Genomic DNA, 115,343 nt, shown 5'->3' with positions numbered 1-115,343 from the left:
CGGCAGGGCAACGCCTCCTTGCTTGCGGATCGCAACAATGGAGCGAATCAAATGCTGGTTCGTGCCCATCCGTCCTGTAACACCATTCATAATGATACCTAGCTGAATCTCTGCCATGTTCTCTGCCTCCAGTATTTCATTTTTTCTCTTCCCCCCTATTGTAGGCCGTTTGCCTGGGGAAGTCTTATTACAATGGGAAACGGATTCTTAATTTTGGAAATAATTTCTCCCTTTGAAAGGTCAGCGGTTCGGGGTCTGTTGAATTCTAAGCCGACTCATCATTTCTGCTAATAGGCAGCATGTACCCATAATTCCCATGGCAATTAGGGCAATTTGTGCTCAAATACAACATTCCAAGAGCAGTTGTCTCGTTTATAGCCATGGCGCCCTCTTTAAGATGCCTATTCTCACAAATCCCGTTTTAAACCTCGTTTTTCGGCATACAAAGGCAGGAGTACCTTCCCACATTCTCGAAGCTAAGGTACCAAATGGCATGGGCAACACGAAGGCGCAAAAAAACGGGCTTTTGTCGTTCCCTGCGGCAGACCACGGCCCGGTAATGCTCCCTGTAACGTTATGAAATCACCTTACTGTACCAAACATGTGTTCATCTGCCACTGTAAGATGAAAAAATGGCGTTACAATGCGTCTGATGCTTAACACGGGCCGGTAACGCTCCTTGTAACGTTATGAAATCACCTTACTGTACCAAACATGTGTTCTTCTGTCACCGTAAGATGAAAAAATCGCGTTACAGGCGTCTGGCGCTTATATCGGAATTCGCAAGCGGATTTGCGCTGCCAAAGCTCAAGTGCGATTGAAGTCAATATTATTATTTTTTGACTTCATTAGCAGCTTCCTCCCCTTTACCCAAAACATGTGAAAAGGGGCTGATCCCCAAAAAGCAAAATTTCTGCTCTCTGGGATCAGCCCTTTTGATATACCCGTACGCGTTTATAAAGAAGTCTACAGCTCCACGATCCGGAACCAGTCTACGTCCGCATAACCGCCTGCCGGCGCGCCGGATTCTTGCGTGCAGAACAAGCCTAGTTTCGCACCGACCCAGCCGCCCGGTACGGCGGTCAGCTTGTCGCCGATCGGGTGGAAGTCCACGCCGTTCAAGCTATACGCGAAAGTACATTCCGCCTCAAGAACCACAGTGGTTTGGAAATAGATCGTTTCTACGGACGGCAGGTCGACCACCTCCATCGTTTCCTCCGTGGCGCCCTCCTTGTTTCCGCTTCCCGCAACATAAGCGAGCTTCCAGCTCTCTCCCGCCTTGCTTAAGGCAAGATAGCGGTAGTCGTAGCCGAAGACCGTAAAGCCAACGCGATCCGAAGCGGTCGCCGGCTTAAGGCTCACCTTCACCGTCGCCGTAAGATTCGGAGCCGGAAGCTTCTGGCACAGCACGTTCGGCGTTTGATGCAGCGTCGTTACGCCGGCAGGCAGCGGCTCGGCATACAGTCGAAGCTGCCCGGGGTTCGCTTGCAGAGAATACCAGGAGGACTTCCAATTCGACTGCCACTGCCACTGCAGGCCAAGCTCCGGCTTCTCGAATTCGTCACTTGTGTCAGGCACTTCAATCGGCCATTCCCGCCCGACATTCGGTTTCTTGTACACCACCACCGGCTCGCCGATGCCGTCGCCGTTGGAATCGACGCCCATTTCCGGCCAATCGTTCTCCCAGCGCATCGGCTGCAGGTGAACAATGCGTCCGTAAGCCTCGCGGTCCTGAAAGTGCACGAACCACGATTCCCCCGACTCCAGCTCGACATATCCCCCTTGATGCGGCCCGTTGATCTCCGTGTCCCCTTGATGGAGCACAATTTTGTCCTCATAAGGACCGTCAACGCTTTTGGAACGTAAAATCGTCTGCCAGCCGGTCGGAACGCCTCCGGCCGGAGCGAAGATATAGTAGTAGCCGTTGCGCTTATACATCTTAGGGCCTTCCATCGTCGGATGGTTCTCTTCCCCGTCGAAGATAATATGGCCGTCGTCGAGCAGCGCCTTGCCGTCGGGACTCATCCGGCACAGCTTCAGCTTATGCTTGATGCCCGTCCGGCTTTTGGCAAACGCGTGAACCAGGTAAGCCTGTCCATCCTCATCCCAGAACGGGCAAGGATCGATCCAGCCCTTTACCTCTTTCACGAGATGAAGAGGAGACCATGGCCCTTCCGCGGCTTCCGCCGTAGTCATATAAATTCCTTCATCCGGCGCGCTGAAGAAAATCCAGAACTTACCGTCATGATATCGGATGCTGGGAGCCCAAACGCCCTCTCCATGCCGGACGACATCGTCATAACCGCCCGGAAGACGGTCAACCGCATAAGCGATCAGCTTCCAATTGACCAGATCCTTGGAGTGAAGAATCGGAAGCCCCGGAGAGCTGTTGAAGCTGGAAGCCGTCATGTAAAAGTCGTCGCCGACACGGACCACATCCGGGTCCGAATAGTCGGCGTACAAGATCGGATTACGGAATTGTCCGTTTCCGAGATCTGCTACCCACACCTTGTTTTCTTGATTAGCTGCCATCTCTTTGTCCCCTCCCATGGTAAAAGAACCGATAAAAAAATAAGCGGCTGTCCGCCGCTGCAATACCGTATACAGCAAGTCTTGATAGCCATGTATAAGTCCATTATAGTACATGGTGGATATCAAATTCTTGCTATATTCATGACATAATCGCAAATACTTGAATATTCTTGTGCCATTTTCCCTTGGTGTGATCTTCAACAGCGCTGCGCGGGGGAGGTCAATTGTTGTTCAGCTTCTTTTCCCCTTTACGGAACTCGGAGGGAGTTTCCCCGAGCAGCCGTTTAAACGTGTTGCTGAAATACGAAATGTCGGCATACCCTACCCGCTCCGCGATATCGGAAATACGCAGCGAGGTGGTTCTCAGCAGGCGCCTCGCTTCCTCCATCCGCAGTGTCAGCACATAATCGACGAAATTGACCTTCATCTCCTGCTTGAACAGCTGGCTTAAATAGCTTGGGTTCAAGAATACCGCCCCGGCGGCCTCCTGCAGACTGACCTCGCCCGGCAGCCTTGATTTGACAAAGTGAATCACTTGCTCAATCGTCGACATCTCTCTCGTATCGACGGCATCGCCGGCCCCCTGGCTTTCCAGCGCAGCCTGCTTTTTCAACAGCTTCTTCCGAAGCCCTGTCAGGCAAGTTTCCAGGTCCTCCTCCGTGACCGGCTTCAGCATGTACTCGCTGACTCCGTACTTCATCGCTTGCTGGGCATAGCTGAATTCATCATGCCCGCTTACAATGACCACCTCAGGAGGCCGTTCCAGCTCATGGACGAAGCGAACCAGCTGGAGACCGTCCATGACGGGCATCCGGATATCGGTCATGACCAAATCCACTTCGTTGCGTTCGAGCCAATCTCTCGCCTCCAAGCCATTGGCCGATTCCTGTACCACCTCAAACGACAGCTCCATTCGTTCCATCGTCTTGCGAAGCGAGGTACGTACCCAACGCTCGTCGTCAACCAGCAGCACTTTATACATAAAAGCCCTCCTACTCCGTTCCGTACCGGAACGGCAATCGTATGGTGACGCAAGTGCCTTGACCTTCCTTGCTGTCCAGCATCATTCCGCAGCCTTCACCGAACAAATATTTTGTACGTCTGTGAACGTTCACTAAGCCGATGTGCGAACAGTCCAGCATCAGATCCCGATGATCCAAATCAATACGTATCGTTTCCAGACGATCCTCCGCAATCCCGGGCCCCTCGTCTCGAACATGAAGGAGGAAGGTCTCCTCTCCCTCTTTTTCAGCCGTAATCGTAATGCGGGTCATCCCTGTCGAAGGATCCATTGCATAATTCATGCAATTTTCCAAAATCGGCTGCAGCGAGAACCGGACAATCGACTGCCGCTCGGCCCATTCCGGCAAGCGGAAGCTGTACTCGAGCCGGGATTCGAAGCGAAATTTTTGAATTCGCAGGTACAGCTGGCTCACTTCAAGCTCCTGACGGAGATCGGTCGTCTGCGAGGCTTCCTTCAAATTGTAGCGAAACAGCTTGGAAAGCGCCGAGCTCATCAGCGCAATGTCATCCGCATCCTTATCCAGCGCCATGCCCCGGATCGTTTCGAGCGCATTATAGAGAAAATGCGGGTTAATTTGCGCCTGCAGCACCCGAAGCTCGGTATCCTTTTGCCGCAAGCTCATCTCCGTCTCCTTCAGCCGGGTGAAGTATATCTCATCAAGCAGCTCCTTCAGCCGCTCCACCATTTTATTGAAGCCCTTCGCCAGCATGCCGAGCTCATCGTTGCTTTCTATCACCGTCTTGGTATCAAAATCACCCATTTCGATCTTGCGCATGCTTCTATGCAGATCGCGGATCGGACGAATGATGCTGGCGGCGAAGGCGGCTCCGATCAGGTAAGCGGCCAGCAATGTAAGGATCGTAGTCCATAATATGGTTTGGCCGATATGGTTAACGCCCTGCGTCAGCTCCTTGTAGGGCACCACCGTAAGCAAAGTCCAGCCAAGCTCATTGGAACGGCTGTAGGTCAGCAGCTCCCGGCGATCCTCCCCCATAGCGAGCGAGCCGCTGTCCGCGGTAAGCCACTCGCTGTAATTCGACTTCTGTCCGAGCTGCTGTACATCCGGATGAAATACATAATGCCCCTTGGAATCCAGGATGCTCATAAAGCCGGTCCGGCCGATCGTCACGACCTGGGCAATGTCCTGTATCCGCTTAAAATTGACATCGATGACGATCATCCCGATAGGCTTTAACGTCGTGGAGCTGAAAATGCGCTTGGCGATGGTAATCACCGGCTCCTGCCGGTCCTGCTGCCTGATGAAGCGGCTGACGAGCATCGGCTCCCCTGTAAGCGGCACCGCCTCATACCAGTATTCCTTCCTCATCTCCTCCGCCGGCACCGCATTCTGCAAGGAAGAAGTATCGATAATACGCAGATTGTCGATCAGCAGGGTGATCCCGGAAATATCGCCTCGCGAATAGGCTGCATTCATTAGGATTTCCTGAACCGAGCCGCGGATGCCGCTTTGCTCAATCTCCTCCTGCGTCTGCATCGAGAGAAACTCACGCATATCCGGGTGGTTGATCATTTTTAGCGTTGTAATTTCAAAATCCCGCACATAATGCTCGACATGCATCTTCACCTGCTCAATGATCTGCCAGCTGGATTGCTGTGCTTCTCTTTCCAGCACCTCGGAGGAACGCGTATATGAGATCAAGCCGACCACGAGCATGGGAATCATCACTAGCAAGCCGGAATAGATCAGCAGCTTGACCACGAGAGGATGATCTCTTAGTAAAATGTGGTGCGCACATCGTTTGACTATCTGCACTATGCGGTCCATCGGAAGCACCTGCCCATTAACGTTCATCTCACCCTTCACATTCGACAACGGGCCGCGGAATCCCTCTCGCACAGCGTGCGGCAGGATGAAAGAAGAGACTCCGTCTGGCAGAGCCTCTTCCTTGGGATCCTAGCTATTTCTTGCTTTTGTCAATCGCGTCCAGTACTTCTTTATACTCCGGCCGGTATTTATCGATGACCGGCTTCACCGCCTCCTGCCAAGGCTTCAGGTCCTGCACCTTCGTGATGACCGCGCCCGCCGCCTTCACCTTGTCCTCGGATTCCTTCTCATACTTCTTCCACTCGTCTCTTTGATACTGCACGGAGTCCAATGCCGCCTGCTTGATCAGCTTCTTATCCTCATCCGACAGCTTATCCCATACCGTCTTGCTGATGAGCAGCACTTCCGGCACACGTTGATGCTCGTCAACCAGGAAATTTTTCGCCACCTCATAATGCTTGGAGGAATAGTAGCTCGGATAGTTGTTCTCCGCTCCGTCGATGACGCCGGTCTGAATGGCGCTGAATACTTCCCCATAGGCCATAGGGGTGGCGCTGGCCCCGAGTGCTTTCATAATATCGATATTGACTTGGTTTTGAATGACCCGAATCTTCAGCCCTTTCAAGTCCTCCAGCTTCGTTACCGGCTTCTTCGTATAGAAGTTTCTGGAGCCCGGCTCATAATACGTAAGCCCTTTCATTTTGGATGCCTGCAGGCTGTCCAGCAGCTTCTCGCCGGATTCTCCCTGGAGGAACTTCCACATATGCGCTTCCGAGTCGAAGATATAGGGCAGACTGAACACGCCGTAGTCTTTATTGAAGCTGGAGAGAATGCCTGTGCTGACCCTGGTGAATTCGATGGCTCCCAGCTGCACCTGTTCAACGACCGCTTTCTCCTCGCCAAGCTGGGCCGATGGGAAGACATCGATTTTGATGCGTCCGCCTGAACGCTCCTTGACAAGATCGGCGAACTTCTTATCGCCCAGCGTCGTAGGGTAATCCGGAGGATGTGTCTCCGCGAGGCGGAACGTATAGCTTGGCTTCTTCACCTCTGCAGCTCCTCCGGCTGCGGTATTCCCTTGCGGCTTCTCCGTCCCTCCGCAGGCGGCCAGCAGGCTTCCGGTCAGAAGTATCGTAGCCATCGTCGTCATCAGGTTTACGGGTCTTCTTTTCATCGACATTCTCCCCTTTAATCTTAGTGGTATCTGTTGAACTGTTTTTAGTATAAATGAAAGCGCTTTACCCCGGAACAGGAGTCATTTTATATTTTTTTGTAACTTTTTTAGGAATCCATATCCTTATTGCTCAGCCTATTTATTCAAAATGAGATCCGGCAGCCACATGACCAGTCCCGGCACGTAGGTGATGAGAAACAGTACCCCCACCATCGCCAGGAAGAACGGCCAGGAGGCCTTCGTCGCTTGCTCCACCGTCACCTTGCCTATCGCACACCCGATGAACAGCACCGTCCCTACGGGAGGCGTGATCAGCCCGATCCCGCAGTTCAGCACCATGATGATTCCGAAGTGCACCGGATCCATCCCCAGCTGGGTCACGACCGGCAGCAAAATCGGCGTCATGATAAGCAGCATCGGGGCCATGTCCATCGGTGCACCGAGCAGCAGCAGGAGAATGTTGATCATGAGCAGAATGAGCAGCGGGTTGTCCGTTACGCTCAAGAACAAATCGGTGACCATCGCCGGAATTTTCAGGTAAGCCAGCACCCACCCGAGCGCATCGGAGGCCGAGATAAGGAAGAGCACCATAGCGACCGTACGGAACGTCTTCTTGAAGATGACCCAAGTATGCGCCATCGGGAGGTCCTTGTAAACAAAAAACGTCAAAATGTACGCGTACACGCAGGCGATGGCTCCGGCTTCCGTTGCCGTAAACCAGCCGCTGAAAATGCCCCCGAGAATAATCACTCCCGTCATTAGTGACAAAAAGCCTTCCTTGATGATTCGAGGCACCTCTTTGAGCGGAATCGGCTCGCCTTTCGAATAGCCGCGCTTCACGGCAATAAGGTAGGAAACGGTCATCAGTGTGGCCAGCAGCAGCAGCCCGGGAACAATCCCGGCCAGGAACAGGGCGGAAACGGAAACGCCTCCCGCTGCCAGCGAATAGATCAGCATGTTATGACTCGGTGGGACGACCACGCCTTGAATTGCCGCGGAGGTGGTGACGGCAACCGTATAGTCGGCGTCATAGCCTTTCTTCTTCATGGCCGGGATGAGGACGGAGCCGATGGAGGATACGTCCGCTGCGGCCGACCCGGAGATGTTGCCGAAGAAGAGGCACGCAATACAGTTTACCATTGCAAGTCCGCCGCGCACGGCACCGACGAAGAGCTGGGCGAACTGTATCAGCCGGGTGGCCAGGCCCCCTTCACCCATGATCGTACCTGCGAGAATGAAGAAGGGAATCGCGAGCAGCGAGTAGGAATTCATCCCCTGAACCATGCGCTGGCCTACGACAATCCAGGGAATGTCCAGGTACATGACCGTCAGCAGCGTTGAGCCGGCGATCGTCAGCGCGATCGGGAACCTAAGCAGCAGCATAAGGACAAAGCTTGCGGCGAGAATGATCGTTGCTATCGTCGGATCCATTAGCTAGGCACCTCCTCTTCCAAGCCGTGATGTCGTCTCGTATCTACTCCGAACAGAGCAAGCGCGCTGTAAATGCAAATCATAAAGCCCGTAATCGGCATCACGACATAGTAGAGACTGTTCGTCCAGCCGGTCGCCGGCAATGTATTCGCATATTGGTCTACGGTAAATTGCCAGCCTGTGCTGAGCAGAAACAATCCGAAGCCGAAGATGCACAGCTGGATGATTTTGTCCCACACCCGGTTAAACCTGGCTCCGAACAAATTCGTGAACGAATCCATGGCGATATGCAGCTTCTCTCGAAAGCCGATGGATATGCCCATGAAGGAAAACCACACCATCAGCAGAAGCGTGACCTCCTCCGACCAGAAAAATACGAAATTGAACAGCTTGCGCGTCACCACCTGCAGGATCACAATCAGCGTCATGCCGCATAGCGCCGCAAGCGAAATGCCTTCAAAGAATGAATCCAGCGATAAGGCAAGCTTCTGCATCCGCTTCTTCATCTGTTTCCTCCCTTTCATCTTGTAAGTGCTTTCATATAGGTATTGTATAAGCTGCGGCTCACTTCGATAAGGGAAGCGTTTTTAGAACTTTTTGTAATATTTTTAGGTGGTAAAAGCAAAAAAACATGCCGGACCTCCGACATGTTGGTTGGTTGCTGCATTTTCTCTTTTTACACATTCGTCAAAAATGGAAACCGTATAATCTGCTTAGGCCTTCCTTTGGCGCTGCGGCGCTCTTCGCGCACAACCTCCGCCAGATCAGCGTCCACCCATTGCAGTATCAGCCGGTGGGTGCTCCGAACGGTAATGCCGAGCGCGGATGACAGCTCATGCACATCATATTCGCTCTTGCCTGCCCGCGAAGCGGAGCTTACCAGCCTGCTCAAGTACGCTTCCGTCAAGCCCGCCTCCTTGGCGCGCTTCACCAAATCGGCGTCCAGCAGCGTAATCGTGCCGGAAGTAGGCTCGCCCAGCTCAATCGGCCCCAGTAAGCTCTCGTCCTCCCGGACAATAAAGCAGGTGCCGCCCCCCGCTTCCTGCGCCCGGATTAACGCCGTTCTGGCGTGTGTTCCCGCCTCATTCGCCGTGCGGCCGAAGCCGATCCCTATGCTAAAGCTCAAGCTATGGCCAATCCGCTTCTTGGGCGCCAACGGAATATATTTATACCCTCCCGTCAAGCGTTCGAAAGTGCCGCGAGTCGTCACAAACAAATATTCATCTCCGCCTACCATCGTCATATGGCCCTCCAAGGTTTCCACATACTCCAGCATCAGCCTTTGAATATCCAGCTTGACCCGCTGAAACTCATGCTCGGACCTTGTATTCTCCGCTACCTTGCGGAAATCGTCCACTTGGACGAGCCCGAACACGATTTGGGACTCCTTGCTGCGTCGGGTTTGCGTCGACAGCAGCGCCCTCTCCAGCGATACGACCACATCCTGCTCCGTGGGCAGCACCCAGTCGCAGGGAACGCCCTCAGCCGCTAACGCCTCATAGACCGACCGAAGAGCCGTCAGCGCCCCCTGAGAGCGTCCCGAGCGAAACTGCTCGAGATGAAATTTCTTGATTTCCTCTACATCGATCCGCTCTTGTGCGGGGCAGAAGATCAGCTCCGGCAGCCGTTCGCCCAGCTCTTGAAAGGCATGGCGGAACGGCTGCAGCGGCAGAGTGTCGACCGACATGGGACCAAGCCCCCAGAGCCGGTTCATCCGAAATAAGGAACGGTATAATCCGGACCCTGTAAGCGGGATATAATGGACCGGAATCGTCAAATGACATTGTTCGATGCAAAGCTGGTACGCAATCGGCCCGGAGTAGAGGATGACCTCCACCTCCTCGGCGAGCGCGTCGGTCAACTCGACGGCTTCATTTACATTCTCATAGATTCGGCAAATCGGCTCGAAGGATGGAAAGCCCCTTGCGGCTTTGCGAAGCAAAGCCATCATAGGAGCAGGTCCGATAAAGCCGATTCGAATTCCTTTGGTCATGGAAGCCTGATCAGATTCCGTCATGTGTTGCATGTACCCCCTGAGCTACAACGTCTATGTCTTGGGCAGCACCAAGGATGCCAGCATGGCCGCACCCGGAACAAGGCAAGCTTGATCCGCTTTGTATTTCGGATGATGCAGCCCAAACACTTCATTCGTATCCCCTATTGTACCTGACCCCAGCCAGAATAAACAACCGGGCACCTCCTGAAGGTAGTTGGCAAAATCCTCGCCGGCCATCGTCGGCGCCGCTTCATGAAGCTTATCGCTTCCAAGCAGAGCCGCCGCCGTTTGCTTCACTTTATCCACACACTCCTCAGAGCCGGCAAGTACCGGGGTTTGCGGGATATAACGTAGCGCCGCCTGGCAGCCATGAGCTGAGGCGATATGCGTAATGATGCGCTCCAGCTTGCCCGGCATTTGCTTTTGCAGCCCGCTCGAGAAGGTTCTCACCGTTCCCGTAAGCTCAGCAGTGCTCGGAATCACATTGTTGGCATCCCCGGCGTGAAAGCTTCCGATCGTCACAACGGCAGACTCAAAGGGAGAGATCTCCCTGCTCACGGCGGTCTGCAGTCCGCTGACAATACCGGAAGCGGCAACGATAGGATCGATGCATTGATCCGGAATGGCGCCATGCCCCCCACGACCCGTTATGGTGATCTCGATCCGGTCGACGGACGCCATCATGGAGCCGTGGCGAACCGCAACCTGCCCCGCTGACAGCCCGGGCAGGTTGTGAAGGGCATAAATTTCGCTAACCCCCTCCAGAACGCCTTCCTCCATCATCGCTGCGGCTCCCGCATTCAGTTCCTCAGCCGGCTGGAATAAGAAGCGGACAGTGCCTGCGAGCCTATCGGCATGACGTTGAACGATTTTGGCCGCTCCTAGGAGAATGGACGTGTGAATATCATGCCCGCAGGCATGCATATGTCCCTCCCGATGGGAGCGATAGGGAAGGCCGGTCTCCTCCTGAATCGGCAGCGCATCCATATCCGCTCTCAGCGCGATCACCGGTCCCGGATGCTTGCCGCGGCATTCGGCGACAACCCCGGTTCCGCCGATTCCCTGCTTGACCTCCAAGCCTGCTTCGCTCAGAATCGTCGCGATCAGCGCAGCCGTCTTCACCTCCTGAAACCCAAGCTCAGGCCATTGATGGAGCGCCTGCTGAATCTGCGTCATTTCCCTCTCCAGTTCCTTTGCTGCAGCCCACACGGACTGAAAAGCGAGCTCAGGCTTCACCTGATTCGTGCTCATGCCGCTTCCCCCCCTCTTCGCCTGTGAATTCCTGTGAAAATAATTGCTTCGCAATGGCCTTGCCCGTAGCGGATTGAGCCAATCCGCCCTTCGCGGTTTCCCGGAATTGCTCCGGCATTCCACTGCCTACCTCATACATCACCTGAACAACCTCATCGGCCGGGATGACGCTTCGCACCCCCGCTAGTGCCATATCTGCAGCCGCCAGAGCCGTCACGGCGCCGAAGCCGTTACGAACGATACAAGGAATCTCCACCAGTCCTGCGACCGGATCGCAGATGAGCCCCAGCGAATTTTTCAGAGCCAGCCCGACGGCATGGACCGACTGCTCCGGGGTCCCTCCCCTAAGCTCTACCAGTGCGCCCGCCGCCATGGCGATGGCCGAGCCGACCTCCGCTTGACAGCCTCCTTCCGCACCCGAGATGAAGGAGTTATTGGCGATGACATGACCGATTCCTCCGGCGCAGAACAGCCCCATCGTCATTTGCTCGTCCGTCCAGCCGAAACGTTCCTGAGCGCTGACGAACACACCGGGAATAATTCCGCAGGAGCCCGCCGTAGGCGTTGCTACAATCAAGCCCATGGAAGCGTTGACCTCCGATACGGAAAGCGCATAGGTCATGGCGCGGCAGGCATCCGTTCCGGCGTTCGGCTCGCCGTTGTGCTGCATGTACGAAGCCACCCGCTTTGCATCCAGGCCGGTCAGACCGCTGCGGGAAACCGTGTTTTCCGTCAAACCGCGATGAACGGCATCCTTCATTACCCGATACAGCTCCGACATTCGGCCAATTACTTCATCGGCAGTGGTCCCGGATTCCTTGCATTGGTCCGACAGCATAAGCTCGGATATGCTCTTCCCCTCCTGCTCACATCTGCGGACCCATTCCAATAAAGAGCGAGACATCATGACAGGCAGCCCCCTAACGATTCATGTCCACTTCCCGCACCTTCGACACATGAGCCACATTCGATATTTCTCTCAGCAAGCTTGGAGTGGGCCTTTGATCCGTTTCCAGAATGGCCAGCGCCCCCGCTTCACGTCCTTGCCGATCCAGGCTCATGCGGGCAATATTAACCGAGGCACAGCTTAAGAGCCGGGTCACCTCCGCAATCACGCCGGGACGATCCGAATGATAAATGAGCAGCGTTGGAGTATCCGCCGTGAAGGAGCAGCGAAACCCGTCTACTTCACGAATCACAATATTCCCACCGCCGATGGATGCCCCCGTCAGCTCCAAGCCTTCTTCCAGTCTCTGAAGCTGTAATGAGACGGTATTCGGATGCTCGGCGGCTGCCTTCGCTTTAATGAATTCCGTGTCCATCCCCTGCGCTTGAGCCAGCTCCCTCGCTCTCGCAATCCCCGGATCATTCTCGCTTCTGCCGAGTAAACCGCCTATAAGCGCCAGATCCGTACCGTGTCCCGCATAGGTTTCGGCGAAGGAACCGTACAGTGTGATTCTAGCCCGCTCCGGGCGACTCCCAAGTAATTGATAGCCCACCCGGCCTATGCGCAAAGCGCCGGCCGTATGCGAGCTGGACGGACCGATCATGGCCGGGCCAATGATGGAGAATACATCGCGGAACCTCATGAAGCATCAATCCTTGAGCCAGCGCTCTAGGTTCGCCGCGACAAAGGCATCGTCATGTAAATGCGGGTATGCCTCGTATACCCGGGTAATTTCCTCGGCCTGCCCTTCGGAAAGCTCCTCCGCCGGGTTAAGGCACCAGCGTCCCTCCAGCAGCCCTTGCCTGCGGAGCACCTCATGGATCCCCGGAATACAGCCGTGGAAGGCGTGGGACGGATCGAAGAAGGCCGCGTTGCAATCCGTTACCTCTACATTGCGCGTGAGCCATTCGGACGAAATGGTTCCGCGCGCTCTCTCCGCCTTGATTTCTTCTAGTAGTTGTACGGCGCGGTGAGTCCACACGGCCCAATGACCGAGCAACCCTCCGACAATCCTTTTCTCGACAATCTCACCGTTTACAGGGAAGCGGTAGGTCGTCAGCAGATCGCCGATGATGTTGTCATCATTGCCCGTATAAAGTGCGATCTCGTCTCTGCGGCTCGATTCCATAACCGCCCGCACAACGTCAAGCGTCTGATATCTGTTGAAGGGCGCCATTTTGATCGCTATCACATTAGGGATGTCAGCGAAGGCACGCCAGAACGAGTAGCTGAAAGTACGGCCGCCCACCGAAGGCTGAAGATAAAAACCGAAGACCGGCATGATCTCGGCGATCCGCCGCACACGATCGAGGTGCTCTTCCTCGGACAATCCGGTCAGACCTCCCATACTGAGGAGTCCGCAGTCATAGCCCAGCTTTACCGCCAGCTCTGCTTCCTCCCGCGCCTGCTCCAACGGACCGCAAATGCCGGCAACCCGGATAAAGGGACGGTTCAATCCCTGCTGCTCCGCGCGATTGATTTCCTCTGCAGCGAGCTCCAGCACTTTGCCGAATAAGTTGATTTCCGGCTTGCGGATTTCGAACTGGGTCGAGTGCACCCCAATGGCAATACCGCCTGCCCCGCTGTCGATGTAATATCTCGTTAACGCCCGCTGCCTTTTCTCGTCGAGCTTCCGATCCTTCGTAAGTGCGAGCGGATGCGCTGGGATCGCTAAACCTTCATGAAGTGCCGCAAGCTTTTGCTCACTTAAACGCTTTTGGACGTCCATGTTAGTAGTTCCCCTTTCTTTCTTGGAAATGAGTAGGCTTATTCCACGTTTCGCCCTCGTTCATCACCCATTCCGCAACCCAATCGATCATTTGCTGCAGACTGATCTTCGGATACCCGAACAGCTTATGGCATTTGCCCGCATTGCTAAGCAGCGCCGTATCCGCCTCCGTACCTGTAAACACCGGCTCCTTCCCCATCCGCTTGCCGAATTCGTTCGCCACAAAGCGAAGGGGTACCGTTTCCGGACCGGTTACGTTGAGAAGGGTCGGCGGCGTATTGCATAAGGTTAACGCGCGAATGGCAATTTCATTCGCGTCTCCTTGCCAAATACAGTTCATGTGGCCCATGGTTACGTCGATCGGCTTTCCTGACGAGACGGAGTTGGCAATTTCAAGCAGAACGCCGTAGCGTAAATCCACCGCGTAGTTCAGACGGTAAATGGTCATCGGGATATCGTACTTTCTGGAAAAATGCTCGAAAACCCGTTCCCGTCCAAGGCATGATTGCCCATACTCGCCGATCGGGCCTGTTGCGTTGTCCTCCGATGCTCCTCCGGAGAATACCGGGGTTAACGGATACACATTACCGGTCGAAAATGCAACGATCCTGGAGTTGCGGTACTTCTCCGCCACACGGCCCGGCAAATAGGAATTCATCGCCCAGGTGAAATGCTCATTGCCCTTGGTGCCGAACTTGTTCCCCGCCATGTAGAGAACATTGGCGACTTCCGGCAGCGCCTGGAGCTGGCGGTCGTCCAGCAGGTCCACCGCGATCGTTTCCACTCCGGCGCTTTCCAGCTCTTGCTTGAGCGTGCCGTTAGAGAAACGGGATGCACCGATGACACGTTTGTTCACTCCCGCTTCGCGAATCGCATTGACTGCCAATTGGGCGAGAGTAGGTCCCATCTTGCCGCCTACCCCGAGAAGCAAAATGTCTCCTTCCAGCGAAGCGATATCCTTGATTAATTCGGGTGACGGCGTTGCCATTTGCTTTTCCAGTTCTTGAACGGTTCTCATTGTTCATCCACCTTTGCCATGTAGTTGATCCTTGCCTTACCTCCATCATAATCAGCGCTCATATTAAAAGACAAGTCTTTATGTTGTCTTTAATTGTGGTGCTTGTCCGTAGATGCGCTGGCAAATCTCTCTGCCGCTCCCACTTTACGCGGGCAATCGCATTTCTCCTATTGCAGGCGGTGAGTCCGGCGACTTCAGCTCGTACAGTGGCACATCTGCTATTACTTGCGCTCTCACGTGCCTCCCACACCCTCGCCGACGCGGACAATCGCATTTCTGCTATTGCAGACGGTGTTCGCGACACTTTCAGCCTGTGCAGTTGCACTTTTGCGATTACTTGCGCTTCCTCGCACCTCCCACGCCCTCGCCGACGCGGACAATCGCATTTTTGCTATTGCAGACGGTGTTCGCGACACTTCTAGCCTGTGCAGTTGCATATCTGTTATTACTTGCGCTCTCTCGCATCTCCCACGCTCTCAATGACGCGAATAATCGCATTTCCTGCTACTGCAGACGGTGTTCGCGACACTTACAGCCCGTGCAGTTGCACATTTGCGATTACTTTCGTTCTCACATGGCCTCCCACGCACTCTCCGACGCGACTAATCGCATTTCTGCCACTGCAGACGGTGTTCGCGACACTTCCAGCCTTCGCAGTTGCACTTTTGCGATTACTTGCACTCTCACGCACCTCCCACGCCCTCTCCGACGCGAATAATCGCATTTCTGCTACTGCAGACGGTGTTCGCGACACTTCTAGCCTGCGCAGTTGCATATCTGCTATTACTTGCGCTCTCTTGGAGCTAGACTAGAAAGTAGACACACTCTATCGCATCTCCCACGCTCTCAATGACGCGAATAATCGCATTTCTGCTATTGCAGACGGTGTTCGCGACACTTCCAGCCTGCACAGTTGCACTTTTGCGATTACTTGCGCACTCACGTTTCCCAGCAAGGCCGTTGCAAACTATTAGCGACGCTCCCCCAACAACAAAAAAAATCCCGACGACGATACCGTCGCGGGATCTGTTCAGTTCAGCCGTTACCTCTTCGCGGATTCAATCGATTTGTCCGCCTCTTCCTTGGCCGCTCGAAGTGCGGTGTTCAAATCGACTTTGCCCATCGCCAAATCCAGCAGCTTTGCTGTCAACGCATTTTCGGCGTTTTTCTCAAACTCCGTTTTCGGCGAAATCGGAGCGAATTTGTTATAGTAGGCGGAGGCCAAGTTTTTGTCCTTGTAGCGGCTGTTTTGACCGAAGGCCTTCTGGATCTCCGGATTCTTCAGCACCGTCATTCCCCCGCGCTTCGAAAGCTCCATCTGATACTCCTCGGACACCAAATACTTCAATACCTCGAACGCTTGATCCTTGTGCTGGGAGAACGAAGGAATCGCCCAGTACACCGGATACTGCTGGCTTCCTACGCCCGGTCGCTCCTTGTAGGTCGGATATGCAGCCAGGTCCCAATTGAAAGGCACGGGATCGGCGCCAACCACCTGCCAGTCGGAGAACACCCCGAAGATCGCCACCTCCTGCGATTTCAGCCATTCGCCGGAATAAGGGAGCTTGCCCTTCAGCTCGCTAATCTTCGCCTGATAGCTTGAATCCGCCGCCGGGGTCAGAATCGGACTCAATATTTCTCTCCACTGTTCATTGTCGAAGGTGGATTTCAAGGTTTTCGGATCTACGAAAGGCACCGAGAACGGATTCATTCTCATGCTATGGCTTGGCGAGATCGATAGGCCGACATATTGCTTGCCTCCGTCGGAGCGATTCAGCTTGCCGGCCGTATCATAGAGCTCCTCCCAGGTCATCCCGTCCTTCAAATAGGGAACATTGAATTTATCAAAAATATCTTTGTTGTAATAGAGCGACATCCCGTTTGTTGTTACGGGCAGCCCCCAAATTTGGCCCTTCCCGTTCTCCTTCAGCGCATCGATGAGCGTAGGCTCGAATGCGGATAGATCGACATTGTGCTTCTTGATCAGATCGCTCAAATCGAATGCAGCGTTGTTTCTAGGCAGGGTGGAGAAGAAGGTGCCGATCGACTCATAATAAAGATCGATATTGGTCCCCGCCACGATCAAATTCTCAAATTTGCTCCCGTCCCCGTCTCTCGGATTAATGTACTTGATCGTGACATGGGGAAACTTCTTGGTAATGTAGCTGGCGAAGTTTCTCTCGAATTCCTCGCGCCCCGTTCCACCAGCCGAATAAACCGTAAGCTCTACGGGCTGGCTCGGAGCCGCAGCGGACGGAGCCTTCGACTGCGGCTCCGAGCTCACGCCGCCTCCATCAGCTCCTCCAGCGGCACACCCTGAAATTGCAAGCGCTGTCAATAACGTTGAAACAAACCAAACCTTTCTCTTACGCATCGAGACTCCCCCTCGTGAAGTAACGCCGGCACATATCAAGCTAACCTTCTGGCGATTACTTCACATTATAGCAGTCCGGCTCCCGAACCCTATGGGGCGATTCCTGCTTCTTTATAGGGGGATTGTATTCGATTCCGGTGTTTACTGAGCCCACAAGGAAACAAGCCTGCCGATCCGGCAGGCTCATCCCTATTGCTGAAGCGAAGGAACCTTCGCCTTCGGAAGTGGCTCCTTCTCCTTATTTAAATTGGAATGAATGTAGAACATCAGGAGCGCTGCTATAGATGCCAGAGTCCCGAGGAAAAAGACGGAGTCAATCCCCCACAGATCATAGGAGTAGCCGAACAGCAAAGGTCCGATCATTCGTCCTACATTGGCGAAGCCGCCTGCCAGTCCCATGTAGAACGGGGCGTTGCGGCCCGTTTTCTCGGACAAAAAGGTCGGTATCGTCGGCAGCAGCATCATCTCACCCAGCGTTGCCAGAATCATGCCGATCACCAGATAAACATATTCATCATGGAAGAAAAGGATGAATGCGAAGGCCGTGACGGTGAATATCGCGCTCACCAGCATTTGATGAACGATGTCCTGGGCAAATCTGCGTTTGATCCAGCTTGTAAACGGCTGCGCCAAAAGAATGACCAGTCCGTTCACCGTCCAGAGCAGGCTGTAAAACTTCAGGTCGAGGCCTTTTTCCTCAATGTAGGGAGCCACGCCGTTCGCCCACTGCGTGAAGGACAGCCAGAAAAACATCGAGCCGATAGAGACGAACAAGTACAGCCTTACATTGCCGAGCAGCTCCATGCGATTGAGCCGGACCGGCCCTGTCTGGCTTCCCTTCGGTGAACCGCTCTCCTCGGCACCATCCTCCGACGTCTGAACCTCCTTCATAAAGAAAAAAAGGAAACAGGCAAACGATAGAGTCGTTGTTGCCGTCAGCACGTAGGTCAAGGAAAAGGACACGGAAGCGACCAGCCCGCCTACCATTGCGCCGATCGAGAGCCCGAAGTTATTGCATACATACATGACGTTATAAAGCCTGCGCCGGTGCTCCTTCCACCGAAAGCCGATATAAGCCGAAATGGATGGCATCGCAATACCGTTCACGAAGCCGACCATGCATACAAGCGCAATGTACAACGGCCAGCTGCTAGTCATTGCAATGGCGTATAGACAGATTGCCGAAACGAGGAAGGAGCCGGAGATCATCTTCTTGGGTCCGACCCTGTAATACAGGTTGCCGCCGACGAACTCCCCGATGACACTGAACAACGCCTGATACAAGATGATAAGTCCCGCTTCCCCGTACGATTTGCCCATCACATTGTGCACATATAACGTCGTTAAAGGCCACATGACCGCTTTTCCAGTGGAGTTAACGAAGCTCGCCAGCAAAAAAAATAGCGCATCTCGGGGAAAACCGCCGAATATACGCGTAGCTGCAAGCGCCAAACGGTTATTATATCTCATGAGTATCCACCGCTTTAATGTAGAATGGGGAGGGACTTCCTCCCTATGCCGTTAAGCATTGATTTTCTTGGGATCCATGGCATCACGGATGCCGTCGCCGATAAAATTAATGGACAGTACGGAAATAATGATGATGAGGCCCGGAGGAATCCAAAGCCAAGGCTGGCTGGTCAAAGCCGTAATCGATTGGGCGGCATTGAGCATATTCCCCCAGCTGGCTGTGGGGGGCTGTACGCCCATACCGAGAAAGCTAAGGGACGATTCCGATAAAATGGCGGCAGCCGCACCGAACGTCGCATTAACTAGGAGCGGTCCCATCGCGTTCGGAAGAATATGCCCGAAGACCAATCTGGGCGTGCTAAGTCCAAGTGCAATACCGGCTTTGACAAACTCCGTTTGGCGAAGAGACAGCACACTACCCCGCACCAGCCTAGCCACCGATGGCCATCCCAGCAATGCCAATACGATGATTATATTCGATAAGCCTGTTCCAAGTACAGTCACCAGCACCAAAATGACCATGAGCTGCGGGAACGACATAAACACATCCATAACCCGGTTGACTACCATATCGAACCAGCCCCCGAGGTAGCCCGCAACAGCCCCGATGACAGCTCCGATCACCACGTAAAGCGCCACCGTCACGATTCCTACCGTCAACGACACACGCGTTGCGTATATTAATCGGCTTAATACGTCCCGCCCGACCTGATCCGTACCAAGCCAGTGCTCCAACGAGGGAGCGGCCGTGAAGGCATTTCCGATGGCGTTCGGATCATAGGGAGCCAGCCACGGAGCGAAGATCCCTACAAGGATCAGCAGCGTCAGAGCGATGAGGCCAGCCACGGCCATTCGGTGTTTGGCAAACCTCCTCATAATAATTTTTGTGTAGCTGTCGGATACGAACACCTCGGACTTCTCCCTAAGCAAGGAAACCGTGCCTGAGGCATGTAGTTCATTTTGTACGTCAATGGAAGACATCGTTCATCTCCTCCTTCCGTTTCATTAACTATACTTAATACGCGGGTCTACAACGGCATACATAATATCCGACCATAGGTTCGCCGTCAGAACGGTGAGAGCAGCCAGCATATTCACTCCCATCAATAACGGAAAATCCCGGGATAGTATCGCCTGGATCGTCAGCTGACCCATGCCGTTCCACTGGAAAATGCTTTCCGTGATGACGGCGCCGCCGATCAGTATCGGAATATCAAGTCCGGCAATGGTAATGACGGGAATGAGAGCATTCTTCAGCGCATGCTTATTGACGACCAGAAATTCTCCCAAGCCCTTGGCGCGAGCGGTCCGCAAATAATCCTGGCCGAGCACCTCAAGCACACTGGATCGGACGTAACGAACCATGCCCCCCGCAATGGATGTGCCTAGCGTGATGGCCGGCAGAGCGAGATGCAATACCGTATCCCAGAAGCCTCCGTCCTTCCCCATCGTGTGCATGCCGCCGGTCGGCAATATACCCAGCAGAACACCGAACACATAGATCAAGCCTAGCCCGAGAAAAAAGCTGGGTGTGGAGACGCCGAGGAAAGATCCGGCGGACATCAGATAGTCAAACTTGGAATTCGCCTTCACCGCGCAATAAATACCGATTGGAATGGCAATGACATAGCCGATGACAATGGAGGTGCCCATGAGAAGCAGGGTCGGTGCTACGCGCTCACTGATCAAATCGGCGACCGGCTGGAACGAGCTGAACGAATGCCCTAGGTCTCCATGGGCCAGGTTCAGCAGCCACTTAACATAGCGGAGCATAAAGGGATCGTTCAATCCCAGCGCCTCTCTGCGGATTTGCTTATCCGCCTCCGAGACGTCGGGATTCACATACATATCCACGGGATCCCCGGGCGCCAAATTAATTATAATGAAATTCAAAAACGTGACGCCCAGCAGCACAGGAATGGCAATAAGCAATCTTCGAATCATATAGTTAAGCATAGGCTGCCCCTCCAGTCTCAGACAAGGCCGTATCGTTCATCGGAAAATGGCAGGCGGAGAGATGGCCCCCCTCACCGCTTAAGACAGGCTCGATTTGCCTGCAGGCGCTTTGGGCCACCGGACATCGAGTATGAAAGCGGCAGCCCGCCGGAGGATTCGCCGGACTCGGAACGTCGCCTTCCAGCACGATCTTTTTCTTATTGCGCATATGGGGATTGGGGACGGGATACGCATCAAGCAATGCCTTGGTGTACGGATGCTTCGGCGCCGAGAAAATTTGCTTGGTCGGCGCAATCTCGACGATTTTGCCCAAATACATGACCGCGATGCGATCGCTCATATACTTCACGGCTCCAAGCCCGTGACCGATAAACAAGTACGTAAGGCGGTACTGCTTCTGCAGCTGCTTCAGCAGATTCAAAATTTGTGCCTGAATCGATACATCGAGCGCCGATACCGGCTCATCGCAGACGATCATCTTCGGCCGCAGGGCTACCGCTCGAGCTATGCCGATGCGTTGGCGCTGACCGCCGGAGAATTCGTGCGGGTATTTGCCCAAGCTCTGTGCCGGCAAGCCGACGACCTCCATTAACTCTGAAGCAATCCGAATCGCCTCCGCCTCGCTAACCCCCAGCAGAACCTGCATCGGCTCCGTCATTAGATCCGCGATGCGCTTACGAGGATTCAGCGACGAATACGGGTCCTGGAAAATCATCTGCAGATCGGTTCGAAGCTTCCGCATTTCCTTAAGGTTCATTCGAGCCACATCGTTGTCCTGAAACCAAATGCTTCCTTCCGACACATCCTCCAGGCGAATAATGCTTCGCCCTAGCGTGGATTTCCCGCAGCCGGACTCTCCGACAAGCCCCACGGTTTCCCCAGGATAAATGCTTAAGTCGATTCCGTCTACGGCTTTAATGCTGCCGACGGTCCGGGAGAATACCCCTTTTTTAATCGGATAATGCTTCTTTACCCCTTCCAGCTTTAAGAGAGGCTCTACCATGGCAATTCCCCCTTTCCTTCTTCTTCCCTTACCCCACTACGGGAAACCAACAGCGAACCTTATGCCCTTGGGTATGCTCTCTAAGCGGCGGGGGCTCCTTACACCGCTCCGACGCGAAGGTGCATCTCGTCTGATACCGGCACCCGGCCGGCATACTGCGCAAGGAGGGTACGGAGCCCGGAATCGACCGAAGCTCCTCCTCTTCCAGCTCCACATGCGGGATGGAACCCATCAGACCTACCGTATACGGGTGCATCGGGCGGTCGAACAGCTCGTGAACCTCGGCTTCCTCCACTACCTGACCGGCATACATAACGATGATCCGGTCCGCCATTTCCGCCACGACGCCAAGGTCATGCGTGATCAGCATAATGGACGTCTGATGGGTGCCTCTGATTTTCTTCATCAGCTCCAGAATTTGTGCTTGAATCGTTACATCCAGCGCCGTTGTCGGTTCGTCGGCAATGAGCAGCTTCGGATTGCAGGCCAAGGCCATTGCGATCATGACACGCTGCTTCATCCCGCCGGACAGCGTATGCGGGTACTGCTTCATGAGCTCCTCCGCCCTAGGGAAGCCGACCTCCTTCAGCAAGCCGACGGCATGGCTGAACGCTTCTTTGGCACTCATGCGAAGGTGGAGGCGGATCGTTTCCGTGAGCTGGTTGCCGATCGTATACACGGGATTCAGGGAGGACATCGGATCCTGAAAAATCATGGCGATATCCTTGCCCCGCAGCTTGATTAGCTCCTTCTCCGACATGGCCGCTAGATCCTTACCTTGAAAATCGATGGCGCCGCTCTTGATATAGCCGTTACGGCCAAGCAGGCGCAGGATGGACAGGGAGGTGACGCTTTTGCCGCAGCCGGATTCGCCTACAATGCCGAGCGTCTCCCCTTGCTTCAAGGAGAAGCTGACATCATCCACCGACGTTACTTCTCCGTCCTCCGTTCGAAACGACGTTTGCAATCCGCGGACCTCCAATAGCTCGTTCATCGGCTCACCTCCTGATGATGGTTACTTACGCGTCCAAGCATTGACGTCGTAATGCATGCCGTCCGTCACGCCGCCTTTGCCGCTGACGTTCTTGTTTAAGGCAATGAGATTGAATTCCGAATATACCGTAATGAGCGGCACTTCCTCCTGAATCAGATTCTGCAGCTCCGAATAAATGGCGAAGCGTTTATCCTTGTCGGTTTCACTCATCCCCAGGTTAAACAGCTCATCAACACGGGCGTTTTTGAACCGCATATCGTTCAATGCAGCTGTAGAGCGGTACACGTTCGCGGGACCGTCCGGATCCATAATGCTTCCGAAGCTGCTGAGCGCAAGATCGAAATCACCCTTCACCAGCCTGGATACCGTCGTCGGAAAGTCGAAGTTGACCTGCTTCACCTGAAGCCCGATCGCCTGGAAGTTTTGCTGAATGATATTGCCGGCCATTTCTCGGGTCCGATCGCCCGTCGGTACGATCAATTCGATCGGCTTGCCCATGTCGAAGCCCGCTTCCTTCAGCAGTTGCTTCGCCTTCTCCGGATCATAGTCATACGCTTTGACATTCTTGTCATGGTAAGGATGCGAGTTCGAATACGGACCGTTCTGCAGCTCTCCGGCATCCGGCATCAGCTGCTTTACGATCGTCGGACGATCAATGGCGTAGGCCAGCGCTTGCCGCACCTTTTTGTCCTTAAAGCGCTCGGTGTTGATCTCGATGGAGTTATAACGCCTTGTCGGCTCCTCCTTGGTCGTCAGGTTCGGGATCGCCTTCACGGTCTTCCACTCGGCTGCGGGAATATTGCCCACGCCTTGGGCAGCATTCATGTCGAGCTCGCCGGACTGAAGCTGTGCCACAATATTGGCGGCCGGCATGATTTTGATAAACACCTTCTCGATCTTCGGGGCTCCCCGATAATAGTCCTTGTTCGCTTCGAGCTCGACGTAAGCCTTGTTCTCGTACTTGACAAACTTATAAGCGCCGGAGGTGACATTCGGATTTCTCCAGAACGGATTCTGGTTCAGCTGAGCGGGTGCGACGTTCTCCAATATGTGTTTGGGAACAATGAGAATGTCGGAGAACCTTTCATAGATCAGGTTGGGATCCACCGGCTTCTTCGTTTTGATCTCCAGGTGCTTGTCGTCGATCACCTTGACCGAGCTGACTTTGCCTTCTCCCTCCGCCAGCATGCCTTTCTCATTCAAGCCATCCAGAGCGAAGATCGAGCTGCGAAGGGTGGTGATCGTCTTCGGGTTCGCGATCAGATTCAGGGTAAATTCAATATCGTGCGCCGTAACCGGCTTGCCGTCCGTCCACTTCGCCTCCGGATGGATCGCGATGCTAAAGATTTGGTTATCCTTGGTGGTGAACGATTCCGCCAGCATCATTTGGAAGTCGAGCGGACCTACCGTTTTGACAAGCGAGTCGAAAAAGTAGCGATAGGTGAACACAGCTCCGCTGGAGCCGCTGCCGTCGGAATCGATCGGATTGAACATGAGCGGGGGATTCGTAATCCCGATGGCGAGCTGTGCAGGGCCGGCAGCGCCTTGGCCTTGGGCCTGGTTCTCTTCTGTCGATTTCTTCGAAGCGCTGCACCCTGCCACCAGGAGCGCACATACGATGGAGCTGACCGCCAAGCTTCGATAAAGTGATTTCATAGTACGTTTCCCCCTTTTTGGATTTATAGAGCCGGCATTGCGGATTCGGCGTCTTCTGCCGCCGCTTGCTCAAGACGCCGTCTCACAGCCAGCAGGCATACGAATTCGAAGGCGATGTTCGCAGCATTCAGGGCAGTAATCTGATTCGTATCGCGATCAGGAAGCACCTCGACCAGGTCGAAGCCGATAAAATTCAAGCCGGCCAAGCCGCGGAGCATTTTCTGAGCCTCGTAGGTATTGAAGCCGCCGACCTCCGGAGTCCCCGTTCCCGGTGCAAAAACCGGATCAAGGAAATCAATATCGAAGGTCAGGAATACAGGGCGGTCGCCGACCTTCTGCTTCACCTTGTCGCACAGCTCCGGTATAGTCAGTTCCCTAACGTCATCCGTAGTTAGGACTTCAAAGCCCATCGCTCTGGCATCCTCCAGATTGTTCGCTTTGAAGGAGCTTCCTCTCATCCCCATTTGGATGGAATGCTCGGCATCGATTAACCCTTCATCCACCGCATAGCTGAAAACGGCACCGTGCGACCACATGCGTTCCGGGAATTTCGATCGGCCTGTATCGGAGTGGGAGTCAAAGTGCACCAGACAAACCGGTCCATGCTTCTTCGCAGCAGCTCTCAGATGCGGTAGAGAAATCGAATGGTCCCCTCCCAGCAGGATCGGTACGATCCCCGCTTCAAATATCGGCGTCAGTTGTTCTTCAATGACTTCATAAGATTGCTCGATATATCCCGGGTGCACCCGAAGATCTCCATAATCGATTCCGGATAAATATTCAGAGATGTCGATATTGTGAACCGGCGAAATCGGACGAATTCTCTGGGACATGGTCCGTATGGCTGACGGACCGAACCTTGCGCCTACGGCATAGCTGACTCCCGTATCGAAGGGAACGCCAATGACGGCAAAATCCACATTCTCTACTGTTTGCACATGAGGAAGATGCATAAACGTATGAATTCCGGAAAACAGCGGCTTACCCATTTCAATTTGCGGACGATACATAACCACTCACACTCCATCCCATTTTTTTGTCTCTAGAAAACAAACAGGGGCCGTTCTGATTTTCAGAATCGGCCCCATTGCCTATACAAGTCATCGCATTCAGCGTGATTGTAAATTTGCAGTTGTTTGATTATTAGTTTAGTGTACTCCAACGTTTATGTCAATATATATTACATTAATTTTCTGAAAATTAAGTGATTTTGACTTTTAGTTGACATTTATCTAACATAATATTGAATTATCTGTTGTATATGTTATATTAACTAACATATAATCCCCGTTCTACATTCCATCCTTGAGGTGATGATGATTATGAAGATCCTGCATATTCATGATATCCCGACAACCAAGTGCAACGTGGGGCAACAATTAAAGGAATTGGGTCACAGGGTCAAATCCATTCCAGCTGAATTGCTGAGCACCCTCGGCCCCGTCCGATTCGAGCTGATCGTCCTCGATGTTCCCGCCTGCCGGCTCAAGAAGTGGCTGCAGGAGGCGAACCAGCATTTCGCGCTTCCCGTCTTTTGGTGGTGTGAGGAGCAAAAGCCTGTCACCACTGCGCCGTACCAGAAGATTGACGGGATGCTGTTCTGCGGAATGAATCAAATCGAATTGCAGTGGTCGCTTCTCGTAGGCCTCAAAAATTATGAGCATCGCATTTACCTTGAGCGGGAGTACACCTTCCTTTCCAGCAAATTCGAGGAGCGCAAGCGCATAGATCAAGCAAAAGCCATCATCAGCAACTCCAATAACATTAGCGAAGCTAAGGCTTACGAGATGATGCGCAACCAAGCCATGAGCGAAAGAAGAAAACTCATTGACATTGCCGATGCCGTGATCACAACCAGCCGATTAAGCACGAAACCCGAGCACGATGCTAGGCAAAGAAAAATATAAGCTATAATTAAAGCACCCGCCTTCCGTTAAACCGGAAAGCGGGTGCTTCTCCTTGCTGCGATTTATTCTTGGGCCGCGGCTGATTGTTTTATACCTCCGGCCTCCAGTTCACTGCGGCGATACAATGCGAGCAGTGTGATGAATTCAAAAGCGAGATAAGCGGCATTCAGCGCAGTCACCTTCGTCGGATCGCGGTCTGGCAAAACCTCGACAAGATCGCAGCCTATCAGACGAATCCCGGCAAGCCCCCGGATCATCTGCAGCGCTTCGTAGGTGGTAAAGCCGCCTACCTCCGGAGTCCCCGTTCCGGGAGCGAACACAGGATCAAGAAAGTCAATGTCAAACGTCAGAAAAACCGGCTTGTCGCCTACCCTTTCCTTGATTCGGCTGCACAGCTCATCTGCGCTCAGCTTTTTCACGTCATCCGTTGTCAGAAGCTCAAACCCGAGCTCTCTAGTCTCATCGTAATGCGTCAAGCTGGAGGTTCCTCTCATCCCCATTTGGATCGAGCTGCCGGTATCGATCCAGCCTTCCTTGGCTCCGTGCCAGAACATGCTGCCGTGACCGAACTTCCTTTTCTCGTCGATATGCTTCCATGCATCCGAATGGGAATCAAAATGGACAAGACTGATGGGGCCGTACTTTTCCGCCGCCGCCTTCACATGAGGGTAAGAGATGGAATGATCTCCCCCTAGAATGATCGGCACAATCCCCTTATCATAAATCGGCTTTAGCTGTTCTTGAATAATTTCGTAAGTTTGTTCGATATACCCGGGAAACACCGTCAAATCGCCGTAGTCAATACCGGATAAATATTCGCTGATATCAATTCCTTGGGCCGGGTTGGTCGGGCGGATGCGCTGAGACATTTCGCGAATCGCGGAAGGGCCGAACCGCGTCCCTACCGCATAGCTCGCTCCCGTATCGAACGGATTGCCGATAACGGCATAATCAACCTGGTCAAGTTCTTGAACATGCGGCAGATGCATAAAGGTGCGGATCCCGGCAAAGCCAGGCGTTCCCTTTTCGAATAACGGACGGTACATGAACAACAGCTCCTTCGCAATTTGGCTGAAGATAAAAAATGGCCACCCTCTTATGCGATAAGAAGGCGGCCCCATTGCCGACTCGAGTCATGTCACCGTTGACAAACCCGAATGATTCAATTACGTTATTAATACGTGATTTAATATAACATAAGAATTTGGAATTATCAATACTCTTTGTGATATATGTTATATTATATTACATAAACTATACACAAGTGAGGTGCACACCCATGAAGCTGATTTGTGAATCGAACAACGTACAGGACTACCTAGCGGAAACGGAAGAGCTTGATTGGCAGCATGCGGACATCAAGGGACTGCTGCCCCAGCTGGTTCAGGGTCGAACAGATGAGCTCGACGTCATCCAAAGCATTTTTGAGTTCGTAAGGGACGACATTGACCACTCTTGGGATATACAGAGCAGGCGCATTACGCGAAAAGCGTCCGAAGTACTGCAGCACCGCGAGGGGATATGCTATGCCAAATCAAATCTGCTCGCCGCCCTGCTTCGACTTCAGGGCATTCCGACCGGCTTTTGCTACCAGAAGCTAACTATCGGAGATACGCCGGATACCGGTTATTGCATTCATGCATTGAACGCCGTTTATTTAGCTTCGGAGAAGCGCTGGATTCGGCTGGACGCCCGCGGCAACAAGGAAGGGATCAACTCACAATTTTCGATTCATGCCGAGCAATTGGCTTTTCCGGTCCGCACCCACTATAACGAGGTGGATTATCCTACGATCTATAGCAAGCCCAACGCCAAAACCATGCATGCGCTTCGGACCAACACGGATTGCATAGAAATGTATCGATACCATCTGCCGGCGGAGCTGTAACAGGCTTCTCCGACTGATCCCGGCCGGGCCGCTGGCGTTTCCTCGGTTCCCGGCGGGTTCTCGTCCTGGTTATTTTAGGTAACGATGAAACCAATTATACACGCCGTTACCCTCGATATAATCCGGCGCTCCCGGTTTGCTTTGGTCGATAGGGTGTGCGAACCACCAGCCCATCCCTACGAAGGCAATGGTCGCCAGAACGAGGAGGCGGAACCCCCCTCTTGCCGGCTTCATGTGAGTTTGACGGTAGAATATAACAACAAGACCGATGACAAGGAAGACAAACAGGGAGCCCGCAGCGATTTCAAAAAGTGAACCGATATCCTCGGGAGGCTCCCCTATCGTAATGGTATTGGATACAATTTCCCCTAACGTATAAGCCCATTGGCTGATGATAAGTCCCCTTGCGATCCATCGCTTCCCTAAGCCTTCTCCTAACCGCTGCCATAAGACGATCACAACCAGCTCAACCATGAGCATGCTGAATAAGGTAAGTCCTGCCAGCATCGGATCCATCCAATCGGTAACCGGCATGCGGCCGTCCCTTGCTTTCATAGCCACATAGCCTAACAAGGCTCCTGCCAAGGGCAAGCCCAGCAATAAGGAACGTGTCAAATTGATTAACGCTGATGAATCTTGTTCTTGTAATGGTTTCAAGTGCATCAATCCCTTCATAATTAGTTTGGATTATTATTGATTGATCAATAATATATAAAGACCCTTGACGGGGCAGGTGCATAAGTCGTATCTCTCAGCGAGTAAGCATTTCTGCAAAAGTGCAACTTTCGCCTGTTACTCTCATCGATAATATTGAGATTTCTGCGAATAGGCAGCAATCCGGGCTCACATCGTCCGTTTTCAGCCATAAAGCGCTCTGAAAGATGCGTCTTAGCACAAATCACGTTCTGAGCCTAAGTTTGGAACGTAGATTTGTGCTCTTTTGCAGATTTACGTATGGAGATACAACACATCCCCCTTAAAGAGCCGCTATTTCGTACCCTTCAACGTAAAGGCCGGCTTTAATTCGGGCATCTGGAGTACGGCGGCTACGTTACAGAGCATCCCGTTGGACATAAATACACTGACAACATGATCAGGATCGGAAAGCTTTGCAGCCACCACCCGTTCATACACCGCTGTACGAATGGCCCACAGCTTCTCCCGCACAAGCTGACGGATCGCCTCCTCAGGAATCACCATCGCCTGCATCTGCATAATGATCTCATTGCGATGGGTATCCATTAAGCCTTCGTATACCTCGATCAGCCTGGGAATCAAACGCTCCGGAGGAGCCTCGGCCAGAGCAAAGGAGCGCAGGATCCGATCAAATGCGCGCTCCAGCGCCGCGATGAAAAGCTCCTCCTTATTTTTAAAAAACTTAAAAATGTAAGGCTGTGAAATCCCCGCAAGCTCTGCAATATGTGCGGTGGTCGTTTTGTAGTACCCGCTCTCGGAAAATACCTGCACGGCAGCCTCAAGGATCTCCTCCCTCCGGTTACCGGACGAACTGTCCGAAGCTTTTGCGGTTTTCTTAACCAAAGAAGCACCCCCATTTTGATTAGTGATTAATCAATTACTTTATATTTTACCAGCCATTCTCCTTCTTATCAAGTCCCCCAATCTCGCGGAAAAGAAAAACAACCGTCCTGAGACAGTCCCCGCGACCCACTGTCCCAAAACGGTCATTATCCTCCACTACTATACCGTTATCACTGTAATTCCGCGATCCTGCAGCTGCTCCAGCGTTTCCGAAGCTATGCGGCGATCCGTAATGATGACGTCAATCTCGGACAAATCACTCACATGCGCAAACGATTGTTGGCCGAATTTGCTGGAATCGACGAGCAAAATCACTTCGTTCGCCATGCCGATCATCCGCTCCTTCATCCGTGCTTGCAGTTCATTGGATTCGCTGATGCCGCGCTCCAGATGAACCCCCTTGCAGGAGAGAAAGAGCTTATCCACATAGTAGCCGTCCAGCGAGCGTTCAGCCAGAGGCCCGACAAACGACAACGATCGCTGCGCCAGAATGCCCCCTGTTGAGATCACTTCGATCTTCTCTTTGCCGCTGAGCTCGGTTGCGACCTTGATGGAATTGGTTAGAACGGTAAGCGGAACGTCAGGCACCTCCGAAGCCATGTACCAAGCGGTAGAGCTCGCATCAAGCAGAATGCGGTCGTTCGGACCGATCCGTTTGATCGCCGCCTGCGCAATCCGCTTCTTCTCTTCCGCATAGGTGATCTCCCGCTCGAAGTAGGGAATCTCCGGCTGTTGCCCTTCCTTCACACTTACCGCACCGCCATGCGAGCGGCGAAGACGTCCCGCTTGCTCCAAGCGGTCGAGATCGCGGCGGATCGTTTCTTCCGTAACCTGAAAAATGTCGCTAAGCTCGGAAACTCGGATGGAGCCTCTTTGGTTGACCAAGCCTACTATTTTCTCATAACGCTCCGCAACTAGCATGGCTTACCTCTTTTCCCGCTCTTTACTTATTCTGCGATTCCCGTCAGCTTGCAGAAGCGTCCATATGCGGCGCCCCACTCGGCCTGAGCCTCCGGCATGTATTCCGTTACAGGGAAGGAATCCCGAATAGCCTGTCGAGCTTCCCAAATATCCTTGAAAACGCCCTGCGCAATCCATTGCACGGCAAGGTTTCCGAGGGCGCTGCCTTCGGAAGGCCCGGCCCACACCGGTTTGCCGATCGCATTCGCCGACCACTGGCACAGCAGCGTATTCTGAATGCCGCCGCCGACCATATGCAAGCCGTTAAAGCTTTGACCCGACAGCCGCTCGGTCATCTCCAGCACATACCGATACTTCAGTGCCAGACTCTCCAAAATGCAGCGCACGAATTCGCCGGCGGTTTCGGGAGCTTGCTGACCGGTTTGGCGGCAGTATTGCGCAATCCGGGACGGCATGTCACCCGGCGCAAGGAACAAGGAGTCGTCCGGGTCGATGAACGATTGGAACGGCTTCGCCTCTCCAGCCAGCTTCACCAGCTCAGGGAAAGAGTACGACTTACCGGCCTTCTCCCACTCACGGCGGCTTTCGTTCAGGATCCACAACCCCATGATGTTCTTAAGCAGACGGTACGTTCCGTAAGCCCCGCCTTCGTTCGTAAAGTTCAGCTCCTGCGCTAGCTCGTTAATGACCGGCTCCTGTACCTCGGTGCCCATCAAGGACCAAGTACCGCAGCTAAGGTACGCGAAGGACCGGTCGGTTGCCGGAACGGCTGCTACCGCGGAGCCTGTATCATGCTCGGCTACCGCATAGACAGGGATGGAGGGAACACCCAGCTCCTCGCATACGGATGCCTGAAGCATGCCCGCCTTACTGCCCGGCTGCAGCACCTCTCCGAACCAGGATTCCGGGAGATCGAGCTGCTTCAGAAGCTCTCTGTCCCAGCTTCCCGTTGCCGGGTTAAACAACTGGGTGGTCGTTGCATTCGAGAACTCGTTATGCATTTCACCGGTCAGGAAATATCTCAGCAGATCCGGTATCATCAGCAGCCGGTTTTCCTTCTGCAGCCAAGGGGAGCCCGCTTCCTTCAGGGCAAACAGCTGAAAGATCGTATTAAATTGAAGGAACTGAATGCCCGTTCTGGCGAAAATCTCCGATGCCGGGATACGGGCGAACAGCTTCTCCATCATCCCTTCCGTATGGCGGTCGCGGTAATGATAAGGATTGCCGACAAGCTCGCCGTTCGGACCGATAAATCCGAAATCGACCGCCCAAGAATCGATTCCGATGCTGTCGATTTCGATGCCTTTATTTTTGGCAAGTATAAGGGCTTGCTTGATTTCGTGATACAGCCGCAAAATGTCCCAGTGCAAGCGGTCTCCCACCTGCACCGGATCATTGGAAAACCGATGAAGCTCCGTGATCTCGATCTTGCCGTCAGTCAAACGCCCGAGCATCGCTCGGCCGCTGCTCGCGCCCAAATCAAAAGCGACAATGCTTCCCAAAGGATATCACCCTTTTCCGTTAATTAGTTTCCGCGCTTAAGCAGTACTTCCTGCTCGTAGGCTTTTACTTCAGTAAGCCATTCCTCGCGAACCGGAACCCCTTTGGATGCGCAATAGTAATCCCACACGGCTCCGAAAGGATATGATTTGAACTCCTCCGTCAGAGCAAGACGTGTTGTGTAATCGCCCTCAAGCTCCGCCTTCTTCAACGCTTCAACCGGATCGAGCAGTGCGCGAAGCAGCGCCTTGATCGTGTTGCGGGTACCGATGACCCAAGCGGCAACACGGTTGATGCTCGCGTCGAAGAAGTCGAGACCGATGTACGTTTTGTCCAGCAGGTTGCCGCGCACTAATTCCCGGGAAATATCAATCAGCTCATCGTCCAGGGTCACTACGTGGTCGCTGTCCCATCTCATAGGTCGGCTTACGTGGAGCAGAATGCCATCGGTAAACAGCGATAAGGAGGAAAGCTTATTGGAAATCATTTCTGTCGGATGGAAATGACCCGCATCCAGACAGATCAATTTGTTGTTTTGAATGCCGTAGCCCATATAGAACTCGTGGGAGCCCACGACGTACGCTTCGGATCCAAGGCCGAACAGCTTGCTCTCGACCGCGTCCAGGTTGTGTGCCGGGTTCAGCTCTTCGGCGAACACTTCGTCCAATGCCGCCTTCAAGCGCTGTCTTGGCGCCAATCGGTCGGCCGGCGCATCCTTGAAGCCGTCCGGTATCCACACGTTTGTGACGCACGTTTGGCCAAGCTGCTCGCCGAAGTAGGCGCCGATTTTTCTGGAGGCCTTGCAGTGATCGATCCAAAATTGGCGAATGGCCGGGTCCGGATGGCTGAGGGTAAATCCGTCCTTGGACTTCTCATGGGAGAAGCAGGTCGGGTTGAAATCTAGACCTAAGCCCTGCTCTTTCGCCCATTCGACCCAGCCTTGATAATGCTTGGGCTCCAGCTGATCGAGCTCGACCTTCTCTTCCGTATCCGCATAAATCGCGTGAAGGTTCACCTTATGCTTGCCGGGAATCAAGGAGAACGCTTTCTCCAGATCCGCACGCAGCTCAGCCGGGGTTTGCGCCGCGCCCGGATAGTTGCCCGTTACGGAAATTCCGCCGGTCAAATCCTGCCCGCGGTTCAAGAATCCCCTTACATCATCGCCCTGCCAGCAGTGCATGGAAATTTTGATTTTTTCCAGCTGCTCAAGCACTTGATCGACATCGATGCCATGGGCTGCATATAGTTGCTTCGCCAATTCATAATTGGCTTGGATGGTTTTATCCATTGGATCCGCACCTCATTCTGGGATTATTTAATCGGGAAAGCCATGACGGACATTAGGGCGTTCTCGGCCTGGGTCGAATCCAGACGGCTGTATTGTACGACAACGGGAATGTCGCTTCTCACTTCAATGGCATAAGGAACACCAAGCGGAATCTTGTTGCCTGCCTGATTGGCTAAGGAGCTCGTGCGAATATGTCTCGTCCGGCGGCCCGGCACAATCTCCATGATTTCTTCAATCGGCTCGCGGTCCTCGAAGAAGATCGTCAGTTCAAGGTTCGCCGCTTCAACCGCGGTGTTCAATACGCAAATGGACTCGTGACTGGTTAACGTTCCGGAGCTTTGCTCCGGAATGTAACCGTCAGGAATGATCCATACCTTCTCGCCTGTAGCTGCTGGCATAGGAAATTCCTCCTCAAGAGTGATCATGCTATTAGCGGGTAAAGGCAGCCGGTACGCCGCCGTCGATCGTCAGCATGCAGCCTGTCGTCTTATCCGACTTGGAAGAAGCGAAGAAAGCAACTCCTTCGGCAATATCCCGCGGATAGATGTTCACGAGCAGCGTGGTGCGCTTACGGTAGTATTCCTCCAGCTGATCCGGTTCGATGCCGTAAGCTGCGGCACGCTCATTGCGCCAGCTTCCGTTCCAAATCGCGGAGCCCTGCAGAATGGCATCCGGGAGAATCGTATTCACGCGAATACCGAACTCGCCGCCTTCCGCTGCGATACAACGGGCCAGATGCGCTTCCAGTGCCTTCGCCGCGCTGTAGGCCGTCGCATTTTTACCTGCGTATACGGAGTTCTTGGAGCCGATGAATACCATGTTGCCGCCGATGGCCTGCTCCTTCATCAGGATGAACGCCTCACGGGCAACCAGGAAGTAGCCGGTACCCAGCACGTTCATGTTCAGGTTCCATTCCTTCAGCGACGTTTGGTCGAACGGACTGGAGGTAGCAAGACCTGCGTTGTTGACGATAATGTCTACGCCGCCGAATGCGATCGCCGTTTCGGCATAAGCCGCTTTGATCATGTCTTCGCTGGTTACGTCAACCTTGACGGCCACAGCACGGTTCTCGCCGTACTTCGCGTTGATTTCCGCAGCCACCTTCTCTGCGCCTTCGAGGTTCAGGTCGGCCAGCACCACGTGGGCGCCTTCCGAAACCAAGCGGCGAGCCGTTTCGCTGCCGATTCCGCCGGCTCCGCCTGTAATAAAGGCAACCTTGCGGGAGAATTCCGCTTCGGCAGGAGCCAAAGACAATTTGTACAGCTCGAGCGGCCAGTACTCTACGTTGTAGGACTCGTTCTCGCTCAGGGATACGAACTCGCCAAGCGCCGTTGCGCCTCTCATCACGGCAATCGCGCGGTGGTACAGTGCTCCGCTGACTTGCGACATGAACCAGCTTTTACCCGTATTGATCATCCCTACGCCAGGGATCAGAATTACGCGCGGAGCTGCTTCGAACATGACGTCGCCTTCGTTCTTGTTGCGCTCGAAGTAAGCCTGATAGCTTTCTTTATAAGCGGCAATGCCTTCCTTCAGCTTCGCTTTCAAACCTTCCACGTCATCCACATTCGGCGTCCAGTCGATGAACAGTGGAACGACCTTGGTGTGTACCAGATGATCCGGACATGCCGCGCCGACCTGGGACAGGGTAGCGGAATTTTGACCGCCTACGAATTGCAACACGTCATCCGCATCGTCGAAGGAAAGAATCATCTTCTTCACGTCGCTGACCGCGCCGCGGATCGTCGGCATCACTTGCGCTGCAATGCTTCTGCGAACATCAGCCGGCAGAGCTGCATGCTTCACGCCGCCGAATACCTTCTCTTCTTGCACGCGCGCTTCAATATAAGCTTCCGCTTCGCTAATGATCTTGATGGTTTGCGCGTACGCTTCCTCGGAGGTTTCTCCCCAAGTAACGAGACCGTGCTTCTCCATGAGCACCAGCTCAGCTTTAGGATTGCTCAATACGCCTTCCGCGATCATTTTGGACAGCTTGAAGCCGGGACGAATATAAGGAACCCAAACGAACCGGTCGCCGAAAATCTCTCTTGCTACCGCCTGACCGTTGTCCGCGCAGCAAAGGCTGATGATGGCGTCAGGATGGGTGTGATCTACATGCTTGAACGGAAGAAAGGCGTGAAGCAGCGTTTCAATCGATGCCCGCGGATGCTTGGCGTCGATCATACAGTTAGCCAGGTAAGCCACCATGTCCTCGTCGGACATATCTTCCTTCTCGAACAAAGGACGAATGTCTTCCATGCGCAAACCTGTAAAGTTAGACGCTTTCATCGTTGCCAGGTCGGAGCCGCTGCCCTTTACATACATTACTTCGATATCGCGGCCGCGGAAATCCTTCACGATGGTCTTGCTGGAGGTATTGCCGCCGCCATAGTTGCATACACGGCGATCGGTTCCGATCAGATTCGAACGGTAAACCAATTGATCGAGTCCTGTTGTCAGCTCTGCTGCTTTGGAAGAATCCCACAAACTTTGTACCATGTTGATAATACCTCCGAATGAATGTTTATTTGATTTTGTTTTCATCTTAACACATTTGTTTTGTTCTGAATACAACAAATTCAAAAATAATCAAAAATAAAACAAAGGAGAGAAAACCATACGTAGCATCCCCTTCGCATGCTGAAAAACCCGGCCTTAGGCCGGGTTCAAGGCATGGATCATTGGCCGCGAAGGCGACGAGTGAAATCAAGTCGTTCAGCTACCTCAGATAAGACGCAAGTGGCTCTACTCCGGCTTCCCGGATGCATTCCGCTACCAGACGGGCAATGGCAATTCCGCCCTCCTCGGAAAAGTGGGTATTGTCCTGCGCCCCCTCCGGCATACTGGCAAACCGGCCCGGCTCCGCCCACATAAAGATCCCTTTCGTCTTTTCTGCGCCTAGCTTCTCGAACAGCTCCTTACTCTTGGAGGCCAGATCCAGAAAAGGAACCTGCTCCCTGTCTGCCAGCTGGCGCATCGCTTCGATATATTCGCCGTGGGTATTCTTGATTTGCCCCTGCTCGTCAAAAAATCTTCTATGCATCGGAGCAACCAGCACCGGATGCGCTCCGCGTTCCCGAGCACCGTCGATGTAACGTTTCAGGTACTGCTGATAAGTAGTATAAGGCTGCGTACCTCCGTCATTGTCCTTCTCATCGTTATGGGCAAACTGAACCAGGATAAAATCGGAGGGGCGTACTCTTCTCCACAGCTTGGTCAGCCTGCTTTCATCGATAAAGCTCTTCGAGCTTCTGCCCGAACGGGCATGGTTGGAAACCGCCAGCCCTGCCGTTAGAAATTTACTTATCATTTGCCCCCAGCCCGTGTATGGGTACTGGCCGGAAGCTTGATCCGTCACCGTGGAATCTCCCGCAAGAAACAGCGTGGGCACATCGGGAGAACGTTCAACCTCGATCTTCCGAACTCCCGGGGCGGCACCGGCAAAAGCAAGCTTCAGCTGCCCGTCTTCCACATGTACCGCGAACGTCTCGCGGATTGTCTCCCCCCGCGCCGTTTGGAGCGAATCCAGCATAAGGTGCCCCTGACCTGCCTTAATCGTTGTAGCTGACGGGGCATCCGGCCTGCCGACCGTTACGGTCACCTTGTAGTTGCCGTATGGCACATCGACCAGAAAAGTGGGAACATGCGGTATAAAATATTCTCCCGGCCAGGAATCCCGCATGTCCTCATTTCGCGAAGGCTCGGGAGATTGGGCATAGCCGTATCCCCGCACCATATCATAAGCATCCCGGGACTCGATTCGGATCACGCCGGCTCCGGCCTCTTCGGGAGCAAATGCAAATTGGGCGCTCCATTTCATAGCACAACCAACCCTTTCATTGAATACATTTCTAATTCTTTCTTGGAGCTATTATAAAGACTGCTTAGGCAGCGTTTCAAATTCAGGCACATCAACCAAGTACAAATTGCCATAGCCGGACATATCGCTGGTAAAGAGCAGCTGCTTCCCGTCCGGGCTGAACCGCGGGTGCACGTGAATCTTTTGCGACTGGAAGCTCCCCCTGTGCCTGCACAAAATCCTGGGGCCTTCCAAACGGTCACCCGTCTTTTTCCACAAACAGATGGTGTCCTGAAGCTGCTCCCCGTGATATGCGCTGGTCTGCTGCCCATCCCCTGCGATCAGGCTGGAATCATTCGAATGGACATGCATGTTCTGGAACGGAAACGCAAACTCCTCTCCCTCCGTATTATCATATCGGACGGAGCCGATAAATTTGCCGTCTTTGTTCGACAGCGATTCCGTATAGCCATGATAGCCGATTCTTATGCCATCCGTATGCCAATACTCATGCCCGACAAACACATTGTCGGCCGACGCTCTGATCTTCCAGCGGTCTCCGGTTTCGATATTCAGGCACCAGATCCGGTGATCCACCAAGTCCCACGGCCCTTCATGACAAAAGCTGAGCAAATGCGGCTGCGTCGGCGACGCGTTCACATGTCCGATCCATACGTTATCCTCGTGGAGCACCTTGGCCTCTCCGCTCTCTGCGGGAATAAGCACAATCTGGCAATGCGGCTTGGCCCTGGCCGTTTCCTCGAAGCCGATATAACCGGCTCCGAGCGACGCCTGTATCCGGTCGGACAGATCCTCCTTGATACCGGTACAGAGCCACATCCCATCGGCGGTGCAGCTGATATTTCCCAGGCTATAACGTGCCGGTGTCTCGTAAATGAATTGTTCCTCCAGCGTCTCAAGATTCAGAGCGACGATATGATTATCCCGTCCGAAGTAGGCTGCCTTTCTCTTAGGATTGACATATGTCCCTTGAATTGCTGCTCGCGCATCCTTATACGCTGTCAGCTGGGTAATTTCACCGGTGGTAAGATCCAGGCTGTACAAGTTCGTCGCATTCTCTCTGTCCGAGCCAAACAACAGCTTCCTGCCGCCTTCATACCAGCCGTCATTCGTGAAATACAGATGAAAGCTATGCGACAACACATCCGTCAATTGACGCATAGGTATGCCTGTGATGAGGTCCTTTGTCATTTTCCACTCTGCCAGCCATACGCTTCCCTTGCCGAAACGATTCATGCTGCCATTCACCTGACCTTTGTTTGATGTAATCATTCCAACCTTACTCGTCCTTGTTCTTTCCCGCTATAATAAGATCTTGCCGCCGTTCGCTCACGGGCTTGAACATTTTTATCTGGTTTGCACAATGTTGCCGGCCTCTTTCAAGCAACGCCCGCTCTTGTGATATAATTGGATAAAATTGGGCCGAGGATTAGTAGAGGAGACGTGGGAGATGAGGAAGCTCGATCAGCACAAGTATTCCGGTTCGTTAGAAACGGACCTTGTCATTGCGGCTGCCGGGGGAGATGCCCAGGCTTTCGCCGAGTTAGTACGATCGTATACAAACGCCGTATGCGCCATTGCTTTTGATATCCTGCGGGACTACTTTCTTGCCCAAGATATCGCGCAGGAATGCTTCGTGAAAGCGTTCCGTTCCCTGCACAGCCTCCGGCAGCCTGAACGATTCGGAAGCTGGCTGTATTCCATCGCTCTTCATCTATCCATCGATTATAAGCGGTTACAGACCCGCAAATCCCTTCTGCATAAGGAGCTCGGGCAACTAGCGCTCAGGGAAAACGAACGACAAGCGGAGGATATAATATTCCGGCAAGAAATGCGTCTTGATGTCAAGCAAGCGCTCCAGCAGCTTGATGAAACGAATCGTACCATCCTGCTGTCCTTTTATGTCAGCGAGATGACGATGCCCGAAATCGCCCGCATGCTACATATGTCTGTCGCAGCAGTAGAAAGCCGAATAAGGCGAAGCCGCAAGCTGCTGAAGGAGCAGCACCTGTCCGCTTGGGCCGGTCATTTCCGAAAACGCGAAGCTTCCGACGAGCTGCTGGTCCCCGTCATGGAACGGATTGTCAAACAAGCAGGCCAATTCTATATCCCCGTGTCGGATAGACGCCAATCGACCGAATGGTTCGTCCGTGTCCTGGGCCTCTCGCTCGACCATAACGGACACATCCTGCTGCCGTCGGGTCATTGCTTGTTTTTGATCGAAGTGCGCGAGGATGTGATTCGGGAGCACGCTTCGTCAAGGCAGCCGGCCGTAGTCTTCCTGATTGAGAACGAAGATCAATTTTGCCGGACATTGGAGGAGCAGGGAGTTCGAACGGTGCGGGAGGAGGCCCCGGGAATAGGGCAAATGCGCGTCTTTTTCTTTGATCCGGACGGTAATCGTTACGGCGCTTTTACGGCGTTCTAATTTTTTTTGAATGGCGTGACGGTTTTTTGCGGATGAAATCGTCTATATGCTGAAACCAATTAAGGAGGTAATGAAGATGCAACAACCATTCACGGATGTTGAACAAAAGACTAACGCCACAAAGACGCCGCTTGTTAAGGGGGTGTTGTGCAGTTACTTGCCGGTAGCGAGCCTTGCCCGGTCGAGAGCGTGGTACATGCAGGTGCTTGGCTTGAAGGCCTTTGACCGGAATGACAGCATCCTGATCATGGGCAGCGGACAATGGATTTTCCTCATCGAATCCAAGGATAGATCCAATGCCAACTTTACGACGGACAGCTGGGAAGGGAAAGACTTTGAAATGTTTTCCCTTACGTTCGAAACCGACAATATCGTTGCACTTCATCAGTCGCTTGAAGAGCATGGCGCAGAGGTCGAACCGATCACGGACAACGGCTCGTGCGGACTGCAATTCCGCTTTAGAGATCCGGACGGTAACCGTTTCAACGTTTGGCAGAATTGAAATAAGCAGCATAAGGCTGCCGTTTAATTACCGGCGGCAGCCTTATGCTGCGGAGATGAGTGCTTTGTTTTGTTATCGACTTCCGCTATTCGACTGCGTCCCTGTAGTCTTACCGGCGGGAGATCCGCCCGTGCTCTTACTGGCTGACTGCGGTTTGGTCTCCGGAAGCGGCGGTCCTATAAGGGGCTCAAGCACAACTACCTTCCGAATCGTTTCGCTGACACCGCCGTACTTGTTTTGCGCCTTGAGGGTAAACACATTCTCCCCCTCGCGGAGCTTCACCTCGCTGCTGACCTGCCCTTGCCCGATCATTTCCCCTTCGAAATAAATGCTGGGCTTTCGATCCAGCGCATCGGTCGCTTGAATTTGGAGCGTTACCGATTCGGCATACGTCCGGTCCGGCACGCCGGTCACCTGCAGCTGAGGCACCGGGCTTATCAATAACGCTGCCACAGGCTTCCAGCCTGTTAGACCGGCAATCAAGAGAATCAACCCCAGCAGGATGGCCAGCGGTTTTCTTCGCGCCATAACAAGCTGCTGCCATTTCGGCGCTTGGCGCCGTTTAATCTCTTGGAACAACGCCCTGTAGGCCGAATGAGACACGGCCAAGAACCGCCGGGAAACCTCCTTCTGGCGCAGTCCGCGATGATCATAACGATCAAAATACCGGTGCAGCGCCGCACGATAATGCGGCTCTATCTCTTCGCCTGCACCTGTGAACCTTGGATCGGTAATACTCCATTCAATGAAATCATAAACGGAATCTTTGCCGCCTTGTGCCGCCATATACGCAAGGAGTCGATCGAAGTCATACTTCCCCCGGCCTGTCTGCCCTTTCTCTTGGCCGACATAAAAAGCAAAGGTGACAGCTCGGAAGGCCTCGACGGGAATTTTACCCGTCCACGCTCGACGCAAAAACTCTTGGGCGCGCTCAAGCTCCAGCGGCCCGAGCTGAAGCAAAAGCTCCTCCGCCTGCTCCTCTTCTCCCCTTTTCAAGGTAAGGATGTAATAAATCGAAGCCCATAAATCAAAGGTTAACCGCTGCCCCTTCGGCATATACGACAGAAGCCTCGGGTCCGGGCGATTCAGCATAAAGCCCATACGAAGCAGGTCCTCGGCCTCAAGCTCCCCTAAGGATAAGCCTTCAAGCAATTGAAGCTGCAGCTCAAGCAGCATCAGCTCACTATACTCTTCATAGCGCTGCAGCCCTTCCACGGCAGGCAGCTTTTCGAAAAAAGAAAATAAGCCGGAAGCCGTCTCTATCGCCCGTTTCCCCGAATCTTTCGTTACAAGACGCCGCAGCGCCGCTTGCGTCTGCCCGGCAAAGAAGGATACCGGAAGCATATCCGCATGAGAGGCCCAGAACGAGAGCTCGGTCATAAGCCCCCGGCTGCCCTCCGCATTCTGCAGGGCAACCGAAACACAGTCCTCGGCCGCTGCTGCCGACTGGGAATAAAGCTCTTGGAAGAAGGTGCGGAAGGAGACCGGCTGCCGCCGCAAGGTTTCCAGCAGCTCGCGGCCGGCATTTGTACCGCCTGCCGTCACGGCACGCACAACGAAGAGGGAGAGGGCACGCCGCAGCAGCACCTGCTCTCCCGGAGCGGCGTCCGCTTCGCAGGCAAACATGGCGTCGGCGAGAGCGGCGTCGGCCGTCCGCCCTACATGCCCCGTTTCTATACGAAGGAGCTGAACAAGAAGCTCATGCAGCTTCTCCTTGCCCCCTGCTTCCTTTCCTTGCTGCAAGTACTTCTTGAGAGCCTTCCACACTCCGGTCCGATCCGCATCGTACAGACTCGCTTCCCCTTGTCCGATTTCAAACAGACGGCATAACTCTTCATAAGCCGAAACGGAATACGGCAAGCTTTCCTCCAAACCCTCCAGTGCCTGCTCACAATAATCGAACAGCTCCCGCAGATGTTCTGGCGAATGGCGCCGATGCCATATCGCCTCCAGGAGCATCGGTGCCGCCGCCTTCGAATCTGCGCCTTTAACTTGACCGCCCCGGGCTGCGGAGAAGTCGAACAGCACGTCCCGTTCCAGCTGACTGCCGGCCTGTCGTAGGGCTTCCTTATCCAAGAAGGTCACGTGAATATGCTGCTTGGCCTCCGCTTCCCCGGAGAAGGTGACTACGCCGAGCTTCCGTCGGTAGGCATAAGGCAAGCAGTCGTACACCAGCTTCATAAGCTCGCGCGCGTCCCGCTCAGCCTGAACGGCTTCCTCACTCAAAACAATATATACTTTGCGGCGGTTCGTGACGGATGCCATAACGGACAAAAGCAGCTGCCCGAACAGCTGTCGGTCCAAGCCTAACCGCACCAGCAGCCGGTCCGGCTCGTCTTCCGGCCGGGATTCTGCGGCCAGCAGCCTCTTATCGTCGTTCTCCAGCTCCGGCAGACTCTTGCCTTGCGAGTCATCGTAGCTCTCAGAGAAGCTCTTCAGCCGAAAGATTCTATCGCTGCTTCGAAGCCATTCCTCCCGCAGCGCGGAAGGGACGACATATTGTTGAGTAAAGAACGCGCTGCGCTGTCCCGTGAAATCCGCTTCTACAAAAACCGTCTGCCCGATTACCAAATCTCCATGATCCGTCGGATACACAACTAGCGACGGCGGGTAGCACGTTTGCTCCGCATTTGTAGCCTGTGAGGAAGCCGGTGCAGGCGTCGTTCGCGGAGCCTTGTAGTAGCAATAAGGATGCAGGACGGATTTAATAAAGGCGCTGTCCAAGCCCGGCGATACCGCAACCGTATCAAAGCCCTCGTTGCTGCGAAACAACCCTTCGCGGCATCGGGTATAGTAATGCTGCTGAATTCGCAATGCTTGTGCCATCACCGGCGATCTCCCCTGTCGATATATTCGAGCTGGTGAAGCAGCCATAGGAAGGGCTCATCCACTCGGATCGGGCTGATGACACCCTGAACCTGCCGGTTCACGGGATTGGAGCCTAAGGCTGACACGGCAAAATAGGCCGTATTGCGGAAATACACATCGACCGCATCTTTGAACGGCCGGTCCACCTTTTCGATGAACCTGCCGATTTCCCCGTTAATATTTTCAAATTCCGTACGGTCTAAGGCTCCACGGTGTCTTACATCGCGGAATACATTGCTGTTAGGCTGAATATAATCGCCGTCTTCCTCCTGCAGATGAAGCAGCATATCGCTTTTGGTCAGCACAATCGCCGTCGGGATGTCGGTCTTGCCGCTTCGCTGATGTGAAATGAAATTTTCGTAAAGAGAAATAACTACCTCTCTAGGTTCGTCGTAGCGGGCGGCAAACTCTCCTTCCTCTCCGAGGTTCAGCCGGATCTTATCGCGAATGGTGCGAACCTGCAGCGGGTCCACCAGGAACAAGATGCCTGACGAGTTTTGAATATGCGCGGCATAAATGTCCAGATAGTCGCGCTCCACCATCCCCTCGCCTGCCACATCGAAGAATACAAGCAGCAGCGGAGCCTTAGCCTCATCCTTGAACACGAATTGAAAAATAAACGGCTCCTGCTGCTCGTTGGGGTTCGTCGATTGCAGCATACTTCCGCGCTCGAAGATCGGCTCATGATATTGCTGGCGAAACTTCCGGGAGATGTCCGCGCTGAGCGGCATGCAGGCCGCATCGAAATGGGCCGCCGTCTCGGTTTGAAGCGTATGAATGAGCGAGGTCATATAAACGGATTTACCGACCTGGGAGGCTCCGACAATCGAGATGATATTGCTCGGCACCTGCCCCGCCGTAATCGGCAGCTCATTGTGGCACTTAGGGCATAACCGCTTCCGTGTTGAGACGCCATAGCGGTCCGTGACGCCCACCAGCACCTCGCCGGAATACATCCGATGCTCCTCGGGAATCAGCTCAGGATCGATTACGGCTTCCATATCGGGCTGAGCGAGCCGGAATTTACGGCGCCATTCATTCAACCTCATATCCTCCTGCAGGGCGAATTCATCGTCATGCTCCTTCACGTGTGCCGCCCGGAATACGACCGCAGACGGCTCGTATTTGGCAAAGCAATACGGACATACAATGCTATAGAACGGAGGCCTTTCCTTTGCCTGCGGTTGTTTGTCGAAGAACTGTTTCAAAAAGCCCAGCATGGCTGCTTCCCTCCTCCTGATTACTCCGGTACGATTTCGTAAAGATCTCCATACAGCTTACCATCGGTCAAAAAGATCCGGATCCGGTCCTCCCGACCGATCTGGATCTCAGGCAGCTCCGTGACCCCTGCCGATAAATCCCGGTGGAGAGGATACCGCGTCCCGTCCCCGGGATGCAGCGGAACCCCGCCTGATTTTTTGACATAACATAAGGCTTCCTTCGGCACGGGTATTTCGCAGGTTAAGCGCAGCTTCGCCGAACGATGCTTACCGAACCATCCCCAGCCGTAACGGATCGAATAGCGAAGCTTCGCCCGCCCTCCATTGAAACGGGCTACATGCTCGCTGTCCGACTGCCGATGCGCCTTCAGCTGCCCCTCCTTCATCACGCACGGATATATTCTGAACACGCGAACGCCAAGAAAATCGGCAGGCACCCGGTACCCTCCGCGGGCCTTGTATTCCTCCCGGGTGTACACCTTCCACCTGCTTTCGTTCTCCTGCTCTAAGGCCAACTCGTCTCCGGCGGCAAAGCTGCATATTTTGACATACTGGATGTCGGAGGGCCAGTGCCAAGTCAAAACGCACTCTCCTTCCGACAGACGGCAAGCAGCCTTCGTAATCCGCTGGCCGTCTCCGGGTGAATCCCCCTGCATAGCTTTCCCTCCCCAGTCCATTAACGGAACCGACTGCCGGCACGGTCTATGGACGTATTCGCGCTCTTCGAAGGGGCAGGCGGGTGACCGCTTCGCTTGAACGGTCGCATGCCTGCGCCCCCGTCGTTCTCCTTCACTCCGTAAAGGAAGGTGGAGGCGGATAGTCCTACGGCCAGAAGCAGATCCGCGCCGGCACGGACTAGAACAGGACTGCCGTGCGGAAGCGAAAGCTCCAGCAGAAGGCCGGCCAGCAGGCCAGCGACGGCTCCGCCGATCAGGAAGCTTCGAGCGAGATGGCGATGATCGAATACGATGCCGAGCGATAGTCCCATGAGTCCCCCCAGCAAGAGCAGACCGGCCACGCGGGCTGCGGCCCGGTACAAGCTGTCCGCCTCGCCGCCTCCCCTCGCCTCCATAAGATGCCATTGCTGCTCTGAGGAGTAGATGCTACCGAACGCCTCCGGCACAAGCGCCGCTTGATCCGCATGGCGAAATGACCCGCCGGTCGCTTCCGCCAGCTGCTGCAGCAGGCGCTTTCCTTCCTCATTGCCTGCAGCGGCCAGACCGACGGTATGAATGGTCAGGCCTGCGGTCGTGTAAGGGGCCGTTACGGCCGGAACATCCGTCGGACTGTATCCGTCCGAAAGAAGAATGACGGCTCCGCGTCTCTTCACCGTACCGCTCTCGATCATATGCAGAGCCGCCTGCTGCAGCGCGCCCGCAATATCCGTCTGTCCAGCGGGAGCCGCCGCCTGCTCCAGGCGGGTGACTATATCCCGTCTCACGGAAGGGTCCTTTACAGCAGCAAGCGGCTGCAGCCACGACACCTTCTCGTTAAACAGAGCAATGGCGATTCGTTTATCGGCCGCTATACTCTCCACTAGCGACGCTGCCGCCTTCCGGCTTTCCATTTGCGGGTCGGTTTCCTTCATACTTTCCGACATATCGAGCAGCACCACGTAATCCTGCGGTTCGGCGCTTCGTCGCAGATCAAACCCGTAAGCCCACTGCATAAGCGTCCCGGATGCCAGCAGCAGGGCGAAGGAGGCGGGCACCAGCCATTTCCATCCGTCCCCCGCATACCGCAATCGCCAGTTCGCCCCGTTCAGCCGGGGGGCTATCGTTTCGGCCAGCAGGCCGCCCAGAACAATAAAGAAAGCAAGGGTGCCAAAGTATAAGCCCATGAGCAGTGCATCCCCGAGTGTGCCCGATAGCTGCATAAGCATCCATTCTCCTGCAGCCCAGCCGGCTATAGCGCCTGCCCCGCTAAGGATGATAAACAGTCCATTTATTTTACGCCGCATCATCCGTCCTTTTCTCCACCCTCCGTCTGAACATTCAGCCCAAGTCCAAGCATTGTCTCCCAATCAAATCTGTGCAGCTTGTAGTCGTTCTTTACATACTGCTCGTACAGCGGCTCTCCGCTGCGGTATACCATAAGATCCTCGGTGCGGAAGCCTCCCATAATTTTCAGCTTCTCCACTCCCGGCCTTTGCCCGTCATGGATGCAGCCGAGCTTCCCCTGCGTCCGTTCCGCCGAAGAAAGCGCGTAGCGGATCAGCTCACTATCGGCATCGCCGAACAAGTAGCTTTCCTCATAACGGTGCTTTTGGGTAAAACGGTATACGTCGGCACGAACAGCTGCTTCTTGCTCCAGATGGCTGCACAAATCCTCATACAGCTCTTCCTTAGTAAGCACCTGCCGATTTTCATAGCTGATATTGACGTTGGCCCGCTCCAGCAGCTCTCGCTCGAACGGCTGGCGAAACAAGGAATGGGCAAACCAATCCTGCTCGGCCATCTGCATCAGCCTCTTAAGGTAAGCATCATTACCGGCATCGAGATACGCAGTAACATGGCCCATCCGCCGTTCGTCCAGCTCAAACCGCTTCCCCCATCGCGTCTCCAGCTCAGAGCCGATGAGCTCTACGGCATGGCCGTAATATTCCTGTACATTCCTGCCGATACCGTCTCCGGCCTGCGAAGCATGCAAACGGCATGCCTCCTCCAGCTGGAGCTCTATATTCCCAAGCCGTTCCACATAACTCCCGAGCAGCTGATGCTGCTCCTCCAGCATCCGCTCACACCGTACCAGAAGCTCCCGCTTCAGCTTAAGCTTCAGCAGCTCAAGCCTAAGACGATACACCCGCTGCAGCAGCGCATCGACCAAAGCCTTCAAGGACGCCCTGCCCCCAAACCAGCGAAGCATCCCCTTGCGATAAGGTGCCAGCTCCGTCAGGCTCTCCTCATAGGCCGCTTCCAGCTCGGCCCGGCCGGAAGCCAGTCGATGCTCGAGCTCCTTCCGCCACTCGCTTACAGCATAAGCGATCCCCTGCCGGTCGTCCGCAGAGGTCCAGCGGTAGGCTGCCCACAGTCCGAAGCGCGGATTGGCAACCACATTCTCTCCTATTCGCCGCCTCAGGCGTTCTGCGAAGCTATCCGCCGCCAGCTCCTCGCGAAGCCGTTCGGCGAGTCGTTCGAAGAAATCGCGGGCATGTGTGCCGAACCACGCCGTTTCGGCCTGCCTCAGCGTGGCGCGACCCAGCCCTTGTTCCGAAAGCGGCTCATACAGCAGCCCCCGCATCTCCTCCACCGGATCGGGGAACCGCTGCAGCAGCGCATCCACAACTTCCCGGGCATGATCGGCCTCCAGCCCCGCCGCCGCCAAGGCTTCACGCTGCCCTGCGGGCTCATGTTCCTTCAACACCTGCACAAGTCTACGGTGCAGCTTCAACAGTACAGCGGAGACGATGGATTGGTCCGGCCGGGCAACCTTCGCGAGCCCCGCTGTTGCCAGCTGCGGCTGAGAGGCACCGGGCGACATCAGATTCCGGAGTAATAGCTGATGATTATACTGGCTGTAAGACGGCTGAGCCTCTTCCGGCTGCCGGCAGCGAAGGAAGCTTAACCGGCTGATGATCTCACTGCAGACAGCCGCATTGTCCCGAGCGAACAGTCCACGTTCATCCTTGTCACCTAGAAGATAGACGGTCTCAAAGAGAGGTGACGCCGCATGCTCCGCTTGAAGCTTGATGCCGTCGGCCGTAACCAGAAGCGGCGCCTCGAAGCGGAAGGTGCGGCTCTGCATGAGCTCAAGCTCCTTCAGAAAGCTGACGGTCAAAGCCGCATCGTAAGCATAATCTTCCCGAGTCTGCTTCTCCCGCATCAGTACGAACAAGTCGGCGGATACGGACCGGAAGCTTCCCGCAAGAACGGTTCGGGCCAATACGGTGATCTCGGGCAGCAAACAGCTATACGGATCATCGGCGCTTACCACCACGGCCAGATGCACCTGCTGCAGGGAACCGTACAGCCTGCCCTTATCCCCAATGGCTCCCGTAAGCTGACGTAGAACGACATTCAGCTGCCGGAGCCTCGTCTCCTGCTCATATAGCGACCTTGGCAGCTCGGCACGGGTGCTGCGCTTACCCTCGCCCGATTGCGGCAGCGGATACTGCCAATGCAGTACATGCTCGGCCGGTTTGCCACCGGCTTCCGGCTCAGTGGTACTTACAAATAAATAGCTTACCCCTTCGGGATGCGTCCATTGTGTCCGTTGGTGCTCGTACAGATGCTCAAGCGCCGACCCGGACCGATCTCCGAGAATCAGGAAGACAAGGGGCTTTTGAAGCATGCGCCTCCCGCTATCTCCCGATTCCCTTTGCTTCCACAGCTCTTTATCCTCCGCCGCCCAGGCAGCAAGGCGATCCTCCATGAACGCTACTCCTCCTTCCTCCCGGACACATAGGCCCGGTTTCGATTTATTTCAAGCTTCGTACCATCTCGCTTACTTTGCCGGCCATATCCTTGTAAAAGCGGTACATCTCTTCGCCGTCCGCATAATCGCCGCGATCATAGTCCAATACCGCTTTGGCTTCGCTGTACACCTCGGACATTTCCTGCAGCTTCTGTTCGAGGCCGGCGATATCCTCGGACGCTGTCATACTGCGGCTTCGCTCCGAGCTTTTGCGCTGCAGCTGGGCCTTCTGCTTCGGGTCGAGCCCGCGCAGCTTGCCGTACAGCTGAAAATCCAAAAACCTGCCAGCCTGCATGACATTGGCAAGGGGCTCCCAAGGATCCTCCTCCGGCGAGTGATCGTATACGTAAAGAGCACCTCTGCGGACGATGGTTCCGGTATATTGAGCTTCGATATATTGCTTCATGAGCCGCTCCTCGTCCAAGTGCGCTCCCAGCACCTGATCGAGCCGTTCGACCTGCCGACGCAGCAGCTCGTATTTCTCCAGTTCCTCCCGTACAAGCTGAAGAAGCTCAGGCGATCGAATCAAGTTCTCCTTGGCCATCTCTTCATTAATGCTGCCGAAAATATCCCTTACCTTCTCCGAAGGAAGACCCTGCTCCAGCAGCCCGCGCAGTTCACCTGCACAACGCTTGACCTCGCTTAGGTTCGGACGAGCCTCGTGCAGCTGCATCGCGTAAGCCGACAGCTTCCGTTCCAGATCAAGCGATCCTGTCACGACGCATTCGTAGCGGTGGATCGTTCCGCTATCGACCGATTTTTCCCGAATGATTCCTTGCTCAAGAGCCTTATCGAATATAACGCGAACCTCCGCATTATAGCCGCGTATTCTGCCGTTCACGTAGGTGTCGCCCCAGGACCGCTCCGGGATCGGCGAAGGCAAATACGTCCAATTGACCTTCTCCGTCTGAACCAGATGCCGTCCGATGCCCTCCGGCTCGAGGATCGAGCGCTCGTAGCTTTCTTCATACACCTTCAGAGGTGTGTACAAGAACAACGGTACGCCGTTCTGCGTGTTAAGCCAGAAAATACGGTTGCGAACCTCGCTTTCCTTAATGGTAAAACGGGAGTTGGCAATCGCATTGTCCTGGAAGTTGCGAATGCCCTTGAATATATTCGGCGCCTTCACCGGCACCGACACGAAGCCCCAAGACGGAAAGTTAAAATGCCCCGAAGAATTGGTCAAATGAAACACCGGCTTGGCTTCTTCATACAGCCTGCCCGCGATTTTCTGCTCGACAAGCTTCTCCAGCGAATCCTCGTGACCGTATTGGATCACCAAATATTCCTCCATCGATTTGGTGATCAGTTCACCGAAATGCTCCGTCAAAAATTCGGAGATGGAACCGACAACGTCGACCTCCTGCTCCTTCACCCACTGGTTCGCCTTCTCCAGAAGCGCCCGGGTGAAATCCCGAATCAGCTCCTGCGCATTGCGGTCCTCCGTCATTCGGCCGATCATGGAAGCCATGTCCGGTACGCTGACGACATTCCAGTAGTATGTTTTGTTCCCCTTATGGTCGATCTGCTCTTCGCCGTTCATCAGAATCTGCCCGTTCTTCTCGAAGATCCGGTTCAGCTCGTTCAGCAGCTCCGTGAATACTTGGTAGATTCTCGTGTTGTCCTGGTTGATCAAGGTATACAGATCCTCATAGAATTCGATCATCTGCTCCATGCGCTCCCGGTCGCTGTGAAGCAAATATTCTTGAATTTTCGCCTCGATATAAGCATCCTTCTTGCGATCCTTGGAAATAAACGCGCTCTTCGCCTCGCTCAGCTTATCCAGTGCGCTTTCCTGCGCCGCATGAAGATCCCGGGGGATCCTCAGCAAATTCTCCTTAATCGCTTCGATATACGAAGAGATCAGCTTCAGCAGACAGAAGCCCTTGTCCTGCAAAATCATCCTGGAAGCATAGAACGGCCCCTGCTCCGGATGCAGGAACACCCGTGTGATCTGCTCGGCAAACCGCTCCTTGATCTCTCCGGGCAGCTGCTTACGGCACTTGATGTACTCCTCGCGCGCTTTCGATAAATAGCTTTGCTCCAGCTCCGTATCCAGATCGACCACCTGCTGCTTCACCACGTTCGTGTAGCTGAGCCGCTCGCTGTTCTTGTAGCCCGGCAGCGGTTCGGGGACACGCTTGTCAAATTCGCGATGCAGCGAATCGGGATCGATTGCCAGCTTATGAGCCAGCTTCTCGACGTCCTCCTGCTTCGGTCCGGCCTGGAACATCGTCTCCATGCGCTGAAACACTTTATAGGCAAGGTAGGTGGTCATTTCCTCAATCGGCAGCACCGCCGAGGAAGCGCCCAGAATGTTGTATTGATAATTCGCCGCATAAGCCTTCGGCATTTGGTTGATGTTGGTGCGAATGTTGCTGATATAGTCGTGAATGGCAAACTCCTCGCCGGATTGCTTTTGCTCGCTGGCCATGAAATTCGTAATATTCTCGGCCGTCACGTTCATGCAGTAATCGTAGGCGTTTTCCAGCAGCTTCCCCTCCAGGTTCGTTGCCGAAATCAAATGAGCCAAATTAAACGGCGGCATCGGGGACTGCACGTTCAGGATGCTGCCGTACTGCTGCTTGAACCGCTCTCCGCGTTCATCCACGTTCATCCAATAGTCGAGCTCCTTCAGCGCCGCATACCCGTTCTTCTTGATGTATTCCCGGGAATGCTCCGTCAGGCTCTTGTTCGCCAAATTCACGTCGGGTGTGAACAGGTAGCCGAGAATGCTCACTTTATCGACTCCGGCCGACCCATAGTCTCGCTCCAGAATGCCTCGGACGATATAAGAAATGTCCAGGAAGCAGCCGCTGCCGGTGCCGCCGGACAGGCCGGTAAGCAGGAAAACCATCAGCTTCTTATTGGTGCCGACCATCAAGGACTTGACTTTGCGTTCGATCGTCTGCACGACCTGTACAATTTTCGTAAATAGCAGCAGGCGGCCCGCCTGACGGACGCCGGAGGCCCCATTGATGCCGTCCGTAATCGTCAACTCGGGGGAGAGCCATTCCTTGATATATGGCTCAATCAGACTGCGGTTCTGCAGCACGCTCCCGATTTCGGCGTTGGCCAGCAGAACGAATTCCGTCATCGGATCGAGACCGATCCCTTTGTAACGCTTGCCCCGGTCATGCTCATTCGTCTCAAAAGCCAGAAACTCAATATTGGCGGGTTTCTCCCGCTTCTTCTTCGTATAAGGATCCTCCGGCAGCTTGAATCTTCGATTCACCTGATATTTCAACCTCAGCAGCGCATCGATGCCGGTGCCTCCCAGTCCGATCACGAGCATCGGATTGTCGATGGTATCTACGCGGATTTTTTCACTGACAATGCCACCGCCAAGCGATACGTCCAGCTGTTGAATATGTTCTCTTACGACTGCTTTCATATAGTAACCTCCCGTGGGCTGCATAAGTGTTTTACAATGTGTCGCTTTATTTCATGTATTCGAGGACAACGGAACGGTGGACCCCGCTTAATGCGATGCGAACCCGGTCTCCGGCACGAAGCTCCTTGCCTGATGCCGCATCCAGCACCCTGCCGCCCTTCTCAATCACACAGGCTGTCATATTACTGAGAAGCAGACAATCCCCCGGACCCGGGCGCAGGATGATACCCTTCGTCTCCGCCAATTCCGGAGCGAGCTGCAGCAGCTGGTGCAGCGTAACCTTGCCCTTGAAGGCATTCAGCTTCCGGTATTGCGGCGTGGTTCGTTCCCCCGTGTCCTCGTCCTTCACTTCAATCACGATTTGCCCCACGAACCCTTTGTTTGCCTTGCGCCATATAGCCATAACGTACAAGCCGGCTGCGGCCAGCAGAACGATACCTACAGCGATCCATATCCAGCGGGCTCCATTCGCCGCCTCGCCGGAGGGAACAGGGGATGCCTGGGAGCCGCCTGACGCCGTAAGCTTGACGGGTGCCGATTCCCTTGTATATCCCGCGTCTTCGGCTCTGACTTTCACTTCATATTCATGGGCCTGCGGCAGCTTGTAACTGCCCTTCAGTTCCTGAGAGCCGGGGGTTAAAGGAAGCTCCTCGGACTGTCCGGTCTGCAGGTCCGTTACGATAAGGGTGGCCTTCAAACGCTTATACAGCTCCGGATCGTTCGCCTTCTGTCCGCCCGACTCCAAGTAAGCCGTAACCGGAACCTCATCTCCGATGCGCCAGGCTTTGTTTGGCAAAGGCCCCATCGTCAGCTTCAAATCGTAGTTATAGACGAGCGATATCTTAATTTGGTCCTTCGGTGCGCCTTTGACCTGCAGACGCCACATCCCCTGCTCCGGCTGTACGAGCTTGACCATCGAATAGGCCTTGGATACCGAGTGCACCACGCGGTTCGACGGAATGGCGACAGCTTGACCCTTCGGGTCCAGGAGCTTGACCTCTACCGGCGACCCGGACATGATCGAGACATTCGCCTCCTTCACGCTTGCATTCGGAATCTCAATCGGCACCTCCTGGTACCCTCCGCTGCCGACCAGCTCTTGAAGAGGCACCACCTTCAGCTTCAAGTGACGCGCGTAAATTTCGCTCAGAATGCCCGGAAGCTCGCTTGCCGAGCTGGTCACGAACGTCTTCGCCCCGGTTTCGGACGAGATCCGCTCCAGCACCGCCTGATTCAGCTGGCCGTCGGCATTCAGTCCGATCGTATAGATCGGAATGCCCTTGGTCTTCGCCCGGCCGACCGCCTCTGCAAGCAGCCGATCCGAGTCGCTCTGCGATCTGCCCGGGGGCAGCGAGTTGTTGCCGTCCGTCAGGAGAACGATCACCGGAGTATGGGACGGATCGGCCCCATTCTCCAACACCTTCAAGGCTTCATCGACGCCGACGGCAAGGTCGGTGTAGGGTCCTCTATCCAATTGGTCCATAAAAGCTTTCAAGCTCGTTTTCTCGGCCGGACCCTTCATTTGAAGCAGCGCCTTCTCGCGCATGATTCGATCTGTATAAGCGACAATGCCGATTTTGTCCCCCTCTACCGACGCCATATCGACGAACAGCTTCACCGCCTCGTAGCTCACCTTATTGCCGTCGCTCTCGTTCATAGAGGTGCTCACATCAACGGAAAGCACTGCATCCATGCGTACATTGCCGTTCGGATCCGACGCACTGACTCCGGCAGCAGCAAATAACAGTAAGGCAAGAAGAAGTGATAGTAGGGTAACCATCGATTTATTGATTACGTGCATAGGCCTTTTCCTCCAAGCAAGCGCCGTTTCACCATTTTGTGGCGCATCTGTAGTATTTTGACGAATCTGGATGTAAAATGGTTTCAACATCGCTTGTATTTGTTTATATTACCTGGTACTAATTAAGAAAAACTTTCTCAAATCTTACGTTTTTCTTAAGATGCTCACAACGACCCAAGGAGGATGTTATGCTAACCCTGATCGTTCTAATCTCTGCCGTATGCTTTGCAGGGGTACGGTGGCTCACCTTCGTCTATTATAAAAAACACGACATGACGCTCGAGCAAATCGATCAACAATTGGCAGGGCGTTTCCAGGAGGGATCCCATGAGTCCCAAGATACCCGTACGACTCCCTAAGCTCATACGAACCGCCTATTTGTTTCACCGGCTGCGGCAATGCCATCGGTGCGGCACCTACAGCAGCTTGAATCCTTCGGCTTGTCCCGGCTGCGGCGGAGAGACGTGGCAGCCGGTAACCGAAATCGCCAAGGTGATAGAACGCAAGCGCGCACAAACGGATGTGCTGATCCTGGGCACCATCGTCACCGCCGCCTACATTGCCTCCCGAAGCTTTATGGAGATGGCGGCCGCCTTACTCGTCGGCGTCGTGCTGCTTATTGTGCATGCCTTGATTCGCCGTCATTATGCCCCTTATCTACTTAGACGAACGATTCGACGCTCACTCCTGCAAAATTACGAAAAAATTCGACAAGGCCTGTTGAACGATATCGAACAGGCGGAATCCGACCTCGCTCAAGACAACTATCCTGCGGCGTATGAAAAATTTCGCGAGATCAGTTTCTTTCTGAAGGATAATCCGATCCGCATCCTGCAGCTGGCCTGCCTCAATCGGTTTATTCTGAGAAGCGACATGGACCTCGAGCTCGATTCGCTGATTCCCGAACGATTTGACGGGGAGTTCGCCGCTTACTTACTGGACATTTGCCGGGTTAAGCCGGGTCTGATCGGCCGTGCCTCCATCGAATACACGGTAAAATACCGGCAGGAATTCGAGCGGCTGCCTTACGGAGAAGAGATTCTTATCGCTGCCGCCGGTGCGGCCTTGCGTGTCAGAGCTCACTTGCCGCTCTTCCGGGAGCTCGTCCTTGATTACGCCGAACGGCTTCCCGAGGACCGCTTGCAGCGCTTGCACCTGCTCGCCTCGGAACGGGCAGCGGTCGATCGCGAGCTGTTCAGTCAAGTCGAGCAAATATGGAACCGGCGCTATGGTCCCCTCCCCCCGGCCGCTCAAGCTGAAGAGCCGGACGCCGCCTACGAACAGACGAAGAGAGCGGGAGAATGACCATGGGAAATCTATATCAACGCGCGAACCGGCTGCAGTGGACTGCAGCGATAAGCCTCGGCGTCATGCTCGCCTTATCCGGCTTGAAAACCTATGGTGCCGTGCAAACCGTTCGGCAGTATGAACAAGCGGAGACCTACCATGCAGCCGGACGGCTAGTGGAGGCCGAAAGGCTGTATCGGCAAGCGGAAGCAGCCTGGGGCTTCGATTACCGGAAGGAGGACATCCGTGCCGCCTTGGAGGAGCTGACACCGATTGTGCAGGTGCTTGAGTCGGTGGACTCGCTATCGAGGTCTATAACGGCTGCTGCGGCTGCCAAGGATGTCGGCGGACTCGTGAAGGGATACAATGAGTATCAAGAGGCGAAGAAGAAGTATCAAGCTGTTGGGGCCGCTGCCGGAGAACGATTTGTTGGTGCTGCAGAGGAGGCAAAGCTGGAAGCTCAGCTGGCGGACGCCTTCTCGGCAGCGCGGGCTGCCGCGGAGCAGCGGCTTCGAAGCATGAAGCCGGCCGAAGACGCCGGTGCTTCGGCTGCCGAGCTGATCCGCATCCCCTCCATGTATTACGGCGGGGATGCAGCGAAGCGGAAAGCCGTCGACGCCCTTCTGCAGGCGCGTGATATTGCGAGGCTCGACGCGCTCGCCCGTTCGAAGCCTTATCTCGAGGTGTGGGCTCTCGGAGAAGAGCTCCGGCAGTTCTATGTACAGCAAGGCTGGGAAGCCCCATGGGTGGCTCCCAAGCTAGAAAGGCTCGCCATCGGCACCCTCACGATCCTCGAAAAGCAGGATTTGAGTAAGTTTTTGGATGCCTCCCGCGAGCTTAAGAAATATGAGATATGGGTGCCATCCGGCGGAAAAGCGGACTCTTACATCCAGTCCATCCTTCAGCAGCGCCTTGCTTCAGCCGCTTCGCTGGAGAAGTCGGGTAAATACGAGGAGGCCATCGCACTCTATCGTACGCTGGGCTCCCTGACGGATACGTCTCAAGCCATCGCCTCGGCGGAGCGGCGAATGCTTGCCGGCGATCCGTTCAAGCTCTTGGCTAATGCCGGCGCCAAAGGCAAGCTCACGTCAGCGGCACGGCTGACAGGGCGTAACGGCTCCGCTCAAGCCGTCGCGTTGAACGAAGCCGGCACCCGGCTGTTTCTGGCGGAGCTGCCGAGCGACGAAGGCACGGCCCCGCTGCTCATGGACATGACCATCGAGCCCGCGCTTCGCACAGCCTCCCTTCGCTCTATGGAAGGATCGGACCCGAACGGACCGCAGCTGCTGCTGGCTGAGGGAGCTTCCGCCCAGCGGAAGGCGAGGTTTTTGCTTATGCAGGTCAAAGCCTCCGGCTTGGAGCCCTTGCTCGATCTGGAAGCGGACAGCTTCACGTTACATAAGAACGGCGAGATCGAAGTAATACGACCCGCTATCGAGGGACCGAAGAAAGGCAGCAGCGTGCTTCGCGCTCTGTACCGCCGGGAACAGGATAAGTATGTCCTGATTCATACGGACCTTGAAGAGAAGCCGGTTCCGAGGAGCATGGACCCCCAGAAGCCCGATGAAGGCAAACCTGCAGCAAGGCCCGTTGCCGGGAACGAGCCCGCTTCAGAAGCGCCAAGCGCTAAGCCTAGGCCATCCTTGCCGTAAGTCCGTACGGCGGCAAGGCCGCCATCGGCAGGTTTCATTAGCGGCAATGTGGAATGAATAGGCATATGAAATAGTTTTAGTCCATCCTAAACAAAGGGGATAATCAAATGTCGGCAAAAAAAATGACTGCTTTACTCTGCCTGCTTATGGGATGTGCCGGTGCCGTGCAAGCTTCCGGCATCAATGGGGATTACAAAGGGGATCCCATCGTTCGAGTTTTAATGGAGGGCAAGGTGCTTCAGGCAGAGGACGTACCTGCCGTAATCCATGACGGGCGGACCGTAGTTCCCCTATATCTTTTGAAGCAAGCTGGCGTTTCCGTCCAGTGGGATCAAAGCAATTACCAGGTTCAACTATCCTTTCCGGATCCCAGCCGAAATTTCACAAGCATTTTGCAAAAGATAAATGCAAAATTGAAAGATTACGACGCAAGAAACGCGAGAATCGTCTTTGATGAGCAAGGCCCCTACCTGCAAATCGATTTGCAGATGGCAGGCGACTCGAACAGGAACAATGACCGGATCATAGCCTTAACGGGATTTTTGAGAGATGTCAATCTGGATATGCTAGTCGTATACACCATCCATAATAACCAGGTTATGAATGTCACTTCCGTACAGCGTTCGGATGCGGAGCTATTTCTGAACAAGAAGCTTCCGGAGCATGAGTTTACCAAAAAGTGGAAATCAATCACAGTCACCTCTGTGACAGACGTTTCTTCACTTAACCTGCGCCCGGAGCCGGTGGCCACAGCTCCCTCTTCTCCGAACAAGGCGCAAGCAGCTTGTAATGAAATTATGGCTTCCTATGTAATACAGAATCAACGTGAAGTGAATACCTATAATGCCGGCGGCGCTAACAGAGACCCGAGCGGGTTTCAGCAGCATCTACAGAAGCTGAAGGAAAGCACCAATTCTTTGTTAAAAGAGGTAGGTTGTCCTCCGGTTGAATAAATATGATCCCCCTCCCGATTGACGAATCCAGAACCTTCCAGTACAATGTTCGACGAAGTCAATAGCGAATCATCGGGAGGACGATATGGGGTCAAACAGCATTACCGCCCGCGCGCTTGCTGGGCTCTTACTGATCAGCGCGATGTGCGGCCCGGCTGCGGAAGTTCGCGCATCGGCAAGCTTTATAGATACAGAAGGTCATTGGGCGGCTGAAGCGATCGAGTGGGCCATCAAGAACCACATAACCGAGGGGTATCAAAATAGTACCTTCCAGCCGGACAAGCCGGTGACGGAGGCGGAATTTCTGGCCATGCTGTTTCGGTCCACCCCCGTTACAGAGGCAGTGTACGCAGCCAACCCGCCGGCAGCAGCGGAGGCCGTGTCCAAGGGCAGCTCAGCCCATTGGGCGGATGCCCTGTATACGCAGGCGGATAAGCTGAATTATCCGGTCATGGGCACGAACAGCCTTGAGAAACGCGCCCTACAGTTGACGCGGCTCCGTGTAGCCGAGCTCATGGCGGGGGTCTATGGCTATTCTTATCAAGGCGAAGCTGCCGTCATCTTCGTGATGGCCAATGAGCTGGCGGAGGGGAAGGATGACTCCTTCACGGTAGAGAGCTTCCGCGGAGGGGAGCCGATCACCCGAGCGGAAGCGCTTGAGGTGCTTAGGCGCTCGAAGGTGCGGCAAGCGTGCCGGCCGGCCGAGCCTGCACTTACCCGGCTGGCAGTCAGGGACTCTTCATCCTCCGGGACACCGGAGGTAAAGGCTTACTGCAATCAGCCTAAGCGCGCGCCCGATCAAGCTGCGCCGTCATCCCCTGCTGACACCGGCGGCATGAAAGCCGACATCGTGTCGAACGGAAGGGCCACTAATGCTGCACCGGAGCCACAGCCTCAGTCGCAGAAGGCTAATGAGAATCCCGCTGCCGAACAGCGCGTATATTATGTGATCAAGAAAGGGGACACCCTCTATAAGATTTCCCGGCTATTTGGAATTGGAGTACAGGAGCTGACGGAAGCGAATCATCTTGCCGATGCGGCACAAATCAACATCGGCCAGCGACTGTACATTCCCGGCTTTCGTTTACCCGAAGGGGAAGGCGAGATCACCGTCAGCCATGTTATAACCTCCACCTTGACCGCCTATACCGCGGGGTACGAATCAACAGGTAAAGTACCCGGAGATCCGGCCTATGGAGTAACGAAAAGCGGCACCTATGTCGAGGAAGGACGTACCGTCGCGGTAGACCCGTCGGTCATTCCGTTCGGCTCGAAGGTGTATATTGAAGGCATTGGTTATCGGACCGCCGAGGATACGGGCTCGGCCATTCTCGGCAGCCGATTGGATCTGTTCGTTGAAAACGTGGACGTTGCACGTCAATTCGGTGTGCAAAGAGGCGTAACCGTGTACGTCCTGGGGTAGCTGGAAGCAACCGAACGATCGAAACAGTCCATTTCTGCAAAAATACAAATTTCCCCTTGATTTTGCATCAAAATCATAAGGATTTCTGCGTAAACTGCCTGCGGCCTATAGTTTGCGTTACAGGGCGTCTGGTGCTTATCACAGCCAGGTAATGCTCCCTGTAACGTTATAAATTCACCTTACTGTACCAAATATGGACCTCTGTCAAGAAAGTAGACACAGAAACTAGGAGACCCGGTGTTGTTCATAGTACCTCTTCTCGCACTGATGCGGGGTGAGATAACCAATCGTCGAGTGGATGCGGATCCGGTTGTAGTCGAACTCAATGTACCGGTAAATTGCATCATACGCCTGTTTTCGGGTGTGAAACTTCGTTTGGTACACGAGCTCTTTCTTCATTACGCTGTGGAAGGACTCGATACATGCATTGTCGTAGCAGTTGCCCTTACGACTCATGCTGCCAATCATCTCATGCTTCGTCAGCCGCTCGCGGTATTCGTTTGAGGCATACTGTGAGCCTCGATCAGAATGGTGAATTAAACCTGGAGGAGGCTTTTGCCGTTCACAAGCCTGGTCAAACGCCTCCAACACTAGTTCTTTGGTCATTCGCTCCCCAAGCGCCCAACCGACAATTTTGCGAGAGTAGAGGTCCATCACGCTCGCTAGGTAAACCCAGCCCTGAGATGTCCCAATGTACGTAATATCTGTTACCCATACCTTGTTCGGTGCAAGTACGTTAAAGCCGCGGTTTAACACATTGTCATACACCGGTTGATTATGTTTCGAGTTGGTGGTTGCTTTGTATTTCTTCACTGTGCAAGAGCACAGCCCCATCTCTTTCATCAGGCGAGCCACTGTTTTCGTCGAGATGGTATCGCCTTCTTCACGCAATTTGGCTGCAATCTTATCACTGCCGTAACGACGCTTGTAGGCATAGAAATGATGCTGGATTCGCTTCATCCGTTTCTTGCGAAGCTTTTCCTGTTCGCTCGGCTTTCGGTTCAGCCACTTGTAGTAACCGCTTCGGGAAACGCCCATCACAGAGCACATCTTCTCAACACGAAACTGGAAGCGGAATTTACGGATAAACGCGTAAATCAGTCTCGGTTTTTCGTGAAGAAGTGCATCGCCTTTTTTAGAATCTCGTTCTCCTCTTGAAGTTCTCGATTCATCTCTTCGAGCTTTTTGAGTCGTTCGTAATCGACAAACAGTTGCGACTTTTCACCCGTGTTGGTAAACTGCTTTCTCCACGCCCGAATGCTGCTTACGGGGATATCCAATTCCTTGGATACTTCGGCTGGGGTTTTCCCACTCTCTTGCATGTGTTTTACGGTTTGACGCTTGAACTCTTCATCAAAATGCTGACGAATATCTCCCATGACACACCTCGACCTTTTAGTTTATTTTATTGTACCAGGTCGCTGATAGAGTGTGTCTACTTTCTAGTCTAGCTCCAATATGTGTTCATCTGCGACCGTAAGATGAAAAAATCGCGTTACAATGCGTCTGGTGCTTATCACGTCCTGGTAACGCTCCTTGTAACGTTATCAATTCACCTTACTGTACCAAATATGTGTTCATCTGCGAACGTAAGATGAAAAAATCGCGTTACAGGGGCGTCTGGCGCTTATCACGGCCCGGTAATGCTCCTTGTAACGTTATGAAATCACCTTCTTTAGCAGCTTTGTATCCCTTGCTCACAGGCGATACTAACATATCATAATAAAAACAAAGGGGTGCTGCCGCGGCAGCACCCCCTCTTTAGCATTATTTAGCCCATAAGCCTTCGATTTCTTCAAGCGATTTGCCCTTCGTCTCGGGTACCAGGCGCATGGTGAAAAAGAACGTAAACAAGGACATAGCCCCGAAAATCCAAAAGGTTATCGCCGGTCCTGCCGTATTCAACAGCGGCGGGAACGATTGGGACACGACATAGTCCGCCGCCCATAAAGCCATAGCCGCTACAGCCGTCGCAATCCCGCGAATGCGGTTCGGGAAGATCTCCGAGATGATAACCCATACCACCGGTCCGAGCGAGATGGCAAACGATGCAACATACAGCAAAATGAAAAGCAGAACCCAAGGTCCCGACGTGTGGCCTGATTGAAAGGCCATCCCGATGACGATCAAGCAGACGGTCATGGAAGCGGAGCCGATGAGCAGCAGCGCCTTGCGCCCGACCTTATCGATAAGCCACAAAGCCAGTATGGTAAATAGGAAATTGATAAATCCGACCATAATGGTTTGAATCAGGGAGGCGTTGGTGCCGGCTCCCGTTTGCTTAAAGATTTCCGGCGCATAATACATGACCGCATTAATCCCTGTGATCTGCTGAAGGATCGCCAGACCTACCCCGGCAATCAGCGCAAGGCGCAGCCCGGGGCTCATCAGCTGTCGCAGCGTTCCGGCTTCCTGCCGGAACGATTCCTTGATGTCCAGCACCTCCTGCCTTGCAGGCTCTTCGCCGTGAATCTTCAGCAGGATCGGCAGGGCCTCTGCCGCACGTCCCTGTTTGATCAGCCATCTTGGGCTTTCCGGCACGAAGAAGAGGAGAACGAGAAACAGCAGGCCGGGAACCGCACCGACACCGAACATCCAGCGCCAAGCCGTGCTGACGGCCCATGCCTCGTCTCCCGCTCCGGCTATCCAAAGATTGATGAAATACGTGAGAAAAATACCCGTAACAATGGCAAGCTGGTTCAATGCCACTAACCGTCCGCGATATTTGGCCGGAGCGATCTCCGCGTTATACAGCGGGCAGACGGTCGAGGTGATCCCGATACCGATACCGCCGATCATACGGGCAATAATGTATGCGGTGAACGTAGCCGGTAACGCGGAGCCGATCGAACCGATAATGAATAGAGCGGCTGCGCCGATCAAAACCTTTTTGCGCCCGAATCTGTCACTGACCATACCGGACATCGCAGCCCCGACGATACAGCCTATGATGAGACTGGAAACAGCCCAGCCTACCTCCACCTGCGTTAAAGCGAACCGCTGCTCCATAAAACCGACTGCGCCCGATACGACAGCCGTATCAAATCCGAATAATAAGCCACCTAATGCGGCAACAATGGACACTAACGTAACAAAGATCAGACTAACCTGCGTTTGATTACCGGTAAGCTGCCCGTCTTGCTCTTGGCGACCGTTCATCGTAAGTTCCACTTTTGTCTCCCCCTTCGCCGTCATACGGATCCGAATCTTGATGTATGTTATATCTCTTAGCAGGATGCTTTGAGCTTACATAGAGCTGAGCGAGCTCATTATAACATGGTCGGTTCACGGACAAACGAGCGATTCCCTTCATTATTGTGTGTTGTACCCGCATTAAAAAGTCATGAAGCGGAAAAATATGATTTGCGCGGGAAAGCTAGCATTTTTTTATCGTAAAAACACAAAAAAGTCCTTGTCTCGAAGACTTGGACTTTGTATGGCAAACTATTGAATTTGAGTTCGATATTCCGTAGGAGTAAAGCCGGTCACCTTCTTAAAGACCCTGCTGAAATAATTCGGATCCTTATACCCCACCTCATAACACACTTCCTTCAGACTGAGCCGAGCTTCCGCGATTAATATTTTGGCTTTGTCGATACGCAGCCGGGTAACAAAATCAATGAACGTATCGCCGAATTGCTGCTTAAAGATTTTGCTGAAATAATGGGGATTGAGATGCACATAATCGGCCACCTCTTCGAGCGACACCTCTTCCGTATACCTCTCCGTAATATACTTTTTCGCCCGGTCCAGCACCGTTAAGGTCTGCAGCTCCCGCTCCTCCCGAATGCGCTGAAGCGCCGCGGTAACATAGGAACGATGCAGGCCGTCCGAATCCGCAGACGACTTCGAGGCTTCCCGAGCGCTTACCTCTTTCCCTTGCTTCAGCTCGTCAAAGTGGCATACCGTACCGCCGTTCTCACTGCAGGTGGAAGCAATCACCGCTTCAAAGTAGGATTTGCGAAAGCCCGCAGCCTCCTTCCCCTCCGAGCCGATGCCGACGAAGATGTCTATGCCAAGCTGGCGGTTCGCAAAGCTGCACAGCTGCTCCCCGTATTTTTTCACATGCTCGAGCCAAGCAGTTCCGGAAAGCTCCGAACGTTTATGGAGGAACACCGTCATATGAAGGTCGATGAGTGAGCTGACAATGCAGGGCAGGCCGTTCGTTTTGACGAAGCTTCGGAGGCTATCGTAAATTTTCCGTTGATCCAAAGAACGAATGTCGGGAGGAAAAGCAACCACCAGCGCACAGCCTTCCTCCAACGGAAAATCAAGCCATTCCGACAGCAGCCGGGCATCGGTCTCCACAATTTGATCGACCATGAACATCAGGGAGAGCTCGTTCTCCATCAGCGGCTCCAGCTGAAACATTTTATCCCGAAGCTTAAGCTCGTCCGTCCGTTTCCGCTTCTCTTCCTCCAGCTCCTGAACGAGCTGCTCAAGCGTGCCGACAAGCTCGTCACGTTTAGCCGGCTTCACGATGTAGCTGCTCACCCCCAGAGTCAGCGCTTCCTTGGCATAAGCAAAATAATCGTAAGCCGTAACGAGCACGAACTTGGTTTCCGGCAGCCGCTGCTTGATCTCCCGGATAGCCGCCAGCCCTTGAATACCGGGCATGTTCACATCCATCATGACAATATGCGGCCGATGCTCCTCCGCGCGCTCGATAGCGGTTCGTCCGTTCTCCGCATGAATGACCTGGAACCTGCCGGGCATTTGATTCCTGACGATCCATTCTAAGCCTTCCCTCTCCAGAGCTTCATCATCCGCGATCAACAGTCGATAACTCACAACATTTCCCCCTCCTCTCTCTGAGGCAGCAGCAAAGTAACGGTCGTTCCCTTACCCGGCGTGCTGCTGATGCTCACCAAATCATGGCGGCCGTAGAACAGCTGCAGCCGTTTAAACACGTTTCTTGTGCCGAGCCCCGTCGATTGCTTTTTGTCGGATTCCCCTTCCAGCCGCAGCAGGGCTTGCCGCATCTCCTCCGTCATCCCCCGCCCGTTATCCTGTATGGCAATTTGCACGCCTTCGGTAACGCGGCGGATATCCAGCCGAAGCAAGGCTCCTTTCTCCATCCCTTCCAGGCCGTGAACGAACGCGTTCTCGACTATCGGCTGCAGCGTAAGCGCCGGTACCTGTACCGACAATACGGCTTCGTTATAGGATAGCTCGAACCGGATCCGATCGCGAAAGCGCGCTTGCTGAATCGTGAAGTATTCCCGGATATGCTCAAGCTCATCCTTAAGCCGCACAGGCTGATCCAGCGTCCGAAGATTGTATCTCAGCAAATTCGACATCGATACTATCAGATCGCTCGTCCGCTCGGCGCCTTCAATTAATGCCAGCTTGGACAAGACGTTCAGCGTATTGAACAGAAAATGGGGATTGATCTGGCTTTGCAGCGCTTGCAGCTCCAGCTCCTTCACCAGCTTGTCCTTCTCGAGGCTTTGCTTGTCCTTCTCGATCATAAGCTTCAGCTCGCTTGACATTTGGCCGAAGGCGGCTGACAGCAGACCAAGCTCATCCCGGGACGGCGTCTCCGACTCGCGAAACCCATCTTCCAGGTTGCCCTTGGACATCGAGCGGACCCGCTGAACCAGCCGGGAGACCGGGACGGTAATGCTGCGGGAAATCCACAAGGCCAGAGCGATACTCATCAAGGTGTTGATGACGAGCACAGCCATAGCCAACCGAGTCATGCGGGCATTTTCGCCGCTAATTTGCCTGTAGATCGGTTCAAAGGCGGTCAGCTCCAGCTCAATGAGCCGCTGGCCCTCTTCCCGAATGAAGCCCGTTGTTTTTTCCGCTTCCTCGTAATGGGAGACAGCCGCCAATGCCGATCGGTTAGCCGCCGCCTCCAGCGCCTTTTGTTCCTGTTCCATCAGGGTATCCAACATATGAGTATAGTTCATCCGTGCCGCGGAAGGTAAAGACGTATTCGTCTGTGCTGCTAACGTCTTGCGCAGCTCCTTGATTCGGCCGTAGAGCTGCTCGATATTCGTCGCTAACCTTTCTTCCGGACCGGTCAGCAAGCTGTACAGACGGCGAAGGCTGTCCTCAGCCGTATGAGCGGTTTCATTATAAAGAAGGATTCGGTCCATCATCAAGCCGTAGCTTCGCTGTACGAGAGTGCCGCTGGCAAACAGAAGGAAGGTAACAAGATTCACCAGCAGCACCAATAAGGGAAGAAACAACAGCAGCTTCGTCCGGATGCTCATCGGCAGATCCCTCCGGCTACTGTGATGTCCGTGTAGTGCATAGGGCCGGGGACACGGCCTGCGAAGAAGTCATGCAGCAGCGAAACCGCCGTTTGTCCCATCTCCCGGGGCTGCTGGACAAGCGTTGCCGAAATCGTACAAGCTTGAATCCCTTCCATGGTCTCGCGAAGATCGTCAAAGCCGAAGATCGTCATGCCGTTCGCTTGAACACGCTTGACCGCATCGAGAATGCCCACGGCATCCAGCGTGCTGAAACCGATCATATAACCCACCCCTGGATGCTTCAGCAGCAGTTCTTCCGCTTGCCGCGACGCCTGAAGGCGGGATATGTGGGACGACCGAACCTCAACAATCGACAGCTCGGGATACCGGCCGATGACCGAACGGAATCCGTCCAGCCGTTCCCGCTGATTGCTGGCCTGAAGCTCCCCGACGAGTACGCCGATCCGTCCTCGCCCACCGGAGGCTTCCGCGACAAGGCGCCCCATACGCTCACCGGCTTCCGTATGATTCGAACCTACATAAGCCAGACGTTTGCTGTCCCGTTCGTCCGTATCCACGGTAATGACAGGGATACCCTGCGCGACGGCTTGATCAATAAGCTCACGGTAGGCCGGATCTCCCAGGCCCTGAACCAGCAAAGCATCCACCTTCGCCGCGATTGCTTTCTCAAGCAGCTTCCGCTGCTCCAACGGGTTGATTCGGAACGGTCCAGCATAGTCCAGCTCATAGGCGTGGGCTGCGGAAGCCTCTCTGGCTCCCTGCTCGACCGTACGCCAGAAGGGGTTGTCCAGCTCCTGGGAGATCAGCATGATCCGCTTCGGCCGGTCGCCCGCAGGCTGTTCCTGTGTCAAGGATCCGACCCATTGATGAATTCTCAGGGTAGAGAACAGAAACATGGCCAAACCCGTGGCGAAGAGAATACTTAATGTAATAACGACGATATTCCAGCTCCGGTTCGACATCGATAACTCCTTGTAAATAGCAGCGGTCTTGGCGGGAATTCCCTGTATATTGCCTAGTATGTCCCTTGGGCGGGACCCCCATTATCGAAGACGCAAGACGGACTTCCCGACACGGGTCAATCGTTTCCGAACTTGCGGATTTTGCTGCTCCGATACTTTAATGGGGTCGTACCGACCACCCGTTTAAACAATTGGATAAAATAGGAGCTGTTGGCCACCCCGATATTTCTTGCGATCTGCTCCACGGAGAGCGTAGTCGTCTCCAGCAGCCGGCATGCCTGCTTCATACGGCGTGCGGTCAAATAATCCGTAATGCTGCTGCCTGTTTCCTGACGAAAAATCCGGGAAATGTAGTTCGGTGACAAGTGCGTCTCCTCCGCCAGCCGTTCGAGACTGACCTCCTCATGATAATGCTCCTCAATCCACCGCATCAGCGTCTCCGAATAACGAAGGGCCCGCCGGTCCTGCGGCTGCAGCCCGGGCTTCTCCCCCGCCGTCGGCACCGATTCGGGAAGCGTATGGATGATCTGAAGCAGCAGCATGGTAAGCTCCTCCAGATCATCTCCTTTTCCTCTCTGCTTGGCCTCATCGTATTGTTCAAAGATGCTTTCCATCATCCCGGTCCGGTTGTTCAAATCAAACACGTGGGCTCTGTTCGAGCTTTGCCATAACGCTTCGAAGCGGGCGAGCCGGCTTGGGAAGGAGCGTAGCAGCTTTTCCGCCAGCAGCGGATCCGCGTAGAAGATGGACCGCACATAAGGCCGCTCCGGGGATACCTCCGCATAAATCTGATGAAGCTGGTACGGAGGGAAAAGAAAAAACCGGCCCCGCTTAATGTCAAACGTGTGCTGATTGACGACGACCGTCCCTTTTCCCTCATGGACCAGCACGAACTCGCAGCATTGATGAAAATGATAATATCCTCGAAAATTGTGCTCCGTACGAATATCGTAGTCCCAGAATATGCTGGACGGAGCCAGTGCAACAGGTTCGAACAGCCGATTCATGCTTCCACCACATTTGGATAAGATTCAAACATTTTCTCATAGTTTATCATAACTTTTCACGGAAAAGTACGGATATAATCGTAGATAATATCGCAGAAAAGGGGAAGACCTATGAAATCGATCGCAAATGGCATATGGCGGGTTCGCTTCGGCGAACCGGAAAAACACACTCCGGTGCAGCTTCGTGAGACGGTAATGCAAACGGAAGCGCTGGACCGGCTTGGCAGCGAGGGAGCTCCACCCTTCACCGAGCATGAGATCGGCATCAGGCTGAGCAAACGGGGCATTCGTATCGAGCTCCCAATGTCGGCGGAGGAGCATATTTACGGCTTCGGTCTGCAGCTGCACCGGGTCGATCACACGGGACGAAAAAAGGTGCTGCGCGTCAACAGCGATCCGGTTGCCGATACCGGGGATACGCATGCCCCTGTACCGTTCTATGTCTCGACGGCGGGCTACGGCGTGTATGTAGACACCTCCCGTTATGCCGCCTTCTATTGCGGGACAAACCTGCGCAAAGGAGCCTCCGAGCACAAGAAGCAAGAGCAGAAAGCTATCGGCACCTCCGAGATCGAATTATACGGCTATCAGGTATCGGAAGGAAACCGCTCCGTCGTGGTCGACATCCCTTCAGCCCAAGGCATCGATGTGTATTTGTTCGAAGGGCCCGACATGGCGACTGCAGTACAGAGGTACAATCTGTTCTCCGGCGGAGGCTGTCTGCCGCCCGCTTGGGGCCTCGGCATGTGGTACCGCGCCTACAGCGCGGCCAAGAAGGAGGATGTCATGCGTCTGGCCGCCACGTTCCGGGAGGATCGGATGCCGGTGGATGTATTCGGCTTCGAGCCGGGCTGGCAGACGAAGGCTTACTCCTGCTCCTTCGTTTGGGATGAAGGCCGCTTCCCCGACCACGAAACGATGCTGAACGAGCTCTACGGCATGAAGTACCGGGTCAATCTGTGGGAGCACCTCTTCGTCCATCCCACCTCGCCGCTGTATCAGGATTTAAAGCCGCATTCCGGCGATTATGAGGTGTGGGAGGGACTCGTGCCGGATCTGTCCGTTCCGGAAGCCAAAGCAAAGTTTGCGGAGCATCACCGCAAGGAGTTCGTCGACAAAGGCATCGCCGGCTTCAAGCTCGATGAATGTGACAGCTCGGACTTCGTGCATTCCAACTGGTCGTTCCCGGATGTAACGGAGTTTCCTTCCGGCATGGACGGAGAGCAGATGCACAATCAGCTCGGCACGCTGTACCAGGCCGCCATTCTGGCTCCCTTCGAGCAAGCGGGCAGAAGAACGTTATCCCAGGTCCGTTCCTCCGGCGCTCTCGCTTCGCCGTATCCGTTCGTGCTGTACAGCGATTTGTACAACCATAAAGTATTTATTCGCGGGGTCGTCAACTGCGGTTTTTCCGGTCTGCTGTGGTCGCCGGAGGTGCGTCAGGCCGAATCGCCCGAGGATTTGATCCGAAGAATTCAGACGGCCGTCTTCTCCCCGATGGCGCTGCTGAATTGCTGGAGAATCCCGAATCCTCCGTGGATGCAGGTTGACAGGGGTAAAAATGTACGCGGGGAATTTCTGAACAATTACGAGCACATTCGCGATATTTGCCGCGCGCTTTTTGAAACCCGTATGGCTCTCATTCCTTATCTGTACGCGGCCTATGCCAAATACCGTCTGGAAGGAAGGCCGCCGTTCCGCGCGCTCGTCATGGACTACCCGGACGATCCGAATACGTTCGGGATCGATGATGCCTATATGATGGGCGAATCGATGCTCGTCGCTCCTATCGTGACAGGCACGACCGAGCGCACGGTATACCTGCCGAAGGGCGTCTGGCGCTGCTTCTGGACAAACGCCGCTTATGAAGGCGGACAATCCTACAACTTCGCTCCCGGACTCGAACGGATTCCGGTATTCGTGAAGGACGGCACGCTGCTCCCTCTCGCCGAGCCGCTGCCATATGTAGCGGATGGCGCCGTCTTCGACGTTACGCTGCACAGCTACGGGCAAGGCGTACAGGAATGCGTCCTGTATGAGGACGACGGCTGTTCCTACGCATATCGGGAAGGACAGTACAATTGGGTTCGCCTCCGCGTAGATGCCGAAGGCACCGTACACACGCAGCGTACCGGAAGCTACGAAGGACGGCACTATAACATCATAGGCGTGAAATAACAGACAGCGGAAAAACCCCTTATTCATCCTGAAATGGATGGCTAAGGGGTTTGCGCCTGCCGTCAGTCTACTTAGACGTAAGCAGAAACGTTCGAATTTCGTAAGGCTTCAAGTAGAAGCTCAGCTCAGCCTCTTCGTTTTTGGGCCCTAACGGGCGCTCCATCAGATCGAGCTCCTGCCAGCTTGCGAGCGGCAGCTCACTCGCAATCCGGACCTCTCCCCGAATACCTGCGTATTCATGCAGTCGAACGATAACTCCGTCCTCGTCCTCCGCCTTCTTTATCGCATCGATGAAGGCCTCGCCGTCCCCGCTCAGAGACAAGAAAGAGAATCGGCTGCGGTTTCCGGGCGCGCCGCAAGCAACCTGCAGCGGCTGGTTCAAATCCCAAGCGGACTGTACCGTGTCTCCTTGATACCAATCCCCTTCATGCGGCAGCAGGGAATAAGTGAAAAGGTGGTTGCCCTGATCCGCGTTCGGATCCGGTACCATGGCCGATTTAATCAGCGTCAGTCGCATGACGTTTCCTTTGATATCATAGCCGTACTTGCAATCGTTAAGCAGGCTCACCCCGTAATTGCGCTCCGACAAATCCGCCCACTGATGAGCGACCGATTCAAACCGGGCGTAATCCCAGCTCGTATTCCAATGTGTCGGTCGTTTGACATTGCCGAATTGAATGTCGTAGGTGGCTTCCGGAGCATGAATGGCAACCGGGAAGGCTACCTTCAGCAGCTGACGCTGCTCGTGCCAGTCCACCTTCGTTTCGAAGTCGATTCTCCGGTCTTGCGCGTAGAAGATCATGTTCTGGCGGATAACCGATTGCCGGTAGGTCCATTCCAAAGCAATGACCGTACGTACCGGGCCTATCTCCTCGATCGTCAGACGGTTCAGCCGCTCGACCGGCGACATTTTCTCCTGATAGAAAATATCGATATCCCATGCTTCATGGCGGCTCTTCGGCTTGTCCTCAAACACTTGAAATACGTTGCCTGCCTGGCCTTCCGCCAGCACGTCACGCCGGAATTTCTTATCATACAGCCGTATCAGCTGACCTTTGTCGTTCCACGACAGCTCGTAATAAGGCGTGATGAGCCCGTTCTCCGTCTGACGAAACGGAAGCTCAGCCTCCTCGCGCTTCGTCTCGCCCGGTACGAACGTCAAGGTAGTGTAGCCCATGGATGGAACCTCGGACAAATGAAGGTAGGAGTACCCATCCTTGACTTGCGCCGCAAGGCTGCGTTGGTCGGCATCCACCCATGTCCCGTGAACACCGAGCGGAATACGAACCACGCCCGAGCGGTTCCAGGAAGCGCTGTTCAGCACCGTGAACCGCTGCTCCCCGTTTACCGGCACTTCTTTGGCCGCTGCCGAATTCACCTCAGCTTCCGTCGAACCGAGCCACAGCTGCTCCTGCAATCCGCAGATGTCCCCGGAACCGGAGCCGTCCGTTAGGCGGGCTGTCGCATCAAGGCAGACCGACCTTCCGAGCTCGAACGCCTCGGAGTATTCCGCGCGCGAATCCTCATATACCTCCCCGATGGAGGAACCTGGAATAATATCGTGAAACTGGTTGCGCAGAATGATTTGCCAGCCCTTGTCCAAGAAGCTCTTCGGATAAGCTGCCCACCGGCCAGTTTCGGAACTTGTCAGGAGGCTGCTCAGCACACTCATCCATTCGGCTTCGCGATAAAGCAGCTCCAGCTTGCGGTTGGCCCGCTTGTTATACGCTTGGCTGGTATAGGTTCCCCTGTGCAGCTCCAGATAAAGCTCGCCGTCCCAAGTATGGACATATTGATCGGTTTCGGCGATCGCTCCCTTCAGCTGCTCGAAGTATTCGTCGGCGCGTCCCGTGACGACGTTAGGAATGCCCGGCATATGCTCCAAGCGTCGGCGCAGCTCCAGCATCTCGCGGTTGACCCCGCCTCCGCCGTCTCCGTAGCCGTAGGCAAGCAGTAGATTCCGGTTGATATCCTTGTCCCGGTATCCCTCCCAAATGCCCTGAACGGATTGCGGAGTGACGCTGCCGTTATACGTATAATAGAACGCCCCCTCGCTGCCGCCGGGATCCGGAGTCGTGATGAAGTGAGTCAGCACCTCGCTTCCGTCAATCCCCCGCCACTGGAACGTATCGTGCGGCATCCGGTTGTACTGATTCCAGCTGATCTTGGTCGTCATGAACATGTCGATGCCGGATTTGCGCAGGATTTGCGGCAATGCCCAGCTGTAGCCGAACACGTCGGGCAACCACAAATAATTGCATTCCACGCCGAATTGCTCACGGAAGAAGCGGGTCCCATACAGCAGCTGCCGAACCAGCGATTCGCCGGACGCGAGATTGCAATCCGCCTCCAGCCACATGGCTCCTCCAGCTTCCCAGCGTCCTTCGGCTACCCTCTCGCGGATTCGTTCAAACAGCTCCGGATAGTCCTCCTTCAGATACGCGTAAAGCTGAGGCTGCGTTTGTAAAAAAATATAATCCGGGTACTGCTCCATAAGTCGAAGCACCGTAGAGAAGGAACGAGCCGCTTTCTCCCGCGTATGGCGTAAACGCCACAGCCATGCGACGTCAATGTGCGTGTGCCCGATGCAGCGCACGGTTACCGGGTGATGCTTCGGCATCTCCTGCAGCTGAGTCCGAAGCAATGCGGCGGCTTCCTTCACGGAGCGATAAAATTCCTCGGAGCCGGGAGAAGACCAGTCGAGCAAGAGGAACGCCCGGTCCAGCGCCGACAATAACGAGTGCCGATCCGCATGGTTCTCATCCAGCAGCTCCACCGTTTCCAGCACAGCCCGGCCCGTATAGTATAAATCATCCGTGTCCTCGTCAAGCCATCCGATCACGGCACGCTTGATCTGACTCTCGATAGGAGCAGCCTTCCCATACCCGTTCAGACCGGACCACAGCCGAAACCGGAACTGGAGCGTTTGTCCGGGAGAGGAGGCCGGAAGAAAAACCTCCTCATGATTGCTGTCCACTCCTTGATAAGGCTCGCCGTTCAAGAAGAGCAGCGATTCGAAGCCGCTGTTATTTCCCGACCCGGTCTGACCGAAATCAAACCGTCCATGCACCTTTTTTCCCATCCAATCGGCAGGGATTTCACAATCGAAGGCAAGCCACATATACAAGTCGCGGCCGCTCCAGCGATCGCCGATTCTCGCTTCCGACCATTCGCCGTCCTCCGGCGGATACACCCCATTGGCTCCGGCAGGATCCCATTGCTTGCGCATGGACGGGACCTCCCGCTCCTCCCGGTAACGAAAGGCTTCCAGCTCCCTGATTCGCGCGGCTAGCTTTTCTTTGGTCCAACGCATTCGACTCTTCCCTTCCTCCTGATCCCCAAGATGAGCAAACGACAGTCCTCAGCACCCGTGCATCGGTACCGAGAACTGTCATTTTCATCGGGAATGTATATTATTGGTTACTTCGCCAGCGTTCCCTGCAGCTTGCCTGCGTCAAAATCAGGAATCGGGGCCGCTTTCGTATCTCCTGCCGCCTTCGCCTTCTCCAGCGCAGCATTATAACGGTTGCTGAGATCCTGGGTGATTTGGTCGATATCACCGCCGGTGATGATATATTTCATAAATACGTCCGACTTCTTAGGACCTTCGAGCCTTCCTTCGGAAATAATGATCGGAGCGGCCGGGTAAATCCCGTCGAGCTTCGTAGGCAGGAAGCCTTGAATGCTCGGCACGTCAGGCACCTTCGCCTGTGCATTGACCGAAGGGATAACCGAGATACCGAAGCCCTTCTCATGATAAGGCGTTTGCACCTCGTCGCTGTAGATCATCTCGATCAGCTTCCATGCCTTCTCTTTGTTAGGTGAATCCTTGCTGATCGCCAAATAGCTTCCGGCAATAACTTGTACTGCGCCGTTTTGCTTGCCGTCAATGGTAGGAGGCATCGCTCCGGCCCAGCGGATGTTCGTCGGGAACTGATACTTATAAACGCCCGGCTCCCCGGAGTGGTTGAAGTACATCCCGATTTTGCCCTGAGCAAACTGTGCGCGAAGCGGGTCGATATCGAGCGATTCCGAGCCCGGCAGCATGCTGCCGTCCACCTTCATCTGACGCAGCGCTTGCGCCACCTCTTTGTACATGCCGAAATCGAATTTGCCGGTCTTGAAATTGTAGCCTTCATTGCCGTCCGGCTTGCTCAAGCTGGCAATGGTGTACGCCACGCGCTCGAAGCCTGTCGGACTTTTAAAGTTACCTGCAAAGCCGTAAGCCCCGATGTCCTTCCCGGCTTCCGTGATTTTCTTGGCGGCCGCGACCATTTCCTCGAGCGTCTTCGGCGGCTCCTTAATGCCCGCCTTTTCGAACAGATCGATGTTATAGATGAGTCTCCAGAACTGTCCGATATTCGGAAGCGTATAAATCTTGCCCTCGTACGTATTCTTCTCGTCGATCAACAGGTTGGCGAACTTCTTCTTCATGTCCTCGCTCATATACCCATCGAACGGCTCCATGTAGCTTTTCTTCACCCAAGTTGCCAGATTCGCCGAGTCGACGCGGAATATATCGGGCGACTGCTTGCTCGCAAAGGAGATATCGACGGATTGGACATAGTTATCCGCCATGACCTTGAGCTCCACTTCCGTGTCCGGATACTTTTGCTCGAACTTAGCAAATACCTCTTTCAAATAGTCGACATCATGACGATCGTTCGTCCAATAGGTCAGCTTTGTCTTTTTACCGCTGTCTGCGGCATTGGTTCCGCCCTTACTCGGCTCCGGTGCAGAAGCGCAAGCCGCAAGTGCGCCGGCCAGAAGGACGCTGATTCCTGCTTTTACCCATGACTGTTTCATTCCATGCTCTCCCTTTTCCCTGATGAATTCAATGCACGCTTTCATTATAAACAACTCCGTCCTCCGGACAGGAAGGACAAAATAACTTTCAAGGGTAGGAGAAACGACTTTCCTGACTCGGCATTACACGGACGCCGATAACCTCAAGTAGAGTAATGGGTCCGAAACTCGGTTGGCGTCATGCCGGTATGCCGCTTGAACAGCTCGCTGAAGTAAGGCCGGTCCTCGTAGCCGAGCGCCAGGGCGATATCCTGCACCTGCTTTCCTTCGAGCACCATCTCCTTCGCCCTGTCCATCCGCTTACCGATGATATATTGGGCAAGCGTTTGGCCCATCTCTTTCTTGAACAGGCTGGAAAAATAGCTTGGGCTCAAATGGACGGACTGGGCGCATTCCTGAGCCGTGAGATTGCGGTGCAGATTCCGTTCGATATATTCCACGGCTTGGCCGATCAAATGTCTGGCGTCACTGTGCTGCCGCTTCGTCATGATGGAGCAGCCGAGGCCGCAAAAATCCTCAATCCGGCGCTGCACGTCGGTGAAGGAGGCCGGCTTGGATTTGATGATGTCCGCCAGCCTGGCCTCAAGCAGCAGCTTGTCCTGCTCGGTCGCCTTCTCGACAAAGATGCGCAGCATGGCGTGGGAGAGCTCGCTGCACAAGGCCCGCATCATTTCCGGCTCGGGCGGGTTATGGCTCCAGTCCTCCCAGATGTCCTGCAGCTGCTCCACCGACTTCGCTCCATTGCCCGACCGAAGGCAGTAAAATAACGCCTTTTCCTTCTCCGGCGACAAATAAGGCAGCGCGGAAGCGTGGTCTGTCGTATAGCGGTATACACTGTCCCCGCCCGCATAAAAGCTGTTCGTCAGCGCGGCCAACGCCCGTTCGTACGAAACGTTCACTCTCCAGGCCTCGTTTACCAAGGTGCCGAGCCCGATCGAGATGGTCTGATGCGTATACCGCGATATATTCTCACGGCACAGCTCGGCAAGCGCCTCGCAGTCCATTCCCCCGGGCGGATTCACCACCATGACGAACTGGTCGATGCTCTCCCGGAACACTATCCCTTTCGTATGCGTAGATACGGTCTCCTCCAATATGTTCTGGACCGCAAAGCGGATCAGCTCCACTTCATTGACGGGAAGCTCCTTCGTGCGCTCGGCGAATTGATCGATCTCGGCCACCATAGCTACGACCTCGTTCTCTTTCATATCGATATTCAGGAATTCCCACTGCTGACGGAGTCTCGTCTGTGTGCTTCCGTAGCGGACCAGCAGCTTCATGTACTCCTGTCTAAGGAAAGGCAGGCTTTCTCTCAGCTTCAGCTCCATGTCCGCCATCTTGGAGGACATGTCTCTTTCCCGAAGGATCTCTTCCTTGGCGGCGAGAACGGCATCCAGAACCTCCTGCTTCGTAAACGGCTTAACAATATAGTCGAAGGCTCCAAGCCTAACCGCCTCCTGGGCATAGGAGAAATCCGTATAGCCGCTCATATAGATCAGCTTCATCCAGGGGAATTCCTCCTGGATCCTTTTCATCATCTCGATACCGTCCAAATACGGCATGCGGATGTCCGTCACGATAATATCGGGGCGCACCTCGCGGATCAACCGCAAGCCCTCTTCTCCATCAAGTGCCGTAGCCGCAACAATAATCCCGTGCGCCTCCCAATCCATCTTCGTCGTAAGGCCGCGGACCACCGTGGGAATATCGTCTATCACACAAAGCTTGATCGGCAGCGCTTGATTGCTCATCGTTCCTCCTCCTTCATAAACATCGGGATCGTCAGCATGATTTCCGTCTCCACGTTCGGCTCGCTTCGTATGGCGAGTCCCGCCCGGGCCCCGTAATATAACATCAGGCGCGTACGCACGTTGGACAGCGCATACCCTTGGCGGGCCGCCGGGTCCATGGTCAGTCGGTTCACACGGTCTGCATCCATGCCGCGTCCATTATCCAGTACCCGGATGATCAGCGAGTCCTTCTCCTTGCTTATGACAATCCGAATCAGGCCTTGATGCCGGATTTCCTTCAACCCGTGCAGAATCGAATTTTCTACGAGCGGCTGCAGCAGTATTTTCAAGATAGGCGTATCATGTAATTCGGGATCGCATTCGATCGTGTATACGAATAATTCCTCATAGCACTTTTGCTGAAGCTTTAAATATTGGCTTACATGCTCTATCTCCTTGCCGAGCGTCGTGATCTCCTGACCGCTGTTCAATCCCAGACGGAACAATAACGACAGCGAAACCACCATTTCCTTCACATCGTCATATTCCTCCATCTCACATTTCCAAAAGACGGTATTGAGCGTATTGTATAGAAAATGCGGATCGATTTGGGCCTGGAGCGCTTTGACCTCCGCCAGCCGCTTCTCCTTCTCCTGCTCGCGAACCTCGGTTATCAGCTCGCCGATCGTTCCCAGCATGCGGTTAAACTGATTGCCCGCTTCGCCGATCTCATCCATAAACGGACTATCGAACCGGGCGCTCAAATCGTTCTGCTCCACCCGCTTCATGACGTGCTGCAGCGTACGCAAGGGCTTCAAGAGCATATAGGAGAGATACCTGGCGAGAAATAAAGCGATCACAATACAAGCCGCCATGCTGAACCAAATAAACCATTGAATTCGTTTCATCGGCTTCAGCAGCTCTTGCTTGGACTGATAGCCCACCAGCACCCAATCCTCGGCAAAATTGGACTGCGCGTAATTGATCAGCATAGGGCCTTCGGAGGTATCGATTTCAAAATGACCCGTGTCTTGCTCGGCGAATCTTTGCTGAAGCTTCGGCTCTTGAAACCACCTCGGCTGAGGAGCCGACGAAAGGACGCTCTCTCCCGATTTCGTCAGCAGCATAAAGCTCATGGATTCGTAGGAGGAATCCTGATGCAGCAGCTGTTGAATGCGATCTTCTTTGACATTGGTTATGACATAAACATCGGACATATAATAATCGCTTAGCGGGCGCATGATCAGGCTGATCACCCGGCTTCCATCCATGAACAAAGAGTCCTGGTGTCCCGGTATCCATTGCGGCCTGGGATCCTCTTTAAGCTCGCGGTACAGCGGGGTTTGCTGGAACGGAACCTGGTACTTGCGGATTTTGGTGGTCGGATAAAAATCTCCTATCGGTGTGGACAGCAGGATGGAGTCAATCGATTGCTCCGTGATTTGTACCTGCTCGAACGGCCCCTGCATTAAGGAAAGATTCGTAAAATACCGCTCACGGCTTCGCGTCTGCACATCCCGCATCGTTTGCTTGTAGGCCTCGCTCAGCATGAGCGTTGAGGACGCTACAATGATTTGCTTCAAGCGCTCATCCATGACCCGAACCGACTTATCCAGCAGGTCTTGGCTCAGACCGAGCGCACGCTGTTCCATGGCACGGGAGGCGTAATAATTAGACAATAACCCTGTGACGGCAATGCAGAAGACAATAAGAAGGGTAAAGGAAACCCAAATTCTACGGTTTAACGTGCTGCGGTACATCCACTGCTTCATCCTGCGTTATCCCCCACAAAAAGAATAAAACTCTAGCAGCCGCTAGAGTCTATCGATTTTTTCTCTTCCACTCGATTATCCTTTGACGGAGCCGGCCGTCACCTGCATGAACGACTTGTTGGCGAAAACATACACAAGCAGGATCGGAAGCAAGGAAATACACGCGCCCGCCAGCATCAGCTGCTGCTCGGAGGCCTCCCCCATCCCGTATCGCAGGCTCGCAAGACCAACCGTCAGCGTCTGCAGGTCCGGCTGCGTCATCGTGAACACCAGCGGCAAAATATACTCATTCCAGGCATTACGGAACGTAAACAGCGCCGTGACGCCGATGGCCGGTGTCAATAGAGGCAGGATAATACGCAAGTATACGGTATAAAAGTTGCATCCGTCAATCAAGGCGGCTTCATCCAATTCCTTAGGAATCGCCTTAAAGAAGCCGATCAGCATGAAGAAGGCCGTAGCATGGGCGCTTACAAGCAAAATCACGACGCCGAGCAGCGATTTCTGGAGATTCAAGCTGATCATCAGATCGAACTGGGGACGCAAAACGACCGCACCGATCGATACGAACAACGTGCACGATTGAAGCACGACATAGAAGCGCTTGCCGCGGAAGGGCACACGATCCACCGCATAGGCGGCCATGGAGGCAACCGCTATGGTACCTACTGTCGTCAGTGTTCCCACAAAAAAACTATTCCATGTAAATTTTGCAAAATTGGCCGAGTTCCATGCCTTTACATAGTTGTCGAAGCGCCATTCCTTCGGCCAGAAGGTAGCCCCTGTCGTCAAATCCAGATTCGTCTTCAGCGAGCCCAAGATGGCCATCAGAATCGGAAAGACGGTGAAGGCCATTACCGTTAAGAGAAACAGCCACAGCACTATCGTAGACAGCAGTCGGGCAGGACGAAGTGTCCGCTTGTATGCTTTTTCTTTGCTAACTTGCGCGATCGCATTCATTGTTGATCTCCCTTTCGCTCGGATCAGTACATTTTGTTCAGCTTTCTTGACAGATAGAAGTACACCAGGGTGATCAGGCCGACAATCAGCGCTGTAGCGAAGCCTACGGCACTACCGTAGCCGAACTGCTGGGTCGTAGTCAGACTGCCTGCGGATACCGGGAAGAACAGCTTGTACAGGTACAGGTACATAACCTCCGTCTTGCCGTAGGGTCCCCCTTCCGTCAGCACCATGATGCTCTCATAGCCCTTCAGTGAAACGGTAATGGCGAGCATGATGATCATCTGCATGACCGGACCCAGCATCGGGATCGTCACATGCCAGAGCTTCTGGGCGGCGTTGGCGCCATCCAGCGAAGCCGCTTCGTACAGATCGTCAGGGATGCTTTGAAGCCCTGCGATGAACAGCAGCATGTAGTTTCCGACGGCCCCCCAAATGGCGATCATGATCGAGGTCAGCATGGCATAATCCGGACCGAGCCAATCAATCGAAGCGGAAGCCAGGCCGTATTTCACCAGAAGCTGATTTACCGTACCGTTATACGAATTAAAAATGACGTAAAAAACGATCGACATCACCGATGCGCTAATAATCGTAGGCATGAAATAAACGGCTCTTAGAAACTGTCTCCCCTTGATCGCCTTATTCAAAATGACCGCAAGGATTAAGGAAAGCGGAAGGGTGACAACGAGCTTGCCCGCCGCATAAATAAACGTGTTGCTAACTGATGACCAAAACTCCGCATCCCTCATCAACCGCTCAAAATTCTCAAGTCCTATAAACACCGGCTGGCCATACCCCTGATAATCGTAGAACATGTATTTCAATGCCCACGTAATGGGATAGACTCCGAAGATTAAGGTTAAAGCCAAGCTTGGCAAAATAAAAATCCAGGCATTCAGCTGCCGCTTTGCTGTTTGCACTTCTTCTCCCCCTGTCTGCATGTTGTGTGTGTTTATCATAAACGGAATCGCGAGCGGATCGTTATGGAGAATCCGACTAAACGAAGGGGAGAAAGCTACTTTTTTGCCGAGCGGAAAATGAGGAAGCATCTTGCCGATGACAGGGCAGTCCGCTCCGTGATAGGATAGAGGGATCGATTTTATTCACTTTATACTTATGTATGTAGGAAGCAGGGAAGCAACGAATGAAGGCGGAACTATTTTTTAAACATCCGGCAGGGATCGCCGCTGCGGCCATCGGCTCGACCTTGTTGTGGGGAAGCGCGATCCCGATGATCAAGGTAGGCTATGCCTTAATGGACATCGCTCCGGGAGACATGCTCAAGCAGGTGCTGTTCGCAGGCTACCGATTTACGCTGGGCGGACTGATGATCCTTTTTCTTATGGTCCTGCTCGGCCAATCCTTGGCTATCGTCCCCAAATCCGTCGGGATGGTCTGCGCAATCGGCGGAGTGCAGACGTTTATGCAATACGTCGTATTTTACATCGGGTTAAGCTCGAGTACAGGCACCTTCGGCTCGATAGCGGCCGGTGCGATCTCTTTCTTCCAGCTCTTGCTGGCGCATTTTTTGTTAAAGGGCGACCGGCTGAATGCACGTAAGCTGACCGGTATGCTTCTCGGCTTTCTCGGGCTGGTGCTGCTTTCTATGAAAGGCGGTGGAGCGCTGCTGAATTTCGGCGCAGGGGAGCTGCTGCTGCTGATTGCAGCGTTCTGTGCGGCTTGCGGCAATATCCTGTCGAAGCTCGGCTCGCAGCGCTTGAGCATTTTCTACATGAACGGATATCAAATGCTGCTCGGAGGCATAGGTCTTACTGTCGTCGGACTCTTCAACGGGCACTGGATGCCGTTCGAGGTGAATGCAGCCGGAATCGCCATTCTGGTCTATCTGGCCTTCGTATCGGCGGCCGGCTTCGTCTTATGGAATTTGGTGCTGAAATACAATTCCGTCGGGAGCATCTCGATGTTTCTGTTTTTCATTCCGGTGTTCGGGGTGCTTTGGTCCATGCTGCTGCTGGATGAAAAACTCAGCTATTCCGTTATCTTCTCGCTGGGGCTGGTCAGCACGGGCATCATTCTGATCAACCGTACACGTCAGACGGCTGCAATGACGAAGGAGCAATAAATGCAGAAAGCGGAGCCCGCATCTATGCGCGGCTCCGCTTTCGTCTATATTTCTTTAGTCTATCCGTGCGCCATACTGCTCTGCGAGCAAAAACGTCTGGGCAGCCGTACCTTCCTCTCCCGGCAGGACATCCGCAACATAACCATTCCTATCCGAAGTTCGACTCCAGGTCAACCACTTTCCGGTTTCCCGGTGCTGCAGCCTGCAACCGCCGCCGGAAGGCTCCGGCACGATTCTCCAATGCTGACTGTCTTCCTCCGGCCGGTCCGTTAGGAGCACTACGGAGTCCTCATCATGCGACTGCGTTCCCATATACTTGCCGGTAGCCCGATGCCGGATTCGAACGTATCCGCTGTCTGCCTCCTCCCGCCTCCACAGCTGAGACTCGTCGCGGTAGGAAAGCTTCTGAAGGACGATTCGGGAATCTTCATCGGCAGGAGCGGCGTAACGCAGGGAACGGGAGCGAATCCGAAACACGCCGCTGGGTGTCCGGCTCGTTTCCGCCGTTCCTGTACTTAAATCGACCTTTAGCGTGTCAGCCCAGTGAAGCTCCATCGTTGTAGGCGTTGGAAAGTGAAGCGGCAGCAGCACATAGGAGGACGCATGATAATCGCTGGGATCCCAGCGGTCTCCAAGGTATAGATATGTCTCGGATTCTGTGCCTTTCACCGGTAAAATATAGGATGGCTGTGTATCCCATGCGGTCGGTCCGCCGAAATCAAACAGCTTCGACCATCGTCCGGTCAGGCTGTCGGCGAAGGCATACTTGGCTTGATTCGGCTCCCAGCCCGTGCAGCCCGAGGTAATCATGAAGTACAAGCCATCCCGTTTCAAGACGGCCGGGGCCTCGCGGTATTGTCCGGGCCAAAGTGTTCTCACGTGCTCGTCAACGGACAAATAATCGTCGCTCAAGCGATACATATGCAGATCCGCATTTTCGCGAGAAGCGGAGATGAAGTACGCGGTACCGTCGTCATCCACGAACAGCGTACAATCTCTCGACATATGTCCGATCGGATTGAAGCTCCCGTGGTATACGTAATCTCCGTCCACCGTATCGCAGGTGGCAACGGCGCAGCGCGCCGCACCGTAATCCTTCCCGTTCTCCCAATGCATCCACATGACAAACTTGCCCGTTGCCTCGTTGTACACAACCTTCGGTCTTTCCATATTGCAGCCGGTTCCCTTATCTCTATCGGTAACAAGCTCAGGAGACGTTCTGGTTTCGATGGGCTGAAACATGGAATCGAGCGTCAGCACGTTGCCGCGAAATTCCCATTCCGTCATATTCTTGGACCGGTAGCAGGCTACACGGTTTCTCCCCTGCCGGTTCTCGCCGAACCAATACACATATTCGCCCATGCGAAGCATGCCGCCCCCGTGCGCATGAATCGGATTTCCGGATGTGTCTGTCCATAAACACCCGTTCGATAACCTCATACTCTTCACCTCTTCGGCAGGATGTAAAGCCTTAAACCGGTGCAAGCTTACTTTTTCCCTGTCGCGGCATCCACCTGCCGGATATGGTTTTGTATGGCTTCGTCTGCATTGCGCAGGGCTGTGTTGACATCCTGTTCCCCTTGGAAGAATTTCGCCGCCGCCTCGTTCAGAAACTTCCCGGCATCCGGGTATTTGTTGGTTGCCGTATAGGCGGGAATGTACCGGCCTTTAAAAATCGCTTCCGTATGCTTTCCTTGCAGCACCGGCATATCCGCTCCAAGCTCTTTTCGGATGCTCTGCTCCTTCAGCACCGACATTTTGCCCGACGCCCGGGTCAGCTTCTTCTGGATTTCGTCCGAGGTAATCGTCTCGATGACCTTGAAGGCCGCATCCTTATGCTTGCTTTGCTTCGTGACAAACATGACGTGCTGGTCGACCATTCCGGCTGCTTCCGGCTGATCCGGGTGTACGGGATACTGCGCCATATCCCAATTCAAGCCCTTAGCCGCATCGGACTGCAGCAGATTCAGGTTATTGCCCGTGGCGAACATGGCCAACGTCCTGTCCTTTATAAACTGATTCCGCTGATGGACATTAGGCACTCCTTCATTGAAGGGAATGGTATTGATTTTGTATTGGAGCTCGAGAATTCGTTTCCACTGCTCGTTATTGACGTTCGATTTCCCGTCTTTCACCGCTGGCAAAGCGATCTGAAGGGCCAGCTTGCCGTGTCCGTCCGTATCCAATCCCCGGTAACGAACACCTTGGTCCTCACGGCTAACCCGTTTGGCGAGGGCGATCGTCTCCTCCCAGGTCATGCCGTCCTTGGGGTACTCTACGCCGAATTTATCGAAAATGTCCTTGTTATAATAAAGCACGTTAAAATTGGCATCGTAGGGCAAAGCTACGAGTCCGCTTGGATTGTATCCCCGAATTGTATCCAAGTAAACGCTGTCAAATCGGTTTGCATCCAGGTTATGCTTTTTCATGAGCGGCGTTTGGTCCTCCACCAGATCCAAATCCTGATAATCCGGAATCAGATTCACCCAGGTAGCCACCAAATCGGGAACGGTGCCCGCAGCGATCATTTCCTTGATGTTCTCTCCCTTGAGCATTTCGATTTCGATATGAGGATACTTCTTCTTAAGCGGCTCCACGATCAGCGATTGAAAATCCGCCTCCGTAATCTCCGACCACTTCTGCGCCATCAAGAGCTTGACCGGCTCCTCCTGCTTAGGCTGCGAATTTGCAGGACTTTGCTCCGACGGCACTGTAGAAGGTGCCCCGCCGCCGTTCGTACATCCCGCCATCCATCCGAAGCTCAGGACAGCCGTTGCTATCAATGCCGCATGATATCGAAATTTCATGATATGCCCCCTCGAATAAGAAATCGTATCGCTTATGAAAGCGTTTCATGAAGCCATCTTATCACTGTCCCTCAGGAGCAACAATTAATAGACGAACACAAAAATTACAATTTTGCACTCGCTTCGCCGGAGCGATACCTAAAGGGGGTGACCCCAACATGCGAACGGAAAAACGTAGAGAAGTATGCGGGGGAGGAAAAAGCCAATGCTTCGGCAATCGCCTCAATGGAAAGCGTAGTTTCCTGCAGCAGTTTTTTTGCTTTTTCCACTTTCACCTTCATCAAATAATGCTTGGGAGAAACACCGTACACCTGCTTGAAGCACTTGGTCATGTAATTCCGATGCACGTGCAAACGAGCCGACAATTCCGACAGGAGCACCTGCTCCGTCCCGCCGGAGGTTTCCAGCACATAAGCGACCTCGGTGGCAATCTGATACCTCGATAAGGAGGTCGGCGCATTCATCGCGGTATCTGGAATCACGATCTTCTCCAGAATGAATGCAAGAAACTGCATCATATTGGACTGCAGGATCATTTTCTGGGTAAAGGCAAGCTCCTCCTCCGAACGAAAAAGCGAGATCAGCCTCTGCATCCAGCCGTGAATTTCTCTCCTGATGTCCGGGGACTGCTGTACGCTGGCAATGGGCTTCCGCAGGGCATGGAATAAGGAATGAACCTCTCTCGGCTCGACATCAAAATGGAAATTAAAAAAGCGGCTTTCCTCGTGCGTTTCCAAATAATGAAGATCATTGGAGTTTATCAGGATGAAATCCCCCGATTCGAGAGAGTATTCCACTCCGTTCACCCATTCGCTCATGCGTCCGGTTTCGCAATATAAAATTTCAAACAACGGATGCTTGTGCGTAGGATACGATGAGCCTTTCTCCGCTATTTTGTAGAGCACATTCCAAATATGAAACGAGGTGAAGAAGCCGGAGTAAAAGAAATTTTCTTTCATGTCTGCTCCCTTCCGAAAAAAGAAGAGCCCGAAAGGCGACCTTCGCCCTGAGCTCTTCTAGTTAGCCGTTGATTTGTGCAGCCTATCTCTTCTTTCTACTTTACCAGAAGAGCTCTCCGTGACCAAGCAGCCTTGAGAGGCCTTCGACGAAATAGTAGTCTCCGTAAATCAGCGGTACGTCCATATTTTTCCGTTCGGGGTAATGACTCGTTCCATGCAGGATGAGTCCTTCTTCTTCATCCGTTTCCCAAGAACCGTAATGGGCATAGAGGGAATGCAGAATTTGTTCTCCCGAATTCCGGTAAAGGCTCCGCTCTTGCCCGGACACCTGCTCTGCAAGCAGCAGCAGGCCGCAGGCCGCGCAGGCTCCCGCCGAGGAATCGCGATAGTCCGGTACTCCCTCCGGCAGCCGGAAATCCCAGTGTGGCACATGATCCTCAGGCAGGTTGGCCATAAAGAAGTGCGCCACCCGCTTCGCCGCGTTCAAATAACGCTCATCCCCCGTATAGCGATAGCTGAGGCTCATCCCGTATAAGGCCCAGGCGGTTCCCCGAGACCAGGCCGAGTCCGGCGCATAGCCTTGTCCGCCGTTCACGCTAAGCTTCTCGCCGGTTTCCGGATCGAAGATCACGATATGGTTAACGGAGCCGTCCGGGCGGATAAAATGAGCAAGCACGGTATCCGCATGGCGGACCGCAATATGCTTATACCGCGGGTCCCCCGTCACTTCCGTGGCCCAATGGAGCAGCGGCAGATTCATCATGCAATCGATGATCGCCCAGCCTTCATTGTGATCCCCTTCTCTCCATGGATTCCACGCCCGAATATAGTTACCCTGCACGTTAAAGCGCGCAGCCAATAGGTTCGCAGCCAGCAAGCCGCGGCGCTTGGAGTCTTCCTCGCCGAGCAGCTTATATCGGGCTACACTGGTCAGCGTCCACATGAAGCCGATGTCGTGATCCAGCTTATAATAATCGCTGATCACCTGATCCAGCTGCCGCTCACAGGACTCCGCCAGCTGTTTGAGCGTCTCGTCCTTCGTGTCCCGGTACAGCAGCCACAATAAGCCGGGCCAGAAGCCGGCCGTCCACCAGGAAGGTGCCTCCAGAACATATTTCCCGTTCTTGCTCGCATGCGGGAACCCGTCGCCGATCCGCTTGCTCGTCCATGCTACCTTCTCCACCGTCCGGGTCCAAGCTTCCTGAACCCAATGTTCCGCCATTTTCATGTTTCATTCCCCGCTTTATCGTTTTTTTCACGCCCGCAGCCTTCTGCGTATAGGCGTTATCCCTCGCCACGGTATTCGTTCGGTGTCATCCCGGCAACGGATTTAAACATCTTGATGAAATAGCTGTGATTCTCGTAGCCGAGCGTTTCACCGATCTTCGCAACGGATAAATTCGTTTGATCCAGCAGCTCTTTGGCCCGTGCCACCTTCATCCGGTTTACATATTCGATGAACGTCTCACCCGTTTCCTTCTTGAACAGACGGCTGAAATAGCTCGGATTCATATACAAATGCTCCGCCACCTCATCCAAGCTGATCTTTTTGTTCAGATGAAGGGAAACGTACTGGCATGCATCCAGCACCTCGGTGCGCTTGCTCAGCACCTTCACCCCTTCGACGATCACCAGCGAGGATTCAAAAAAATGAATCATCCATTGCTTGATTTCCTCCAGCGTGTCCATCTCCAGCAGTTCACGGTGCAATATCTCTACGGAAAAATGATTGCGGAACAACTGCATCGCTTGAAGCTTAAGCTTCAAATCGAGCACCAGCTTCAGCAGCCAGTCCTTCACCGTTTCCGGACGGAAGTGGCGGGATTTGATAAAATCGATCCACTCCGTTACCACCGGACGGGCTGCCGCGCCGTTGCCTTCAATCAGCATTTCCCGGAAGCCGTTGACCGCATCATCATAGGAGGAATAAAGCACGGATTCCTCGGTAAAAGCGACCGGCGTCTTCTTCTGAATCGACTGGCTGCTCATATAGAAGCGTTGGCCCGCCGAGCCCAGCAGCTCCATCAGCTCATGCTTTAGCTCAATCGGACGGATGCAGGTTTGCCCGATAATAAAGGATAGCTGGATCTTCAAGGTTGCCTGTACCATCGATTGGATCCGCTTGAGCAGCAGCACGGCTTCATCGTAAGGATTGCTCTTAATCCCTCCGCCGGAGGGAATCAGCAGAAAGGACCTTAATACGTCATACGTGAAATGAACCGTATCCTTCCCTTCCGAGGCCAAAATCTCCTCCAATATATTATTCACGGCAAACCGGAGCACATCGTCCGTAACAAAACGCTGCCTGGCGAGCCGCTGACCGTCGATATAACACGCAATCGGCAAGCACACGCGGTCCTTCAGCTCCAGGCCGCAGGCGGCCGCATCCTCGAACCAGAGCTGCTCCGTCAGGATCGGCTCGTGAATCGTCGCGCGTATGAAGCTCTCCTTATGCCGCTCCTTGTTGCGGTTCACCATATTTCGCAGCTTCTGCTGATTTTCCATACTGTTGTGCTCTTCATCCAGCTTGCGCTTGTGCTGCTCCAGCAGCCGGCGCAAATCCTCGGGATCGAGCGTGTCCTTCAGCAGGTAATCCTGGACATTGAGCTTCATGGCCTGCTGAGCATAATGGAATTCACTGTGGCAGGTTAAAATAACCACATGCGTCGCCGGCTGCAGCTCCTTGATCGCGCGGATCAGCTCGATGCCGTTCATCCTCGGCATGCCGATATCGGTAACAATAATATCCGGCAATTGCGTTTGCGCCGCTTCCAGGGCGACGGCTCCGTTCTCATATTGACCTACGAGCTCTAAGCCCAGCTGCTCCCAAGGGATGACCTCCGACAGCAGCTCCAGTACCGGGTAATCATCATCCACCAGCATGACTTTATACATAGGCTGTCTCCTCCTTTTGCTTAGGGATGGTCATAATCACGCTTGTCCCCGCCCCCGGCTCGCTGTTGATCTCCATGCGGAACGATTCCCCGAACGTCATCCGCATTCGTTCATAGACGTTTGCCAAGCCTAAGCTGGAGAAGCCTTTTTTATCCGTTTCCGCCGTGACTGCCTCCCGTTTGATCAAGCGGTTTCGCAGTGACGTAAGCGCCTCCCCGTTCATGCCTTGGCCGTTATCCTCCACTCGAATGCACACATATTCCTCCTGAGCGGTTGCTTGAATGCGAATCGTTCCCGCCTTCTGACTCAGACCGTGAATCAGCGCATTCTCAATGATCGGCTGAAGAAAGAAGCGCGGAACCTCTTCGCGGAATGCATCCGCGGCGATGTCAATGTCCAGCTCCACCTTTTGCTTCTGCCGCATGTTCATCAGCTTCATATAGTCAATGACCATCTCCACCTCATCGTGAAGCGGAATATTCCCCTGATCCTGGATCGTCATGCGCAGCAGCTTGGATAAGGAGCTGATCATATCGGCGCTTTCCCGGTCCCCGCGGCCCAGCACCTTCATCCGGATCGAATTCAGGACGTTAAACAGAAAGTGCGGATTGATTTGCGCCTGCAGCATGTTCAGCTCGGCCTTTCGCTTACGGGCCTGGGTATCGGTTATTTCAACGATCATCTGCGAGATTCGGTCGAGCATCTGATCGAACGATTTGCCAAGCCGGCCGATCTCATCCTGTCCCCGGATGTGGGAGCGCAGATGCAGCTCGCCCTTCTGAACGGACGAAGCCACCTTGTCCAGCTTCAGGAGCGGCTTGGTAAATGCCCGCAAAGCAAGCATCAGCAAGATCAGGAACAGAACAAATGAAACGACCTGGAACAAAAATACGTTCTCGAAAATGGCGTTGATGGGTGAAATCGCCGTTCGGTAAGGTGACAGTGCTACAAGCTTCCAGCCGTTAAACACAATGTTATAGCTTGATATTAAATAATCGACATCGTCGATATGGACAATGTCGGGATCCGCATTTTTCTTGGATTGCTCAAGGTAAGTAAACACTTGTCCTACCTTGTCCTGATTGGAATGGGACAGGATGCGGTCCTCTTGATCCAGCAGCATGACTTCTTGGCCTGCCTCGAGATTTTGAAAATACTGGTGGAGTTGACTTTCCAATATCGAGACCACCACGTACCCGTAAATCGTCAGATCCCCATGCCGCAGCGGCCGCGCAACGGTCAGCTGGTACGGATTCGTCTTCTGATCGCTTTTAAATACGGTAGGAGTAGTCCCAAGCCAATAGGAATTGAAGCCATATACCTTGTTTGCTTCCTCAAGCCACGGTTCTTTCAGCAGCTTGTCCGGTTCGAATTCGTAGCTCTGATAGTTGGTATAGTACAAACCGTTCTTCAGAACCACGGTAAGGTAGCTCTTCTCGCCGGCGGCGGTCAAGCCCTCGATCATATTTAAAATTTCATTTCCCGCCACGTATTGCTCTGTGGTAAGAGAGCTGTATTTATCATATTGGGTCTCATTCAGCTGCTTTAGGAGCATTTGTGTGCCGGGGTCCAGCTGAATGTAGTTGATCAAATACAGCATGTACTCCAGCGTATTGGACACATTCCCGTCCACCAGCTTCAGTGTTTGTCTTGCATTGGATACCGCCTGATTCTTCACGGCGTCGCGGGTCAAGTAGTTGTATACGCTCATCGTGACCAGGGTCGGAAGCATAACGCACAGGACGGATACCAGAGTCAGCTTCGTGCGGAAGGACTTTATTGATAACAGGTGCAGCCAACGCCGGATCATCCCTTTCCCTCCCCTCTCCATCATTATAAAACTTCGTCTCACCCTAGCATAACGTTATATTGACATCCTATTCTACTATCTTTACTTCCTTTTGAAAATGTATGCGAAAAAAACGATTTCCATCGCATGATCCGTTCCTATCCCTACCGTTGATTGGATCAAAAGACATTCCGGTCGGGTCCGGGTCGAGGCGGTTTTTTTTCTCTTTGAACAGCACAATTGTGCAAATAGGCAGCTTTTTCCTATGGTTTCAATCAAAAAGAAAGAAGATTTCTGCGTATATACAACATTCCTGGGCCATTTGCCTCGGTTTCGGACATTGTGCCTTCTCAGAGGTGCCTATTCTCACAAATCTCGTTCAAACCTTCGTTTGGGATCGTAAATTTCTGCACAATAGCAGAATTGTATCCTTTACTTGGGGCATTTCAAGAACATAAAAAAAAAGCCGCCACCGAAAGCAGATGTTTCTACTTCCGGCGACAGGCCTCTTGAAAGTCTTACTTCTTATTGGAATCGATCAATTTCTGAGTGCGATCCTGCGAATTTTTCAGCATGGCATCGAGATTTTGCTTATCGAGAATCAGCTTCTCATATTCTTCGTTGATCACTTTATACACATCCGCTTGGAACGATGTCGGAGGAACCAGCTTGGATGCACGGGAGTTCGCCAGAACCGACTTCAGCGACTCTTTGTCGACCTTATCCGGAGATTTCGTGCCGGCCAGGATCGTATCGATGATCTTGCTCATATCTTCATTCTTCACTTTGTTCCAGGACGGAACATATTTGCCTTGAGCGATGGTGCCTTCGGTTGTGAAGTAACGAATAAACTGATACGCTTCTTGCTTATGCTTGGAGTTCGCTGCAACCGCCATAAAGTCGGTTGTCACCATGGAATAGCCGCTTGGATCGGAAGCGTTATTTTTCGGGAACGGAGCTACCGCTACGTTAAAGTTCAGCGGGAACTGATCCGTACCGCCGATTTCCGAGTTCATCCAGCTGCCGATAACGACCATACTTGCGGATTGGTTAAAGAACTGCGGACGATAGTGCAGCTTCTGCGAAATCATATCCGCATAAGGAACGGAGGACTTGTCAACCTTCTCCATTTGGTAACGGAGCTCAATCGACTTCTTGAACAAAGGATTCGTCAGGTTGGAAGTGCCGTCTGCTTTCAAGTAGTCGGAATTATCCGGCTGGTTGGCCAATGCCAGTCTTGTATACTCGAGCCAGCCGCCGCCCTGAGGACCGTGGAAATAGGTGCCGTAACGCTTGCTGGCGCCTTCACCCTTCGTCAGCTTCTTCGCATAGTCGGCGAATTGATCCCAAGTCCAGTCCTTCGGCACCTCAAGACCCGCTTCTTTCAAATGATCCTTATTCAGGAGCACATACCAAGGGTTGAACTTCCCGGGGAGCGCATAATATTTGCCGTTCAGCGCCGTATCTACCTTATATTCCTCGTTTACCTTGTAGCCTTCCTTTTGGATAAACTCATCAATCGGCGCTACCATGCCAAGCGCTACGCGCTGCGCGTACATCCCTGCTTCACTGAACATCATAACGTCCATTGCTTCGCCGGATGCCGCAGCCAGGTCGAGCTTCTTCGCATATTCCTGTGTGTCGCCCTTCTCGCTCAGGTTGACAAGCTCCACCTTGATGTTCGGATATTTAGCTTCGAAAGAGCTGATCACCTTCGTCCAAGCCTGCTGAGCTTCGCTGCCAAAGGCATGAAACTTGATCGTAACCGGCCCTGCTGCCGCCCCGCCGTTAGCCGCTCCTGCGGACGGTGCTTCCTTCTCAGCTCCGCAGCCTGCAAGCAAGCTAACGGCAGCCAAACCCGAAATCATGCTGGTCCATACTTTTCTTTTCATTTTAGCCCCTCCATCATGGTATTGACTATGAATTTTATATTAGTTGTCTACATGCTCATTATAGCTAGTAGAGGAAGCTGCCGTATGACGCGATATTTACCACTATCAACGTTATTTTTACTTCCTCCGAGAATACTATCCCTTCACGCCGCCTACGGCAATGCCTTCGATAACGCTTTTCTGACCTATAATGAATACGATCAGCAGTGGCAGAATCGCAGAAACCGCCGCCGCCATAATGAGAGAGTAGAACTCGCCGTTCATCGATGCGAACTTATCCACTGCTAGCGGAATGGTATACAGCTTGTCTGTACGGATAAAGATGAGCGGGTTCTGATAATCGTTCCAGGTCCAGATGAAGCGAAGGATCGCATAGGTTGCGATGGCCGGACGCACAAGCGGGAAAGCAATTTGCCAGAAGATGCGCCAGTGGCCCGCGCCGTCGATTTTGGCCGATTCGATAAAGTCGTTGTGCAGTCCCATAAAAAACTGGCGAAGCATGAAGGTACCCAGCACACTGAAGCTTCCTAGCAGGATCAGGCCCAAATGACTGTCAAACAGCCCGATATTACGGTATAAAATAAATTGCGGAATCAAAATCGCCTGAGATGGAACCATATAGGTAGCAAGCACGATCAGAAATAACCATTTGCCGGCAGGAAAATCTACCTTCGAGAAGCCGTATGCCGCCAGTGCGGACACGGCACAAGAAATCAAGGTGGTTAGAACGGAAACCTTAATGGAATTCCAATAATATACATAGAAGGCATATTGCCCGGCCCAAATTTCTTTATAGTTCTCCACCAGATTCCAACGCTCGGGAATCCACTGAATCGGATATTTGAAGACATCCGCCTCGATTTTGAAGGAAGCGGAGAGCATCCAGATGAACGGCATGAGAAACAAAATGCTGACACCCAGCATAATGATCGTCGTCACCAGCTTCGATACATTGATAGATTGTTTCACGGGGAGTCCCTCCTAGTAATTAACCCATTTCTTTTGACCGAACCACTGCAATACCGTAATCAGCAATACGCAGAGGAACAGGACAACCGCAACCGAAGATGCATAGCCTACACGGAGACTGACAAACGCTTGATCGTACAAGTAGTAGACGAGCATGCTGGTGGACTGCATCGGTCCGCCTTTGGTCAAAACCATAATCAGGTCAAACACCTTGAAGGTTGAAATAATCCCCGTTACGAGCAGGAAGAAAGACGTCGGTGACAACATCGGAACCGTGATTTTCGTAAATTGCACCCAGCCGTTCGCACCGTCGATATCGGCAGCCTCGTAAAGATCCTTAGGAATCGATTGCAAAGCCGCCATATAAACGATCATATTATAGCCGATCGAGATCCACACGGAGATCATCATAACGGAAGGTAAGGCAAATGCCGGGTCAGCAATCCATTTCGGCGGGTTATCGAATCCGAGCGACATCAAAAATTGATTTACCGGTCCGGCCGACGGATGGAACAAGACCTGCCATACGATCGCTACGGCAACCACGCTGGAAATGTAAGGCATGAAATATGCGACCTTGAAAAAGCTCTTCATATAGACATGCTTGTTAATGAGAATCGCCAGCAGCAGCGAGACGAGCATATAGATCGGCACCGTAAAAATAAAGATGAAGTTGTTCTTTAAGGAGATGAGGAAGCTTTCCTCCGAGAACAGCTTGGTGAAATTGTCAAAGCCGGTCCATTTGATTCCCTTCATACCGGCAACGAAGTTCCAATCTGCAAAGCTGAGCACAAATGTAGCCAGGATCGGCAGCAAGGTCAGCAGAGTGACCCCGATTAACATTGGACTTACGAATAAAAAGCCCGCAATGCTTTCTTTGCGACGCAAGGCATTGCGCTTCGGGCTGGCCTTTTTTCGGTCGGATAGTGAGACAGATGTGGTGGTAGTATTCACTGTGCGACTCACCTTTCATTCATATAATAGGTTTGTATGCATTCATTATAGGTTGTTGCCGCAGCCCGAGCATAACGTTATCTTGATTTTTTCACTGCATATTTTGACTTTCTTTCAATAAACAAAACAGGCTAACGGTGTTGAACCCGTTAGCCTGCTTTGTTTAAAGGTGAAGCTGTACTCATGGTGTGCTCACGCCAATATGGCGTCGATAGCCGCCAATTCCTCCTCGGTGAAATCCAGGGACTGAAGCGCCCCTATGGCATCCTCAATATGGCCGACCTTGCTGGCGCCGATCAACGCGGAGGTCACTCTTCCTCCCCGCAGTACCCAAGCCAACGCCATCTGCGAAAGCTTCTGACCGCGCTGGGCCGCAAGCTCCGTCAATCGCTTCACCTTGTCCATCCGCTCTTCGCTGATATGCTCCGGTCGTAAGAACGGGCTCGGTCCCGCCGCTCGCGAATCCGGCGAAATACCGCTTACATAGCGATCGGTCAGGATTCCGTGCTCCAGCGGAGAGTAGACGATCGAGCCGATACCCTCCTCCTCCAGGACATCCTGCAGTCCGGCTTCGATATGCCGTGTAAACATGGAATACTTTGGCTGATGGATCAGGCAAGGCGTCCCCAGCTCCTTCAAGATGCGGGAAGCCTCCCGGGTCATCTCGGGATTGTAGTTCGAGATCCCAACATAAAGCGCTTTGCCCTGACGGACGATCTGGTCGAGCGCTCCCATGGTTTCCTCCAGGGGCGTGTTAGGATCCGGGCGATGATGGTAGAAAATATCGACATACTCCAGCTTCATTCGTTTCAAGCTTTGATTGAGACTGGCAATGAGATTTTTTTTGGAGCCCCATTCTCCGTAAGGACCGGGCCACATGTGATACCCTGCTTTGGTGGAGACGATAATCTCATCGCGGTAAGGGGCGAGGTCCGCTTGCAGCATCCTGCCGAACGTCTCTTCGGCTGACCCGGGCGGCGGACCGTAATTATTCGCCAAATCAAAATGGGTAATGCCGGAATCAAACGCCTTCCTAACGAGATTTCTTCCGTTCTCGTAGGAATCGATGCCTCCGAAATTGTGCCATAGTCCCAGTGAAATCGCCGGCAGCCTTAGCCCGCTTCTTCCGCAGCGGCGATATAGCATGGTGTCATATCGAGTGTCGCTTGCTTGATATACCATCCTGTCAACCCTCCTAAATGAATTACCCTCATTGTAGCGGAACGGCTCGTCGGAGGCTATGTCAACAAGGAAGAACTTTATGGACTTATGTCAGATTAGAAGCTATGAACGGTAATGCTTTGGAGCTGCACCTTTGATCTTCTTGAACATTCGGGAAAACAACAGCGAATCCGGATAACCGACGGAACGAGCCACTTCCCCGATGGAATAGTTCCCTTTTCTTAACAGCTCGCAAGCCTTGTCCATCCGGTAATGAAGCAAATATTGCTGTGGCGGCATACCAACGGATTGTTTAAATAATGCGGATAAATACTTGCGGTCCAGCTTAAGGTACGCGGCGAGCTGGTGAATCGAAATCGGTTCACTATAGTGGGCATGCAAATATTCGATGCACTGCATAATATACGAATCCTGCTTCTTCCAGCCTAGGTCCTCAGGAGACGTATGCGGACAGACCTCCGTAAGAACGGAGAGAAAATGATACAACAATGCTTTGATTTGCAGGTCGGCTCCCGGCCCTTGAGTGGAAGCGAGCGTCAGCTGCTCGAACATCGTCGGCATGACCTTGACGTCCATGGGGAAGACCGGCTGCTCCGGACTCAGCCGGGTACGTGCCAGGATCGATTCGACCTGCTCCCCTCGGAAGGCCAGCCAGGAATACACCCAAGGCGTCTGCCGGTCCGCTTCATAATAAGTTAAGACATCCGGATAGATCAGGAAGGCCTGACCTGGGCCAAGGGAAACCATCTGGTCCCCGACTTGTACGATCCCGGTTCCGCTGTGAATGAAATGGATTTTGTACATATCGCGGACCATCGGCCCGACGGCATGCCCGGGAGCGCAGTCCTCCCTGCCCCAGTAGAGCAGGTGAACATCCGGGTCCTGTCGATACGGATTTTCCGGATTATAATAATATGTTTTCATTGGATCCTCTCCGTCAGTCCTGTAAAGCTTCCTTCAAGCAGGCCATGAGAGCCAGCGCCTCTTCATGCTCCGGCTCCAATGCCAACGCCTTCTGCAGATATTCCACTGCAGCCTCTTCCATCCCCAGCTCATAGCTGCAGATCGCGAGGCACTGGAACACCGTGGGTACCGTGCCCTCTTCATCCGCCTCAACGGAGATATCCAGAAAATACTTCGCATCCTCGTACAAATTCATCTCGAACAGCACCAAGCCGGCGTCAAGCGCCAAGTCATATCCTAGCTTCAGCTCAAAGTACGAAGACCACATGATACGGATTCCGGCTTGAATATCGAGCAAATCCTCGTCGCTTTCGTCCGGCAGCAATCCGGTGATACGCTTCGCGTTCTGGATGAAAAACTCCGCATCGTACCCGCCCAATCGCCAAAATGCTATCAACTGCTGCAATTCCATCGTTTCCGTATTCCGGTCCACCCATTCCTTCAGGCTAAAGAACTCGTCCGGCCCGAATCGCTCGATAAACCGCCGGTACGCAAGCCGGGTCTGGGCGTAGCTTTTCGCGTTCTCCAGCATGAAGATGCAGCCGACATTAATATTTCTATAATGCTGGGCGGGGAACAGAGAGAAGGCTCCTCTCTGCTCAAACTCATACCAAAGCGCATGGTAGTTGGCCGTTAACGAAAAGCTGCCGTGATGAATCAATTGGGGCGGCTCCGTGAATCTCCAGTTATCCAGCCGATGATCGCCTTTGTCCGAGGTGATGAGGAGGAAGCCCGACACGGACAATTGGCCCAACCGCTCCATACAGCGTAAACCGGCAACCGGAAGCAGGATATGCGAATCCTCCAGCTCCTCCAGATAAAGGGAGATCAGCTCTCGATATGGGTAATCCTCCGCTTCATAGAGGGGCTCATGCCGATACTCATAGGTCATCGTAATGCTTTGCAATGCTTCCGACGGCGGCAGCTCGCCGTAATGCTCAGGAAACTCCAGCACGACATCGCATTCGTAAATGCTGCCGTCTCCTACATAAATGAGCTCTTGCGGGATCCCGTCGAAAAAGTAATTCGCGATCACCAAGAGGGGCTGCTTCAAGTCCCCAGGCCGGATGGTCGTTTCCGATACGACCAAATGCAGCTCCGTGTCCTTCACGGCATCGAACCTTGCGAAATCCAGCAGTCCCTCCTGGACCCATGCTTGCAGGGAAGGATGGCTTTGCCAATCCTTGATATGATTCCAAGAGAAATCCGTAAGTACATAGCGAAAAGGGGGCAGCTCCAATCCCGCTTCTTCCTTTAGCTCGCATAAGCACTTCAAGATGTGATACGCCAGGCGCCCCGAGCCTGCTCCAAGCTCAAGCAGGGTAACCGGCTCCGAAACTTCCCCTTTTGCCGCCAAGTCTTGAAGAAACCCGAAGATCATCTCTGCATAGGCTGTAGCCATCTTGGGGTTGTTCGTTATATACTGCGGAACCTGGCTCCAAGCCCTTGTTCCTTGTTGCTCGTAATATGCTAGCTGCAGCTCCCAGATGGGTGCTTCGCTGAATCGGTACGTTTGTTTGCCTTCCATATTCAATCGTTTAGTCCCGCTTTCTTTAGATTCATCAGGGATCACATGGTGCGCGTCCACCGTCAGTAAAATTATGTTATCACATCTGTCGCAGCGATTACCACTTAAGGCATAAGGGAATCACAGACCATCCCCTCATGAAAAAAAACCAAGCACCATATTAGGCACTTGGGTTCGTGTATGATTACAATCCGATGATCGCTCGAAGGTGGCGGCTTACATGCTCTCCCATCAGCATATGGCCGTAGTCCGAGGGATGAAGCAAATCCCAGGCCAGCCCCGAGAAGTCCGGAAGAATATCCGATCCTTCCAGCAGATAAAGCCGTTGATGCTTGCTGCTCTGCACCAGCTCGCGAAGGATGTCGCTGTAAGCCGCCTGATTTTGCCCTGCTATGCTTGGGGTGGTTTCGTAAGTGGCACCGTTCGGGTATACGGTAATGACGGCTACAGGCTTTTCCGGGTGCTTCGAGCAGATCGACTCGATAAGATACTCCGCCCGTTCCCGGAACTGCTCCGGCGTGAAGGAGCCGCGCATGTTCACCCCGAGCTCGAGAGAAGCGAAGTCCCAATCGTCCCGTGAGCTCAAGTAGTCCGAAACGGCCGGCTCGCATAAGCATGCCCCGCTTAACCCCAGATTGAGCACATCCACACCGAGCCTGCGGGCAGCCAGCTGAATATAGGAGTGATAATTGTTCAGCGCGATACCCCCATGCGTGATCGAGGAGCCGTAGGCGATCCAGCGGCGGGCCGGAAGCTCCTCCGAGGCAGGCGGACGAACCTCATGGCCGAAGGCTTCGAGCCCGTGAAACCGTGCTGTGTACCGGCATAAAAACAAACGCCATACCTTAGGAGAAAACCGCTGTCCCTCCAGCACCTTAGGCTCTACCTTGCTCAGATCAAGCTTTCGCTCCAGATGAAGCGTATGCAGTACACCGGCTTGGAGTCTATGATGGGAGTGAAAGAAGTCCCCCTGAAACACCATTACGTCTCCGTCTCCCTCGACCGCCGTCAACCCGACTCTCAGGTTAGCGGCCTCCGTCACGAAGCGGATTTCGCAGCCGCTTGCCTGCTGCGCGATAAACCTGCCTCGTTCGCTCAAGGCTTCCCTGACGTGACGGGGGTATCGCTGCAGGGTCAAGCCCGGAGTGAGCTCGTTTGCCTCCACCTCCGCCACGTTATGCAGCTCCATATTATTCCACAGCATTCCGAAACGCTCCCTTCTAGCCTGTCGTTCGTTCCGCGAATCGGCGCAGTGCCCCTTTGAGGGTCTCCACCATCCGCAGCTGGCATTGACTAACGTAATCCCGCGCAGCGAGTGCTTTGCGCTTAGCCTCCTCGGGCTGCTTCGCGAGCTCCAGCACCGCTGCAACCAACCGGCTCCGGTCCGCTTCCGAATCCATATCGAACAACCATTCCCCAAGTCCGATGTCACGCCACATATAGCCCTTGCTGGTCTGCTCCTCCCACCGGCAGACAATGGCAGGGATGCCGTTGCCGATGCACATGATCGGAGAGTGCATTTCATTGCCGAACAATCCCGCAGAGCGAACATAGACGCTCAGGGCCTCGTCCGTTAACCAGAAGCTTTCCTTCCAAATGACATGACGGCGTACATCCTCAGGAAGCTTCTCCAGGATCATCTCCCGGCCGACCTCCATCTGGGTGCTATCCTCCGGACAGAGCAAAATTTTCTTGCCGGTCTCACGGACGATGGCGATAATGGCCTCACGGAGCAGCACATGGTCGTGCTCCTTCATCTGCTCATTCCGCTGATGCCTGTCTTCGAGGAAGGCGCTGTTCCGTATTTTCCAATAGGGGGTATACCGCAGCTTCGGAATACAGCACAGGAAGGCTCCTTCCTCCAGCCCGTTTGCCTGCAAAAATTGCTCCGCCCTCTCCTCGTCACGCAGATCAACGGAGAAGGCTCCGTCCGGACCGAACTCCATGACCGGACAAGCAATGCCCATTTCCTTCGCCTTAGCCAAGGAGACCGAGTCTCGGAAATAGATAAAATCCGCCTGATTCAACATGTCCTTCTCGATGAGGTTGCCGGAATAGGTGATGCCGAAAACGCCGAACGGCTTCCCCGTGGCCGCTACGAAAGCCCTTACATCTTCGGTCGCTACCAGATAAGGACCGGAGCCGTGCAGCAGAAAATCGCACCAGGCCACCGCATCGGCCAACTCCTTGTTCGTGGCCCTGCCGGTAGCATCGAAGCGTCCCTTGACAATACGTAAATTCGGGAAGCGCTTATGCTCCATGGCCATGACCTCCTCCGTAATGTCGTCGGACGCCCACAGGATGACCTCCGCCTCGGGGATTTGCTGCTCCAGCAGGGCAAGCACCCCCGGGGTATGAGCGATGTCTCCAATGTTGACGACCTGCCAAGAGGAACGAAGCAAAATCCGGGGGGCTCTTCTCTCATTCAGCCTTAACTGCATAGGGTCAACCACGTTATCTCCTCCAACTATATGCTCGATTGTTACTGCGCTATACTCATCATATAGGCTGATATTATGGAGGTAAATGGACGATTAATCTGGATATATAGACAATTGTAACGGTTTTCTAGCCCTTCCTGTACTCACTGGGAGAACGTCCTGTCTCCCGGGAAAAAATGCGTGCAAAATATAGGGCGTCATCAAAGCCGACCTCCTTGGCGATCAGAGCGATCGGCTCCCTCGTGCTGCGAAGCAGCAGCTTGGCCTTATCCATGCGCAGCTTATGAATATATTGCGTTAGCGTAAAGCCCGAGTATTTTTTAAACAGAATGGAAAAATAGCTTGGCGACACGGCAGCCGCTCTGGCCAGTTCGTCGCGCTGGAGCGGTTCGCGATAGTGATGCTTGATATAGTTCATGGCCGCATGAATCAGCTTGGCATTGGGATCCTCACTCGTTCTTCGCTCCTGAAGCGTAACCAAGAGCTCGTAGATCATTCTCTGAAACACGTGACTCGTATGAGCTTCATAGTCCGCTCCTTTGGAGGTCCACAAACGATGCAGCTCCTCCATTCGGTCCTTCACTTGATATTCATCGGCGGATTCAATCCGGTTGAACGGCAGACCCTCCTCCGGACCTTCGATCATGCGCAAGTCCGAGCCGGCCCAAGACAGAAGCTTATACGTATAATGGATCGTAATATATTGAAGGGGATCCTCCTGTGGCACCGTGAAATGGATCTGCTGATGATTGGCAAAGTGAAACAGCCTGTTCGCGCGAATCTCGTGCTCTTGCCCGTTGACGACCAGCCTCCCCCTGCCGGCAAAGGCGTAGCCGAAGTTGCAAAACTGGGTATGATTCTGGTGCACAACATAGTGTTGATCCTCCCAGAATTGGTTATCTCTTATATGAACACTAATGACCTTAGGATAAAAATGGTACAAAAATTCATACCCCAATGTATGAATCCTCCCCGTCCAGCGGCATGACTTCCCAAACGACAACAATGACCCGCTGTGGGTCCCCTACAACAGCAACCTGATGCGAGTCATTGTCATTATAACATCTTCCCCTTACTTTTTGCCGGATTGTTGTGCCTTGTAGGTCGCATTGACCTCATTCGTAATTTCTTCTCCGCCCGCTTTCTTCCAGGACTCCACGAATTTATCGAAGCCCTTATCCAGATCGATTTCTCCGGTAATAAATTTGATAAAATGCTCCTTCTCCAAATTAGGCAGATCCGGGTACTTCTGCACCGCGTTGATATTGAACTTGATGTTGAACAGGGTCTCAACTCCTTGCGTGACCTGTTCCCGAAGAGCAAGGTCGCTTGCCGGGAAGGAGTACGTCTCGAACGCTTTGGCCTTCTTCGAGAGCAGCCCATAGTAGCTTCCGAGTCCTGCGGAAATTTTCTTCTTCGTATCGACGTACTCCTCCTTCGGCACCGGCATACCGTTCTGCATGGTGTAATGTACGCCCTCCTCCCCGTATTGAGTCGCCATGAAGCTCTCTTTATCCGAATACATCGAATTCAGGATTTCGTAAATTTTCGCTTTTTTCTTCGGATCCTTGCCCGCATCCACGCTCATGCCCAAATAATTGCCGGTCAGCCCCCAAGCCGACAGCTTGCCTGTGCCGTATGGGCCGTCCAGCGCTTTCCCCGCCACAATCTTGACGCCGTTCTTGGCGGCAGCCAAGCCGATCACGCCGTTCGGACGGAAGTTAGACCAGTTGTGTGTGTCTACGCCGACGCGTTTGTTAACGAACTCTCCCCGCTTCCCGTCGCTAGTGAGGAATTCCGGATCCAGCACCCCATCCTTAAACCATTTGTTCAGGGATCGGAACGCCTCTCGGGATTGCTCGGTCACCATCCCGTACACAAGCTTGCCCTCTTTGTCCTTCACCCAATAGCTCGGGTTTGTTTGGTAGGCGCCGAACACATACTGCAGTGATTCCGCGATATTCGTTTTGCCTAATGCCGTAAGTCCGTAGGTATCCTTCTTGCCGTTCCCGTCCGGATCGTTATTCCTGAATTTATAGATGACATCCTCGAATTCCTTCAATGTCTTCGGCGGCTCATTGTACCCGACAGCCTTAAGCCAGTCCTGATTGTAGAACGGGTTCAGCGGAATGACACCCTCCAGGTTGGTAATGGGGATTCCGTAGCTTTTTCCGTTAATGACCCCGTCATTCCATGCCTCCGGCTGATTCTTGTTAACAAAATCGGCCAAGGTCGGCATATTCTTCTTGATTTCCTCGATGGGCAGCTCGGCGAGCAATCCCTGCTGCGAATAGGCGCGGACATCCGCCAAGCCCCAGAGCAGCCATACGTCCGGCAGCTCATTGGTAGCAAGACGCACATTCAGCTGATCCTTCCAGTTCGTACGGTCGATCCGTATATTTTTGATTTTGACATTGAACTTTTTCTCCATCCATTGTTGAACGTAAGAGCCGTCCTCCTCCGGAAAATCAAAGCTAAGCCAGCTGATCTCTATAGGTTTCTCGGCTGAGCTCTTGCCGTTATCGGCCGAAGGGGCCGGAGCCTTGCTGCAGCCCGCCGCCAATATGGATAAGGACAAGGCGATGGCAGCCATGGACTTGGATAAACGTTTCATATAAAGACCTCCCTAAGCTTCATTTTCATCATACCATGTAATTGCGCAACCGGGATAAAGAGCCGTTCGATCATCCGTTTCTCTGCTAAGGACATCCCCCCTTTCAGGCAGCCTGCGCATTACCCTTTCACAGACCCGATCAGCGCGCCCTTGACAAAATATTTTTGAATAAACGGATACACCACAAGAATCGGCAGCGTAGCAATCATCAGCACGGCTGCCTTGACGCTCTCGGCCACTACCTCCTGCTCCGACGCTTGATCCATCAGCTGCTTCGTCTCGAGGTCGCTGCTCTCCACAATTAGCCGGCGAAGATAAATTTGAAGCACCAGCTTGGATTGATCCTGGATATAAATCAGCCCTTGAAACCACTCATTCCAATGATGAACGGCAAGCCATAAGCTTATCGTTGCCAGGATGGGCTTGGAGATCGGCAGGACGATCCGAAAAAGAATTTGAAAATCGTGCGCTCCGTCCATCTTGGCGGAATCCTCCAGCTCCTGGGGCAGCCCCAGAAAGAAATTGCGCATGATCAGCATATAGAAGGTGTTAATCAATCCGGGGATGATTAACGCCCAGAGCGAGTCGTATAAGCCTAAGCCCCTTATCAGCAGAAACGTTGGGATCAATCCGCCGCTAAAAAACATGGTGATCACGATGAACATGGTATAAAATCCCCGGTGCGGCAAATATTTTTTCGACAACGCGTAAGCCCCCATGGTCATGACAATCAAAGAGAGAAGCGTGCCGACAACCGTACGAAAGATCGTATTGTAATAGCCCATCCAGATGCCCTTCGTCTGCAGCGCCTGCTCGTAAGCGGCGAAGGTGAACTCCTTGGGATAGAGATGAATACCGGGCCGGATCGCTTCGGACGGTGTGCTTAGGGAAACCGACAGCACATGTAAGAAAGGATAGAGCACGGTGATACAAAAGAATGTAATGACCGCCAGATTCACATATTGAAAAACGCTCTCCGCTTTGCTGAGTCGTGTGGCCGGCATTAGAGAATCCCCTCCTGTCCAAGCTTCTTGACCATGTAATTCGTCAGGAGCACCAGGGTGAACGCCACCACATTCTTAAACAGCCCGACGGCTGCGGTCAAGCTGTATTGCAGCTGGGTAAGACCAGCGCGATATACATACGTATCCAGAATATCTCCCACACTGTACGTATTCGGACTATACAAATTCAGCACTTGGTCAAAGCCGGCATTCAGTACCGCACCGATCCGGAAAATAAACATGATCGTGATGACCGGAATAATGCCGGGCAGAGTGATGTGCCACGTTTGCTTCCAGCGGTTGGCCCCATCCATTACTGCCGCTTCATACAGCGCGGGATCGACACCTGCGAGCGCTGCCAAATAAATGATCGTCCCCCAACCCACTTCCTTCCATATGGAAGAAACGACCAAGGTGAAACGGAAATACTGAGGATCTCCCAGGAAATAAATCGGCTCCATCCCGACCATCGACAAAAGCTGATTGACCGTGCCCGTCGTCGGGGAAAGAATCGTGATCAAAAGCCCGCTCAGCACGACCCACGACAAAAAGTGAGGCAGATAGCTGATGGTTTGCGTAATCCGCTTGAACATCTCGATACGAATTTCATTAAATAAAAGCGCCAGCACAATAGGCGCCGGAAACCCGAACACAATGTGGTAAAAGCTGAGCAGCAGGGTGTTCTTCATAATGCGAAAAAAATCCGGCGAGGAGGTAAACAAATAAATAAAGTGCTTGAAGCCAACCCATGGGCTCCCTAGGATCCCCTCCCTAATGCGGTAATCCTTGAATGCAATCTGCACGCCGTACAACGGGCCGTACTCGAAGATGATGTAGTAGAGCAGGACCGGTGCCAGCATCAAAAATAAATACTTGCACTTGCGGTATTCCTTTCTCACATCCGCGTTAAACCATGCTGTTATCGCTCTCAAGATGTCTGTCCCCTTTCCTGTAGCTGTTTCATAAATTGATCTTATATGCGGAATCGCACTGTTTTCAATTTCAATATCTGAATTGAGCTTACAGGATATGAATTAGCGTCGGCGGGGTACGAAAAAAACAGCCCCTGCCTCAGGTTCAGGCGGGGGCTACGGCTTATTGATTTCGATATTGGGCAGGGGTTACTCCCCAGCATTGCTTAAATTTTGTAGTGAAATACGGAACGCTACGGAACCCGCTCATTCTGGCGACCTCTGCAATCGAATGCGTTTTTTCGGACAACAGCTTCCGTGCAAGCTCCAGCCGCTGCCTGCTCATATATTCAGCAAGCGTGCAGTGATACTGCTCCTTGAACACTCTGCCGATAAACTGCTTGGAGTATCCCGCATAGTCCGCCAAATCATCCAGGGACAAGTCGCGTTCCAGCTGCAGATCGATATATTCCTTCAACTGCTGGGCGACGCGTTCGTACTGTGTGTCTCCCATTTCCTTCTGGCACGACATAAACTCGATGCTGGTTTCCTCTAAATAAGCTACGGTTTCTTTCAGCGAGCCTCTGCGATAGCCGGCAATAATATCCGAGGACGTCAGCTTGAAGCTGCCTTTCCCGGTATCCATCACCACCTTCGCCAGCGTCAGCGCCAAGTGATGCAGCAGCATCTCATAAGCCTCCAGAGTGAGGTTCGCTTCGAGCAGGTACCGCGAGCATTCCCGATAATGCTCCCGCACCAGAGCCTCGTCTCCTGACCGAAGCTTGTTCTCCAGAGCTTGGCTCTCCAGCAGTTCAATCGATATCGGCTGCTTCTCTTCCAGCTCCTCATAAGCTATGAGAAGTGCCATCCCCTCGACGAATACGTATGCCATGGCCTCCTGCGCCTCCATATAGGAGACCTGAATCTGCTCCAACCCCTGAACGACACTGCCTACCGCCGCGGCAAAGCGAATGTCGCCGTTCAGTTTGACTCTCCAATGCTCCAGATCATGACGCACGTGCCGGACGGCTTCCCATGCATGGAGATGATCGACACAATAAATCACCGCAGTCTGATAACCGTTCACCTGGATGGCATAGCTCGGTATGGCGTGGTTCTTCATCTCGAATTGCTGCTGCAATACCGCAGAGGAATGACCCGATTCCGCCTGGAGGAGAGTCACAACAAAGCTGCCGTGGGGCTGTATGGGCAGCTGCTCCCCTTCCGCAGGCAGCTTGCCGACAAGCAGATCCTGCAGATGCTTGTTGTGCTGCACCTCAAGCATCTGCTGAAGACGGAGCATCAGCCCCTGTATCCGTTTATGAAAGCCAATCGACATGACATAAGATAGAATCACGCCGAGCAGCAGCACGACAAGGCTGATGACCCACACCTTGCTCTGCAGCCGATTCGCAAGCAGCATGGTGGAATCGATAGGCCGAAGGCTGACATACTTCCACCCGCTTCCCGATTCGTAGGCCGACAGGCTGACCTCCTTTCCTTCTTTCGTCAACCTAAGTGTTTTGTACTCCTGTTCCCCAAGCTTACTCTCCAGCTCTACTACGGGCGGCTCCGGCAAAGGTCCCCGAGTCAGCATCGTGTTGGAAACCGCAAGGGCCCCCTTCTCGGTATAAATATAGTACCTGTCATCGGCATTCTGAATCAGTGCCTGCAGCTTGCCGACCACGTCCATCACATTCAGATCGATGATCATATAACCTTTTACCTGCGTTCCCTTGGACCGGTAGGGCAGCGTATAAATGTAGCTCAGCAGCCGCTTTTCCGCCCCATCGTTATCTCTGACCGTTCGAGCGAACCATCTGTGCGGCTCGGCTTTGTCGATATCCTTGAGCAGCTCATAATTCGGAGAGCTTGCCGGGGACTCGTAATAATAGTCCTGATCTACCACCATGTCCGAATGCTTATAATAGATCGAGATGTTATCCAAGCCGGGAGAAGCCATAATCAGCGTTCGAAGGTCATTGGTAAGCCTTACGATTTTATAGTAATTTCCCTCCATCCCGTTCTCCAGGAAGAAGTTGATCTCCTCCGTACTGGACGAACGTATGGTGGTCATAGCCTTATTGAGAACGGACATCTCGTACCGATTCAAGTAATTTTCTTCCACGAAATTCTGAACGCGCTGCAGCTGATGGAGATTCTCCTGAGCGAGCTCGCGGGTATAAAGCTCCTGTGCCTGCTTCGTAAGATAGCCGCCGATGGCTAAAATAATAACAATCGTCAGGGCTAAGTAGGACAGGATCAGCCTCCGCCAGTCCGCGGAACGGTTACCAGGAAAAAACTTCATAGCGTAACCCCCCTCTTCTGTGCTTCTCTCTACAGTATGCGCTTACATTTTGCTGCGTAAAAGCTGCGGAACATTGTTTGTACCTTATTATATAGACCGTGCTCTCTAGAGTAAATACACGATCATTTCCACAGTATGGACAATTGTTTACACAAACCAACCCGCCTTCTCTCTACTTAGAAAAGGCGGGTTGGTTCTACAAGTCATTGCATGCTTGGCTTCTCAGCTGCCGGAAATGTCCTCTACCACAATATCGTCGAAGTACGTTTTCTGGTTGTAAGCGTACAAGCCGGGATAGCCTTCCGAGAAGGAGGAATCCTGAGCCGATAGCACCTCGTTGCCATCTAGATACAGTCTTAGTGAGGTACCCACAAGATCCAGCTTCATCTCCCGATAACCGGCGGTAAAGTCGGTCGGCATAACCGCAGAGGAAGCGATGGTGCTAACCGTTCCATTGACGATTTTGAACAGCTTAAATCTCTGTGTAGTTTGCTCGTATGCCGCATAATAGAAGTTCGTGCTATTCACATATCTTCCGATCAAGCCGAGCCGCACCGGATTTCCTGTCCCCCATGCGTCTGCCTTCATTCGCGCCTTAAGCGAATAGTCGGAGCGGATGATGTGCCCCAGGTAGCTTCGGGCCGTGTTCGCTGTATTCGTATTCTGATAAGCATGATTATCGCCATCCTCGACAATCTGCCAGGTTCCCGAAAGCGATACCCAGCCCCCGGTGCCGGATCCTTCGAAATCATACGTTTCCAGCTCCGTGGAGGTCACATACACTTCTATCGGCTTGCTGACCGTGTAGACGCTTCCTGCCACGGTGACCTGGGCAGACAATACCGCTGTGCCTGTGCCGGTTCCCGTGACCTGACCATTCGAATCAACCGCAGCCACCGTCGGCGAGCTGCTTGCATATTGAACCGATGCACCGGTTACCTCGACGTATCTCCCCAAGACGGAGACGCCGTAAACATCCGCATGGACAGAGGCTCCGACCTGCATGCTGTCCGGAACATGGATCCCTACCGAAGCCAAGCTGTCATGAACCAATACATCGAAGCTCGTCGTCTTCGTTACCCCGTTGTGTGTGGCGGAAATCGTAATCGTCGCGGCTCCGTAACCGATCGCTTGAACAACGCCGGTCGAGCTCACGGCGGCCACGCTTGGATGACTGGAAGCAAAGCTGATCGATGAGTGTGCGGGTTTGATGAAGTACCCTTGCGCAGTTCGCCCGGATACTTTCAGCTTGGCGCTCTGACTCGGTTCCAGCACGGTCCATGCCTTGTTCGTCGATTCCCCTGCTTTTTTCACGAACAGGACTGCAAGCGGATCGTTCGGATCGGCGTACGGGTAGTCGCCCTTTAGCCCCATGCTCTGACGATCAAGGTCTATCATTCCCAGCTTGTAGGCTGGCGAATCGTACCTCAGCCGGTAGTCGTGCTCCGCAGCGTTCATGAAACGGGGATCCTCCGCCACGATGGAATGCTGATCGAATTTCCCAAGCTGCAGCTCGAGCCATCGATCATAATGGGGGGCAGGAATGGAACCACCGAATTCATAAGTCCCTTTTGTTGTATAGTACACGTTATGATCCGCGTGAGTAAACTTGTTTTCATCCCAATAATTGATGGAGTACAGCTTGGCATCGTTCTGGTACAAAATATTACGGGTAATCTCCAGCTCGGAAGAGATTTCTCCCCCGGTTTGCGTGGAGCCGATCGTCCCGTTCTGCTCGCGGTTACCGGCAATAATGTTATTTTCGAGCCGAATGCCGATGCCCTTCAGCATCACGGAGCTGTTCAGGTAACCGCCCCCCGTCTGCTGCAGGCTGTGAACGATATTCCCTTGAAGCAGCACGTCATCGGAATTGTCGTCGAAATACAGTCCATACCCGAAGGAACGGCTTGGAACCTCCGTGAGCAGCTGCAGGTCGCTGTCATGAACCAGATTGTAACGAACGATGTTGCCGGTACCCGTGCCCCAGCCTGCAATAATTCCGGCATCCTGTGAATCTGTCGTGGCATGGGAAACATCGTTGTACTCCACAAGATTGTTGCGGGCATGCTGGTAATCGCGATAATTGTTTTCCGTCACAAGCACATTCTCTATGGTCGTGCCGACCAGATATCCCTTGCGCTGCGCTTTGATGTGAATGGCATAACGCGGAGAGTGATGAACTCGGTTATGGGAAACAATATTTTCCCCGCTGTCATAGATGCGGACCCCACCGCTGTTGCCGTAAAATTTGCCTACGTGATGCACATGATTATTGGTTACGATATTCCCGGAACTGACATGTTCGGCTGTCTTGGCCAAGCCTTCGATGCTGACTCCATTGTAGCCGATATTTTGTATTTCGTTGCCCTCGATCCGGTTTGACTTCGCCCAGCCCAGCAGCTGAATACCGTGCTCCCCTGTGTTGTAGATGCGGCTGTTCAGTACGTGGACGCGCTCGAGGTTCTCCCCGTGGATGCCATCCTTACCGACATTGGTATTGCGGATGGTCAATCCCTCCAGCGTGATATCCGTAACCGGAGCGGAAGACGAACTGCCTGTAAGCCTGACGACCTCTCCCGCGAACGGGGCCGCTATGCCTCCAATCAGCTGAGCGGTATCATGAGGATAATAATAAACCGTGCCGGTGCTCCGATCCAGGAAAAATTCACCCGGCTGATCGAGCAGCTCCAGCGCCCCCTGCATGAAATAACGGGACCCCGGACCGATGACATAGCCTACAGGCTTGGTTAAGGTAACCGTTCGATTCACATAGTTGATAGCGCTTACACCGACGGTATAAGAATACCAATATTGGTAGCCCTGCGCCCCTCCGGGCCAAATATACGTCTCCAGAGTAGTCGGATTCGTCACCGACGGGATGTCGCCTTGGGCGAAGACGAAGCTTTTCCGGTCATCCCCTGCTACAAGTGCCTGCACCCGGCGGTATGCATTCGTATCTCCCTGAATATTCGGATATCGTGCCTTCATCGCCTGCACCTGATTTTCGAACAGGACGTCAAAGCTCCAAGATGTACCGACATTGGCCTTATAGATGTTTCCGTTATGAAGCTGCCAGCCTGTAATCGGCTTGCTGGCATCCAGCACCGCATTCTCTCCCGGGTAGCTCCGATAGGTAATGCGATGTCCGTCCCGGCCGGAATCCAGCTCATTGAACGCTAAGGTGCTCTCCAAACGGTAGGTGCCTCCCCGCAGCATCACCGTAATATCCTCATTCATGCCTCCGGCGATCTGCTGCCTCACTACATCTCTAGCCTTGTGTGGCGTTCGGAACGGCGCCTCCAGCGTTCCCGTTCCGGTGTCATCGCTGCCCGTTGTTGAGACATAATAGGTGATTCCGCTTGAAGCGTTCACGACATTCACTCCCTCCGTCAACGATATTCCTACCGTAGAGGCGGCAACTACCATAGCCAGACTTGCGTGAAGACTAAGCTTTCTGCTCCTGCTGAACATCCCCATACCTCCCATGAAATAGATCTGCTCTCAAACGCGACGGGTTTTAGACGGATCACCCCCTTCCCTGGGAAGCTTGACGGCGTGTTACTTGGACTTTTCCGTTGTAATGGCCCGGTTGATCGCTTCCTCCGCAGCTCTCAACGCACTGTTCAAGTCCTTGCCTTCCACAATGACCTTCTCCAGCTCCTTCATGAGCGGCGTCTGAGCGTCAACGTTCACCAAACCGGCCTTGCGTCCGGGAGCTCCGGGTCCTACTTTATTCACGAAATGAGCGGCGATGTTTTTATCTTTATAGAGCGGGTCGTTTTTCTGGAAGTTCTTCCGGACAGCATCGCTTGTTACGACGGGGAATACTCCGAAATCCGCCGCCAGCTTGGACTGCATGTCGTCCGAGGTCAGCCAAGAGGCGATTTGGAAGGCTGCGTCTTTATTCTTGCTGCTGCTCATCACATACAGATTACGGAAATCAGCAGGTCTTCCGATGCCGGGCTTATCCTTGTAGGTAGGAAGACTGACGATATCCCAACGGAAGTTCCAGTTCATAAAATTGCGGGAGGAGAATACGGACATGGCAGCCCTTCCCTCGATAAACACCCTCCAATCCTGCTCTTTGTTTATCGTTTTCGCATCAAATTTCAATCCCGGAATGGTATAGAAGCGAGCGAAATTCTCGGCAATTCGTTTCCAGCCCTCCGTATTCACGTTGGCCTTATCCTCCGTCAAGCTCAAGTAGGTTTCCCCATATGGATTCATCGCAAAGAACGTATCCATCCATCGCTCGGCCAACCCCCGATACTGTACTCCGTCTTCATTGCGTGTCATCAGCTTGGAGATCTCATAAATTTCATCCCATGTCATTCCATCCTTAGGATAAGGGACACCAAAGCGATCGAACAAATCCTTGTTGTAATGCAAAATTCCTCCTGTCGTGCCGCTAAGGGGAACGCCCGCGATGATTCCACCCGTTTCATTCTTCATCTGCTCAAGGGCCAATGGATCCAGACGGGAGCTGTCGAATTTATGCTTTTTCATTAAATCGCTTACATCATACAGCAGTCCACGCTTCACCAGCTCTTGGGTAGCTACACCGCGTGCCGCGAACAAGTCGGGAAGCGCACCCGCCGTCACCATAGCGTCTAGACTCGGTCCACCGGCGTTGGTGTTCGGAATCGCTTTCAAAGTGATGTGCGGAAATTTCGTCTTGGCCTGCTCCGCAATGAAATCGAATTCCGCTTGCGGCATTGTCCATAGATAGATGCTGACCTCTGCGGGCTCGTTGCTTACCACGGCAGGCGGTTCTTCCGGCTTCGTTTTCGCTTGCTGCATTCCGGTGCAGGCCGTAAGGAGCAAGGCGAAGGCCGTTAAGGCCGCCATACCGGTTGATACTTTTTTGATCATAGGGACACCCTCCGATTTCATCCATATTTTAACTCTACTAGCTATTGTTCCTTGATTATAATAACGGGGTACGCCAGAGTAAATGCATAATTATTCTGCCTGTATGGACGATTGTTACAGGAAATTTTCACTTTATTGCAGCATCCTGGATGGTCCCGCAATGGATTGACAATAGCTGTGATAGAGGGATATTCTATGGTTGGAATCGATACAGCGGGGGGAGTGACGCGGATGCTCGCCGAACATTATCAGTTAACCGGATACGTATATGCGGGACCTCAGGCGGCGTTTCGACATACGGAGCAAACACTGGACCACCCTACCTTGATTGCGATTGAAGCAGGCGAATTCGAGTTTGAAATGGGACAGTCCGCCGGGCAGGCCGCCCTTGGGGATCTCGTGTTTTGTCCTGCAGGTGTCAGCTTTAAGCGCAGAGCGTTAAGCAGCATTACGTTTCATCATATCCACTTTGAAGTGGTAAAGCAGGACCTGGCCGGTTGTCCGTTTCCTCTTGGCAAAATAACGATCCAGGATGTAATTCGGCTTTCCTCGACCTATCATTACTTACGCAATCTTGCGCACCTAACGAATAACCCTGACATCCGTTTTCGTCTGATGCGGCAATATGTCGTTCCCGACCTGCTTCTGCTTACGGAGCTCGAGCTGCTACAGCATAAGAAGCGGCATAAAACGAACGACCTGCTCATGCAGCAGGCATTCCGTTATCTACAGACCCATGCTTGCCGCCCGTTCAGTATGAAGCAGCTGGCGGCAGACCTTCGCATGAGTCCCTCGCAGCTGACCCGCCGTTTCCAGTCAGCCTACGGTGTGGGACCCGCCGCCTATGTAACTACCCTCCGTCTGGAGGAAGCGAAGCGGCTGCTGCTGGAAACGGAGGATACCCTGGAAGCGATCGCTTTCCAATGCGGATATGAAAGCGGTTCCTATTTGTGTCGGATTTTTACCGCCAAGACCGGGCTTAATCCCTCGCTCTTCCGACAGAAGTACAGGATATAACGCCTTAGGCCTTTCCTTAAAGGTGGGTATTTGGATGGATATTGATTTTGAGAAAAGGGCTTATACAGGCGAAAACGCGAAGGATACCTAAGCGCCCCACCCTATAGAATTCACATAATTTTTGCAACATCTTAAACCTTATTTACTTTTGTGCCGTAGAGTATATTTCTCATTATGTTTATTTTGGTGAATTTGATAAGCTGATCCACAAATCGATTTCGAAGGGACGGGTGAAGTCGCGTCAGATTCTCAATTCGTACTGCTCGGGCTGTCTCGGCCACAGTCACATTGCCGATTTGCGAATGTCGCCGTACCGTAAGAGTCAGCAGCAAACCGCCCTTAGCTTGAACGCTGAAGGGCGGTAGCTTTTGTTACATATGAACATAAATTTGATCTTCATCGACGGTAATATCATACTTTTCTACCGTAACGTCGTACGTCATCGTCCTCATCTTGGGATCGACAATCATACAGCCGGTTTTCAAATCAAACTCCCATTGATGCCACGGACAACGGACAATTTCACCTTCCTTCTCGAATTCGAAATGACCCGGTCCGTTAGAGGTAACGTAGGATGAGGTCAATCCCGCGCAGAGCGGCGCACCCTGATGCGGACATAAATTCCTAATTGCATAATACTGACCGTTCACTTGATAGACTCCGATGCTTTTTCCGCCTGCTTCGATGAGCTTCTTGGAGCCCGGAGTAAATTCACTCACGTTTCCTACATAGTATTTCGTAGTCATCGCCCGGCCCCCGATTCGCTGCGCCGCTGCGGCAATCCGTACAGCTCCGCCGCATTCTGGTAGAAAATCCGGTCCCACAGCTGCTCATCGAGCTTGGGGAACGCTAAGGTAGGGGAATCGAAGTCCCAATGCGGAAAGTCCGTCGCAAACATTAAGTTCGTATCCGCGTTGATTGCTTCCAGCATTGGAAGGAACATCGATGGCTTCGGCGGCAGCTCAATCGGCTGGGAGGTGACGCGGAAATGCTTGCGGTAATATTCGCTGGGCGGCTCCTTGACCCATGGGGTCTGGCTGCGCAGCGCCTTCCAATCCTGGTCGAGCCTCCACAGCAGCGGGGCAATCCAGAGTGTCCCCGCCTCAATCATGACCACCTTCAGCGTAGGGAATTTCTCAAACACGCCTTCAAAAATAAAGCTTGCCAGGTGCGTCGCCATAATCTGCGCCCGGGCTGCCCGGTATTCGATGTAATGACTTACTTGCCCTGCACCTGTAGGCGCGGGATTGATGCCGATGCCTTCCATGCTGACATGAATGGCGAACGGCAATTCGTTACGAACGCACGCTTCGTAGATCGGATGATAGAACCGATTCCCGTAAGGCTTCTCCGCTCCATTAGCAACAATGACCTGCACCATGTCCGGGTTCGAGCCGACCCGATCGATTTCTTGGGCCGACAGGATCGGATCCTGCTTCGGTATGAGGATCGAGCCTTTAATCCGCTCATCCTGGGACAGCAGTTTATCGATTCCGTAATTGTTGTAGGCCGAGCACACCGCCGCCGCATAATCTGCATCGGGGCTGGTTTGGATAGAATAGCTACCGGTTCCAGTCAGAATGCCGTATTCGATATTGTATTTCTCGAGAAAATTCGTTTGAAAATATTTCAGATAGCTTGCCGAGCCGCCTTCCTTGGGAAAGCTCTCGTCCTGCTTGACTCCTTTGCCCGTGCCGTTCAAATACATCGCATTCTGACTGGGCAAACGCCAGCCGAAGGTCTTGATCTGTTCCCGGTACACCCGGGGCAAATAGTCCATCACCTCATCACCGAATGAGCCTGCATGAATATCGCAGTCGATAATGGAACGTTTCGTCTTACGATCCTTGCTTCCTTGCTGTTGCTGTTGCAGCTGATCCGTCGCTTCCATGGCTTCACTCTCCCCTAGCAGCATAGATTTGTAATCAAATTGCTTGCTTGGGTTTATTATAAAGTCTGGTATTACGGGAGATATATACACTTTTCAAGCGACTATTTTCACTTTATTGCAAATAAATCGGCAGCCCCGGACAATGATTAGGTCCAGGACTGCCGTTCTCACGCGCGTAATTTTGTATTACCGCTGAAAGGTTCCTTGAAACGGCTTGACGAAAGTACTATAGAGCAGCTCCTGCCCGCTGGCGTTGAGGCCCCAAAGCTGTAAACTCAGCAAGGCTGCCTCTTTCCCGTTCTTCCCGTCGCTAACCGCCATCATACGTACCCTATAGCGATTACCTTGCGGATCACTAGCGGTCGTCTGCCAATACGTTTGATCTCCTTCAATAACAAGCCACTCTGCCGTTTCCCCTCGAAGCTCCAGTCCAAGCGGTTCGGCATGGAGACGCAGTTGACCGGGGAGGCTGCTGCCGGCCTGCTGTTCCCAATGGATATTGACATGCAGCTTCTTGGCTTTCGGGCCGAAGAGGCTTCCCGCCTCATCAAGCGGGATGAACCCGTTCATGTCCAAGCCTCTTTGCGTTCTATCGTATACGGCGGCGGTTACTACTGCCGATGTTGTTTGGTAGTACGCATTCGGCTGAATGTCGAACCGAATTTCATATAATCCTGCCGGAAGCTGTGCGGGAATGTGTGCAATTCCTGCCTCGTCAGTCGCATACACGGCTTCGGTCACGGATACGGCAAAGCGGGAGCCGTCCGGATGAATGCGAGTAACATGGGCAGTCACCGGGATCCCCTCCCTGCGGCCAAGCTCCGCATCGTCTTGCTGTAAGGTGACCTCTATCGTTTGCAGACCTCCTGCGGTGAAAAGCTGTGGATCTGTCGCCCGGAGGGAAGCCTGTTCTTTACGGACGATCAGCTTGGATTCGGACGTGCTTCCTTGGTATTCCGCCCGGATCGGCCATTCCCCGGTATCAGCTATGCTATCCGCAGCTTGCTGAATGGTATATCTTATCGTGGCAACACCTGCATGATCCGTTTCAGCAAAGCCAATCCGCTCCTGCTCGACATGGAATTCAACCGTCTCGCCGGCGATCGGCTTGCCGTTCGCATCCGTCAAGCTTGCCTTCAGCTCTACGGAATCGCTGTACGTTCCTTCGGCCTGGTCCAGGACAAGCTGCGTTCCTTGCTTCATCCACTCCAGGGTGCGGAACAGCTTCGGCTCCTTCGTACCGCCGATGCCCGATCCCCATTCAATATAACCTTTGCGCTGCACACCGTCGTTGTCGTTCAGCAGAAGCGAGAAGCTGACCGCTTCGTTTGCGTCCGGCCGGATCGGCGCCAGCTCAGACCAAGGCAGCGCGAGCTCATATAGAGTGGTTTGCCGGGCCTCATCCCGGCTAATCCTCAGGTTTCCGTTGTCGACCAGTCCCGTTGAGATACCGGGCGGCGAAAGAAAACGATAGATTT

General features: G+C 53.5%; 85 protein-coding genes and 1 pseudogene (2 of these 86 only partly in view). 12 read left to right on the top strand and 74 right to left on the bottom strand.

What is annotated here, in order from left to right; genetic code table 11:
* The 21 genes from QMO62_RS02545 to speB (QMO62_RS02445) form a co-directional block, all read right to left on the bottom strand.
* Positions 1-117: the start of a Gfo/Idh/MocA family protein gene (locus QMO62_RS02545; RefSeq protein WP_284638531.1), read on the bottom strand. Its footprint begins 1,035 nt before the window's first position; only the first 117 of its 1,152 coding nucleotides appear in the window; it begins with the start codon at positions 115-117; its stop codon lies off the left edge, out of view.
* Positions 118-966: 849 nt separating this feature from the next.
* Positions 967-2,532: a glycoside hydrolase family 43 protein gene (locus QMO62_RS02540; RefSeq protein ID WP_284638528.1), complete on the bottom strand. Its 1,566-nt coding sequence runs from the start codon at positions 2,530-2,532 to the stop codon at positions 967-969.
* Positions 2,533-2,752: 220 nt separating this feature from the next.
* Positions 2,753-3,514 (bottom strand): response regulator transcription factor, encoded by a 762-nt coding sequence (locus QMO62_RS02535; protein WP_284638526.1) that lies wholly within the window; start codon positions 3,512-3,514, stop codon positions 2,753-2,755.
* 10 nt (positions 3,515-3,524) lie between these two features.
* Positions 3,525-5,414, bottom strand: a complete 1,890-nt coding sequence (locus tag QMO62_RS02530) for a cache domain-containing sensor histidine kinase (protein WP_284638524.1) — start codon at positions 5,412-5,414, stop codon at positions 3,525-3,527.
* Between the two features lie 61 nt (positions 5,415-5,475).
* Positions 5,476-6,516, bottom strand: coding sequence for a TRAP transporter substrate-binding protein (locus tag QMO62_RS02525; RefSeq protein WP_284638522.1), 1,041 nt, complete (start codon positions 6,514-6,516; stop codon positions 5,476-5,478).
* A gap of 135 nt (positions 6,517-6,651) precedes the next feature.
* A complete protein-coding gene (locus QMO62_RS02520) occupies positions 6,652-7,947 on the bottom strand; it encodes a TRAP transporter large permease (RefSeq protein WP_284638521.1) in 1,296 nt (431 codons plus the stop codon).
* Positions 7,947-8,453, bottom strand: coding sequence for a TRAP transporter small permease (locus tag QMO62_RS02515; protein ID WP_284638520.1), 507 nt, complete (start codon positions 8,451-8,453; stop codon positions 7,947-7,949). The genes QMO62_RS02520 and QMO62_RS02515 overlap by 1 nt, the downstream gene beginning before the upstream one ends.
* A gap of 170 nt (positions 8,454-8,623) precedes the next feature.
* A complete protein-coding gene (locus tag QMO62_RS02510) occupies positions 8,624-9,964 on the bottom strand; it encodes a hypothetical protein (RefSeq protein ID WP_284638518.1) in 1,341 nt (446 codons plus the stop codon).
* A 30-nt stretch (positions 9,965-9,994) separates the two neighbouring features.
* Positions 9,995-11,194 (bottom strand): M20 metallopeptidase family protein, encoded by a 1,200-nt coding sequence (locus tag QMO62_RS02505; RefSeq protein WP_284638511.1) that lies wholly within the window; start codon positions 11,192-11,194, stop codon positions 9,995-9,997.
* Positions 11,169-12,101 (bottom strand): L-serine ammonia-lyase, iron-sulfur-dependent, subunit alpha, encoded by a 933-nt coding sequence (gene sdaAA / locus QMO62_RS02500; protein ID WP_284638509.1) that lies wholly within the window; start codon positions 12,099-12,101, stop codon positions 11,169-11,171. Before sdaAA ends, QMO62_RS02505 begins: the two co-directional genes overlap by 26 nt.
* 13 nt (positions 12,102-12,114) lie before the next feature.
* A complete protein-coding gene (gene sdaAB, locus QMO62_RS02495; protein WP_284638506.1) occupies positions 12,115-12,783 on the bottom strand; it encodes an L-serine ammonia-lyase, iron-sulfur-dependent subunit beta in 669 nt (222 codons plus the stop codon).
* A gap of 6 nt (positions 12,784-12,789) precedes the next feature.
* Positions 12,790-13,869, bottom strand: coding sequence for a dihydrodipicolinate synthase family protein (locus tag QMO62_RS02490; protein ID WP_284638505.1), 1,080 nt, complete (start codon positions 13,867-13,869; stop codon positions 12,790-12,792).
* Position 13,870: 1 nt separating this feature from the next.
* Entirely contained in the window at positions 13,871-14,887 is a 1,017-nt protein-coding gene (locus QMO62_RS02485; protein WP_284638504.1) for an NAD-dependent epimerase/dehydratase family protein, read from the bottom strand.
* Positions 14,888-15,929: 1,042 nt separating this feature from the next.
* Positions 15,930-17,261, bottom strand: a complete 1,332-nt coding sequence (locus QMO62_RS02480) for an ABC transporter substrate-binding protein (protein ID WP_284638502.1) — start codon at positions 17,259-17,261, stop codon at positions 15,930-15,932.
* A gap of 189 nt (positions 17,262-17,450) precedes the next feature.
* Positions 17,451-18,731 (bottom strand): MFS transporter, encoded by a 1,281-nt coding sequence (locus tag QMO62_RS02475; protein ID WP_284638500.1) that lies wholly within the window; start codon positions 18,729-18,731, stop codon positions 17,451-17,453.
* Positions 18,732-18,782: 51 nt separating this feature from the next.
* Complete coding sequence (opp4C, locus tag QMO62_RS02470; protein ID WP_284638498.1) at positions 18,783-19,712, bottom strand: oligopeptide ABC transporter permease; 930 nt, start codon at positions 19,710-19,712, stop codon at positions 18,783-18,785.
* Between the two features lie 24 nt (positions 19,713-19,736).
* Positions 19,737-20,687 (bottom strand): ABC transporter permease, encoded by a 951-nt coding sequence (locus QMO62_RS02465; protein WP_284638496.1) that lies wholly within the window; start codon positions 20,685-20,687, stop codon positions 19,737-19,739.
* A complete protein-coding gene (locus QMO62_RS02460) occupies positions 20,680-21,690 on the bottom strand; it encodes an ABC transporter ATP-binding protein (RefSeq protein ID WP_284638495.1) in 1,011 nt (336 codons plus the stop codon). The genes QMO62_RS02465 and QMO62_RS02460 overlap by 8 nt, the downstream gene beginning before the upstream one ends.
* 28 nt (positions 21,691-21,718) lie before the next feature.
* Positions 21,719-22,684, bottom strand: coding sequence for an ABC transporter ATP-binding protein (locus QMO62_RS02455; protein ID WP_284638494.1), 966 nt, complete (start codon positions 22,682-22,684; stop codon positions 21,719-21,721).
* 21 nt (positions 22,685-22,705) lie between these two features.
* Positions 22,706-24,340, bottom strand: a complete 1,635-nt coding sequence (locus QMO62_RS02450; RefSeq protein WP_284638493.1) for an ABC transporter substrate-binding protein — start codon at positions 24,338-24,340, stop codon at positions 22,706-22,708.
* A 23-nt stretch (positions 24,341-24,363) separates the two neighbouring features.
* Positions 24,364-25,350 carry an agmatinase gene (speB, locus tag QMO62_RS02445; RefSeq protein ID WP_284638490.1) on the bottom strand — a complete coding sequence of 329 codons (987 nt, stop codon included), beginning with the start codon at positions 25,348-25,350 and terminating at the stop codon, positions 24,364-24,366.
* Positions 25,351-25,662: 312 nt separating this feature from the next.
* Between speB (QMO62_RS02445) and QMO62_RS02440 the strand changes: the two genes are divergently transcribed.
* Positions 25,663-26,247, top strand: a complete 585-nt coding sequence (locus QMO62_RS02440; protein ID WP_284638488.1) for an ANTAR domain-containing response regulator — start codon at positions 25,663-25,665, stop codon at positions 26,245-26,247.
* A 62-nt stretch (positions 26,248-26,309) separates the two neighbouring features.
* Here the strand turns inward: QMO62_RS02440 and speB (QMO62_RS02435) are convergent, their stop codons facing one another.
* The gene (gene speB, locus QMO62_RS02435) at positions 26,310-27,293 is read right to left on the bottom strand and encodes an agmatinase (protein ID WP_284638487.1); all 984 of its coding nucleotides are present in this window, start codon (positions 27,291-27,293) and stop codon (positions 26,310-26,312) included.
* 233 nt (positions 27,294-27,526) lie between these two features.
* Between speB (QMO62_RS02435) and QMO62_RS02430 the strand changes: the two genes are divergently transcribed.
* The gene (locus QMO62_RS02430) at positions 27,527-28,135 is read left to right on the top strand and encodes a transglutaminase-like domain-containing protein (RefSeq protein ID WP_284638485.1); all 609 of its coding nucleotides are present in this window, start codon (positions 27,527-27,529) and stop codon (positions 28,133-28,135) included.
* Between the two features lie 69 nt (positions 28,136-28,204).
* On the opposite strand, the gene QMO62_RS02425 is transcribed toward QMO62_RS02430, so the two are convergent.
* From QMO62_RS02425 to QMO62_RS02385, 9 genes are all read right to left on the bottom strand, one after another.
* Entirely contained in the window at positions 28,205-28,792 is a 588-nt protein-coding gene (locus QMO62_RS02425; RefSeq protein ID WP_284638483.1) for a hypothetical protein, read from the bottom strand.
* A gap of 330 nt (positions 28,793-29,122) precedes the next feature.
* A complete protein-coding gene (locus QMO62_RS02420; protein WP_284638481.1) occupies positions 29,123-29,674 on the bottom strand; it encodes a TetR/AcrR family transcriptional regulator in 552 nt (183 codons plus the stop codon).
* A 159-nt stretch (positions 29,675-29,833) separates the two neighbouring features.
* Positions 29,834-30,595 carry a DeoR/GlpR family DNA-binding transcription regulator gene (locus tag QMO62_RS02415; protein WP_284638479.1) on the bottom strand — a complete coding sequence of 254 codons (762 nt, stop codon included), beginning with the start codon at positions 30,593-30,595 and terminating at the stop codon, positions 29,834-29,836.
* Positions 30,596-30,621: 26 nt separating this feature from the next.
* Complete coding sequence (locus QMO62_RS02410; RefSeq protein WP_284638477.1) at positions 30,622-32,097, bottom strand: rhamnulokinase; 1,476 nt, start codon at positions 32,095-32,097, stop codon at positions 30,622-30,624.
* A gap of 23 nt (positions 32,098-32,120) precedes the next feature.
* Positions 32,121-33,383 carry an L-rhamnose isomerase gene (rhaA, locus tag QMO62_RS02405; RefSeq protein ID WP_284638475.1) on the bottom strand — a complete coding sequence of 421 codons (1,263 nt, stop codon included), beginning with the start codon at positions 33,381-33,383 and terminating at the stop codon, positions 32,121-32,123.
* Between the two features lie 23 nt (positions 33,384-33,406).
* Positions 33,407-33,781 carry a sensory rhodopsin transducer gene (locus QMO62_RS02400; RefSeq protein ID WP_284638474.1) on the bottom strand — a complete coding sequence of 125 codons (375 nt, stop codon included), beginning with the start codon at positions 33,779-33,781 and terminating at the stop codon, positions 33,407-33,409.
* A gap of 31 nt (positions 33,782-33,812) precedes the next feature.
* Positions 33,813-35,882: a bifunctional aldolase/short-chain dehydrogenase gene (locus QMO62_RS02395; RefSeq protein ID WP_284638473.1), complete on the bottom strand. Its 2,070-nt coding sequence runs from the start codon at positions 35,880-35,882 to the stop codon at positions 33,813-33,815.
* 220 nt (positions 35,883-36,102) lie between these two features.
* Complete coding sequence (locus tag QMO62_RS02390; RefSeq protein ID WP_284638471.1) at positions 36,103-37,203, bottom strand: rhamnogalacturonan acetylesterase; 1,101 nt, start codon at positions 37,201-37,203, stop codon at positions 36,103-36,105.
* Positions 37,204-37,254: 51 nt separating this feature from the next.
* Positions 37,255-38,475 (bottom strand): oligogalacturonate lyase family protein, encoded by a 1,221-nt coding sequence (locus QMO62_RS02385; RefSeq protein WP_284638469.1) that lies wholly within the window; start codon positions 38,473-38,475, stop codon positions 37,255-37,257.
* Positions 38,476-38,653: 178 nt separating this feature from the next.
* Between QMO62_RS02385 and QMO62_RS02380 the strand changes: the two genes are divergently transcribed.
* Positions 38,654-39,631 carry a sigma-70 family RNA polymerase sigma factor gene (locus QMO62_RS02380; protein ID WP_284638468.1) on the top strand — a complete coding sequence of 326 codons (978 nt, stop codon included), beginning with the start codon at positions 38,654-38,656 and terminating at the stop codon, positions 39,629-39,631.
* Positions 39,632-39,707: 76 nt separating this feature from the next.
* Entirely contained in the window at positions 39,708-40,133 is a 426-nt protein-coding gene (locus QMO62_RS02375) for a VOC family protein (protein WP_284638466.1), read from the top strand.
* A gap of 72 nt (positions 40,134-40,205) precedes the next feature.
* Here the strand turns inward: QMO62_RS02375 and QMO62_RS02370 are convergent, their stop codons facing one another.
* Genes QMO62_RS02370 through QMO62_RS02340 form a run of 7 tightly spaced genes read right to left on the bottom strand, consistent with a single transcriptional unit; the run spans position 40,206 to position 53,829 of the window.
* On the bottom strand, positions 40,206-42,959 hold the full coding sequence (locus QMO62_RS02370; RefSeq protein ID WP_284638464.1) for a GAP1-N2 domain-containing protein: 2,754 nt from the start codon (positions 42,957-42,959) through the stop codon (positions 40,206-40,208).
* Positions 42,959-44,221 carry a TRAFAC clade GTPase domain-containing protein gene (locus QMO62_RS02365; protein WP_284638462.1) on the bottom strand — a complete coding sequence of 421 codons (1,263 nt, stop codon included), beginning with the start codon at positions 44,219-44,221 and terminating at the stop codon, positions 42,959-42,961. Before QMO62_RS02365 ends, QMO62_RS02370 begins: the two co-directional genes overlap by 1 nt.
* A gap of 20 nt (positions 44,222-44,241) precedes the next feature.
* A complete protein-coding gene (locus tag QMO62_RS02360; protein WP_284638460.1) occupies positions 44,242-44,877 on the bottom strand; it encodes a hypothetical protein in 636 nt (211 codons plus the stop codon).
* Positions 44,878-44,897: 20 nt separating this feature from the next.
* Positions 44,898-46,184: a vWA domain-containing protein gene (locus QMO62_RS02355; RefSeq protein WP_284638459.1), complete on the bottom strand. Its 1,287-nt coding sequence runs from the start codon at positions 46,182-46,184 to the stop codon at positions 44,898-44,900.
* Positions 46,181-48,592, bottom strand: coding sequence for a hypothetical protein (locus QMO62_RS02350; protein ID WP_284638457.1), 2,412 nt, complete (start codon positions 48,590-48,592; stop codon positions 46,181-46,183). Before QMO62_RS02350 ends, QMO62_RS02355 begins: the two co-directional genes overlap by 4 nt.
* 46 nt (positions 48,593-48,638) lie before the next feature.
* Complete coding sequence (locus tag QMO62_RS02345) at positions 48,639-52,028, bottom strand: tubulin-like doman-containing protein (protein ID WP_284638455.1); 3,390 nt, start codon at positions 52,026-52,028, stop codon at positions 48,639-48,641.
* 46 nt (positions 52,029-52,074) lie between these two features.
* Positions 52,075-53,829 carry a vWA domain-containing protein gene (locus QMO62_RS02340; protein ID WP_284638453.1) on the bottom strand — a complete coding sequence of 585 codons (1,755 nt, stop codon included), beginning with the start codon at positions 53,827-53,829 and terminating at the stop codon, positions 52,075-52,077.
* Positions 53,830-54,017: 188 nt separating this feature from the next.
* On the opposite strand from QMO62_RS02340, the gene QMO62_RS02335 reads away from it, so the two are divergent.
* The 5 genes from QMO62_RS02335 (at position 54,018) to QMO62_RS02315 (ending at position 59,144) form a co-directional block, all read left to right on the top strand.
* Entirely contained in the window at positions 54,018-54,188 is a 171-nt protein-coding gene (locus QMO62_RS02335) for a hypothetical protein (RefSeq protein WP_284638451.1), read from the top strand.
* Positions 54,157-55,134 carry a hypothetical protein gene (locus tag QMO62_RS02330; RefSeq protein WP_284638449.1) on the top strand — a complete coding sequence of 326 codons (978 nt, stop codon included), beginning with the start codon at positions 54,157-54,159 and terminating at the stop codon, positions 55,132-55,134. Before QMO62_RS02335 ends, QMO62_RS02330 begins: the two co-directional genes overlap by 32 nt.
* 2 nt (positions 55,135-55,136) lie before the next feature.
* The gene (locus QMO62_RS02325; protein ID WP_284638447.1) at positions 55,137-56,768 is read left to right on the top strand and encodes a hypothetical protein; all 1,632 of its coding nucleotides are present in this window, start codon (positions 55,137-55,139) and stop codon (positions 56,766-56,768) included.
* 107 nt (positions 56,769-56,875) lie between these two features.
* Positions 56,876-57,721 (top strand): stalk domain-containing protein, encoded by an 846-nt coding sequence (locus QMO62_RS02320; protein ID WP_284638445.1) that lies wholly within the window; start codon positions 56,876-56,878, stop codon positions 57,719-57,721.
* 85 nt (positions 57,722-57,806) lie between these two features.
* Complete coding sequence (locus tag QMO62_RS02315) at positions 57,807-59,144, top strand: 3D domain-containing protein (RefSeq protein WP_284638443.1); 1,338 nt, start codon at positions 57,807-57,809, stop codon at positions 59,142-59,144.
* A gap of 225 nt (positions 59,145-59,369) precedes the next feature.
* Here the strand turns inward: QMO62_RS02315 and QMO62_RS02310 are convergent.
* The 6 genes and pseudogenes from QMO62_RS02310 to QMO62_RS02280 form a co-directional block, all read right to left on the bottom strand.
* Positions 59,370-60,514 (bottom strand): annotated as a pseudogene (locus tag QMO62_RS02310) (IS3 family transposase).
* A 397-nt stretch (positions 60,515-60,911) separates the two neighbouring features.
* Positions 60,912-62,303 (bottom strand): sugar porter family MFS transporter, encoded by a 1,392-nt coding sequence (locus QMO62_RS02300; protein ID WP_284644837.1) that lies wholly within the window; start codon positions 62,301-62,303, stop codon positions 60,912-60,914.
* A 285-nt stretch (positions 62,304-62,588) separates the two neighbouring features.
* Entirely contained in the window at positions 62,589-63,935 is a 1,347-nt protein-coding gene (locus QMO62_RS02295; RefSeq protein ID WP_284638439.1) for a response regulator, read from the bottom strand.
* On the bottom strand, positions 63,932-65,365 hold the full coding sequence (locus tag QMO62_RS02290; protein ID WP_348651694.1) for a sensor histidine kinase: 1,434 nt from the start codon (positions 65,363-65,365) through the stop codon (positions 63,932-63,934). Before QMO62_RS02290 ends, QMO62_RS02295 begins: the two co-directional genes overlap by 4 nt.
* Positions 65,362-66,330, bottom strand: a complete 969-nt coding sequence (locus tag QMO62_RS02285) for a substrate-binding domain-containing protein (RefSeq protein ID WP_284638437.1) — start codon at positions 66,328-66,330, stop codon at positions 65,362-65,364. The genes QMO62_RS02290 and QMO62_RS02285 overlap by 4 nt, the downstream gene beginning before the upstream one ends.
* 116 nt (positions 66,331-66,446) lie before the next feature.
* Entirely contained in the window at positions 66,447-67,337 is an 891-nt protein-coding gene (locus QMO62_RS02280) for a helix-turn-helix domain-containing protein (protein WP_284638436.1), read from the bottom strand.
* Between the two features lie 111 nt (positions 67,338-67,448).
* Here QMO62_RS02280 and QMO62_RS02275 point away from each other — a divergent pair, with 111 nt between their 5' ends.
* Positions 67,449-69,515: a glycoside hydrolase family 31 protein gene (locus QMO62_RS02275; protein WP_284638435.1), complete on the top strand. Its 2,067-nt coding sequence runs from the start codon at positions 67,449-67,451 to the stop codon at positions 69,513-69,515.
* A 67-nt stretch (positions 69,516-69,582) separates the two neighbouring features.
* On the opposite strand, the gene QMO62_RS02270 is transcribed toward QMO62_RS02275, so the two are convergent.
* The 6 genes from QMO62_RS02270 to QMO62_RS02245 form a co-directional block, all read right to left on the bottom strand.
* The gene (locus tag QMO62_RS02270; RefSeq protein ID WP_284638433.1) at positions 69,583-72,828 is read right to left on the bottom strand and encodes an alpha-mannosidase; all 3,246 of its coding nucleotides are present in this window, start codon (positions 72,826-72,828) and stop codon (positions 69,583-69,585) included.
* 107 nt (positions 72,829-72,935) lie between these two features.
* A complete protein-coding gene (locus QMO62_RS02265; RefSeq protein WP_284638431.1) occupies positions 72,936-74,321 on the bottom strand; it encodes an ABC transporter substrate-binding protein in 1,386 nt (461 codons plus the stop codon).
* A gap of 143 nt (positions 74,322-74,464) precedes the next feature.
* A complete protein-coding gene (locus tag QMO62_RS02260; RefSeq protein WP_284638429.1) occupies positions 74,465-76,072 on the bottom strand; it encodes a response regulator in 1,608 nt (535 codons plus the stop codon).
* Positions 76,069-77,823: a cache domain-containing sensor histidine kinase gene (locus QMO62_RS02255; RefSeq protein WP_284638426.1), complete on the bottom strand. Its 1,755-nt coding sequence runs from the start codon at positions 77,821-77,823 to the stop codon at positions 76,069-76,071. Before QMO62_RS02255 ends, QMO62_RS02260 begins: the two co-directional genes overlap by 4 nt.
* Positions 77,824-77,898: 75 nt before the next feature.
* A complete protein-coding gene (locus QMO62_RS02250) occupies positions 77,899-78,783 on the bottom strand; it encodes a carbohydrate ABC transporter permease (protein WP_372516642.1) in 885 nt (294 codons plus the stop codon).
* 23 nt (positions 78,784-78,806) lie between these two features.
* Positions 78,807-79,727, bottom strand: coding sequence for a carbohydrate ABC transporter permease (locus tag QMO62_RS02245; RefSeq protein ID WP_284644835.1), 921 nt, complete (start codon positions 79,725-79,727; stop codon positions 78,807-78,809).
* A 203-nt stretch (positions 79,728-79,930) separates the two neighbouring features.
* On the opposite strand from QMO62_RS02245, the gene QMO62_RS02240 reads away from it, so the two are divergent.
* Entirely contained in the window at positions 79,931-80,869 is a 939-nt protein-coding gene (locus QMO62_RS02240; RefSeq protein ID WP_284638424.1) for a DMT family transporter, read from the top strand.
* A 54-nt stretch (positions 80,870-80,923) separates the two neighbouring features.
* On the opposite strand, the gene QMO62_RS02235 is transcribed toward QMO62_RS02240, so the two are convergent.
* The 21 genes from QMO62_RS02235 to QMO62_RS02135 form a co-directional block, all read right to left on the bottom strand.
* The gene (locus tag QMO62_RS02235) at positions 80,924-82,309 is read right to left on the bottom strand and encodes a family 43 glycosylhydrolase (protein ID WP_284638422.1); all 1,386 of its coding nucleotides are present in this window, start codon (positions 82,307-82,309) and stop codon (positions 80,924-80,926) included.
* A gap of 47 nt (positions 82,310-82,356) precedes the next feature.
* Positions 82,357-83,676 (bottom strand): ABC transporter substrate-binding protein, encoded by a 1,320-nt coding sequence (locus tag QMO62_RS02230; RefSeq protein WP_284638420.1) that lies wholly within the window; start codon positions 83,674-83,676, stop codon positions 82,357-82,359.
* A gap of 104 nt (positions 83,677-83,780) precedes the next feature.
* Positions 83,781-84,635: a helix-turn-helix domain-containing protein gene (locus QMO62_RS02225; protein ID WP_284638418.1), complete on the bottom strand. Its 855-nt coding sequence runs from the start codon at positions 84,633-84,635 to the stop codon at positions 83,781-83,783.
* Between the two features lie 100 nt (positions 84,636-84,735).
* Complete coding sequence (locus tag QMO62_RS02220) at positions 84,736-85,863, bottom strand: glycoside hydrolase family 88 protein (RefSeq protein WP_284638416.1); 1,128 nt, start codon at positions 85,861-85,863, stop codon at positions 84,736-84,738.
* A 56-nt stretch (positions 85,864-85,919) separates the two neighbouring features.
* Positions 85,920-87,530 carry a response regulator transcription factor gene (locus tag QMO62_RS02215; protein WP_284638414.1) on the bottom strand — a complete coding sequence of 537 codons (1,611 nt, stop codon included), beginning with the start codon at positions 87,528-87,530 and terminating at the stop codon, positions 85,920-85,922.
* Positions 87,523-89,340 (bottom strand): cache domain-containing sensor histidine kinase, encoded by a 1,818-nt coding sequence (locus tag QMO62_RS02210; RefSeq protein WP_284638413.1) that lies wholly within the window; start codon positions 89,338-89,340, stop codon positions 87,523-87,525. The genes QMO62_RS02215 and QMO62_RS02210 overlap by 8 nt, the downstream gene beginning before the upstream one ends.
* A gap of 497 nt (positions 89,341-89,837) precedes the next feature.
* On the bottom strand, positions 89,838-91,211 hold the full coding sequence (locus QMO62_RS02205; protein ID WP_284638412.1) for an ABC transporter substrate-binding protein: 1,374 nt from the start codon (positions 91,209-91,211) through the stop codon (positions 89,838-89,840).
* A 135-nt stretch (positions 91,212-91,346) separates the two neighbouring features.
* A complete protein-coding gene (locus QMO62_RS02200) occupies positions 91,347-92,135 on the bottom strand; it encodes a carbohydrate ABC transporter permease (protein ID WP_372516700.1) in 789 nt (262 codons plus the stop codon).
* A gap of 57 nt (positions 92,136-92,192) precedes the next feature.
* Positions 92,193-93,134: a carbohydrate ABC transporter permease gene (locus QMO62_RS02195; RefSeq protein ID WP_284638408.1), complete on the bottom strand. Its 942-nt coding sequence runs from the start codon at positions 93,132-93,134 to the stop codon at positions 92,193-92,195.
* A gap of 192 nt (positions 93,135-93,326) precedes the next feature.
* Entirely contained in the window at positions 93,327-94,316 is a 990-nt protein-coding gene (locus QMO62_RS02190) for an aldo/keto reductase (protein ID WP_284638406.1), read from the bottom strand.
* A gap of 102 nt (positions 94,317-94,418) precedes the next feature.
* Positions 94,419-95,240, bottom strand: coding sequence for an AraC family transcriptional regulator (locus tag QMO62_RS02185; protein ID WP_284638404.1), 822 nt, complete (start codon positions 95,238-95,240; stop codon positions 94,419-94,421).
* A gap of 13 nt (positions 95,241-95,253) precedes the next feature.
* Entirely contained in the window at positions 95,254-96,807 is a 1,554-nt protein-coding gene (locus QMO62_RS02180; protein WP_284638402.1) for a tetratricopeptide repeat protein, read from the bottom strand.
* Between the two features lie 184 nt (positions 96,808-96,991).
* Positions 96,992-98,011, bottom strand: coding sequence for an SGNH/GDSL hydrolase family protein (locus QMO62_RS02175; RefSeq protein ID WP_284638400.1), 1,020 nt, complete (start codon positions 98,009-98,011; stop codon positions 96,992-96,994).
* Positions 98,012-98,027: 16 nt separating this feature from the next.
* The gene (locus QMO62_RS02170; RefSeq protein WP_284638398.1) at positions 98,028-99,260 is read right to left on the bottom strand and encodes a polysaccharide pyruvyl transferase family protein; all 1,233 of its coding nucleotides are present in this window, start codon (positions 99,258-99,260) and stop codon (positions 98,028-98,030) included.
* A gap of 115 nt (positions 99,261-99,375) precedes the next feature.
* Positions 99,376-100,191 carry an AraC family transcriptional regulator gene (locus QMO62_RS02165; RefSeq protein WP_284644834.1) on the bottom strand — a complete coding sequence of 272 codons (816 nt, stop codon included), beginning with the start codon at positions 100,189-100,191 and terminating at the stop codon, positions 99,376-99,378.
* Positions 100,192-100,320: 129 nt separating this feature from the next.
* Positions 100,321-101,862: an extracellular solute-binding protein gene (locus tag QMO62_RS02160; protein WP_284638396.1), complete on the bottom strand. Its 1,542-nt coding sequence runs from the start codon at positions 101,860-101,862 to the stop codon at positions 100,321-100,323.
* Between the two features lie 119 nt (positions 101,863-101,981).
* Positions 101,982-102,866, bottom strand: coding sequence for a carbohydrate ABC transporter permease (locus QMO62_RS02155; protein ID WP_284638394.1), 885 nt, complete (start codon positions 102,864-102,866; stop codon positions 101,982-101,984).
* Positions 102,866-103,798: an ABC transporter permease gene (locus QMO62_RS02150; protein WP_284638392.1), complete on the bottom strand. Its 933-nt coding sequence runs from the start codon at positions 103,796-103,798 to the stop codon at positions 102,866-102,868. Before QMO62_RS02150 ends, QMO62_RS02155 begins: the two co-directional genes overlap by 1 nt.
* A 163-nt stretch (positions 103,799-103,961) precedes the next feature.
* Positions 103,962-106,085 (bottom strand): helix-turn-helix domain-containing protein, encoded by a 2,124-nt coding sequence (locus tag QMO62_RS02145; RefSeq protein ID WP_284638390.1) that lies wholly within the window; start codon positions 106,083-106,085, stop codon positions 103,962-103,964.
* A 222-nt stretch (positions 106,086-106,307) separates the two neighbouring features.
* Positions 106,308-109,556 (bottom strand): right-handed parallel beta-helix repeat-containing protein, encoded by a 3,249-nt coding sequence (locus QMO62_RS02140; RefSeq protein ID WP_284638388.1) that lies wholly within the window; start codon positions 109,554-109,556, stop codon positions 106,308-106,310.
* Between the two features lie 87 nt (positions 109,557-109,643).
* Complete coding sequence (locus QMO62_RS02135) at positions 109,644-110,957, bottom strand: ABC transporter substrate-binding protein (RefSeq protein WP_284638386.1); 1,314 nt, start codon at positions 110,955-110,957, stop codon at positions 109,644-109,646.
* 195 nt (positions 110,958-111,152) lie between these two features.
* Here QMO62_RS02135 and QMO62_RS02130 point away from each other — a divergent pair, with 195 nt between their 5' ends.
* Complete coding sequence (locus QMO62_RS02130) at positions 111,153-111,974, top strand: helix-turn-helix domain-containing protein (RefSeq protein WP_284638384.1); 822 nt, start codon at positions 111,153-111,155, stop codon at positions 111,972-111,974.
* A gap of 371 nt (positions 111,975-112,345) precedes the next feature.
* On the opposite strand, the gene QMO62_RS02125 is transcribed toward QMO62_RS02130, so the two are convergent.
* From QMO62_RS02125 to QMO62_RS02115, 3 genes are all read right to left on the bottom strand, one after another.
* Positions 112,346-112,720, bottom strand: a complete 375-nt coding sequence (locus tag QMO62_RS02125; RefSeq protein ID WP_284638382.1) for a Rieske (2Fe-2S) protein — start codon at positions 112,718-112,720, stop codon at positions 112,346-112,348.
* Positions 112,717-113,865 carry an amidohydrolase family protein gene (locus QMO62_RS02120; RefSeq protein ID WP_284638379.1) on the bottom strand — a complete coding sequence of 383 codons (1,149 nt, stop codon included), beginning with the start codon at positions 113,863-113,865 and terminating at the stop codon, positions 112,717-112,719. The genes QMO62_RS02125 and QMO62_RS02120 overlap by 4 nt, the downstream gene beginning before the upstream one ends.
* Positions 113,866-114,051: 186 nt before the next feature.
* Positions 114,052-115,343: the end of a CBM96 family carbohydrate-binding protein gene (locus tag QMO62_RS02115; protein ID WP_284638377.1), read on the bottom strand. The gene runs 4,066 nt beyond the window's last position; 1,292 of the gene's 5,358 nt are visible here — the last part of the coding sequence; its start codon lies off the right edge, out of view; it ends in the stop codon at positions 114,052-114,054.

This window comes from Paenibacillus silviterrae, assembly GCF_030167925.1.
GTDB classification, from domain to species: Bacteria; Bacillota; Bacilli; order Paenibacillales; family NBRC-103111; genus Paenibacillus_G; species Paenibacillus_G silviterrae.
Note: the sequence above shows the minus strand (reverse complement) of the source record. Positions and strands in the feature narration are given on the sequence as shown.

Excerpts from the sequence above, each read along its gene's own strand:
- QMO62_RS02540 (WP_284638528.1), bottom strand. The coding sequence starts at position 2,532 with ATGGCAGCTAATCAAGAAAACAAGGTGTGGGTAGCAGATCTCGGAAAC.
- QMO62_RS02535 (WP_284638526.1), bottom strand. The coding sequence starts at position 3,514 with ATGTATAAAGTGCTGCTGGTTGACGACGAGCGTTGGGTACGTACCTCG.
- QMO62_RS02525 (WP_284638522.1), bottom strand. The coding sequence starts at position 6,516 with ATGAAAAGAAGACCCGTAAACCTGATGACGACGATGGCTACGATACTT.
- QMO62_RS02520 (WP_284638521.1), bottom strand. The coding sequence starts at position 7,947 with ATGGATCCGACGATAGCAACGATCATTCTCGCCGCAAGCTTTGTCCTT.
- QMO62_RS02515 (WP_284638520.1), bottom strand. The coding sequence starts at position 8,453 with ATGAAGAAGCGGATGCAGAAGCTTGCCTTATCGCTGGATTCATTCTTT.
- QMO62_RS02510 (WP_284638518.1), bottom strand. The coding sequence starts at position 9,964 with ATGACGGAATCTGATCAGGCTTCCATGACCAAAGGAATTCGAATCGGC.
- QMO62_RS02505 (WP_284638511.1), bottom strand. The coding sequence starts at position 11,194 with ATGAGCACGAATCAGGTGAAGCCTGAGCTCGCTTTTCAGTCCGTGTGG.
- sdaAA (WP_284638509.1), bottom strand. The coding sequence starts at position 12,101 with ATGATGTCTCGCTCTTTATTGGAATGGGTCCGCAGATGTGAGCAGGAG.
- sdaAB (WP_284638506.1), bottom strand. The coding sequence starts at position 12,783 with ATGAGGTTCCGCGATGTATTCTCCATCATTGGCCCGGCCATGATCGGT.
- QMO62_RS02490 (WP_284638505.1), bottom strand. The coding sequence starts at position 13,869 with ATGGACGTCCAAAAGCGTTTAAGTGAGCAAAAGCTTGCGGCACTTCAT.
- QMO62_RS02485 (WP_284638504.1), bottom strand. The coding sequence starts at position 14,887 with ATGAGAACCGTTCAAGAACTGGAAAAGCAAATGGCAACGCCGTCACCC.
- QMO62_RS02480 (WP_284638502.1), bottom strand. The coding sequence starts at position 17,261 with ATGCGTAAGAGAAAGGTTTGGTTTGTTTCAACGTTATTGACAGCGCTT.
- QMO62_RS02475 (WP_284638500.1), bottom strand. The coding sequence starts at position 18,731 with ATGAGATATAATAACCGTTTGGCGCTTGCAGCTACGCGTATATTCGGC.
- opp4C (WP_284638498.1), bottom strand. The coding sequence starts at position 19,712 with ATGTCTTCCATTGACGTACAAAATGAACTACATGCCTCAGGCACGGTT.
- QMO62_RS02465 (WP_284638496.1), bottom strand. The coding sequence starts at position 20,687 with ATGCTTAACTATATGATTCGAAGATTGCTTATTGCCATTCCTGTGCTG.
- QMO62_RS02460 (WP_284638495.1), bottom strand. The coding sequence starts at position 21,690 with ATGGTAGAGCCTCTCTTAAAGCTGGAAGGGGTAAAGAAGCATTATCCG.
- QMO62_RS02455 (WP_284638494.1), bottom strand. The coding sequence starts at position 22,684 with ATGAACGAGCTATTGGAGGTCCGCGGATTGCAAACGTCGTTTCGAACG.
- QMO62_RS02450 (WP_284638493.1), bottom strand. The coding sequence starts at position 24,340 with ATGAAATCACTTTATCGAAGCTTGGCGGTCAGCTCCATCGTATGTGCG.
- speB (WP_284638490.1), bottom strand. The coding sequence starts at position 25,350 with ATGTATCGTCCGCAAATTGAAATGGGTAAGCCGCTGTTTTCCGGAATT.
- QMO62_RS02440 (WP_284638488.1), top strand. The coding sequence starts at position 25,663 with ATGAAGATCCTGCATATTCATGATATCCCGACAACCAAGTGCAACGTG.
- speB (WP_284638487.1), bottom strand. The coding sequence starts at position 27,293 with ATGTACCGTCCGTTATTCGAAAAGGGAACGCCTGGCTTTGCCGGGATC.
- QMO62_RS02430 (WP_284638485.1), top strand. The coding sequence starts at position 27,527 with ATGAAGCTGATTTGTGAATCGAACAACGTACAGGACTACCTAGCGGAA.
- QMO62_RS02415 (WP_284638479.1), bottom strand. The coding sequence starts at position 30,595 with ATGCTAGTTGCGGAGCGTTATGAGAAAATAGTAGGCTTGGTCAACCAA.
- rhaA (WP_284638475.1), bottom strand. The coding sequence starts at position 33,383 with ATGGATAAAACCATCCAAGCCAATTATGAATTGGCGAAGCAACTATAT.
- QMO62_RS02400 (WP_284638474.1), bottom strand. The coding sequence starts at position 33,781 with ATGCCAGCAGCTACAGGCGAGAAGGTATGGATCATTCCTGACGGTTAC.
- QMO62_RS02395 (WP_284638473.1), bottom strand. The coding sequence starts at position 35,882 with ATGGTACAAAGTTTGTGGGATTCTTCCAAAGCAGCAGAGCTGACAACA.
- QMO62_RS02390 (WP_284638471.1), bottom strand. The coding sequence starts at position 37,203 with ATGAAATGGAGCGCCCAATTTGCATTTGCTCCCGAAGAGGCCGGAGCC.
- QMO62_RS02385 (WP_284638469.1), bottom strand. The coding sequence starts at position 38,475 with ATGATTACATCAAACAAAGGTCAGGTGAATGGCAGCATGAATCGTTTC.
- QMO62_RS02380 (WP_284638468.1), top strand. The coding sequence starts at position 38,654 with ATGAGGAAGCTCGATCAGCACAAGTATTCCGGTTCGTTAGAAACGGAC.
- QMO62_RS02375 (WP_284638466.1), top strand. The coding sequence starts at position 39,708 with ATGCAACAACCATTCACGGATGTTGAACAAAAGACTAACGCCACAAAG.
- QMO62_RS02370 (WP_284638464.1), bottom strand. The coding sequence starts at position 42,959 with ATGGCACAAGCATTGCGAATTCAGCAGCATTACTATACCCGATGCCGC.
- QMO62_RS02365 (WP_284638462.1), bottom strand. The coding sequence starts at position 44,221 with ATGCTGGGCTTTTTGAAACAGTTCTTCGACAAACAACCGCAGGCAAAG.
- QMO62_RS02360 (WP_284638460.1), bottom strand. The coding sequence starts at position 44,877 with ATGCAGGGGGATTCACCCGGAGACGGCCAGCGGATTACGAAGGCTGCT.
- QMO62_RS02355 (WP_284638459.1), bottom strand. The coding sequence starts at position 46,184 with ATGATGCGGCGTAAAATAAATGGACTGTTTATCATCCTTAGCGGGGCA.
- QMO62_RS02350 (WP_284638457.1), bottom strand. The coding sequence starts at position 48,592 with ATGGAGGATCGCCTTGCTGCCTGGGCGGCGGAGGATAAAGAGCTGTGG.
- QMO62_RS02345 (WP_284638455.1), bottom strand. The coding sequence starts at position 52,028 with ATGAAAGCAGTCGTAAGAGAACATATTCAACAGCTGGACGTATCGCTT.
- QMO62_RS02340 (WP_284638453.1), bottom strand. The coding sequence starts at position 53,829 with ATGCACGTAATCAATAAATCGATGGTTACCCTACTATCACTTCTTCTT.
- QMO62_RS02335 (WP_284638451.1), top strand. The coding sequence starts at position 54,018 with ATGCTAACCCTGATCGTTCTAATCTCTGCCGTATGCTTTGCAGGGGTA.
- QMO62_RS02330 (WP_284638449.1), top strand. The coding sequence starts at position 54,157 with ATGAGTCCCAAGATACCCGTACGACTCCCTAAGCTCATACGAACCGCC.
- QMO62_RS02325 (WP_284638447.1), top strand. The coding sequence starts at position 55,137 with ATGGGAAATCTATATCAACGCGCGAACCGGCTGCAGTGGACTGCAGCG.
- QMO62_RS02320 (WP_284638445.1), top strand. The coding sequence starts at position 56,876 with ATGTCGGCAAAAAAAATGACTGCTTTACTCTGCCTGCTTATGGGATGT.
- QMO62_RS02315 (WP_284638443.1), top strand. The coding sequence starts at position 57,807 with ATGGGGTCAAACAGCATTACCGCCCGCGCGCTTGCTGGGCTCTTACTG.
- QMO62_RS02300 (WP_284644837.1), bottom strand. The coding sequence starts at position 62,303 with ATGAACGGTCGCCAAGAGCAAGACGGGCAGCTTACCGGTAATCAAACG.
- QMO62_RS02290 (WP_348651694.1), bottom strand. The coding sequence starts at position 65,365 with ATGAGCATCCGGACGAAGCTGCTGTTGTTTCTTCCCTTATTGGTGCTG.
- QMO62_RS02285 (WP_284638437.1), bottom strand. The coding sequence starts at position 66,330 with ATGTCGAACCGGAGCTGGAATATCGTCGTTATTACATTAAGTATTCTC.
- QMO62_RS02280 (WP_284638436.1), bottom strand. The coding sequence starts at position 67,337 with ATGAATCGGCTGTTCGAACCTGTTGCACTGGCTCCGTCCAGCATATTC.
- QMO62_RS02275 (WP_284638435.1), top strand. The coding sequence starts at position 67,449 with ATGAAATCGATCGCAAATGGCATATGGCGGGTTCGCTTCGGCGAACCG.
- QMO62_RS02270 (WP_284638433.1), bottom strand. The coding sequence starts at position 72,828 with ATGCGTTGGACCAAAGAAAAGCTAGCCGCGCGAATCAGGGAGCTGGAA.
- QMO62_RS02265 (WP_284638431.1), bottom strand. The coding sequence starts at position 74,321 with ATGAAACAGTCATGGGTAAAAGCAGGAATCAGCGTCCTTCTGGCCGGC.
- QMO62_RS02260 (WP_284638429.1), bottom strand. The coding sequence starts at position 76,072 with ATGAGCAATCAAGCGCTGCCGATCAAGCTTTGTGTGATAGACGATATT.
- QMO62_RS02255 (WP_284638426.1), bottom strand. The coding sequence starts at position 77,823 with ATGAAGCAGTGGATGTACCGCAGCACGTTAAACCGTAGAATTTGGGTT.
- QMO62_RS02250 (WP_372516642.1), bottom strand. The coding sequence starts at position 78,783 with ATGAATGCGATCGCGCAAGTTAGCAAAGAAAAAGCATACAAGCGGACA.
- QMO62_RS02245 (WP_284644835.1), bottom strand. The coding sequence starts at position 79,727 with ATGCAGACAGGGGGAGAAGAAGTGCAAACAGCAAAGCGGCAGCTGAAT.
- QMO62_RS02240 (WP_284638424.1), top strand. The coding sequence starts at position 79,931 with ATGAAGGCGGAACTATTTTTTAAACATCCGGCAGGGATCGCCGCTGCG.
- QMO62_RS02235 (WP_284638422.1), bottom strand. The coding sequence starts at position 82,309 with ATGAGGTTATCGAACGGGTGTTTATGGACAGACACATCCGGAAATCCG.
- QMO62_RS02230 (WP_284638420.1), bottom strand. The coding sequence starts at position 83,676 with ATGAAATTTCGATATCATGCGGCATTGATAGCAACGGCTGTCCTGAGC.
- QMO62_RS02225 (WP_284638418.1), bottom strand. The coding sequence starts at position 84,635 with ATGAAAGAAAATTTCTTTTACTCCGGCTTCTTCACCTCGTTTCATATT.
- QMO62_RS02220 (WP_284638416.1), bottom strand. The coding sequence starts at position 85,863 with ATGAAAATGGCGGAACATTGGGTTCAGGAAGCTTGGACCCGGACGGTG.
- QMO62_RS02215 (WP_284638414.1), bottom strand. The coding sequence starts at position 87,530 with ATGTATAAAGTCATGCTGGTGGATGATGATTACCCGGTACTGGAGCTG.
- QMO62_RS02210 (WP_284638413.1), bottom strand. The coding sequence starts at position 89,340 with ATGATCCGGCGTTGGCTGCACCTGTTATCAATAAAGTCCTTCCGCACG.
- QMO62_RS02205 (WP_284638412.1), bottom strand. The coding sequence starts at position 91,211 with ATGAAAAGAAAAGTATGGACCAGCATGATTTCGGGTTTGGCTGCCGTT.
- QMO62_RS02200 (WP_372516700.1), bottom strand. The coding sequence starts at position 92,135 with ATGCTGGGTGTCAGCATTTTGTTTCTCATGCCGTTCATCTGGATGCTC.
- QMO62_RS02190 (WP_284638406.1), bottom strand. The coding sequence starts at position 94,316 with ATGGTATATCAAGCAAGCGACACTCGATATGACACCATGCTATATCGC.
- QMO62_RS02185 (WP_284638404.1), bottom strand. The coding sequence starts at position 95,240 with ATGAAAACATATTATTATAATCCGGAAAATCCGTATCGACAGGACCCG.
- QMO62_RS02180 (WP_284638402.1), bottom strand. The coding sequence starts at position 96,807 with ATGGAAGGCAAACAAACGTACCGATTCAGCGAAGCACCCATCTGGGAG.
- QMO62_RS02175 (WP_284638400.1), bottom strand. The coding sequence starts at position 98,011 with ATGCTGTGGAATAATATGGAGCTGCATAACGTGGCGGAGGTGGAGGCA.
- QMO62_RS02160 (WP_284638396.1), bottom strand. The coding sequence starts at position 101,862 with ATGAAACGTTTATCCAAGTCCATGGCTGCCATCGCCTTGTCCTTATCC.
- QMO62_RS02155 (WP_284638394.1), bottom strand. The coding sequence starts at position 102,866 with ATGCCGGCCACACGACTCAGCAAAGCGGAGAGCGTTTTTCAATATGTG.
- QMO62_RS02145 (WP_284638390.1), bottom strand. The coding sequence starts at position 106,085 with ATGAAGTTTTTTCCTGGTAACCGTTCCGCGGACTGGCGGAGGCTGATC.
- QMO62_RS02140 (WP_284638388.1), bottom strand. The coding sequence starts at position 109,556 with ATGTTCAGCAGGAGCAGAAAGCTTAGTCTTCACGCAAGTCTGGCTATG.
- QMO62_RS02135 (WP_284638386.1), bottom strand. The coding sequence starts at position 110,957 with ATGATCAAAAAAGTATCAACCGGTATGGCGGCCTTAACGGCCTTCGCC.
- QMO62_RS02130 (WP_284638384.1), top strand. The coding sequence starts at position 111,153 with ATGGTTGGAATCGATACAGCGGGGGGAGTGACGCGGATGCTCGCCGAA.
- QMO62_RS02125 (WP_284638382.1), bottom strand. The coding sequence starts at position 112,720 with ATGACTACGAAATACTATGTAGGAAACGTGAGTGAATTTACTCCGGGC.
- QMO62_RS02120 (WP_284638379.1), bottom strand. The coding sequence starts at position 113,865 with ATGGAAGCGACGGATCAGCTGCAACAGCAACAGCAAGGAAGCAAGGAT.